101 protein-coding genes and 1 tRNA gene (2 of these 102 running past the window's edge) are annotated in these 115343 nt (G+C 72.3%); 47 read left to right on the top strand and 55 right to left on the bottom strand.

The window, feature by feature from the left end; translation table 11 throughout:
- The 5 genes from OG562_RS15280 to OG562_RS15260 form a co-directional block, all read right to left on the bottom strand.
- Window positions 1-940 carry the beginning of a trypsin-like peptidase domain-containing protein gene (locus OG562_RS15280; protein WP_266397705.1) on the bottom strand. It extends 3236 nt beyond the left edge of the window, so only the first 940 of its 4176 coding nucleotides appear in the window; it begins with the start codon at window positions 938-940; the stop codon falls past the left edge of the window.
- On the bottom strand, window positions 937-1293 hold the full coding sequence (locus OG562_RS15275) for a CU044_2847 family protein (RefSeq protein WP_266397703.1): 357 nt from the start codon (window positions 1291-1293) through the stop codon (window positions 937-939). The genes OG562_RS15280 and OG562_RS15275 overlap by 4 nt, the downstream gene beginning before the upstream one ends.
- A gap of 498 nt (window positions 1294-1791) precedes the next feature.
- A complete protein-coding gene (locus OG562_RS15270; protein ID WP_266397702.1) occupies window positions 1792-3579 on the bottom strand; it encodes a glycoside hydrolase family 3 protein in 1788 nt (595 codons plus the stop codon).
- Between the two features lie 367 nt (window positions 3580-3946).
- Window positions 3947-4822, bottom strand: coding sequence for a haloalkane dehalogenase (locus tag OG562_RS15265; protein WP_266397701.1), 876 nt, complete (start codon window positions 4820-4822; stop codon window positions 3947-3949).
- A gap of 134 nt (window positions 4823-4956) precedes the next feature.
- The gene (locus OG562_RS15260) at window positions 4957-5868 is read right to left on the bottom strand and encodes a LysR family transcriptional regulator (protein ID WP_266409274.1); all 912 of its coding nucleotides are present in this window, start codon (window positions 5866-5868) and stop codon (window positions 4957-4959) included.
- A 123-nt stretch (window positions 5869-5991) separates the two neighbouring features.
- Between OG562_RS15260 and OG562_RS15255 the strand changes: the two genes are divergently transcribed.
- Window positions 5992-7053: an EamA family transporter gene (locus OG562_RS15255; RefSeq protein WP_266397700.1), complete on the top strand. Its 1062-nt coding sequence runs from the start codon at window positions 5992-5994 to the stop codon at window positions 7051-7053.
- A gap of 5 nt (window positions 7054-7058) precedes the next feature.
- Window positions 7059-8327 (top strand): 3-phosphoshikimate 1-carboxyvinyltransferase, encoded by a 1269-nt coding sequence (gene aroA / locus OG562_RS15250; protein ID WP_266397698.1) that lies wholly within the window; start codon window positions 7059-7061, stop codon window positions 8325-8327.
- Window positions 8328-8334: 7 nt separating this feature from the next.
- Here the strand turns inward: aroA and OG562_RS15245 are convergent, their stop codons facing one another.
- Window positions 8335-9273, bottom strand: coding sequence for a LysR family transcriptional regulator (locus OG562_RS15245; RefSeq protein ID WP_266397696.1), 939 nt, complete (start codon window positions 9271-9273; stop codon window positions 8335-8337).
- Window positions 9274-9324: 51 nt separating this feature from the next.
- On the opposite strand from OG562_RS15245, the gene OG562_RS15240 reads away from it, so the two are divergent.
- Entirely contained in the window at window positions 9325-9957 is a 633-nt protein-coding gene (locus tag OG562_RS15240; protein WP_266397693.1) for an alpha/beta hydrolase, read from the top strand.
- 79 nt (window positions 9958-10036) lie between these two features.
- Here OG562_RS15240 and OG562_RS15235 read toward each other — a convergent pair whose 3' ends face one another.
- From OG562_RS15235 to OG562_RS15220, 4 genes are all read right to left on the bottom strand, one after another.
- Window positions 10037-10837: a sugar phosphate isomerase/epimerase gene (locus tag OG562_RS15235; RefSeq protein WP_266397690.1), complete on the bottom strand. Its 801-nt coding sequence runs from the start codon at window positions 10835-10837 to the stop codon at window positions 10037-10039.
- 11 nt (window positions 10838-10848) lie between these two features.
- On the bottom strand, window positions 10849-11808 hold the full coding sequence (locus OG562_RS15230; RefSeq protein WP_266397688.1) for a helix-turn-helix domain-containing GNAT family N-acetyltransferase: 960 nt from the start codon (window positions 11806-11808) through the stop codon (window positions 10849-10851).
- Between the two features lie 355 nt (window positions 11809-12163).
- Window positions 12164-12553: a hypothetical protein gene (locus OG562_RS15225; protein ID WP_266397685.1), complete on the bottom strand. Its 390-nt coding sequence runs from the start codon at window positions 12551-12553 to the stop codon at window positions 12164-12166.
- A 182-nt stretch (window positions 12554-12735) separates the two neighbouring features.
- Window positions 12736-13782, bottom strand: coding sequence for a LacI family DNA-binding transcriptional regulator (locus OG562_RS15220; protein WP_266397682.1), 1047 nt, complete (start codon window positions 13780-13782; stop codon window positions 12736-12738).
- Window positions 13783-14108: 326 nt separating this feature from the next.
- Here OG562_RS15220 and OG562_RS15215 point away from each other — a divergent pair, with 326 nt between their 5' ends.
- The 5 genes from OG562_RS15215 (at window position 14109) to OG562_RS15195 (ending at window position 19573) form a co-directional block, all read left to right on the top strand.
- A complete protein-coding gene (locus OG562_RS15215; RefSeq protein ID WP_266397679.1) occupies window positions 14109-15266 on the top strand; it encodes a Gfo/Idh/MocA family protein in 1158 nt (385 codons plus the stop codon).
- Entirely contained in the window at window positions 15263-16414 is a 1152-nt protein-coding gene (locus OG562_RS15210) for a dihydrodipicolinate synthase family protein (protein ID WP_266397677.1), read from the top strand. The genes OG562_RS15215 and OG562_RS15210 overlap by 4 nt, the downstream gene beginning before the upstream one ends.
- 35 nt (window positions 16415-16449) lie before the next feature.
- Entirely contained in the window at window positions 16450-17247 is a 798-nt protein-coding gene (locus tag OG562_RS15205) for a sugar phosphate isomerase/epimerase (protein ID WP_266409273.1), read from the top strand.
- Window positions 17248-17402: 155 nt separating this feature from the next.
- Entirely contained in the window at window positions 17403-18815 is a 1413-nt protein-coding gene (locus OG562_RS15200) for an AAA family ATPase (protein WP_266397675.1), read from the top strand.
- Complete coding sequence (locus OG562_RS15195) at window positions 18812-19573, top strand: HNH endonuclease (RefSeq protein ID WP_266397673.1); 762 nt, start codon at window positions 18812-18814, stop codon at window positions 19571-19573. Before OG562_RS15200 ends, OG562_RS15195 begins: the two co-directional genes overlap by 4 nt.
- On the opposite strand, the gene OG562_RS46005 is transcribed toward OG562_RS15195, so the two are convergent.
- From OG562_RS46005 to OG562_RS15160, 7 genes are all read right to left on the bottom strand, one after another.
- On the bottom strand, window positions 19563-19874 hold the full coding sequence (locus OG562_RS46005; protein ID WP_323187513.1) for a DUF397 domain-containing protein: 312 nt from the start codon (window positions 19872-19874) through the stop codon (window positions 19563-19565). The genes OG562_RS15195 and OG562_RS46005 overlap by 11 nt on opposite strands.
- A gap of 1116 nt (window positions 19875-20990) precedes the next feature.
- The gene (locus OG562_RS15185; RefSeq protein ID WP_266397670.1) at window positions 20991-22133 is read right to left on the bottom strand and encodes an AraC family transcriptional regulator; all 1143 of its coding nucleotides are present in this window, start codon (window positions 22131-22133) and stop codon (window positions 20991-20993) included.
- A 264-nt stretch (window positions 22134-22397) separates the two neighbouring features.
- Window positions 22398-22787: a D-ribose pyranase gene (gene rbsD / locus OG562_RS15180; protein WP_266397668.1), complete on the bottom strand. Its 390-nt coding sequence runs from the start codon at window positions 22785-22787 to the stop codon at window positions 22398-22400.
- The gene (locus OG562_RS15175; RefSeq protein ID WP_266397666.1) at window positions 22784-23686 is read right to left on the bottom strand and encodes a ribokinase; all 903 of its coding nucleotides are present in this window, start codon (window positions 23684-23686) and stop codon (window positions 22784-22786) included. Before OG562_RS15175 ends, rbsD begins: the two co-directional genes overlap by 4 nt.
- A 162-nt stretch (window positions 23687-23848) precedes the next feature.
- The gene (locus tag OG562_RS15170; RefSeq protein ID WP_266397664.1) at window positions 23849-25804 is read right to left on the bottom strand and encodes a substrate-binding domain-containing protein; all 1956 of its coding nucleotides are present in this window, start codon (window positions 25802-25804) and stop codon (window positions 23849-23851) included.
- On the bottom strand, window positions 25794-27371 hold the full coding sequence (locus OG562_RS15165; protein WP_266397662.1) for a sugar ABC transporter ATP-binding protein: 1578 nt from the start codon (window positions 27369-27371) through the stop codon (window positions 25794-25796). Before OG562_RS15165 ends, OG562_RS15170 begins: the two co-directional genes overlap by 11 nt.
- Window positions 27368-28432, bottom strand: coding sequence for a LacI family DNA-binding transcriptional regulator (locus tag OG562_RS15160; protein ID WP_266397660.1), 1065 nt, complete (start codon window positions 28430-28432; stop codon window positions 27368-27370). Before OG562_RS15160 ends, OG562_RS15165 begins: the two co-directional genes overlap by 4 nt.
- Window positions 28433-28633: 201 nt before the next feature.
- Between OG562_RS15160 and OG562_RS15155 the strand changes: the two genes are divergently transcribed.
- The 3 genes from OG562_RS15155 (at window position 28634) to OG562_RS15145 (ending at window position 32837) form a co-directional block, all read left to right on the top strand.
- Window positions 28634-28948, top strand: a complete 315-nt coding sequence (locus OG562_RS15155) for a hypothetical protein (RefSeq protein WP_266397658.1) — start codon at window positions 28634-28636, stop codon at window positions 28946-28948.
- Window positions 28949-29054: 106 nt separating this feature from the next.
- Window positions 29055-31316 carry an ATP-dependent RecD-like DNA helicase gene (locus OG562_RS15150; protein ID WP_266397656.1) on the top strand — a complete coding sequence of 754 codons (2262 nt, stop codon included), beginning with the start codon at window positions 29055-29057 and terminating at the stop codon, window positions 31314-31316.
- A gap of 231 nt (window positions 31317-31547) precedes the next feature.
- Window positions 31548-32837 carry a citrate synthase gene (locus OG562_RS15145; RefSeq protein WP_266397654.1) on the top strand — a complete coding sequence of 430 codons (1290 nt, stop codon included), beginning with the start codon at window positions 31548-31550 and terminating at the stop codon, window positions 32835-32837.
- Between the two features lie 628 nt (window positions 32838-33465).
- Here OG562_RS15145 and OG562_RS15140 read toward each other — a convergent pair.
- The 3 genes from OG562_RS15140 to OG562_RS15130 all read right to left on the bottom strand — a co-directional run bounded on the left by OG562_RS15140 (window position 33466) and on the right by OG562_RS15130 (window position 37446).
- Complete coding sequence (locus OG562_RS15140) at window positions 33466-35715, bottom strand: cation-translocating P-type ATPase (protein ID WP_266397651.1); 2250 nt, start codon at window positions 35713-35715, stop codon at window positions 33466-33468.
- Between the two features lie 124 nt (window positions 35716-35839).
- Complete coding sequence (locus OG562_RS15135) at window positions 35840-36082, bottom strand: heavy-metal-associated domain-containing protein (protein ID WP_266397648.1); 243 nt, start codon at window positions 36080-36082, stop codon at window positions 35840-35842.
- Between the two features lie 710 nt (window positions 36083-36792).
- Entirely contained in the window at window positions 36793-37446 is a 654-nt protein-coding gene (locus OG562_RS15130; RefSeq protein ID WP_266397645.1) for a TetR/AcrR family transcriptional regulator, read from the bottom strand.
- 128 nt (window positions 37447-37574) lie between these two features.
- On the opposite strand from OG562_RS15130, the gene OG562_RS15125 reads away from it, so the two are divergent.
- Both OG562_RS15125 and OG562_RS15120 read left to right on the top strand, forming a co-directional pair.
- Window positions 37575-39824 (top strand): MMPL family transporter, encoded by a 2250-nt coding sequence (locus OG562_RS15125; protein WP_266397643.1) that lies wholly within the window; start codon window positions 37575-37577, stop codon window positions 39822-39824.
- A gap of 77 nt (window positions 39825-39901) precedes the next feature.
- A complete protein-coding gene (locus OG562_RS15120) occupies window positions 39902-40945 on the top strand; it encodes a zinc-dependent alcohol dehydrogenase family protein (protein WP_266397640.1) in 1044 nt (347 codons plus the stop codon).
- Window positions 40946-41056: 111 nt separating this feature from the next.
- Here OG562_RS15120 and OG562_RS15115 read toward each other — a convergent pair whose 3' ends face one another.
- The 3 genes from OG562_RS15115 to OG562_RS15105 form a co-directional block, all read right to left on the bottom strand.
- A complete protein-coding gene (locus OG562_RS15115) occupies window positions 41057-41257 on the bottom strand; it encodes an AlpA family transcriptional regulator (RefSeq protein WP_266397638.1) in 201 nt (66 codons plus the stop codon).
- A gap of 376 nt (window positions 41258-41633) precedes the next feature.
- Window positions 41634-42503 carry an AraC family transcriptional regulator gene (locus tag OG562_RS15110; protein WP_266409272.1) on the bottom strand — a complete coding sequence of 290 codons (870 nt, stop codon included), beginning with the start codon at window positions 42501-42503 and terminating at the stop codon, window positions 41634-41636.
- A 228-nt stretch (window positions 42504-42731) separates the two neighbouring features.
- The gene (locus tag OG562_RS15105) at window positions 42732-43649 is read right to left on the bottom strand and encodes a sugar phosphate isomerase/epimerase (protein WP_266397636.1); all 918 of its coding nucleotides are present in this window, start codon (window positions 43647-43649) and stop codon (window positions 42732-42734) included.
- A gap of 232 nt (window positions 43650-43881) precedes the next feature.
- On the opposite strand from OG562_RS15105, the gene iolC reads away from it, so the two are divergent.
- The 9 genes from iolC to OG562_RS15060 all read left to right on the top strand — a co-directional run bounded on the left by iolC (window position 43882) and on the right by OG562_RS15060 (window position 57325).
- On the top strand, window positions 43882-44832 hold the full coding sequence (iolC, locus tag OG562_RS15100) for a 5-dehydro-2-deoxygluconokinase (protein WP_266397634.1): 951 nt from the start codon (window positions 43882-43884) through the stop codon (window positions 44830-44832).
- Window positions 44829-45710 carry a deoxyribose-phosphate aldolase gene (locus tag OG562_RS15095; protein ID WP_266397632.1) on the top strand — a complete coding sequence of 294 codons (882 nt, stop codon included), beginning with the start codon at window positions 44829-44831 and terminating at the stop codon, window positions 45708-45710. Before iolC ends, OG562_RS15095 begins: the two co-directional genes overlap by 4 nt.
- A 7-nt stretch (window positions 45711-45717) precedes the next feature.
- Window positions 45718-46569 carry a 5-deoxy-glucuronate isomerase gene (gene iolB, locus OG562_RS15090; RefSeq protein WP_266397630.1) on the top strand — a complete coding sequence of 284 codons (852 nt, stop codon included), beginning with the start codon at window positions 45718-45720 and terminating at the stop codon, window positions 46567-46569.
- On the top strand, window positions 46566-48446 hold the full coding sequence (iolD, locus tag OG562_RS15085) for a 3D-(3,5/4)-trihydroxycyclohexane-1,2-dione acylhydrolase (decyclizing) (protein ID WP_266397627.1): 1881 nt from the start codon (window positions 46566-46568) through the stop codon (window positions 48444-48446). The genes iolB and iolD overlap by 4 nt, the downstream gene beginning before the upstream one ends.
- Before the next feature lie 14 nt (window positions 48447-48460).
- A complete protein-coding gene (gene mmsA / locus OG562_RS15080; RefSeq protein ID WP_266397625.1) occupies window positions 48461-49963 on the top strand; it encodes a CoA-acylating methylmalonate-semialdehyde dehydrogenase in 1503 nt (500 codons plus the stop codon).
- Window positions 49964-50217: 254 nt separating this feature from the next.
- Window positions 50218-52869, top strand: a complete 2652-nt coding sequence (locus tag OG562_RS15075) for an alpha/beta fold hydrolase (RefSeq protein ID WP_266397623.1) — start codon at window positions 50218-50220, stop codon at window positions 52867-52869.
- Window positions 52866-53720: an ABC transporter permease gene (locus tag OG562_RS15070; protein WP_266397620.1), complete on the top strand. Its 855-nt coding sequence runs from the start codon at window positions 52866-52868 to the stop codon at window positions 53718-53720. The genes OG562_RS15075 and OG562_RS15070 overlap by 4 nt, the downstream gene beginning before the upstream one ends.
- A gap of 147 nt (window positions 53721-53867) precedes the next feature.
- Window positions 53868-55358, top strand: coding sequence for a VWA domain-containing protein (locus tag OG562_RS15065; RefSeq protein WP_266397617.1), 1491 nt, complete (start codon window positions 53868-53870; stop codon window positions 55356-55358).
- Window positions 55359-55402: 44 nt separating this feature from the next.
- Entirely contained in the window at window positions 55403-57325 is a 1923-nt protein-coding gene (locus tag OG562_RS15060; protein WP_266397614.1) for a long-chain fatty acid--CoA ligase, read from the top strand.
- 77 nt (window positions 57326-57402) lie between these two features.
- On the opposite strand, the gene OG562_RS15055 is transcribed toward OG562_RS15060, so the two are convergent.
- Both OG562_RS15055 and OG562_RS15050 read right to left on the bottom strand, forming a co-directional pair.
- Entirely contained in the window at window positions 57403-57810 is a 408-nt protein-coding gene (locus tag OG562_RS15055; RefSeq protein ID WP_266397612.1) for a rodlin, read from the bottom strand.
- A gap of 224 nt (window positions 57811-58034) precedes the next feature.
- The gene (locus tag OG562_RS15050) at window positions 58035-58445 is read right to left on the bottom strand and encodes a rodlin (RefSeq protein ID WP_266397608.1); all 411 of its coding nucleotides are present in this window, start codon (window positions 58443-58445) and stop codon (window positions 58035-58037) included.
- A gap of 229 nt (window positions 58446-58674) precedes the next feature.
- Here OG562_RS15050 and OG562_RS15045 point away from each other — a divergent pair, with 229 nt between their 5' ends.
- From OG562_RS15045 to OG562_RS46000, 3 genes are all read left to right on the top strand, one after another.
- A complete protein-coding gene (locus OG562_RS15045; RefSeq protein WP_266397605.1) occupies window positions 58675-59085 on the top strand; it encodes a rodlin in 411 nt (136 codons plus the stop codon).
- A 336-nt stretch (window positions 59086-59421) separates the two neighbouring features.
- Complete coding sequence (locus tag OG562_RS15040) at window positions 59422-59652, top strand: chaplin (protein ID WP_266397602.1); 231 nt, start codon at window positions 59422-59424, stop codon at window positions 59650-59652.
- 129 nt (window positions 59653-59781) lie between these two features.
- Window positions 59782-60945 carry a chaplin family protein gene (locus OG562_RS46000; RefSeq protein ID WP_323187652.1) on the top strand — a complete coding sequence of 388 codons (1164 nt, stop codon included), beginning with the start codon at window positions 59782-59784 and terminating at the stop codon, window positions 60943-60945.
- Between the two features lie 78 nt (window positions 60946-61023).
- On the opposite strand, the gene OG562_RS15025 is transcribed toward OG562_RS46000, so the two are convergent.
- Together OG562_RS15025 and OG562_RS15020 are read right to left on the bottom strand one after the other, a co-directional pair.
- Window positions 61024-62268, bottom strand: a complete 1245-nt coding sequence (locus tag OG562_RS15025; protein ID WP_266397599.1) for an NAD(P)-binding domain-containing protein — start codon at window positions 62266-62268, stop codon at window positions 61024-61026.
- Complete coding sequence (locus OG562_RS15020) at window positions 62268-63662, bottom strand: ATP-grasp domain-containing protein (RefSeq protein WP_266397597.1); 1395 nt, start codon at window positions 63660-63662, stop codon at window positions 62268-62270. The genes OG562_RS15025 and OG562_RS15020 overlap by 1 nt, the downstream gene beginning before the upstream one ends.
- 237 nt (window positions 63663-63899) lie before the next feature.
- On the opposite strand from OG562_RS15020, the gene OG562_RS15015 reads away from it, so the two are divergent.
- Window positions 63900-65279: a glycoside hydrolase family 26 protein gene (locus OG562_RS15015; protein ID WP_266397596.1), complete on the top strand. Its 1380-nt coding sequence runs from the start codon at window positions 63900-63902 to the stop codon at window positions 65277-65279.
- A 28-nt stretch (window positions 65280-65307) separates the two neighbouring features.
- Here the strand turns inward: OG562_RS15015 and OG562_RS15010 are convergent, their stop codons facing one another.
- The 9 genes from OG562_RS15010 to OG562_RS14970 form a co-directional block, all read right to left on the bottom strand.
- Window positions 65308-66441 (bottom strand): GNAT family N-acetyltransferase, encoded by a 1134-nt coding sequence (locus OG562_RS15010; protein WP_266397593.1) that lies wholly within the window; start codon window positions 66439-66441, stop codon window positions 65308-65310.
- Complete coding sequence (locus tag OG562_RS15005; RefSeq protein ID WP_266397591.1) at window positions 66438-67097, bottom strand: lipopolysaccharide biosynthesis protein; 660 nt, start codon at window positions 67095-67097, stop codon at window positions 66438-66440. Before OG562_RS15005 ends, OG562_RS15010 begins: the two co-directional genes overlap by 4 nt.
- Window positions 67094-68281: a glycosyltransferase gene (locus OG562_RS15000; protein ID WP_266397589.1), complete on the bottom strand. Its 1188-nt coding sequence runs from the start codon at window positions 68279-68281 to the stop codon at window positions 67094-67096. The genes OG562_RS15005 and OG562_RS15000 overlap by 4 nt, the downstream gene beginning before the upstream one ends.
- Complete coding sequence (locus OG562_RS14995) at window positions 68278-68970, bottom strand: polysaccharide deacetylase family protein (protein WP_266409270.1); 693 nt, start codon at window positions 68968-68970, stop codon at window positions 68278-68280. Before OG562_RS14995 ends, OG562_RS15000 begins: the two co-directional genes overlap by 4 nt.
- Before the next feature lie 67 nt (window positions 68971-69037).
- Window positions 69038-70834, bottom strand: coding sequence for a murein biosynthesis integral membrane protein MurJ (gene murJ, locus OG562_RS14990; RefSeq protein WP_266397587.1), 1797 nt, complete (start codon window positions 70832-70834; stop codon window positions 69038-69040).
- Complete coding sequence (locus OG562_RS14985; protein ID WP_266397585.1) at window positions 70831-72141, bottom strand: O-antigen ligase; 1311 nt, start codon at window positions 72139-72141, stop codon at window positions 70831-70833. Before OG562_RS14985 ends, murJ begins: the two co-directional genes overlap by 4 nt.
- 9 nt (window positions 72142-72150) lie before the next feature.
- Complete coding sequence (locus OG562_RS14980) at window positions 72151-73575, bottom strand: exopolysaccharide biosynthesis polyprenyl glycosylphosphotransferase (protein ID WP_266397582.1); 1425 nt, start codon at window positions 73573-73575, stop codon at window positions 72151-72153.
- Window positions 73572-74849, bottom strand: a complete 1278-nt coding sequence (locus OG562_RS14975; RefSeq protein ID WP_266397579.1) for a glycosyltransferase — start codon at window positions 74847-74849, stop codon at window positions 73572-73574. Before OG562_RS14975 ends, OG562_RS14980 begins: the two co-directional genes overlap by 4 nt.
- Before the next feature lie 52 nt (window positions 74850-74901).
- A complete protein-coding gene (locus tag OG562_RS14970) occupies window positions 74902-76140 on the bottom strand; it encodes a DUF3344 domain-containing protein (RefSeq protein ID WP_266397577.1) in 1239 nt (412 codons plus the stop codon).
- Between the two features lie 294 nt (window positions 76141-76434).
- On the opposite strand from OG562_RS14970, the gene OG562_RS14965 reads away from it, so the two are divergent.
- The 8 genes from OG562_RS14965 (at window position 76435) to OG562_RS14930 (ending at window position 82010) form a co-directional block, all read left to right on the top strand.
- A complete protein-coding gene (locus tag OG562_RS14965; protein WP_266397575.1) occupies window positions 76435-76674 on the top strand; it encodes a chaplin in 240 nt (79 codons plus the stop codon).
- Window positions 76675-76947: 273 nt separating this feature from the next.
- The gene (locus OG562_RS14960) at window positions 76948-77814 is read left to right on the top strand and encodes a hypothetical protein (protein ID WP_266397572.1); all 867 of its coding nucleotides are present in this window, start codon (window positions 76948-76950) and stop codon (window positions 77812-77814) included.
- Between the two features lie 233 nt (window positions 77815-78047).
- Window positions 78048-78344: a hypothetical protein gene (locus OG562_RS14955; protein ID WP_266397570.1), complete on the top strand. Its 297-nt coding sequence runs from the start codon at window positions 78048-78050 to the stop codon at window positions 78342-78344.
- Between the two features lie 199 nt (window positions 78345-78543).
- A complete protein-coding gene (locus OG562_RS14950; protein ID WP_266397568.1) occupies window positions 78544-79047 on the top strand; it encodes a DUF5949 family protein in 504 nt (167 codons plus the stop codon).
- A complete protein-coding gene (locus OG562_RS14945; RefSeq protein ID WP_266397565.1) occupies window positions 79047-79697 on the top strand; it encodes a vitamin K epoxide reductase family protein in 651 nt (216 codons plus the stop codon). The genes OG562_RS14950 and OG562_RS14945 overlap by 1 nt, the downstream gene beginning before the upstream one ends.
- 174 nt (window positions 79698-79871) lie before the next feature.
- The gene (locus tag OG562_RS14940; protein ID WP_266397563.1) at window positions 79872-80390 is read left to right on the top strand and encodes a hypothetical protein; all 519 of its coding nucleotides are present in this window, start codon (window positions 79872-79874) and stop codon (window positions 80388-80390) included.
- 194 nt (window positions 80391-80584) lie between these two features.
- Window positions 80585-81160: a tyrosinase family oxidase copper chaperone gene (locus OG562_RS14935; protein ID WP_266397560.1), complete on the top strand. Its 576-nt coding sequence runs from the start codon at window positions 80585-80587 to the stop codon at window positions 81158-81160.
- Window positions 81144-82010 carry a tyrosinase family protein gene (locus OG562_RS14930; RefSeq protein WP_266397559.1) on the top strand — a complete coding sequence of 289 codons (867 nt, stop codon included), beginning with the start codon at window positions 81144-81146 and terminating at the stop codon, window positions 82008-82010. Before OG562_RS14935 ends, OG562_RS14930 begins: the two co-directional genes overlap by 17 nt.
- 103 nt (window positions 82011-82113) lie before the next feature.
- On the opposite strand, the gene OG562_RS14925 is transcribed toward OG562_RS14930, so the two are convergent.
- The 4 genes from OG562_RS14925 to OG562_RS14910 all read right to left on the bottom strand — a co-directional run bounded on the left by OG562_RS14925 (window position 82114) and on the right by OG562_RS14910 (window position 85726).
- Window positions 82114-82410, bottom strand: coding sequence for a chaplin (locus OG562_RS14925; RefSeq protein ID WP_266397558.1), 297 nt, complete (start codon window positions 82408-82410; stop codon window positions 82114-82116).
- Window positions 82411-82551: 141 nt separating this feature from the next.
- Entirely contained in the window at window positions 82552-82830 is a 279-nt protein-coding gene (locus tag OG562_RS14920; RefSeq protein WP_266397555.1) for an acyl carrier protein, read from the bottom strand.
- Window positions 82827-83915: an HAD-IIIC family phosphatase gene (locus tag OG562_RS14915; RefSeq protein ID WP_266397553.1), complete on the bottom strand. Its 1089-nt coding sequence runs from the start codon at window positions 83913-83915 to the stop codon at window positions 82827-82829. The genes OG562_RS14920 and OG562_RS14915 overlap by 4 nt, the downstream gene beginning before the upstream one ends.
- Entirely contained in the window at window positions 83912-85726 is a 1815-nt protein-coding gene (locus OG562_RS14910; protein ID WP_266397551.1) for a GNAT family N-acetyltransferase, read from the bottom strand. The genes OG562_RS14915 and OG562_RS14910 overlap by 4 nt, the downstream gene beginning before the upstream one ends.
- Before the next feature lie 480 nt (window positions 85727-86206).
- Between OG562_RS14910 and OG562_RS14905 the strand changes: the two genes are divergently transcribed.
- Complete coding sequence (locus tag OG562_RS14905; protein WP_069773010.1) at window positions 86207-86587, top strand: S-adenosylmethionine decarboxylase family protein; 381 nt, start codon at window positions 86207-86209, stop codon at window positions 86585-86587.
- A gap of 99 nt (window positions 86588-86686) precedes the next feature.
- Window positions 86687-87430, top strand: coding sequence for a 4'-phosphopantetheinyl transferase superfamily protein (locus OG562_RS14900; RefSeq protein ID WP_266409269.1), 744 nt, complete (start codon window positions 86687-86689; stop codon window positions 87428-87430).
- A 145-nt stretch (window positions 87431-87575) separates the two neighbouring features.
- Here OG562_RS14900 and OG562_RS14895 read toward each other — a convergent pair.
- A tRNA-Arg gene (locus tag OG562_RS14895) sits at window positions 87576-87648 on the bottom strand.
- 320 nt (window positions 87649-87968) lie between these two features.
- Between OG562_RS14895 and OG562_RS14890 the strand changes: the two genes are divergently transcribed.
- From OG562_RS14890 to OG562_RS14865, 6 genes are all read left to right on the top strand, one after another.
- Window positions 87969-89576, top strand: coding sequence for a dynamin family protein (locus OG562_RS14890; RefSeq protein ID WP_266397547.1), 1608 nt, complete (start codon window positions 87969-87971; stop codon window positions 89574-89576).
- Between the two features lie 3 nt (window positions 89577-89579).
- Window positions 89580-91727, top strand: coding sequence for a YfjP family GTPase (locus tag OG562_RS14885; protein ID WP_266397545.1), 2148 nt, complete (start codon window positions 89580-89582; stop codon window positions 91725-91727).
- 276 nt (window positions 91728-92003) lie between these two features.
- The gene (locus tag OG562_RS14880; RefSeq protein WP_266397543.1) at window positions 92004-92486 is read left to right on the top strand and encodes a single-stranded DNA-binding protein; all 483 of its coding nucleotides are present in this window, start codon (window positions 92004-92006) and stop codon (window positions 92484-92486) included.
- A 275-nt stretch (window positions 92487-92761) separates the two neighbouring features.
- The gene (locus OG562_RS14875; protein WP_266397541.1) at window positions 92762-94174 is read left to right on the top strand and encodes a TQXA domain-containing protein; all 1413 of its coding nucleotides are present in this window, start codon (window positions 92762-92764) and stop codon (window positions 94172-94174) included.
- Window positions 94175-94219: 45 nt separating this feature from the next.
- A complete protein-coding gene (locus OG562_RS14870; protein ID WP_266397539.1) occupies window positions 94220-94408 on the top strand; it encodes a hypothetical protein in 189 nt (62 codons plus the stop codon).
- An 87-nt stretch (window positions 94409-94495) separates the two neighbouring features.
- Entirely contained in the window at window positions 94496-94717 is a 222-nt protein-coding gene (locus tag OG562_RS14865; RefSeq protein ID WP_266397538.1) for a hypothetical protein, read from the top strand.
- Window positions 94718-95323: 606 nt separating this feature from the next.
- Here the strand turns inward: OG562_RS14865 and OG562_RS14860 are convergent.
- The 5 genes from OG562_RS14860 to OG562_RS14840 all read right to left on the bottom strand — a co-directional run bounded on the left by OG562_RS14860 (window position 95324) and on the right by OG562_RS14840 (window position 97988).
- Window positions 95324-95791, bottom strand: coding sequence for a hypothetical protein (locus OG562_RS14860; RefSeq protein WP_266397536.1), 468 nt, complete (start codon window positions 95789-95791; stop codon window positions 95324-95326).
- Window positions 95792-95890: 99 nt separating this feature from the next.
- Window positions 95891-96370: a GNAT family N-acetyltransferase gene (locus OG562_RS14855; RefSeq protein ID WP_266409268.1), complete on the bottom strand. Its 480-nt coding sequence runs from the start codon at window positions 96368-96370 to the stop codon at window positions 95891-95893.
- Window positions 96371-96399: 29 nt separating this feature from the next.
- Complete coding sequence (locus OG562_RS14850; protein WP_266397535.1) at window positions 96400-96822, bottom strand: arsenate reductase ArsC; 423 nt, start codon at window positions 96820-96822, stop codon at window positions 96400-96402.
- 27 nt (window positions 96823-96849) lie between these two features.
- Window positions 96850-97611, bottom strand: coding sequence for an MIP/aquaporin family protein (locus OG562_RS14845; RefSeq protein WP_266397534.1), 762 nt, complete (start codon window positions 97609-97611; stop codon window positions 96850-96852).
- Window positions 97608-97988, bottom strand: a complete 381-nt coding sequence (locus OG562_RS14840; RefSeq protein ID WP_266397533.1) for a helix-turn-helix transcriptional regulator — start codon at window positions 97986-97988, stop codon at window positions 97608-97610. Before OG562_RS14840 ends, OG562_RS14845 begins: the two co-directional genes overlap by 4 nt.
- A gap of 79 nt (window positions 97989-98067) precedes the next feature.
- Between OG562_RS14840 and OG562_RS14835 the strand changes: the two genes are divergently transcribed.
- The 4 genes from OG562_RS14835 (at window position 98068) to OG562_RS14820 (ending at window position 101659) form a co-directional block, all read left to right on the top strand.
- Window positions 98068-98538, top strand: coding sequence for an ArsI/CadI family heavy metal resistance metalloenzyme (locus OG562_RS14835; protein ID WP_266397532.1), 471 nt, complete (start codon window positions 98068-98070; stop codon window positions 98536-98538).
- Between the two features lie 353 nt (window positions 98539-98891).
- Window positions 98892-100556, top strand: a complete 1665-nt coding sequence (ettA, locus tag OG562_RS14830) for an energy-dependent translational throttle protein EttA (protein WP_266397531.1) — start codon at window positions 98892-98894, stop codon at window positions 100554-100556.
- Between the two features lie 6 nt (window positions 100557-100562).
- Entirely contained in the window at window positions 100563-100973 is a 411-nt protein-coding gene (locus OG562_RS14825) for a thioesterase family protein (protein WP_266397529.1), read from the top strand.
- A complete protein-coding gene (locus OG562_RS14820; RefSeq protein ID WP_266397528.1) occupies window positions 100970-101659 on the top strand; it encodes a hypothetical protein in 690 nt (229 codons plus the stop codon). Before OG562_RS14825 ends, OG562_RS14820 begins: the two co-directional genes overlap by 4 nt.
- 15 nt (window positions 101660-101674) lie before the next feature.
- Here OG562_RS14820 and OG562_RS14815 read toward each other — a convergent pair whose 3' ends face one another.
- On the bottom strand, window positions 101675-102091 hold the full coding sequence (locus OG562_RS14815; protein ID WP_266397527.1) for a globin: 417 nt from the start codon (window positions 102089-102091) through the stop codon (window positions 101675-101677).
- Window positions 102092-102226: 135 nt separating this feature from the next.
- Here OG562_RS14815 and OG562_RS14810 point away from each other — a divergent pair, with 135 nt between their 5' ends.
- The gene (locus tag OG562_RS14810; RefSeq protein WP_266397525.1) at window positions 102227-103306 is read left to right on the top strand and encodes a methyltransferase domain-containing protein; all 1080 of its coding nucleotides are present in this window, start codon (window positions 102227-102229) and stop codon (window positions 103304-103306) included.
- Between the two features lie 37 nt (window positions 103307-103343).
- Here OG562_RS14810 and OG562_RS14805 read toward each other — a convergent pair whose 3' ends face one another.
- The 8 genes from OG562_RS14805 to OG562_RS14770 all read right to left on the bottom strand — a co-directional run.
- Window positions 103344-105008, bottom strand: coding sequence for an FHA domain-containing protein (locus OG562_RS14805; RefSeq protein ID WP_266397524.1), 1665 nt, complete (start codon window positions 105006-105008; stop codon window positions 103344-103346).
- Window positions 105009-105065: 57 nt separating this feature from the next.
- Window positions 105066-106412, bottom strand: coding sequence for a VWA domain-containing protein (locus OG562_RS14800; protein ID WP_266397523.1), 1347 nt, complete (start codon window positions 106410-106412; stop codon window positions 105066-105068).
- A gap of 164 nt (window positions 106413-106576) precedes the next feature.
- A complete protein-coding gene (locus OG562_RS14795; protein WP_266397522.1) occupies window positions 106577-108196 on the bottom strand; it encodes a PP2C family serine/threonine-protein phosphatase in 1620 nt (539 codons plus the stop codon).
- Entirely contained in the window at window positions 108197-110890 is a 2694-nt protein-coding gene (locus tag OG562_RS14790) for a serine/threonine-protein kinase (protein ID WP_266397521.1), read from the bottom strand.
- A 2-nt stretch (window positions 110891-110892) separates the two neighbouring features.
- The gene (locus OG562_RS14785; RefSeq protein WP_266397520.1) at window positions 110893-112236 is read right to left on the bottom strand and encodes a hypothetical protein; all 1344 of its coding nucleotides are present in this window, start codon (window positions 112234-112236) and stop codon (window positions 110893-110895) included.
- A gap of 71 nt (window positions 112237-112307) precedes the next feature.
- Window positions 112308-113357 (bottom strand): glutamate ABC transporter substrate-binding protein, encoded by a 1050-nt coding sequence (locus tag OG562_RS14780; RefSeq protein ID WP_266397519.1) that lies wholly within the window; start codon window positions 113355-113357, stop codon window positions 112308-112310.
- A gap of 14 nt (window positions 113358-113371) precedes the next feature.
- Window positions 113372-114748, bottom strand: coding sequence for a hypothetical protein (locus tag OG562_RS14775; RefSeq protein WP_266397518.1), 1377 nt, complete (start codon window positions 114746-114748; stop codon window positions 113372-113374).
- A gap of 224 nt (window positions 114749-114972) precedes the next feature.
- Window positions 114973-115343: the end of an N-acetylglucosamine kinase gene (locus OG562_RS14770; protein WP_266397516.1), read on the bottom strand. 604 nt of this gene lie beyond the right edge of the window; 371 of the gene's 975 nt are visible here — the last part of the coding sequence; its start codon lies off the right edge, out of view; the stop codon is at window positions 114973-114975.

Raw genomic sequence — 115343 nt, 5'->3', positions numbered from 1 at the left:
CCGGCAGTCCCGCCCCCGCGATCTCGGTCAGCATGTCCTGCCTCGGCCGGGCGAGCACAGGCAGCCATCGGTCGCTCCCCGGCAGCTCCCCCTCCGCCAGCGCCCGCAGCACCCCCGCCTGGATCAGCGACGACTTGCCCGACCCCGACGGGCCGAGCAGCAGCGTCAGCCGCCGTTGCCTGGCCAGGTTCGTCAGGACCTGCCGCACCGCCTCCTGTCGGCCGTAGAACCACTGGGCGTGCTCCGCGGTGAACGACTCCAGCCCCCGGTAGGGGCACACCTCCTGCTCGGCCAGCTCCGGCAGGATCTCGCGCAGTGTCTGCGTCGGGGTGACGTACGCGATGCCCTGCCCGCGTTCGTACGCGTCAGGGGCCGTGATCTCGGTCAGCATGCCGATGACCAGGCCCGTCACGTCGTCGAGGACGGGGCCGCCGCTGAAGCCGGTGGTGAGGTCGTTGGCGTTGGTCAGCTGAAGGTGCGGGCCCCTGCCGTTCGAGCCCGGCAGCAGATCACCGGTCTCGCCGTAGCCGAAGTGTCCTTCCGGCGGGGCCTGGGCGGGGAATCCGTAGGAGCGCACATGGCGGCCCCGACATCCGTCCGCGGCGCCCAGGGGCAGCGTCCGCATGTTCGCCGCCGCACCTTCCGCCGTGTCGGTCAGCCGGATGAAGGCCACGTCCTCGTTGCCGGCGGCACGCCACAGCTCGTCAGGGACGTGCCCCGCGATCCGGTCCACGCCCGCCAGATGGGGGAAGGCCAGCAGGATCCCGGACCCGGGCCCGCCTCCGGCCGCTTCGACGACGTGCGCACAGGTGACCACGACACCCTCGGCCACCAGGAAGCCCGCCCCGGCCACCGCCCCGTCCGGCCCGAGGATCTGGGCCATGGCGCCGAGCAGATCGGACGGATCGCCGTCGCTCATGCCCTGCTCGGGGCCGGTCACCGGGATCCGCCCGTGCTCTCGCCCGCGTGAAGCCGGTCGGAGCCTTCGCTCTTCCACGACATGGTCACCTTCAGGTGGCAACCGGCCTGGCTCTTGGTGATCACGGCCCCGGCCTCGACCGCGAGGTCGACGCCGAACTCGACGGTGATCTCGTCGGGGCGGGCCTTGCGCAGTTGGTCGAGGGTGGCGCGGGCGGCCTCGGTGACCGGCCCCAGCGCTTCCTCCAGCGTCTCCGGCAGCTCGCGTACGGCGTCGCCGACGCGGCCGGCCTTCACGGGCCCGTCCCACGCGCCAGGCTGCTCGACGAGAACGCAGCCGCCGCCGTCCAGCGGAATCCGGGTCAGAGGTGTCACGACATCTCCTCCACCTCTCACGTCGGCTCTCCAGGGACGTCACCAGCATTCTTGGCGCTGGCATATGCCGCACGTCGCAGTGAGCCGTACGCGTGAGACGGCAGGTGAGACGGCAGGTGAGACGGCATGTGGTTCGGCGCGTGCGACGGCAGGGGGCGATGGCGTCAGAGCCCCGGCTTCGGGGTTTCAGGTCTCGGGCTTCAGGCCTCAGGCCTCAGGTCCCGCACCGGCCATGCGGGGGTCGCCGCGCATGCAGGCGTAGGCCCGGGCGGGCCGGCCGTCGGGGGCGGTTGCGGCGGTGACGCGGGGCGGCAGCCCGTCAGGAGCAGGGCGAGCAGCGCCCAGGTCACCCTCCCGCGGCCGCCTGTCGCGCATCGCCGTCCCCTGCGTGCCCACCCGCCCCCGACCGGCGTGGCCCGCGACCCGGGGCGCACGCCAGTCGTGCGGGGTGCTTTGCGCGTGTGGCGGGGAGCAGCACGGACGGCGGACGGCGGACGCCTAGTACGTCAGCCCGTGCCCGATCGGATACAGCACCCCCGTCGGATCGTCCGCCCGCTGCACCGGCACCGGGAGCTTTCCGTGCGGCGCCACCGCACCGGCGATCACCCGGGCGGCGGCCCGCAGTTCGACGTCGGTCCAGGAGTAGGTCGCCAAGTGGGCTTTGGCGGAGGGGAGTCGGGCAACGTCGTACGGGTTGCGGATCGCCACCGCGATCACCGGGCGGCCCGTTGCCGCCAGTTGATCGACCAGGGTGCGTTGGGGGCTCGCCGCCGTGACGTTGTACGTGCCCACCACCACCGCGTCCGCCGTGCCCGCCGCCGTCACCGCCTGGGCGATCGTCGCCGCCGACGGGGTCAGGCCGGTGGACAGGGCCGTCGCCGTGAAGCCCAGTTCGGTGAGGGCGGCGGCGAGAACCCCGGTGGGCGGGCCCGTGGTGCCGGAGGGGGAGGCCGGGTCGGCGCCCACGACCAGCAGCCGGGGGTGTGCGCGCGGGGACAGGGGAAGCACCGGGCCCTCGTTGACCAGCAGGGTCGTCGTCCGGTCGGCGATCCGGTCGGCCTGTGCGAGATGGTCCCGCGCGCCGACCGTCCGCCCGACCCGCGCCTGCCCGACATACGGCTCGTCGAGCAGCCCCAGCTTCGCCTTCAGCCGCAGGATCCGCAGCACCGACTCCGCCAGCCGTGCCTCGGTGAGCTCTCCGGTCTGTACGGCCTTGAGGACCGCGTTCCATGCGACGTCCAGGAGAGGAGGGTCGAGGAGCTGGTCGACGCCCGCCTTGAGCGCGAGCACCGGCACCCGGTCGTCGCCGTACTTGGTGCGGACGCCCGCCATGCCGAGCGCGTCGGTGACCACGACCCCGTCGAAGCCGAGGCGTTCGCGCAGGATGCCGGTGACGATGGGACGGGAGAGGGTGGCCGGGTCGCCGGAGTCGTCCAGGGACGGCACGAGGAGGTGTCCGGTCATGACGGAGTCGATGCCGGCCGCGATCGCCGCCCGGAAGGGCGCCGCGTCCAGGGTCTCCCAGACGTCACGCGTGTGGGTGATGACGGGGAAGCCCGTATGGCTGTCGACGGCGGTGTCTCCGTGCCCGGGGAAGTGCTTGGCGGTCGCCGCGACCCCCGCCGACCGGTAGCCCTCGACCTCCGCCGCCACCAGGTCGGCCACCGCCCCCGGGTCCGCGCCGAAGGAGCGGACGCCGATGACCGGGTTGGCGGGGTTGACGTTCACGTCGGCGACGGGCGAGTAGTTCTGGCGTACGCCCATCGCGCGCAGTTCGCGGCCCGCGAGCCGCCCGAGGGTCGTGGCGTCGGCCCGGGAGCCGCCGGCGCCGAGGGCCATGGCGCCCGGGAAGAGGGTGGCGGGCTTGCCGATCCGGCAGACGACGCCGTGTTCCTGGTCGGTGGAGATCAGCACCGGCAGACCGCGCGGCTGCTGGAGGGAGGCCCGCTGGATGCCGTCGGAGAGGTCCGCGATCTGCTGCGGGTCGCGGGTGTTGTGCGCCCAGGTGAAGTAGATGATCCCGCCGACCCGGTAGCGGGCGAGCAGCTCGGCGGCCGTGCGCACCCCGAGTTCGGCGAGGTTGGCGTCGACGTCGGCCTGGTCGGGGGCGGTCGCGGAGTGGCCGTAGACCCGCGAGACGAAGACCTGGCCGACCTTCTCCTCGAGGGTCATTCGGGAGACGAGGGCGCGCAGCCGGCGGTCGTCGGCGTGGGCGGGCGGCGCGCCGGCGGTGAGGGCTGAGGTGAGGCCGGCGGTGGCGGCCAGGACGGTGCGTCTGGAGGGCACGTGCGCTCCTTCCGGTCGAGGGAACGCGCACGGTACCCGCGGAGGGGCCGCCATCGGCGCATTGGAGGGGGGCGCGCCGACGGCGGCGTGGCTGCCGGCCCGCGGTGCGGCGGAGAGGGTGGGTCGGCGATCGCGGCCAGCAGCGAGGGCCGACACCGCACCGAGGTGACTCTCCGACAGTTTGGGGTTGGACGAGCGGGGGTCGGGGCGGGTTCCCGCTCGGGGGCGGATTCCACGAAGTCGGGGCGGGGGAGCGGTGATGGGGCGGGTGGGGCGGGTGGGGCGAGCCGGCGCCGCCCTCCCCGTCGCCGGCCTGACCGAAGCCCTCCCCGCCGTCGGCCTCACCGAAGCCCTCCCCGCCGCGGCGTCAGCGCAGACCGTGGCGGTCGGCCCAGTCGGACACGGCGGCGGCGATCTCGGCCGGGCGGTCCTCGGTCGCGTGGTGTCCGGCGGGGCCGCACGCGACCGCCTCCAGGGCGGCGATGTTCTCGGCGCACCAGGCCGCCTGCTCCGGACCGATGAGCAGCGTGGGCGAGCCCTCGAACGTCAGCAGCAGCTTCGGCACGTCCTCGCTCTTCGCGAGCCAGGCGTCGTACGCCTCGATACGGGCGACCAGTTCGGCCGGTTCCCCGCCGAGCGGCAGCTGTCGGGCCCAGGCCAGCAGCGGGCGGCGGCTCTCGCGGGTGGGGTACGGAGCGAGGTAGGCCGCCAGGTCGGCGTCGGAGACCGGGGTGAGGACGCCGCCGGTGAAGGCCTGCCGTACGAAGAGGTTCTCGTCGAGCATCGCCTCGCCCGCCTCCGAGCGGATGGTCTCCGACCGCTTGCGCGCCTGGGGCGTCAGCTCCTCCCAGGCCAGCGGCTTGACGATGGTCTCGAAGAAGGCGATGCCCCGTACTCGTCCCGGGTGCCGCGCGGCTTGGTCGAAGGCCAGTGCGCCGCCCCAGTCGTGGCCCACCAGGACCACGTCGTCCAGGCCGAGCGCGTCGAACCAGGCGTCGAGATATCGGGCGTGGTCGTCGAACCGGTGGGCGAGCTCGGGCTTCCCGGAACGGCCCATGCCGATGAGATCGGGGGCCAGGAAACGGCCCTCCCCGAGCCGGGGCGTCACCTCGCGCCAGGCGTGCGAGGAGGAGGGGTTGCCGTGGAGGAGGACGAAGGTCGGTCCGCCGGTCCCGGTCCGGGGCCCGGACTCGCCGAGTTCCTCGTGGTGGATGAAGGAGTCGAGCACGGGTGTCGTAGGCATGCTCGATACAGTACATGGCTACTATGTCCATGGCTACTGTGTCTGTGTCTGCTGTGTCTGCTGTGTCTGTGTCTGTGTCTGCGTCTGTGGCTGTGGCCGCTGTGTCTGTGGCTGGTGTTTCCGGATCGGGGGGCCTACCGGTGGGCCGACGCCTTCGGCCACCGTTCCCGCAGCACCCGCACCGTCTCCGCGATCGCCGGTCGCCGGGCCGCGCCGGTGCGCCACACGGCGTACAGCCGTCGTACGGGGATCGGGTCGAGCGGCACCTCCACCGCCCCCGGCGGCAGCGGGCCCCGGCCCAGTCGGGGGACGAGGGCGACGCCGAGGCCCGCGGCGACCAGGGCGACGAGCGTCGGGTTCTCCTCGGCGGTGTGGGCGAGGTCCGGCTCGTGTCCCGCCGTGCGCAGCGTCCGCACCAGCCAGTCGTGGCAGACCCGGCCGGGCGGCTGGCAGATCCACCGCTCGCCGCCCAGCTCCTCCCGCCGTACGGCGTTCCGTCCCGCGAAGGGGTGGCCCTCGGGGACCAGCAGGTCGCACAGGTCGTCCCCGATCACCGCCTGCTCCACGCCCGCGGGGGCCGGCAGCGGCGCGATGTCCCAGTCGTGGGCGACGGCCAGGTCCACGGCCCCCTTCGCGACCAGGTCCACGGACAGATGCGGGTCGACCTCGCTGAGCCGGGCGTCCATTGCGGGGTGCAGGCGGGCGAGCTCGGCGAGGACGGCGGGCAGCAGCCCGCGTGCCGCCGACGGGAACGCTGCGATGGCCAGCCGCCCGGCCGGCACCCCCCGTCGCTCCTCCAGATCGGTCTCGGCGCGCTCGACGATGGCCAGCAACTCCTTTGCCGTGGCAGCGAGTTGCAGGGCCTCGGCGGTGAGGCGGACCCCGCGTCCCTCGCGCTCGAGCAGCACCGTGCGGGTCTCCCGTTCCAGCTTGGCGATCTGCTGGGACACGGCCGACGGGGTGTAGCCGAGGGCGGCGGCCGCCGCGCCGACGGTGCCGTGGACGGAGACGGCGTGCAGGGCGCGCAGGCGCTGGAGGTCGAGCATGGGCTCTCCGATCATGAGCGTTCTCGGCGGTGTCGTCGTCGGCGTTCTCGTTAGCGTTGCTTCATCCGACCGTGCAGCAATCATCGCTGGTGCTTCACGTTCTGCTCGGGTGATCCTCGACGCATGCGCCCCGCCCACCTCGCCCTCGCCGTTCTCGTCGCCGCCGTCTGGGGAGTGAACTTCACCGTCGTCGAGATCGGCCTCGGCCACTTCCCGCCCCTGCTCTTCTCCGCCCTGCGCTTCCTGGTGGCGGCCCTGCCCGCGGTGTTCTTCGTGGGGCGTCCGAAGGTGGCGTGGAAGTGGATCGTGGCGGTGGGCCTGGTGCTCGGGGTCGCGAAGTTCGGGCTGCTGTTCACCGGGATGGACTCGGGGATGCCGGCCGGGTTGTCGTCGCTGGTTCTCCAGATCCAGTCGGTGTTCACGGCGGCCGTCGCCTTCGTCGTGCTCGGCGAACGGCCCACCCCGGTCCGCCTGGCAGGCATGGCCGTCGCCCTCGCCGGCATCGGCGTCGCGGCCGTCGACGAGGGCGCCTCGGGCCCGCTCGGCGCGTTCGCGCTGGTCGTCGCGGCGGCGGCCTGCTGGGGCGTGTCCAACGTCCTCACCCGCAAGGCGTCCCCGCCGGACGCGCTGAACTTCATGGTCTGGGTCAGCACGGTCCCGGTCCTGCCCCTCCTCGCGCTGTCCCTGCTGACGGAGGGCCCGTCGAGGGACCTGGCCGCGCTGCGCGAGCTGGACTGGCAGGGCGCGGGCACGGTCGTCTACGTCGCCTGGATCACCACCGTCTTCGGCTTCGGCGCCTGGGGCTGGCTGCTGCACCGCCACCCGGCGTCCACGGTGGCCCCCTTCTCCCTCCTCGTCCCCGTCTTCGGCATGTCGTCGGCCGCCCTGTTCCTCGGCGAGTCGGTGAGCGGCCTGCGCTGGTGCGCGGCGGCCCTGCTGGTGGGCGGCGTGGCCCTGACCTCGCTGACGCCCACACGGACCGCACCCACCACACGGACCGCCCGGCCCGCCCGGCCCGCCCCTGGAGCTCCCGAGACATCACCGGCGCCGCCGCCCGACCCGACCCGGCCCGCCGTTCACCCCGCTGCCGCGCCCGCCGTCCATCCCCCCGTCGATCCCCCCGTCGATCCGCTCGTCCATCCCGTGGACGTGCCCGCATACGGGAGCGCCGCCGCGGGATCATGAGGGGCATGGCCCTCGTCGACATCCCCGGTTCCAAGTCCCTCACCGCGCGTGCCCTGTTCCTGGCGGCGGCCGCCGACGGCGTCACGACACTCGTACGGCCCCTGCGCTCCGACGACACCGAGGGCTTCGCCGAGGGGCTCGCCCGGCTCGGCTACCGCGTCGGCCGCACCCCGGACGTCTGGCAGGTCGACGGCCGGCCCCAGGGCCCCGCGGTCGCCGAGGCCGACGTCTACTGCCGGGACGGCGCGACCACGGCCCGCTTCCTGCCCGCCCTGGTCGCCGCCGGTCACGGAACCTACCGCTTCGACGCCTCCCCCCAGATGCGCCGCCGCCCCCTGCTGCCGCTCACCCGCGCCCTGCGCGACCTGGGCGTGGACCTGCGGCACGAGGAGGCGGAGGGCCACCATCCGCTCACCGTGCGGGCAGCGGGCGTCGAGGGCGGGGAGGTGGTGCTGGACGCAGGCCAGTCCTCCCAGTACCTGACGGCGCTCCTGCTGCTCGGCCCGCTGACCCGCACCGGCCTGCGCATCACCGTCACCGACCTGGTCTCCGTGCCGTACGTCGAGATCACGATCGCGATGATGCGGGCGTTCGGGGTCGAGGTGGTCCGGGAGGGGAGCACGTACGTCGTCCCGCCGGGCGGCTACCGGGCGACGACGTACGCCATCGAGCCCGACGCCTCGACCGCGAGCTACTTCTTCGCGGCCGCCGCGGTGACCGGCGGCGAGGTGACCGTGCCGGGCCTGGGCGCGGGCGCGCTCCAGGGCGACCTGGGCTTCGTGGACGTCCTGCGGCGGATGGGCGCGCGGGTGGACGTCGGCGCGGACCGCACGACGGTGAAGGGCACCGGGGAACTCCACGGCCTGACGGTCAACATGCGGGACGTCTCCGACACCATGCCGACCCTCGCCGCCCTCGCCCCCTTCGCCTCGGGACCGGTGCGCATCGAGGACGTGGCGAACACCCGTGTGAAGGAGTGCGACCGCCTGGAGGCCTGCGCGGAGAACCTCCGGCGGCTGGGCGTCGACGTGGCGACGGGCGAGGACTGGATCGAGATCCGCCCCGGCACGCCCCATGGCGGGGAGATCAAGACCTACGGCGACCACCGCGTCGTCATGTCCTTCGCCGTGACCGGCCTGCGCGTGCCCGGCGTCTCGTTCGACGACCCCGGCTGCGTCCGCAAGACGTTCCCCGGTTTCCACGAGGCGTTCGCGGAACTGGGGGAGTCGCTGAGGCAGGACAGGCAGGACAGGCAGGACAGGCAGGACAGGTGAGCGGCGGTCACCGGCGTAGGGCGGCGTCCGCCGCTCCGTGCAGCTCCTCCCGTACCGCCCGTACCACCGGATCCCCCTCCGCCCCCGCCCGTACGGCGACGAAGACGTTCCGCGACGGGGGCGTGCCCTCGGCCGGGCGCAGGGCCAGGTCGCGGTGGGCGTACAGCGACCGCACCAGCCGTGGCACCAGCGCCACCCCCTGTCCCGCCTCGACCAGACCCGCCAGCGCGGCCCAGTCGTTCACGTCGTGGCGGATGTCGGGGGTGAAGCCGGCCGCCGCGCACACCGAGCGGGTCACCGCCCCGCAGCAGCTCATCGCGTTGCCGACGATCCAGGTGTCCCCGGCCAGCTCCCGCAACGGCACCTCGGCGCGGTCGGCGAGGGGATGGTCGGGCGGCAGGGCGACGTCCAGGACGTCGGTGAGCAGGTCCTCGCGGGCGTAGCGCGGGTCGGTGTGCGGGGGCGCGGCCGCGAAGTCGACGGCCACCGCCACGTCCACCTGCCCGCCGTCCAGCGCGGTGAACAGGTTCGGCGGCTCGGCCTCCACCACGTCCACCCTGAGCTGCGGCAGCCGCTCGCGCAGGGCCCGCAGCGCGGTCGGCAGCAGGCCCAGGACGCCGCTGGAGAAACAGCCGACGGTCACCGTGCCCCGCCCGCCCTCCTCGTACGCCGCGAGGTCGGCGCGGGCCCGCTCCAGCTGGGCGGCGATGACGTCGGCGTGCGCCAGCAGGACGCGGGCCTGACCGGTGAGGCGTACGCCTCTGCCGTCGCGTTCGGTGAGAGGTGCGCCCAGGTCGCGGGCGAGGGCGGTGAGCTGCTGGGAGACCGCCGAGGGGGTGAGGTGCAGGGCCTGGGCCGTCCGCGCCAGACTGCCCCGGCGCTGCAGCTCGCGCAGGACGGTGAGACGACGCAGGTCAATCGTGAAGGCGGGGCTTAACGGTTCCACCGTAGAAGATTAACTGGACCTGGTCGGTCGGGTTCGGAAATCATCGCAGCCATGACCACCACCCCGCGCTCCTACCTCGTCCTGCACGGCTGGCAGAACCACCGCCCCGAGGCCCACTGGCAGCACTGGCTCGCCGACCGCCTGACCGGCCTCGGACACCGGGTCGTCTACCCCCAGCTGCCCGACCCGGACGACCCGGTCCTGGGGGAGTGGCTGGGCGAACTGGAGCGACACCTGGCGGAGCTGGGGGAGGGGGAGCCGGGGAAGCCGGGGGAGCCGGGCGGCGGTGAACGGGTGGTCGTCGCGCACAGTCTCTCCGTCGTGCTCTGGCTGCACGCCGTCGCCCGGGATCTGCCGGGGCTCGCCGACGTGGACCGGGTGCTGCTGGTGGCCCCGCCGTCGGACTCGGTGCTCGCGCGGTACCCGGAGGTCGCGGGGTTCGCGCGGTCAGGAGAGTCCTACGGCCTCGTCCTGCCGCAGCCGACCCGGCTGGTCGCCGGCGACGACGACCCGTACTGCCCGGAAGGCGTCCAGACCGTCTACGGCGACCCCCTGGGCCTCACGGCCGAACTCCTCCCCGGCGCCGTCCACCTCGACCTGGACGCCGGCTACGGCTCCTGGCCGTCGGTGCTGGACTGGTGCCTGGACCCGGACACGAAGTTCGCGACGCGGCCGCAGCGGTAGCCGGGACCTCCGCCCCTCGGCGGGGTCCATGCCGGTCAGCCCCTGGCGAGGTCCATGCCGCTCCGCCCCTCGGCGGGGCCTATGCCGAGTCGTTCAGCAGCCGCGCCAGGTGCTCCCGCCCCGCGTCCAGCAGCTCCGGCAGCGGTGGCGCGGAGGGATACCACCGCTGCTCGTACTCCCAGCACAGCCACCCGTCCCAGCCGTGCCGGGAGAGGACCTCCACGCAGTCGGCGAGCGGCAGGACGCCCGCGCCCAGGGCCAGCGGGGTGGTGTCCTCGGCCGAGGCGATGTCCTTGACCTGCACATATCCGAGATACGGCGAGAGCGCCGCGTAGGTCTCCTGTGGCTGTTCGCCGCCGAGCCAGGTGTGCATGACGTCCCACAGCGCGCCCACCTGCCGGTGTCCGACCAGGCCCAGGACGCGCATCGCGTCGGCGCCGGTGCGGTGGGAGTCGTGGGTCTCCAGCAGGATGCGCACGCCGAGGTCGGCGGCGAACTCGGCGGCCGTGCCGAGCCGACGGGCGGCGACCGCGTCGGCCTCGGCGGGGGACTGCGCGTCGGACCCGCCGGGGAAGACGCGGACGAAGGGCGCGCCGAGGTCGCGGGCGAGTTCGGCGAGCGCGCGGATCTCCTCGATCACGGGCTCGTCGGCGCCGGGCGCGGCCACGCGCGCGTACCCCGCCACCCCCAGGAGTTCGATCCCGGCCGTCTTGAACGCGGCGGCCGCGTCGGAGCGGGCGTCCGCGCCCAGGCCGGGGTGGACGGGTTCCTCGGGGTGGGCGCGCAGCTCGACGCCGTGGTAGCCGTGCGCGGAGGCGAGCCGCAGCACATCGGGCAGCGGCAGACCGGGGACGCCGAGGGTGGAGAAGGCGAGCTTCATGTTCTCTACTGTCACTCCGGTGTGCCGTGCAGGTCCAGCCGCCAGTCCTGACCGACGAGATCCTTGCCGAAGGAACGGTGCGGTTTCTCGGCGGCCAGCACGAACCCGTGCCGCTGGTAGAGGCGGCGGGCGGCGGCGAGGACGTCGTTGGTCCACAGCACCAGATCGCGGTAGCCGACCTCGCGCGCGAAGTCGACGACGGCGCCGACCAGCCGGTCCCCGACGCCGAGTCCGCGCGCCTCCGGCTCGACGAGCAGCAGCCGCAGCCGTGCGGTGCCGGGCCCGGGCGCCTCGTCCCGTACGCACATCACGCACCCCACCGGCCGCCCCGCCAGCTCGGCGATCCACACCCGCTCCAGATGCGGGTCGTGGTCCTCGGCGAAGTCGGCGACGATCCGGGCGACGAGCCCCTCGTAGTCGGCGTTGAAGTCGAACTCGGCGGCGTACAGCGCGGCGTTGCGCTGCACGATCCAGCCGAGGTCGCCGGGACCGGGTTCGCGCAGCACGACGTCCCGCACGAGGTCCCGGGGGCCTGCCGGGTCGCCGTCCCCGAGGACGTCCCGGATGGTCCGCATGGCGTCGACCAGCCGGGTCCGGTCCCCGGGGGCCACCTCCTCCAGCAGCGAGTCGACGCTCTCCCGGGCCCGTGCGTCGAGCAGCTCGGCCGCCTCCCGCCCCCGCGGGGTGAGGACGATACGACGCCGACGCGGATCCGTCTCGGACGCCGCCCGCTCGAGAAGACCGTCCTGCTCGAACCTGCCGAGGATGCGGCTGAGGTAGCCGGAGTCCAGGGACAGGGCGGCCCGCAGGTCGGCCGCGTCCGTACGGGGGGAGTGCGCGAGCTCGTACAGGACGCGGGACTCGGTGAGGGTGTAGGGGGCGTAGAGGTGGCGGCCGTAGTCGAGGGCGCCGATGACGTTGGTGTAGAAGCGGTTGAAGGAGCGGATGGAGTGAATGTCCTGGACGCTCATGGCTCGACCCCGATGGCTCGACTCGACTCAGGATGGCTCGACTCGGAAGCCCCTGACCCCGACGCAGGATGTCTGACTCAGTCAGAGATTCCGTCGACCCAAGCGTAGGCGGCACCCCAGCTCCCCGACTACCCCCCAACTACGCCCAGCCCGCCCCGCACCGCCCGCCTGCCCCCCAACTACGCCCGCCCCGCCCCGCACCGCCCGCCTGCCCCCCAACTACGCCCAGCCCGCCCCCGATCGCTCGCCTGCCACCCGACGGCTCGCCCCGCCCCAGACCGCTCGCCTGCCCCCGACCGCTCTCCTGCCCCCCGACGGCTGCCTGCCCCGCCCCAGACCGCTCGCCCGCTCTCCGCTACTCCCCGCCCGCCCCGCACTCCCGGAAGCGCCGCAGCAGTTCCCGAGCGGCGGGACTCTCCCCGTCGAAGTCCTGGCTCCTCTGCTCCGCCGGGACGTCCGGCCCCCGGACGCGCGCTCCGTTGCACCGGAAGCAGAACGCGATCTCGAAGAGCGGATCGGGATCGTCCCCGCTGTAGGCGCGCAGCCCCCACCCCGGCACGAAACAACGGGCCTTCTCACCGTCCGGCAACTCGCCGACCAGCGCCAGCGCCTGCACCACCTCGTCCCCCGCCCAGACCTCGACGGCATCACCGACCAGCCCCCGCGCCCCGAACGGCCGAGCCGCATCGGAGATCCGAACGATTTCAAGAAGCTCGGCCCTCTCCCGACCGGGCGGCAGCAACATCGACGTCTCCTTTCAGCCGGGCGGGGCGCTTCGTCCCGACGGGGACATCAGCCCCGCAGCCCCGCAGCCCCCTCAGGCCCGAGGTCCCCCGGACGTGCTGTCAAGCCCGAGGCCCGCATGTCCCGTCAAGCCCGAGCCCCGCCGAAGACACCGTCACCCCCGATGCCCCCCCGGAGGCGCCCTCAAGCCCGAGGCCCCCCAGAAGACCCCCGCACCATCAGCTCCCCCCGCACCGTGGCGATCCCCCCGGGCGGCGGCTCCTCGCGGCCCATGGCGATGCGGCCCGCTCGGGCGCCCGCCTCGGCCAGGGGGAGCCGTACGGTCGTCAGGGAGGGCACCGCGTCGATGCTGAAGGGGAGGTCGTCGAAGCCGGCGACCGAGACGTCCTCGGGGATGCGCAGTCCGGACTCGCGCAGCGCCGCGCACGCGCCCAGCGCGACGGAGTCGTTGGCGGCGACGACCGCGGTCAACGACGGGTCCCGTCGCAGCAGTTCGAGCGTCGCCTCGTAGCCGGCCCGACGGTCGTAGCGGCCGTGCACCGTCCAGCGCGGGTCCTCCTCGATGCCGGCCGCCCGCAGCGCGGCCCGGTGGCCCTCCAGGCGGTGCCGGGTGGTCGTCCGCTCCTCCGGTCCCGCGATGTACCCGAGCCTGCGATGCCCGAGCCCGATGAGGTGCTCGGTCAGCTCCCGTCCGCCGCCGCGGTTGTCGAAGGTCAGCGCGATCGCCGCGGTGTCCGGCGCCGGCGGCCGCCCGCACAGCACCACCCGCGTCCCCGCCTCCCCGAGCTTGCGCAGCTTCGCCGCCACCGCCGCCGCGTGCGGCTCGTTCTCCATGGCACCGCCGGTCAGCACCACGGCCGCGGCCCGCTGCCGCTGGAGGAGGGTCAGATAGGTCAGTTCGCGCTCCGCCGAGCCCCCGGTGTTGCAGACCACCGCGAGCCGCTCGCCTCCGGCCCGCCCGCCGGGCCCCCCGATCTCCGCCTGGATCGCGCTCGCCATGATCCCGAAGAAGGGGTCGGCGATGTCGTTCACCAGGATGCCGACCAGGTCGGAGGTCGCGGCGGCCAGCGCGCTCGCGGGACCGTTCAGCACGTAGTCCAGTTCGTCCACCGCCCGCAGCACCCGCTCACGGGTGGTGGCGGCGACGGGGTAGTTCCCGTTCAGCACGCGCGACACCGTCGCGGGGGAGACCTGCGCGCGGGCCGCCACGTCCGCCAGGGTCACCGTCATGTAGTCGTCCTCCGGTCGCGCATTCGTCGTACGTCGTCGTACGCCCTAGTGAAAGCAGTCAGACAGCTAGACAGCCCACCCGCACCGGCGGTTCCGGGCGCATCGAGCAGACCTTACGGCCGCGCCCCCCTGTCGTTCGCCCCCTCGAACAACTCGGAATGGACACGGTCTTGTCCGGACGCTGCTCAGAGGCTAGCTTCTCATCAGATAGAAAGCGCTTGCTGTGACGCTCATCAGTGGAGGCGTACGCGGCGCGCACAACCGCGTACGGAACGCGCACGGACGCCGCGAAGGACGCTGCGGACGACACTTACGAAGGGACCGACGTGACACGCAAGACGGTGCGTATCGCCATGAACGGCGTGACCGGGCGCATGGGCTATCGCCAGCACCTCGTCCGCTCCATCCTGGCTCTCCGCGAACAGGGCGGCCTCGACCTCGGCGACGGCACCGTGCTGTGGCCGGAACCGATCCTCGTCGGCCGCCGCGAGCACGCGCTGCGGGCGCTCGCCGACCAGCACGGCCTGGACCCGGAGAACATCTCCACGGACGTCGACGCGGTCCTCGCCGACCCGACGGTGGAGATCTACTTCGACGCCCAGGTCACCTCCGCCCGCGAGGAGGCGATCAAGAAGGCGATCGCGGCGGGCAAGCACATCTACACCGAGAAGCCGACCGCGACCGGCCTCGACGGCGCCCTGGAGCTGGCCCGCCTGGCAGGCGCGGCCGGCATCAAGCACGGCGTGGTCCAGGACAAGCTCTTCCTCCCGGGCCTGCTCAAGCTCAAGCGCCTCATCGACGGCGGCTTCTTCGGCCGGATCCTCTCCATCCGCGGCGAGTTCGGCTACTGGGTCTTCGAGGGCGACTGGCAGTCCGCCCAGCGCCCCTCCTGGAACTACCGCGCGGAGGACGGCGGCGGCATCGTCGTCGACATGTTCCCGCACTGGGAGTACGTGCTCCACGAGCTGTTCGGCCGGGTGAAGTCCGTCCAGGCCATCGCCACCACCCACATCCCGCAGCGCTGGGACGAGAACGGCAAGCCCTACGACGCCACCGCCGACGACGCGGCCTACGGCGTCTTCGAGCTCGAAGGCGGCGCGATCGCCCAGATCAACTCCTCCTGGGCGGTCCGCGTCAACCGCGACGAGCTGGTCGAGTTCCAGGTCGACGGCACGGAGGGCTCGGCGGTCGCCGGCCTGCGCAACTGCCGCGTCCAGCACCGCAGCGCCACCCCCAAGCCGGTCTGGAACCCGGACATCCCCGCCACGGAGGTCTTCCGCGACCAGTGGCAGGAGGTCCCGGACAACCAGGACTTCGACAACGGCTTCAAGGCCCAGTGGGAACTGTTCCTGCGCCACGTCTACGCCGACGCCCCCTACCACTGGGACCTGCTGGCCGGCGCCCGTGGCGTCCAGCTCGCCGAGCTGGGCCTGAAGTCCTCCGCCGAGGGCCGCCGCCTCGACGTCCCGGAGGTCGCGCTGTGACGATCCAGCTCCCGGACGCGACAGGAGGGCTGAGGGCGTACGACCCCCGCACGTCCCCCCTCCCCCTCACCACCGGCGCCCCTTTCACCTCTCGTACGGTCTTCTCGGCGGCGCACGTGGTGGCGGACCCGTTCGCGGACGTGTCCCCCGACTCCCCGGCCGCCGTCGACTGGGACGCCACCCTCGCCTTCCGCCGCCACCTGTGGTCCCACGGGCTCGGCGTCGCGGAGGCGATGGACACCGCCCAGCGCGGCATGGGCCTGGACTGGGCGGGCGCGTCCGAACTGATCCGCAGGTCGGCGGCCGAGGCGAAGGCGGTGGGCGGCCGCATCGCGTGCGGCGTGGGCACCGACCAGATCGCCTCGGGCACGCTGGAGGAGGTCCGCGCGGCCTACGAGGAGCAGCTGGCCCTCGTCGAGGAGTCGGGAGCCCAGCCGATCCTGATGGCGTCCCGAGCCCTGGCGGCTGCCGCCTCCGGCCCCGAGGACTACCTGGACGTCTACGGCCATCTCCTGCGCCAGTCCGCCGAACCGGTGGTCCTGCACTGGCTGGGCCCGATGTTCGACCCGGCGCTGGAGGGCTACTGGGGGTCGTCCGACCTGGACGCGGCGACCGAGGTGTTCCTGGAGGTCATCGCGGCCCACCCCGACAAGGTGGAGGGCATCAAGGTCTCGCTGCTGGACGCCCAGCGGGAGATCGACATCCGCCGCAGGCTGCCGCAGGGCGTGCGCTGCTACACGGGCGACGACTTCAACTACCCCGAGCTGATCGCGGGCGACGAGCAGGGCTTCAGCCACGCCCTGCTCGGCATCTTCGACCCGCTGGGCCCGCTGGCGGCGGAGGCGGTACGAGTCCTGGACACGGGCGACGTCACCGGTTTCCGGACGTTGCTGGACCCCACGGTCGAGCTCTCCCGCCACCTCTTCCAGACCCCCACCCGCTTCTACAAGACGGGCGTGGTCTTCCTGGCCTGGCTCGCGGGTCACCAGGAGCACTTCACCATGGTCGGCGGCCTCCAGTCGGCCCGCTCCCTCCCGCACTTCGCCCGAGCCTACGAACTCGCCGACGGCCTGGGCCTGTTCCCCGACCCGAAGCTGGCCGAGGAACGGATGAAGAACCTGCTCGCCCTGTACGGAGTGACCCAGTGAGCCATCCGGACCTGACCCGCTTCTCCATCAACCAGATGACGGTGAAGCAGCTCTCGCTGCCCGAACTGGTCGACGCATGCGTCCAGTCGGGCATCCCGGGAGTCGGCCTCTGGCGCGACCCGGTCCAGACGTACGGCCTGGAGGCGACCGCCAAGCTGGTCCGCGACGCGGGCCTGACGGTGACAACGTTGTGCCGGGGCGGCTTCTTCACGGCGATCGCCCCGGACGAGCGGGCGGCGGCCCTGGCCGACAACCGCCGGGCGATCGACGAGGCGGCCACCCTCGGCACGGACACCCTCGTCCTGGTCTCCGGCGGCCTCCCGCCCGGCTCGAAGGACCTGTACGGCGCGAGGGAGCGCATCGCGGACGCGCTGGCCGAACTGGGCCCCTACGCCGCCGCGAACGGCGTACGCCTGGCCATCGAGCCCCTCCACCCCATGTTCGCCTCGGACCGCTGCGTGGTCTCCACCCTGGCCCAGGCCCTGGACATCGCGGAACGCTTCCCGGCCGAACAGGTCGGCGTGACCGTCGACACGTACCACATCTGGTGGGACGACCAGGCCCCCGCCCAGATCGCCCGCGCGGGCGCGACCGGCCGCATCCACACCTTCCAACTGGCCGACTGGACCACCCCGTTGCCCGAGGGCGTCCTCAACGGCCGCGGCCAGATCGGCGACGGCGCGATCGACATGCGCGAGTGGAAGGCGTACGTGGAGGCGGCCGGCTACACAGGCCCGATCGAGGTGGAACTCTTCAACGACACCCTGTGGGCACGGGACGGACGGGAACTGCTGACGGAGACGGCAGCACGGTTCGTGGAGCACACGGCGTAGCGCGCGCCGCAGCACTCGACGACGGCCGGAGAGGGGTGAACGATCCGCTCTCCGGCGACTGTCGCCGTACACACGCGCGCGATCGAAGCGGACACTCCCCTCGGGCGGACGCGGACCACCGTCGTTCTCCCACCCGGACCGTAGGATCAACCCCCATGTACGTCCGCCGGATCCTCGTACAGGACATCAAGTCCTTTCACGGCCCTCGTCAGGTTGATCTGACCCTGACCCGTCCCGACGGCAGCCATGCCGGGTGGACCGTGCTGGCCGGCCGCAACGGGTCCGGGAAGACGACGCTGCTGCGGGCCATGGCGCTCGCGCTCAGCGGACCGGGGGTGGCCCGCAGTCTGGTGCCGGGGTTCGAGAACTGGGTGACCGAACAGAGAACGGCCGGGCAGGTCGAGGTGGAGATCACCCGGGACCCGAAGCACGACCGGTTCTCACAGGGCCGCCCGCCCGCCGGCGCCTTCCGGGCCGGACTCCGTTGGAAGACGCCCCGAGACGGCTGGGCAGGCAGGGTTCCGGTCCGCCGCGGTGTCCTGCCCGGACTCGACGAGATCAGGTACACCAAGGCGCAGACCAGCATCGCCCGCCGTGGTCCATGGGCGGACAATCCGGCGGGCTGGTTCTCCGCGGCCTACGGGCCGTTCCGGCGGATGGCCGGCGGCTCGGGTGAGGTACAGCGGCTGATGCTGGTGTCCGGACCTGTGGCCAGGCACGCGAGCCTCTTCCACGAGGACGCCTCACTCGCCGAGGGGGTCACCTGGCTGATCGAGCAGCATCTGCGCGCACTGGAAGGCAGAGGGGGCGCACAGGGACTGAAGGCGTTCGCACTGGCGCTGCTCAGAGACGGACTGCTGCCGGACGAGTACCTGATCAACGACGTCGACTCCGAGGGGCTGTGGGTCGAGCGGCACGGCAGTCGCTTCCCGCTACGGGAGATGAGCGACGGGTTCCGTACGGTGTCGGCCCTTGTCGTCGACATCCTCAAGCAGTTGCACGACGTGTTCGGCGACGATCTGTGGGAGTCCAACCTCCGGGAGGCTCAAGGAGGGTCGATCGTGCTGATGACACCCGGCGTCGTCATCATCGACGAGATCGACGCCCATCTCCATGTCTCCTGGCAGCGCCGCATCGGCCCCTGGCTGACGGCCCACTTCCCCCGCATCCAGTTCATCGTCACCACGCACAGCCCCTACATCTGCCAGGCCGCGGATCCCGGCGGCCTGATCCGGCTTCCCGGCGTGGACGAGGCGCGCCCGCCCGAGGTCATCGACCAGGACCTGTACGACCGGGTGGTGTACGGCAGCGGTGACGACGCCGTTCTCTCCGATCTGTTCGGCCTCGACACCCCCTACTCCGAGCGGGCCGAACAGGCGAGAGCCGAGTTCGTGGAGCTGGAGGCGGAGGTCTACGACGGGGCCTCGTCATCGGAGTCGCTCGCCCGCTACCGGGAACTCAAGGAGCGGCTTGCCAGCTCGCCGTCGGCCCGTCTGGGCGAGATGAGCGCGCACCTGCACCGGATCGCGGAGGAGATCGCCGAGGGCCCGAAGGGCGAAGAGGAGTGATCCGGCTTCGGCGTGCGCTCCTGTCGCCGGAGACGACGGAGCTGCTGAAGGGCTACACCGACGACATCCGGCAGCAGGCCACGGAGCAGGAACGCAAGGCCAGGGCGAAGGCACTGTGGGCGAACCGCCGACAGGTCCGTCCCGCACTCGTCACCGCCCTGGCGGAGATGGCTCCCGGCCGCGAACGCTGCATGTACTGCGGTGACGGCCAGGGCACCGACATCGACCACTTCGAGCCGAAGAGCCTCGCTCCGCTGCGCACCTTCGACTGGCTCAACCATCTGCTCGCCTGCTCGTTCTGCAACAGCAACCAGAAGCGGAACCTCTTCCCCACCGCGGCCGACGGCAGCCCCCTGCTCGTCGACCCGACAGTCGAGGACCCCTTGGACCACCTACGGCTGGTGCTCCCGCTCGGAACGTACCGGGGCCTGACCGACCGGGGACGGGCCTGTATCGAGGTATTCGGCCTCAACGCAAGAGCGGTCCTGGTCAAGGGACGCACGGACGCCTACGCGACGGCCAGGCACTCCATCGAGCTGTGGCGCATAGCCATGGACAAGGGGCAACGTGACAAGGCGGCGGAGATCGTCAGGGTCGCCTGGACCCGCCCCCTCATCGATGTACTGGTCGCCATGTTCCACCAGTCCGGCCATCCGGCGGCCGATGCCCTGTTCGTGGGGGAGGAGGAGGTCCTCGACCTCCTCCGCGATTCCGAACTGCGGTCCGCGTTCCTGTACTTCCGGGGCCTCAGCTACTGACACGCCCGTCCCGCACGGCCCCGACGAACGCGGCCCAGCCGCCCGCCGAGAAGACCAGCGCCGGACCGGTCACGGCTTTGCTGTCGCGGACGGGCATGCCGGCGTGGCCATGGGCTACTTCGGGGCGTTCGCCCTGGTCGCCGCCGCTGTCTGACGTCGGCGCTTGCGGAGAGTCGGGGAGCGCGGCTCGGGCGGGTCGAGGCTGTTGCCGGTGGGGACGCGTGAGCGATGCACCCGTCTCGGGCGGAGTCAAATCGGGAACGGCATTGTCAGTCCTGTCCTGTACGATTCCCGCCGCCATGTGAGGACGTCAGGGTATGCGCGCGTAGATCAGGGCGATCTGGACATCCGGCAGTCCGCTCAGGTGTGCCTTCTGTCACGATCTCTGGTGTGACGAGCGTCACTTTCTCATGTGCACGACATTTCTGATCAGGTCGAATGCTGAATTTCGGACCGGAATTGAAGATCCCGCTTGCGCCTCAACCTGTTTGCGGGTGTCGCGGACAACCTTGCGCGCAAGGCAAGATGGGGTGTGTCATCACAGCAGGCAACTGACGTCACCATTTCTGGCGGCGTCGTGCGTGTTCGTGCAAGACAAGGCGAGAGCCCCATCTCCGTAGCGGCCAAGCGGCAGAGATGAGGCCCTCTGGCATCATCAGAACGGGCTGGCCCCGACCCTCGGGTCGGGGCTCTTCCCTTTAGTGGACCAGGAATTCACGCACGATCTTGTAGATCGTGAAGATTGTTCCCAGCCAGCGGACCTTGCTGTAAATCCGGTCCGCCTTGTTGTTCTGATGACCCTCCGGCTGTGCGGCCATTGGGCCGCCCCCTTTCTGGTCCACGTTCGTGGACCCCGCGGGGCGACCACGATCTGTCGCGGACCCTCCGGGGAGCGGTGATAGCCCACAACAGTACCGGGCACCAACGGCAACTACGGTGCGTGCAAGCCTCCCCTAGGGGTGGCCGAGCCCATACGTGTGTGGTGTAGCGCGCCCAACCGGGTGGTCGGCATGCCACGTATGTGGCGATCAAGGCAACTGCCTGCGCTGTTACGGCGGTTCGGCAGGAGGCGGTGTGTCAGTTCCCGTGGCGCAAGTCGTGTAAATCACACCCTGTGGATGATGGGGCGTCCGCTGAAGTCTGTACGTAGACGTCACCGATGACGGCAGTTCTGCCTGCTGTGGGTGCGAGTTGGGCAACGACGGGCGGCCACCGGTCATCTCCTGTCAAAGGCAAGCCGGTTGGCACACTGCCGAGGGAGAGGGAGGGGCTGCGTGATCGACCGAGGCCTGGCAGGTGGGCGGTTCGTGCCGCTGGACCTGGAGGCGCAGTGCGCCGACGACGCCTTGGTGCTCCATCCCACCCCCGCGGGAATGGAGCACCAAGATCAGCTCGCTGTCCGCTCGCTGCTGCCTGATCAGGATGCGGGGTGAGTCGTGGGGCTGTCGTTACCAGAGAGTCCATGGCTGCTGTTGGCTCTGCGTCCACTGCGGAGCTGCTCCCGCCCCGAACCCTCCCGCCCCGAATCCTCTCGCCCCGAATCCTCTCGCCCCGAACCCTCCCGCCCTGCGCCTTCCCACCCCGACCACTCCCGCACCCGGTACTCCATGGGCGAGAGTCCGTACGCGGTGCGGAAGGCGCGGGTGAAGTCGGAGGCGCGCAGGAGGCCCCAGCGGGCGGCGATCGCGCGTATCGGCGTGCCGCGCAGGGCGGGGTTCGCCAGGTCGCGGCGGGCGCCTTCCAGGCGCTGGGCGCGGATCCAGGCGGCGACCGTCTCGCCCTGCGCGTCTTCCTGGAAGAGCCGGTGCAGATAGCTGAGGGAGATGTGGTGCGCGGCGGCGATGACCGGCGGCGTCAGCTCCGGGTCGTGGAGGTTCTCCCGGATGAACGCCCGGATGCGCGCGATCATCGCCCGGTGCCGCGTCTCGGGCGGCAGGGAGGCCTCCGCCTCCAGCACCTGGGCGAACCAGGCCGCCAGCAGGTCGACCAGGACCACGCCCAGCCGGGGCGCGTCGGACGGCTGGAGGAACTCCGACTCCCGGTCCAGGCCGGCCAGGAAGCCCGTCAGCAGGGCGCCCGTGCCCTCCCGCCCCGACAGGCGTCGGCCCAGCAGCGGCCGGATCCGGTCCGGCGACATGGGCAGCAACGCCTTGGGGAAGTCCACCCCCACCCCGGTGACCACATGGCGGCCCGGGGTGGTCGGCGGCCGCACGTCGTACGGCCGTGAGCTGTCGGTCAGCCACAGATCGCGCGGGCCGTAGAAGTCGGTCCGCCCGACGTGGTCGAGCCCCAGCCCGCCGCCGAGCACCAGCGACAGGTGGTACGCCTCGGGGTCGCACTGGCGCACCAGCCGCTCGCTGCGCACGAACCGCGCGGTCAGACAGGACGTCGGCCACACCATCACCGGCCCCAGTTCCATCAGCCGCTGCTCCGCCCAGAAGTCGGGGGCGTAGACGCTGCTGATGTCGCTCGGCGCGATCGCCCGGTGGGTCAGCTCCCGCCAGTAGTCGAACCTGTCCTCCACCGGTACGTCGTCAGTCCGGAACATCGTCCCGATCATCGGCCGCCCTCCCTCTTCCTCTCTCCCTGGTCTCCCCGCGGAAGAAATCTTGAAAGTCTATGCAACCCTTCCCGTCCTCAGAGTGTCGTACATGGCGTCAGGGCTTCTGGAGGGGGATCCGGGGGGATCGCGGGGGTTCTGATACGGGGAGGGGAACGCCGAGGGGGCCCGGTCGACGGACCGAGCCCCCTCGAAGCATTTCCGCAGGTCATACCGGAAGCACCGGAAGCTTCGGGCCGGAAACTGCGGGCCGGAAGCTGCGGGTCAGAAGAAGACCCCGCACCGCAGCAGCACGTTCGCGTACGGCCGTGCCTCCCCCGTCCGTACGACGAGCCGTGCCCCCGCCGACAGCTCCTTCAGCCGCTCGTGCGGGACCAGGGCCAGCTCGGGGAAGCGCCCGTCCAGCAGCCCGGCCGCCGCCGGATTCGCCTCCCGCACCTCCGCCGCCGCCGTCGCGCCCTCCACGACCAGTTCGGCAAGCAGCCCGTCCACCACCTCCGCGAACGACGGCACCCCCGCCCGGAAGGCGAGGTCCACCACCCGAGGCCCGTCCGGTATCGGCATGCCCGCGTCGCACACCAGCACCCCGTCCCCGTGCCCCAACTCGGCCAGCGCCCCGGAGAGGTGACGGTTGAGGATCCCGGCCTTCTTCACAGCGCCTCGACCTCCGCCGCCGTGGGAAACGACTCCTGCGCCCCCCGCCGCGTCACCGCCGCCGCACCCACCCGCGCCGCGTACGCCGCCGCCTCCGCCAGGGACGAGCCCGCGCCCAGCTTCCACGCCAGCGCCGCCGTGAAGGAGTCGCCCGCGCCCGTCGTGTCCACGGCGTCCACCTTCACCGACGCCACCCGTACGACCCCCTTCGCCGAAGCCGCCAGAGCACCTTCCGAACCCAGCGTCACGACCACCGACTTCGGACCCTTGGCCAGCAACAGCCGCGCCCAGTCCGCCGGTTCCTCGCTCACGCCCGCCTCGCCCAGGATCACCTTCGCCTCGTGCTCGTTGACGATCAGCGGATCGCAGGCCGCCAGCACCTCCGGCGGAAGGGGCCTGGGCGGGGACGGGTTCAGCACGAAGCGGCTGCCCGGCGCCAGACTCCGTACGACCTCCACGACCGTCTCCAGCGGGATCTCCAGCTGCGCCGACACCACCCGGGAGGCGTGGAAGAGGCCGGCGGCGGCCCGGACGTCCGCGGGGGTCAGCCGGCCGTTCGCGCCCGGCGACACCACGATGCTGTTGTCCCCGGACGGGTCCACCGTGATCAGCGCGACCCCGGTCGGCGCCCCGCCCACCAGCACGCCCACCGGGTCGACCCCGGCCGCCCGCTGCGAGTCGAGCAGCAGCCGACCGTACGCGTCGTCGCCGACCCGGGCCAGCAGGGCCGTACGAGCGCCGAGGCGGGCCGCCGCGACGGCCTGGTTCGCGCCCTTGCCGCCCGGGTGGACCGTCAGGTCGGAGCCGAGGACGGTCTCCCCGGCCCCCGGCCGTCGTTCGACGCCGATCACCAGGTCGGCGTTGGCCGACCCTACGACCAGCAGGTCGTAGTCGTACATGAAGCAACTCCCCTGATACGTGGCTCCGGGCGGACGGTCCCCACAGAGGTGCTCCTCACAGAGGTGCTCCGCACAGGGTGACCGCCCGCCCGCTCGCCGATCTCAGCCGATGCCGACCGTGCTCGGCCGCATCCAGCCGTACTCAGCCATGCTCAGCCGTGCTCAACCGCTGAACCCGGCCACGTTCTCCTTGGTGACCACCTTCACCGGCACCTTCACCGTCTCCTGGACCTTCTTGTCCTGCAACGCCTTCAGCGCGTTGTCCACGGCGATCCTGCCCAACTGGGAAGGCTGTTGCGCCACGGACGCGTACAGCGTGCCGTCCTTTACCGCCGTCAGCCCATCCGGGGTGCCGTCGAAGCCGACGACCTGGACGGACTTGCCGGCCTTGGAGCCCAGCGCCTTGATCGCGCCGAGCGCCATCTCGTCGTTGGCGGCGATGACGCCCTGGACGTCCGGGTGGGCCTGGAGCAGGTTCGACATCACGTCGAGGCCCTTGGTGCGGTCGAAGTCGGCCGGCTGCTGGGCCAGCACCTGGATGCCGGGGTAGGCCTTCAGCCCCTTGGCGAAACCTTCCGCCCGCTCCCGCGCCGCCGACGTGCCCGCCTGGCCCTGAAGGATCACGATCTTGCCGGTGCCGCCCAGCTTCTCGGCGACGGTCTTCGCGGCCAGTTCACCGCCCGCCACGTTGTCGGAGGCGACCAGCGCGTCCACCGTGGCCTTGTTGACGCCCCGGTCGACGGCGATGACCGGGATCTTCGCCTTGTCGGCGGCGTTCACGGAGTTGCTCGCCGCGTCCGAGTCGACCGGGTTGACGATGATCGAGTCGTAGCCGGAGCTGGTGAAGTTCTGCAGCTGGTTGGCCTGCTGCGAGGCGTCGTTCTGCGCGTCGGTGACCGTCAGGTCCACGCCCAGCTTCTTCGCCTCGGCCTTCGCGCCCGACTGGATCTGTACGAAGAACGGGTTGTTGAGCGTGGACAGCGCCAGCCCGACCTTCGGGTTCGCGGTCGACGAGGTCCCGCCGTGCAGGAAGGAGGTCGCGCCGACGATCGCCACGGTGACCACGGCCGCGAGACCGTACGTCGCCGCCTGCCTGCCCTTGTTGCCGCCGCCGAAGCCGGTCCCGGCCGCCACCGGGCTCGCCCCCGCCTTGCGGCGCACCGTGTCCAGCAGCACCGCCAGCGCGATGACGACGCCGATGACGACCTGCTGCCAGAACGCGGAGACGGACAGGAGGTTGAGGCCGTTGCGCAGCACCGCCAGGATCAGCGCGCCGATCAGGGTGCCCGAGGCCTTGCCCGTACCCCCTGCGAGGGACGCGCCGCCGATGACGACGGCGGCGATCGCGTCCAGTTCGTAGCCGTCGGCGGCCTGCGGCTGCGCGGAGGACAGCCGGGAGGCGAGCACGATGCCCGCGGCGGCCGCGAACACCCCGGAAAGGGCGTAGATCGCGAGCTTCTGCTTCTTCACCCGCAGCCCCGAAAGGCGGGCCGCCTCCTCGTTGCCGCCGATGGCGTACATCGAGCGGCCGATGTAGGTCCGGCCGAGCACGAACGCGGCGACGAGCCCCATGACGACCATGACCAGCACGGGCACGGGCAGCCAGCCGCCGAGCGTGTCCCCGAGGTGCGAGACCGAGTCGGGGAAGGGGATCGGCGAGCCCTCGGAGATCACCAGCGACAGACCGCGCGCCACCGACAGCATCGCGAGCGTCGCGATGAACGGCGGCAGCTTGCCGTACGCGATGAGGAAACCGTTCACCAGGCCGGCCGCGATGCCGGTGGCGACGGCGAGGACCACCGCTATGACGACCGGGACGCCGTGCTGCGTCGCGCTCCACGCCAGCACGGTCGCCGACAGCGCGGCCACCGAGCCGACCGACAGGTCGATGCCCGCCGAGACGATCACGAAGGTCACGCCGAAGGCGAGGATGGCGGTCACGGCCGCCTGGACGCCGACGTTCAGAAGGTTGTCGGTGGTCAGGAAGTCGCCCGACAGCGCCGACATGGCGATGACGAGGACGATCAGCGCGGTCAGCGCGCCGTTGTCGAGGAGCAGACGGCGGACCGCCGCGGCGCCACCGACGCCCGCCCCGCTCTTGAGCGTTTCAGCGGCCACGGCCGGCCTCCAGTTCGCTAGCAGAAGTAGTAGTGGGGGTATCAGGGGTACTAGGGGCGCCCGGTGTGCCAGGAGCGCCAGGGGTGCTGACGGCGAGGGCCATCACCGCGTCCTGCGTGGCCTGGTCGGCCGGGAGTTCGCCGGCGATCCGGCCCTGGGCCATCACCAGCACCCGGTCGCTCATGCCGAGCACCTCGGGCAGATCGCTGGAGATCATCAGGACGGCGGCCCCGGCGGCCGTCAGCTCGTTGATCAGCTGGTAGATCTCGACCTTGGCGCCGACGTCGATCCCGCGCGTCGGCTCGTCGAGGATCAGCACCTTGGTGTCGGCCAGCAGCCACTTGCCGATGACGACCTTCTGCTGGTTGCCGCCGGAGAGCGTGCGCACCTGCTGGCCGAGTCCGGCCATCCGCACGCCCAGCTGCTCGGCGATCCGCGCGGCCGCCTCGTGCTGGCCCCTGAGGTCGACGAGCCCGCCGCGGGTCGCGGACCGCATGGTCACCAGACCGAGGTTCTCCTCGACCGACTGGTCGAGCACCAGCCCCTGGCCCTTGCGGTCCTCGGGCACGAGCCCGATCCCGGCGGCCAGGGCCGCGTTCACGTCGTACCGGGGGAGTCGCGCGCCCCCGACCGTCACCGCTCCCCGGTCGTAGGGGTCCGCCCCGAAGACGGCCCGTACCACTTCGGTACGACCGGCGCCGACCAGCCCCGCGATGCCGACGACCTCACCGGCGTGCACCTCGAAGCTGACGTCGTGGAAGACGCCGTCGCGCGTGAGCCCCTCGACGGACAGCAGGGCGGCGCCCGTGTCGGCGCGCTCCCTCGGGTACTGCTGCTCGATGGAACGGCCCACCATGAGCCGTACGAGCTCGTCCTCGGGGGTGGTGGCGGGGACCTGGCCGACCGACTTCCCGTCCCGGATGACCGTGACGCGGTCGCCGAGGGCGGCGATCTCCTCCAGGTGGTGGGTGATGAAGACGACCCCGACGCCGTCCTCGCGCAGCCTGCGCACGATGGCGAAGAGCTTCTCGACCTCCTCGGAGGTCAGCACGGCGGTCGGCTCGTCCATGATGAGCACGCGCGCGTTCAGGCTCAGCGCCTTGGCGATCTCGACCATCTGCAGCCGCGCGATGCCCAGTTCACGCACCCGCGCGCGGGGCGACACGTGCACGCCCACCCGCTCCAGCAGGACGGCGGCCTCGGCCTCCATCCGCTTCCGGTCGATCATCCCGAAGCGACGCGGCTGCCGTCCCAGGAAGATGTTCTCGGCGATCGTCAGATCGGGTACGAGGTTGAACTCCTGGTAGATGGTGGCGATCCCGAGGCGCTCGGAGTCCTGTGCGCCATGGATGCGCACCTCCTCGCCGCCGGCCAGGATCCGCCCGGCGTCGGGGCGGTAGGCGCCGGAGAGCATCTTGATGAGGGTGCTCTTGCCCGCGCCGTTCTCACCGAGCAGCACATGCACCTCGCCGCGGCGCAGATCGAAGTCGACGCCGTCGAGCGCGACCACGCCGGGGAAGGTCTTGCGTATGCCTTCGATGCGCAGCAACTCGTCCGCGTTGCTCACGACTGGCTCCTGTTCGTTACGGGGGACGGCTCGGGCGACGGCTCCGCGCAGGCCCGTCGCTCCAGTGGATCCGGCTCGCCGCACGAACGGCGTACGACGAGCCGGGCGGCGAGGGTGACGGACTGCGGGGGCCGCCCCTCGATGCGGTCGACGAGCGCGCGCACGGCGGCCCGCCCCAACTCGCCCGTGGGCTGGGCGATCGCGGTGATCGGCGGATCGGTGTGCACGAACCACGGGATGTCGTCGAACGCGGCGAGCGCGAGGTCGTCCGGAACACGCAGCCCACGCGCGCGTACGGCGTCCAGCGCGCCCAGCGCCATCAGGTTGTCGGCCGCGAACACGACCTCGGGCGGCTCGGGCAGGTCGAGGAAGCCCTCGGTGACCCGCCGTCCGCTCTCGGCCTGGAAGTCGCCCTGCCCTATGTAGGCGTCCGGCAGGGGAAGCCCGTACTCGGCCATCGCGGCCCGGAAGGCCTCGACGCGCTCGCTGCCGGTCGTGGTGGCGGCGGGCCCCGCGATGATGGCGAGCCGCCGGTGCCCGAGCCCGTGCAGATGCGCGACCAGGTCCCGTATGGCCGCCCGTCCGTCCGCCCGGACCACCGGCACGTCCACGCCCGGGATCCACCGGTCGACGAACACCATCGGCGTCCCCGCGCGCGCGGCGTCCGGCAGCAGCGGGGAGCCGCCGTCGGCGGGGGAGACCAGGAGACCGTCGATCCGGCGGTCCAGCAGGGTCCTGACGTGGTGGTCCTGGAGGTCGGGCCGCTCGTCGGCGTTGCCGATGATCACGCTGTAGCCGAGCGCGCGGGCCTCCTCCTCGACGGAGCGGGCCAGTTCGGTGAAGTAGGGGTTCAGCACGTCGCTGATGACCAGGCCGAGGGTGCGGGTCTGGTCGGTGCGCAGCGACCGGGCGACGGCGTTGGGGCGGTAGCCCAGCGTCTCGACGGCGGCCAGCACGCGTGTGCGTGCGTCCTCGCTGACCGACGGATGGTCGTTCAGGACGCGCGACACCGTGGCGACGGAGACCCTCGCCTCGGCGGCGACGTCCTTGATGCTCGCCATCGCCCTCCACCTCCTTGTGGAATCGATTACATCGATGTGTACAGAGGATTGGAATCGATTACATGGCCGTAAGCAACCCCCGGCGCACATCCCGAGACCTGATCGTGATGAACGGCGGCGCGAAGGGATCTAGGCTTCCCTTCCGTGGCGGTGGCATGCCCGCGCCAATCGGCAGGGTCGATCGACAGGGGAGAACCAGACATGCGCGCAGGCCGGACACTCGGCGTCTCCATCGCGGCGGCCGCCCTGGTCGGGACCACGTTCGTCGTCGCGAGCCCCGCATCCGCGGCGACCTGCACGACCACGGCCCTGGAGACAGTCGTCATCCGGTCCGCCACGAGCACCGGCGGCACGGCCCTCGCCCAGCTCAACAAGGGGCAGACCGCGTCCTCGCCCTGCACGATGTACTACAACGGCTCGTACACCGCGTGCGGCATCACCAGCAATCGGTGGGTGAAGGTCACCAGGAGCGGTGTCACCGGGTACGTGGTCGGCACCTGCGTGCTGACCTCCTGATCCGGCGCCTTCCGCGCATCCGGCGCCCGGCGCCCGGCGTCCGGCCGCCGGGCGCCGAAAGGGCGGACCGGACAAGGCTGTCGGTGCCGGGCGGTACCGTCGGATCATGTCCCAACAGACGGGGGCCGCCCAGGCGGCGGGAGAACGGCGACTGGCCACGCTGGAAGGCGTGCTGGAGCGCATCACGTACGCCAACGAGGAGAACGGCTACACGGTCGCCCGGGTCGACACCGGCCGGGGCGGCGGCGACCTCCTCACGGTCGTCGGCGCGCTGCTCGGCGCGCAGGTCGGCGAGTCGCTGCGCATGGAGGGCCTGTGGGGCTCCCACCCGCAGTACGGCAAGCAGTTCACGGTGGAGAACTACACGACCGTGCTGCCCGCCACCGTCCAGGGCATCCGCCGCTACCTCGGATCCGGCCTGGTCAAGGGCATCGGCCCGATCTTCGCCGACCGCATCACCCAGCACTTCGGCATGGACACCCTCACGATCATCGAGGAGGAGCCCAAGCGGCTCATCGAGGTGCCGGGACTGGGCCCCAAGCGCACGAAGAAGATCGCCGAGGCCTGGGAGGAACAGAAGGCGATCAAGGAGGTCATGCTCTTCCTCCAGACCGTCGAGGTGTCGACGTCCATCGCCGTGCGCATCTACAAGAAGTACGGCGACGCCTCCATCTCCGTCGTGAAGAACCAGCCCTACCGGCTGGCCGCCGACGTCTGGGGCATCGGCTTTCTCACCGCCGACAAGATCGCCCAGTCCGTCGGCATCCCGCACGACAGCCCGGAGCGCGTCAAGGCGGGCCTGCAGTACGCGCTGTCCCAGGCCACCGACCAGGGCCACTGCTATCTGCCCGAGGAGCGTCTGATCGCCGACGCGGTCAAGCTCCTCCAGGTCGACACCGGCCTTGTCATCGAGTGCCTCGCCGAACTCGCCGCGCCCCCGCAGGAGGGCGAGGACCCCGGCGTCGTACGCGAGAAGGTCCCGGGTCCCGACGGCGCCGCGGAACCGGTCACGGCCGTCTACCTGGTCCCCTTCCACCGCGCCGAACTGTCCCTCTCCGCCCAGCTGTCGCGCCTGCTGCGCACCGGCGAGGACCGGATGCCGGGCTTCCGCGACGTGACCTGGGACAAGGCGCTCGCCTGGCTCAAGGCCCGCACCGGCGCCGACCTCGCCCCCGAGCAGGAGGCCGCCGTCAGGCTCGCGTTGACCGAGAAGGTCGCCGTCCTCACCGGCGGCCCCGGCTGCGGCAAGTCCTTCACCGTGCGCTCGATCGTGGAGCTGGCCCGCGCCAAGAAGGCCAAGGTCGTGCTGGCCGCCCCCACCGGCCGCGCCGCCAAGCGGCTGGCCGAGCTCACCGGCGCCGACGCCTCCACCGTCCACCGCCTGCTGGAGCTCAGGCCCGGCGGCGACGCGGCGTACGACCGAGACCGCCCGCTCGACGCCGACCTGGTGGTCGTGGACGAGGCCTCCATGCTGGATCTGCTGCTCGCCAACAAGCTGGCGAAGGCCGTGGCGCCGGGGGCGCATCTGCTGTTCGTCGGAGACGTCGACCAACTGCCCAGTGTCGGCGCGGGCGAGGTGCTCCGCGATCTGCTCGCCGACGACAGCCCGGTCCCCGCGGTGCGTCTCACACGCGTGTTCCGCCAGGCCCAGCAGTCCGGCGTGGTCACCAACGCGCACCGGATCAACGCCGGACAGCACCCGGTCACCGACGGCATGAAGGACTTCTTCCTCTTCGTCGAGGACGACACGGAGGAGACCGGCCGCCTCACGGTGGACGTGGCCGCGCGCCGCATTCCGGCCAAGTTCGGCCTCGACCCGCGCCGGGACGTGCAGGTCCTCGCGCCGATGCACCGCGGCCCGGCCGGCGCCGGCGCCCTCAACGGGCTGCTCCAGCAGGCCATCACCCCCGGCCGCCCCGATCTCCCCGAGAAGCGGTTCGGCGGCCGGGTCTTCCGCGTCGGCGACAAGGTCACCCAGATCCGCAACAACTACGAGAAGGGGGAGAACGGTGTCTTCAACGGCACCGTGGGCGTCGTCACCTCGCTCGATCCGGTCGACCAGCGGCTCACGGTGCTGACGGACGAGGACGAGGAGGTGCCGTACGAGTTCGACGAGTTGGACGAACTGGCGCACGCGTACGCGGTGACGATCCATCGTTCACAGGGGAGTGAATATCCCGCCGTGGTGATCCCCGTCACGACGGGAGCATGGATGATGCTTCAGCGGAACCTCTTGTATACGGCCGTCACCCGCGCGAAGAAGCTGGTCGTCCTGGTCGGCTCCCGCAGGGCGATCGGCCAGGCGGTGCGCACGGTGTCGGCGGGCCGCCGCTGCACGGCCCTCGACTTCCGGCTGGCCGGCGGATGACGGGGGAGTCGCGAAAACGATCGACAAAAATGATCGATCAAATGAGTCACGAAGGTCACAGAGCACTTCCCCAATCATGACGAAGGCGGCAGGATGAGCTAGTTGGCGGCACTGAGTGCCGCCGATAAGCCCAATGGTCGACCCCGAGTGCACTCTCCTGCGCCAAATGGGGGATGGTAGAGACAGTCAGGGCAACCTCGAAGAAGAGGCACAACGTCGGTGAGGGATGACGTGAGCGACAACTCTGTAGTACTGCGGTTCGGCGACGGCGAGTACACCTACCCGGTGATCGACAGCACCGTCGGCGACAAGGGCTTCGACATCGGGAAGCTGCGCGCCCAGACCGGTCTGGTGACCCTGGACAGCGGGTACGGCAACACCGCCGCCTATAAATCCGCCATCACCTACCTCGACGGTGAGCAGGGCATCCTCCGGTACCGCGGCTATCCGATCGAGCAGCTGGCCGAGCGGTCGACCTTCCTCGAGGTCGCCTACCTGCTGATCAACGGCGAGCTGCCGACCGTCGACGAGCTCACCGTGTTCAAGAACGACATCACGCAGCACACCCTGCTGCACGAGGACGTCAAGAACTTCTACAAGGGCTTCCCGCGCGACGCCCACCCGATGGCCATGCTGTCCTCGGTGGTCTCCGCGCTGTCCACGTTCTACCAGGACAGCCACAACCCGTTCGACGAGAAGCAGCGCAACCTCTCCACGATCCGGCTGCTCGCCAAGCTTCCGACGATCGCGGCGTACGCCTACAAGAAGTCGATCGGTCACCCGTTCGTCTACCCGCGCAACGACCTCGGCTACGTCGAGAACTTCCTGCGCATGACGTTCTCGGTCCCGGCGCAGGAGTACGACCTGGACCCGGTCGTCGTCTCCGCGCTCGACAAGCTGCTGATCCTGCACGCGGACCACGAGCAGAACTGTTCGACGTCCACGGTCCGCCTCGTCGGCTCGTCCCAGGCGAACATGTTCGCGTCGATCTCGGCCGGCATCAACGCCCTGTGGGGCCCGCTGCACGGCGGCGCCAACCAGTCCGTGCTGGAGATGCTCGAGGGCATCCAGGCGGGCGGCGGCGACGTCGACTCCTTCATCCGCAAGGTGAAGAACAAGGAGGACGGCGTCCGCCTGATGGGCTTCGGCCACCGGGTGTACAAGTCCTTCGACCCGCGCGCCAAGATCATCAAGGCGGCGGCGCACGACGTCCTCTCGGCCCTCGGCAAGTCCGACGAGCTGCTGGACATCGCGCTGAAGCTGGAGGAGCACGCGCTCTCCGACGACTACTTCGTCTCGCGCAACCTCTACCCGAACGTCGACTTCTACACCGGCCTGATCTACCGCGCCATGGGCTTCCCGACCGAGATGTTCACGGTCCTCTTCGCCCTCGGCCGCCTCCCGGGCTGGATCGCCCAGTGGCACGAAATGATCAAGGAGCCCGGCTCCCGCATCGGCCGCCCGCGCCAGATCTACACGGGCGTGGTCGAGCGCGACTTCATCCCGGTCGAGGAGCGCTGACACCTGCCGGTGGGGGCGCCGGTTCGCCGGCGCCCCGTCCTGACGCAGGGTCGCACCGACTGTTCGAGAGTTGAGCAGGGCATACGGAAGGCGCCCTGGCGGCGGTCCCCCCACGGGCCGACGACCAGGGCGCCTTCCCATGTCCCGGTGCGGATTCCCCCCACGGGATCCGGCCGGGCGTATGTGAGGACAGCGCCTGAATTCGCTGTTTTCCACCATGTGCGGTTGTTGAACGGGCGGTTGAGCAGAACGAGCAGAACTCGTCGTACCACCGTCGTGTGCGATCTGCCGGGACAGCGCACGCTGGGAGGGCCGCTCAAAGCTTCCCGGTGTACGTGCCCCGGCAACGCATCTCTGAGGAAGTCCCCCAAGACATCCCCAGATGCCAGGTCGCGCCCCCCAAGACGCTCCCTGACACCGTCAACTTAGACCTTCGAACCCCTTCGATGGTTACGTTCACATCACTGTGATCTGTGTCTCTTGCATATGTCCGTTAGATGCGCAAGAGACCGGATACAGCGAGCGAGACCCCAGCGTAAGGATGATGCGCGAGCCTTGTGAAGAGCTTATGTGAGGCTCGCGCAGGACTCCAGGGGGTCTTCGCTTAAAGGCCCTTAAAGGCCCGGCCTTACTTGAATGCGCGCAGCCGCAGGCTGTTGGTCACGACGAACACCGACGAGAAGGCCATCGCCGCTCCCGCGATCATCGGGTTCAGCAGCCCCGCCGCGGCCAGCGGCAGCGCCGCCACGTTGTATCCGAAGGCCCACACGAGATTGCCCTTGATCGTCGCCAGGGTCCGCCGGGACAGCCGGATGGCGTCCACGGCCACCCGCAGATCCCCGCGCACCAGCGTCAGATCGCTCGCCTCGATCGCCGCGTCCGTGCCCGTCCCCATAGCGAGCCCCAGGTCCGCCGTCGCGAGCGCCGCCGCGTCGTTGACGCCGTCGCCGATCATGGCGACGACCCGTCCCTCGCCCTGCAACTGCCGTACGACGTCGACCTTGTCCTCGGGCAGCACCTCGGCGATCACCCGGTCGATCCCCACGGCGGCCGCGACCGCCTCCGCGACCGCCCGGTTGTCGCCGGTCAGCAGCACCGGCGTGAGCCCCAGAGCCCGCAGCTCGCGCACCGCCTCGGCGCTGGTCTCCTTGACCGCGTCGGCGACCGCCAGCACCCCGCGCGCCACGCCGTCCCACCCCACGACGACAGCCGTACGACCGCCCCGCTCGGCCTCGTCCTTGGCGCGGGCCAGTTCCTCGGGAAGGGTCTCGAACAGCCGCCCGACGGCCACCTCCAGCCCCGTCACGCGTCCGCGTACGCCCCGCCCGGGCACGTTCTCGAAGTGCTCGACCGCCGGCAGCTCCCCGACCCGCTCCTCGGCGCCCGCGGCGACCGCCCGGGCGACCGGGTGCTCGGAGGCGTGTTCCAGGGCGCCCGCGAGCCGCAGCAGCTCCCGCTCGTCGACGCCCTTCCCGACGTACACCTCCTGGAGGGTCATGCGGCCCGTGGTGACCGTGCCGGTCTTGTCGAGGACGACCGTGTCGACGCGGCGGGTGGACTCCAGGACCTCGGGGCCCTTGATGAGGATGCCGAGCTGCGCGCCGCGGCCCGTGCCGACCATGAGCGCGGTGGGCGTGGCGAGGCCGAGGGCGCACGGGCAGGCGATGATCAGCACCGCCACGGCCGCGGTGAACGCGGCGACGGCGTCCCCGGTGACGCCCAGCCAGGCGCCGAAGGTGGCTACGGCGATCAGCAGCACCACGGGCACGAAGATCCCGGAGATCCGGTCGGCCAGCCGCTGCACCTCGGCCTTGCCGTTCTGCGCGTCCTCGACCAGCTTCGCCATGCGCGCGAGCCGGGTGTCGGCGCCGATCCGGGTGGCCTCGACGACGAGCCGCCCGCCGGCGTTCACGGTCGCGCCGGTGACGGCGTCGCCGGGGCCGACGTCCACCGGCGCCGACTCCCCGGTCAGCATCGAGGCGTCCACGGCGGACGCCCCCGCCACGACCGTCCCGTCCGTGGCGACCTTCTCCCCGGGCCGTACGACGAACCGGTCCCCGACCGCCAGCCGGTCCACGGGGATCCGCTCCTCGCGCCCCTCCCGCAGCACGGCCACGTCCTTCGCGCCCAGCTCCATCAGCGCCCTGAGCGCGGCTCCCGCGCGTCGCTTGGAGCGGGCCTCCAGATAGCGGCCGAGCAGGATGAAGGCGGTGACGCCGGCGGCGACCTCCAGATAGATCGTCGAGGCGCCGTCCGTACGGGAGACCGTGAGCTCGAAGGGGTGCCGCATGCCGGGCATGCCCGCGTCGCCGAAGAAGAGCGCCCACAGCGACCAGCCGAGCGCGGCCAGCGTGCCGACGGAGACGAGCGTGTCCATGGTGGCCGCACCGTGCCGCAGGTTCGTCCAGGCGGCCTTGTGCAGCGGCCCGCCGCCCCAGACGACGGCGGGCGCGGCGAGCGTCAGCGACAGCCACTGCCAGTTGTCGAACTGCAGGGACGGGATCATCGCCAGGAGTACGACGGGTGCGGCGAGAGCGGCGGAGACGAGGAGGCGGTGCCGCAGCCCCGACAGCTCGGGGTCGGCGGAGGTCTCCTCGGGGGTCTCCTCGGGCGTGTGCACCGGGGGCGCGGGCTCCTCGGCCGTGTACCCGGTCTTCACCACGGTCGCGATCAGATCGGCGACCTCGATCCCGGCCGGGTAGCTGACCTTCGCCTTCTCGGTCGCGTAGTTGACCGTGGCGGTGACGCCGTCCAGCCGGTTGAGCTTCTTCTCCACGCGGGCCGCGCAGGAGGCGCAGGTCATCCCGCCGATCAGCAGCTCGACCTCGGCGGTCGGCGCGGCTATCGGCGTGGGCGTGTCCGTGGTGGTGCTGGTCATGTCCGTACTCCAGGAAGCTGGCCGGGCCGCACGGAACCAGTATCAGCTGGTCGGTACGGCCCGGTGGGTGGAGGAAGGGGTGGTGCGGAGAGGGGGTGCGGAGAGGGGGTGCAGAAGGGGGGCCTCAGGCCTCGCGGCCGACCAGCTCGAAGCCGGCCTCGTCGACGGCCGCGCGCACGGCCTCCTCGTCGAGGGCGGCGGTGGAGACGACCGTGACCTCGCCGGCCGAGGCGACGGCCTTCACCGAGGTGACGCCGGGCAGCTCGGAGAGCTCGCCGGAGACGGCGCCCTCACAGTGGCCGCAGCTCATGCCGCTCACCTTGTAGACGGCGGTGACGGTGCCCGGAGTGTCGGTTTGCGCGGTCATGTCGTTCTCCTCGTCGAGGCATGTGGGGTCGGTGAGGCCGCGAGGGGCCTTCCGATACCCACCCTATACCCCTAGGGGGTATTTCCCCAAGAAGGATCACGGCGCGCCGACGAGCGCACCCAGGCCACCCCGAGCGGGGACGCCAGGGCCGTTCCGCCGACCGGGAACAGCGTGAACAGATGCTCCTGCTCGGCGGTCGGCCGCGGGATGCACCCCTCGGCGAACAGCCGCTTGTCCCTCCCAGGCCGGTCGCGGTCCGCCGCGCCGCCAGCCAGATCGCGACGCCGTGCGTGGAGTCCCACGGCGCGTGCGGCAGCCAGACGCCGAGACGGATGCCGACGACAGGCGCCGATGACGGGCGCCGATGACGGGCGCGGAGAAGCGGAAGCGTCCGTTCGGGCGGCGGTGCGCCGACGGCGCGCCGCCCGCGATCGCCGTCCACAGGCCGTGCCCGAAGGGGGCGAGCATCCCGCGCGGGGTGCTCGCCCCAGCAGGGCGCGCGGATCGACGCCGTCCGTCGAGACGGCCGGTTGAAGGCGTGCCCGGCGCTCTCCGCAGCCGCGAAGCCGAAGCCCGCGCTCGCGCCGAGCGCCGGCCCGGCCTGCCTTCCGTGGATCCGGGTCTGTCGGCGCAGCGCGAACATCAGTGCGCCGAGCTTCACCGCCTCCTCGTCAGGTCACGGGCGCCGGGAGGCTGCCGAGCGGGATCGGCTACGGCGTCCTGGCGAGGCCGGTTCCGAGGCGGGCGCCGACGAGCGGTTCCAGGTAGCGGATCAGGACGTGCTTCAGCTCCTGGACGTACGCGTCGCGCTCGGCGCCCTCGTGGCCCAGGACCAGCTCCAGGCCCGCCTTGTACAGGCCCAGGCACATCTGGGCGGTGCGGGCGAGGTCGGCGGGGGGTGCGTCGGGCAGGAGGGAGGAGAGCAGGCCCTCGATACGGGAGAGCAGCGTGGCGTGCAGCGCGTCGTGGTCCTCGGCGATGCGGCCCGGGATGTCGGGGCCGTGCATCAGCGCGAAGAACACCGGATGGTCGCAGTTGAACGCGATGAACCGGTCGACGGCCCCGCCGACGGCCTCCTCCAGCGGGGTCGCGGGGTCGATCGGGGCGAGCGCCTCGCCGTAGGCGTCGCGCATCTCGTGCATGAGCCGGTCGCCCAGCTCGATGGCGATGGCTTCCTTGTTCGGGAAGAACTGGTAGAGCGTGCCAGGCGAGACGCCCGCCTCGCGGGCGATGGCGTTGGTGCTGGCGGCCGTGTAGCCGGTGGTGCAGAAGACGGACGCGGCGGCCTCGAGGAGCTGGGCGATGCGCCGCTCGCCGCGCGCCTGACGCCGGCGCGGCTGCTCCTTCTCCTGGTTCTCGGGCACGCGTCATCCCCAGTTTCTCGCACACGGTTGACAAACACGAGTGGTCGCTCGCATTCTGGACTCGGAAACGCGAGCGCTATCTCGTGTTTTCCATTTTACGGCTTTCTCGGTGAAGGGGACACCGCACGATGACCGAAGTCAAGATCCCGTCCCGCGGCGGACGCTGGACCCGCCTCGTGACCTCCCGCCCTCGGTTGTCGCTCCTCGCGGCCCTGGTGCTCACCGTGCTCGCGGTGCTGGCCGGCAGCGGGGTGGCCGACCGACTGGGCAGCGGCGGCTGGGAGGACCCGGACGCCCAGTCCACGTACGCGACCAAGGCCCTGGAGCGCGAGTTCCCGGACTCCCAGCCCAATCTGCTGCTCCTGGTCGACTCCGGAGCCGCCTCGGTCGACGCCCCGGCCGTCGCCGCCGAGGCGAACCGGCTGGCCGCGCGCCTGGCCGACGAGAAGGGCGTCGTGGGCGTCGGCTCCTACTGGCAGTCGCGGTCGCCCGCCCTGCGCGCCGAGGACGGCCACGAGGCGCTGATAGCGGCCCGTATCACCGGCGACGAGAAGGCGATGGGCGAGACCCTCGACCGCATCGCGCCCACGCTCCGCGGCACGCACGGTCCGGTGGAGGTGAGGATCGGCGGCATCGTCGCCGTGCGGCACGAGATGCAGACGATCATCCAGGAGGACCTGACCCGCGCCGAGATGATCGCCCTGCCGATCACGCTGGTGCTGCTGGTGATGGTCTTCGGCAGCGCGATCGCCGCCCTGCTGCCCCTGGGCATCGGCATCGTCGCGATCCTCGGCACCAACGCGGTCCTGCGCGGCCTCACGGAGTTCACCGACGTCTCCGTCTTCGCGATGAACCTCACCACGGCCCTGGGCCTCGGCCTCGCCGTCGACTACGCGCTGTTCATCGTCCGCCGCTTCCGCGAGGAACTCGCCACGGGCGCCGAGCCGCCGGCCGCCATCGCCGCCACCCTGCGCACGGCCGGCCGCACCGTGCTGTTCTCCGCGCTCACGGTCGCCGTGTCCCTGGCGGCGATGCTCGTCTTCCCGCAGTACTTCCTGCGGTCCTTCGCCTACGCCGGCATGGCGGTCGTCCTGCTGGCCGCCGCGGCCGCCCTGATCCTGCTCCCGGCGGCGCTCGTCCTGCTCGGCGACCGGGTCAACTCCCTGGACCTGCGCAAGGCGTTCCGCCGGGGCGGCCGATCCGCCGACGGCAGGCCCTCCGGGCAGGAGGGCGGCAAGGGGTGGACGCGCACGGCGAGCCTCGTCATGCGCCGGGCCCCCTTCTTCGCCCTCGGGACCACCGCCGTCCTCGTCCTCCTCGGGCTGCCCTTCCTGGGCGTGAGGTTCGGCACGGCCGACGACCGCCAACTGCCCTCCTCCGCCGAGTCCCACGTCGTCCAGCAGCACATCAGGGACGGCTTCCCGGGCAGCCCCGGCGGCGGTCTGGAGGTCCTCGCCGAGGGCAGGGCGACCCAGGCCCAGTACACGGCCTACAAGGAGCGCATCGCCGCCCTGCCCGAAGTGGCCCGGGTGGACGGCCCGTTGGTGAACGGCGACTCGGCGTACTTCACGGTGCAGCCCAAGGGCGAGTCCGTCGACGACGCGGCCCAGAGGCTGGTCGGCGACCTGCGCGCCGCCCAGGCCCCCTTCGACACCAAGGTGACCGGCACGGCCGCCGTCCTGGTCGACTCCAAGCACGCGATCGGCTCCCAACTGCCCTGGGCGGCGGCCTTCATCGCGATCGTCACCCTGCTCCTGGTCTTCCTGCTCACCGGCAGCGTCGTGATCCCGCTCCAGGCCGTGCTGCTCAACGCGCTCAGCCTGACGGCGATGTTCGGCGCGGTGGTCTGGGTCTTCCAGGACGGCCACCTCTCCGGCCTGCTCGGCTTCACCAGCCCCGGCTCCATAGAGACCACGCTCCCCGTCCTGATGTTCTGCGTGGCCTTCGGCCTCTCCATGGACTACGGCGTGTTCCTGCTCTCCCGCATCAAGGAGGAGTACGACCGCACCGGCGACCATGAGCGGGCGGTCCGTCTCGGCCTGCAGCGCACGGGCGGTCTGATCACGGCGGCGGCCGTCATCCTGGCCGTGGTGATGGTCGCGATAGGCACCTCGCGCGTCACCAACACCAAGATGCTCGGCCTCGGCATCGCCCTGGCGGTCCTGATGGACGCGATGGTGGTCCGCAGCCTTCTGGTCCCGGCCGTCATGCGCCTGACGGGCGAGGCCACCTGGTGGGCGCCGGCGCCGTTGCGCAGGTTCCACCAGCGGTTCGGGCTGAGCGAGGGGGAGTCGACGCCGGTTCCCCGGGAGGAACGGGACCGGGACCGCGAGGACCGGGACCAGGGGGACCGGGACACGGTGGGTGCGTCCAGCTAGCGCAGGCCCTAGCGTTCGTAGGGATCTCTCCGGGGCGCCGCCAAGCGCCCCGGAGCCGGAAGAGCAGGGAGTCGTGGATGCGGGCTGTGGTGTTCGAACGGTTCGGGGAGCCGGCCGAGGTGCGGGAGGTGGCCGACCCCCGGCCCGCCGGCCACGGGGTCGTGGTGCGCGTCGAGGCCACCGGCCTGTGCCGCAGCGACTGGCACGGCTGGGCGGGCCACGACCCGGACATCGCCCTGCCGCACGTCCCCGGTCATGAACTCGCCGGAGTCGTGGCGGAGGTCGGCGACCGGGTCACCGGCTGGAAGCCCGGCGACCGGGTCACCGTCCCCTTCGTCTGCGGCTGCGGGAGCTGCCCGTCCTGCGCGGCCGGCGACCACCAGGTGTGCGAACGCCAGACCCAGCCCGGCTTCACCCACTGGGGCTCCTTCGCCCAGTACGTGGCCCTGGACCACGCCGACGTGAACCTGGTCGCGATCCCGGACGGCCTGTCCTACGCCACCGCGGCCTCGCTCGGCTGCCGGTTCGCCACCGCGTTCCGGGCGGTCGTGCACCAGGGCCGGGTCGCGGCGGGGGAGTGGACGGTGGTCCACGGCTGCGGAGGCGTGGGCCTCTCGGCGGTGATGATCGCGGCGGCCTCGGGAGCCAGGGTGATCGCCGTGGACGTATCGCCGAAGGCGCTGGAGCTGGCGCGGGCGTTCGGCGCGGCGGAGTGTGTGGACGCGACGCGGACGCCGGACACCGCGGCGGCGGTCCGTGAGCTGACCGGGGGTGGCGCCCAGCTCTCCCTCGACGCCCTGGGCTCCCCCGCCACCTGCGCCGCCTCCGTCAACGGCCTGCGCCGCCGCGGCCGCCATGTCCAGGTCGGCCTGCTGCCTTCGGCGGACGGCACGACCCCCGTCCCCCTGGCCCGCGCCATCGCTCTCGAGCTGGAACTCCTCGGCAGCCACGGCATGGCCGCCCACGCCTACCCGGAGATGCTGGAGCTGGTCAGGGCGGGCGTACTGCGCCCCGACCTGCTGGTCACGTCCACGATCACGCTGGACGCGACCCCGGCCGCCCTGGCGGCGCTGGGCTCGGCGCCCGGGGCGGGCGTGACGGTCATCGAGCCGTGGAGCTGAGAAGCCATGCATCACACGGCGCCCCACCGCACCGCATCCGACAGGACCGTGCCCCACGCGGAGGTGGGGCACGGGGACAGAGGGGCAGAGATGCAGAGGACAGAGGAACGGTCAGTCGAGTCTGCGGCCCCGGTTGCCGGGCCGGGAGGCGACCCAGGCGCGGACGGTTTCGGCGTACCAGTAGGGCTTGCCGCCCTCGACGTGGTCGGGCGAGGGCAGCAGTCCGTGCTTGCGGTAGGACCGTACGGTGTCCGGCTGCACCTTGATGTGTGCCGCGATCTCCTTGTAGGACCAGAGCCTTCGGTCGGTCATGAGCTGCACCTCCCTGCGCGCGCGGGGGCGGCGGCCGGGAGGCCGCCCGGGGGAGCCCGGCGCTGCGCTGGCGATCACCAAGCAGTTGCCCGGTGAACGACGCAGAGTGACCGTGAGGAAGCGGCTGTGGACCGGGTGTGACGCAAGGCCCGCGTACACGCGACATGTGTGACAGGAAGGGGGTATTTGTGACACAGGTGACGCAAAGGCGCACACGGGGCCTGTGGGAGGGGCGCGTTGACAAGCGCCTCGAAAAGGGTCGGCCCTCGGCTCGGGCGGCGAGCAGGAGCAGGGCCGGGCTCGCTGCGACGAGTCCTGCCCTGCCCCGCTTCCCCGCCATTCCCCCGGATCGATTGGCCGGATCCCAACCCTGCATTCAGCCGACCCGCCGGGTCTTGGAAAAAAGCGCACCCGGTCCGGACCAATCCGTCGTCGGATCGGTCGGCCGGGCCGGCAGGACGAGGCTCGTGGCCTCCCCGCTCAGCCGGTCGGCCGCCGGCGACGTCGACCAGGGCCGTCGGCGGGCCGCCGCGAACTCACGGGGTGTGCACCCGGTCATCGTCTTGAACTCGCCGCTGAGATGCGCCTGGTCGTAGAAGCCGCAGAGCGCCGCCGTCTCGGCCGCGCCCCGGCCGGCCGCCAGCAGACGGCGGGCCCGTTGCAGCCGCAGGACGCGCGCCGCGGCCTTGGGACCGAGCCCGATCTGCTCACGGAAGCGGTTCTCCAACTGCCGTACGCTCCAGCCGACCTCGTCCGCGAGCCGGGGCACCGGTATCGCGCCGTTCGTCCGCACCAGCTCCGACCAGGCCCGCACGACCCGCTGCGAACTCGGCGTGCCGGCCTCCCACCAGTGGGTGAGCAGATCGTCGAGGAACCCGAACCGCTTCTCCCAGCTCGGCAACGCGGCCAGGGAGGCGGCGAGTTCGCCGACGCTGCGCCGGGGTTCGCCCGCCCGGTGGGCGGCCAGGGCGTGGGGGAGGTCGTCGGGGTCGACGGTGCGGTTGACGAGCTCGTGCTGGGGCGTGCCGAAGAGGGTGAAGCCCGCCCAGGGGGTGAGCAGCACCTCGACGCCCGACATCCGTCCGCCGTGCTCGCCGACGGCCGGCGTGGTCGTGGCCCCGCAGTACGCGGACAGGAGGGTGTCCGGGGCGCGGCCCGCGCGCGAGATGCGGACGGGGTGCTCGAAGCCCAGCAGAAGCGTCGCGGCCCCGATCGGCGTCTCCAGCCTGCGCCGGGGCCGGTTCATCGCGAGCCGGATCCCCCGGTAGCCGAGCACGCCGGGCCGCAGCCGCGGATGGGGAGCCGCGAGGGCGAACTCCCAGGAGCCGCCGGGCCCCTGGCCGGACCAGGCCCGCACCGCACCTGCCGCCGCACCCGCCATCGCCCCTCCCGGCGCCGCCGAACGGCACCCATGGTGCTACGGCACCGGAAGGGACGGAAGAAGCGCGACGTCACCAGGTCCAGACCGTGAGGGCTACGCCCCGCAGGAGCGCAGGAACGCTCGCGTCCGCTGGGCGATCGGCAGAGGCTTGTCCGGATCGCAGGGGTACATGTCCTGCTCGACGATCGCGAAGAGGTCGACGTCCAGCTTCTGAGCGGCCTCCAGCACGGGACCCAGCGCGGGCACACCGGTCGGCGGCTCGCACATCACACCGCGTCCGACGGCCGGACCGAAGGGCACCTCGTTCGCCCGCACGTCCGCGAGGATCTCCGGGTCGACCTGCTTGAGGTGCAGGTACCCGATCCGCTCGCCGTAGGTCTCGATCAGCTTGACGCTGTCGCCGCCGCAGTACGCGTAGTGCCCGGTGTCCAGGCACAGCGACACCAGCGACGAGTCCGTGCCGTCGAGGAAGCGGACGACGTTCTCCTCGCTGTCGATGTGGGTGTCGGCGTGCGGGTGGACGACGATCTGCAGGCCGTACCGCTCGCGCACCTCCTTGCCGAGCCGCTCGGTGAGCGAGGTCAGGTTGCGCCACTGCTCGGGCGTGAGCGTGTCCGGCTCGAGCACCTCGCCGGTCTTGTCGTCGCGCCAGAACGACGGGATGACCACCAGGTGGGACGCGCCCATCGCCTGCGCGAGCGTGGCGTTGTCGGCGACATGGGCCCAGGTCTTGTCCCACACGGCTTCGCCGTGGTGCAGGCCCGTGAACACCGTGCCCGCCGACACCTTCAGGCCGCGCTGCGCGGTCTCGGCGGCGAGCACGGCGGGGTCGGTCGGCAGATAGCCGTAGGGGCCCAGCTCGATCCACTCGTAGCCGGACTGCGCGACCTCGTCGAGGAAGCGCTGCCAGGGGACCTGGGCGGGATCGTCCGGGAACCAGACGCCCCAGCTGTCGGGGGCCGATCCGATCCGGATGCGGGAGAGTGAGGACTGAGGTGACAACGACGTCATGGACGTCAGCGTGCGGTCTCCCCGAAGAGGGTGTCAAGGGCTGGTCCGAATGTCTGGACAAAACATTGACAGGGCCCTCGGTGCGGGGCTAGAAAGCCGTGGAGAGCCGTTCCGCGGGAAGCCGACACACGGAAGCCGACACACGGCAGCCGACGCTCGGCAGCCGAGCCGGTGCACGGAAGCCGACACGCGGACAGGCCGCCACGGGGCGAGCCGACACGAAGGGAACTCGATGGCGTACGACCTGATCACCATGGGGCGGATCGGGGTGGACCTCTACCCGCTGCAGACAGGTGTGCCGCTCCCGCAGGTCACGTCCTTCGGGAAGTTCCTGGGCGGCTCGGCGACCAACGTCGCCGTCGCCGCGGCCCGCCTGGGGCGGGACACCGCGGTGATCTCCCGCACCGGCGACGACCCCTTCGGCGTCTATCTGCACGAGGCCCTGCGCGGCTTCGGCGTGGACGACCGCTGGGTCACCCCGGTCCCCGGGCTGCCGACGCCCGTCACCTTCTGCGAGGTCTTCCCGCCGGACGACTTCCCGCTGTACTTCTACCGGCAGCCCAAGGCGCCCGACCTGGAGATCGACGCCCACAGCCTCGACCTCGACGCCGTCCGCGAGGCCCGCATCTTCTGGGTCACCGGCACCGGCCTGAGCGAGGAGCCAAGCCGCACGGCGACCCTGGCGGCCCTCGCCCACCGCGCCAAGGCCGGCACGACGGTCTTCGACCTCGACTGGCGGCCCATGTTCTGGTCCGACCCGGACACGGCCCGCCCCTTCTACGAAGAAGCCCTCAAGCACACCACCGTCGCCGTCGGCAACCTCGACGAGGTGGAGGTCGCCACCGGAGTGCGCGAACCGCAGGCCGCCGCGCAGGCGCTGCTGGACGCCGGCGTCGAGCTCGCGGTCGTCAAGCAGGGCCCCAAGGGCGTCCTCGCCGTCAACAGCAAGGGCGAGTCCGCCGAGGTCCCGCCGCTCCCGGTCGACGTGCTCAACGGCCTCGGCGCCGGCGACGCCTTCGGGGGCTCCCTCTGCCACGGCCTGCTCGCGGGCTGGGACCTGGAGAAGATCATGCGTCACGGCAACGCGGCCGGCGCCATCGTCGCCTCCCGCCTGGAGTGCTCCTCGGCGATGCCGACCGTGGCCGAGGTCGAGGCGGCGCTCAAGGCAGGGGCCGTCCGGTGACCGTCGACGTGACCGAACTCGTCCGCCTGCGCACCCAGCATCCCGAGGCGATCGCGGAGGCCGCCGCCCGCCGTGTCCGCAGGCCGCTCCTGGGCGACTCCGGCCGGCTGATGATCGTGGCCGCCGACCACCCGGCCCGTGGCGCGCTCGGCGTCGGCGGCGACCGGCTGGCCATGGCCAACCGCGTCGACCTGCTCGAACGCCTCTGCCTGGCGCTCTCCCGCCCCGGCGTCGACGGAGTCCTCGCGACCGCCGACATCCTCGACGACCTGCTGCTGCTCGGCGCCCTCGACGGCAAGGTCGTCATGGGCTCCATGAACCGCGGCGGCCTCCAGGGCGCGGTCTTCGAGCTCGACGACCGCTTCACCGGCCACCGCGCCGAGGACATGGAGCGACTGGGCTTCGACGCGGGCAAGCTGCTGCTGCGCATCGACTACGACGACCCGGGCTCCCTCACCACCCTGGAGACCACGGCCCGCGCCATCGACGACATGGCCGCCCGTAGACTCCCGCTCTTCGTCGAGCCGTTCATCAGCCGTCGCACCCCCGACGGCAAGCTCGGCAACGACCTCTCCGCCGAGGCCGTCACCAAGTCCATCGCCATCGCCTCCGGCCTGGGCGGCACCTCCGCCTACACCTGGCTGAAGGTGCCGGTCACCGACAACCCCGACGACATGGCCCAGGTCATGGAGACGTCCACGCTCCCCGCGGTCCTGCTGGGCGGCGAGGTCGGCGACGACCAGGACGGGGCGTACGAGAAGTGGCGGGGCGCCCTTCAACTCCCCACCGTCCGCGGTCTCGTGGTCGGACGCTCGCTGCTGTACCCGGCCGACGGGGACGTCGCCGCCGCCGTGGACACCGCCGTAGGACTGCTGTGAGGGCCGCATGACGAACACCGAGCCGCACCACACCGAGAACCATCCGACGCACCACGACCTGTACGTCCCCAAGGGGGCGACCGCCGGCGGGAACTACGTGCTCGACATCGACCCCAAGAGGGCCGGCTGGACGCACAGCAGTCTGCGGATCGTGGAGCTGGAGCCGGGGGGCACCCACCTCTTCACCACCGGCGACAGCGAGTGGATCGTGCTTCCGCTGGAAGGCGGATGTACCGTGCAAACAGAGGGAAACGAGTTCCAACTCCTGGGCAGGGAAAGCGTGTTCGCGTCGGTCTCCGACTTCGCGTACGTTCCCCGCGACGCCCGGGCACAGATCGCCTCCGGCGCGGGAGGCCGCTTCGCCCTGGCAGGAGCGAAGTGCGAGCGACGACTCCCCGCCCGCTACGGCCCCGCGCCGGAGGTCCCCGTCGAAGAACGCGGCAGCGGCAACCAGCTGCGCCACGTGCGCAACTTCGCGTCCGCCGCCGCCTTCGACTGCGACAAGCTGATCGCCGTCGAGGTCATCACCCCCGGCGGCAACTGGTCCTCGTACCCGCCGCACAAGCACGACGAGCACCGGCCGGGCGAGGAGGCCGAGCTCGAGGAGATCTACTACTTCGAGATCGACGGCCCGCACGGCTTCGGCTACCAGCGCGTGTCCCCCTCGCGCGAGGGCGGCTCCGAGGTCCTCGCCGAGGTCCGCACCGGTGACGCCGTGCTCGTCCCCGACGGCTGGCACGGCCCGTCGATCGCCCAGCCCGGCCACGCCATGTACTACCTCAACGTCATGGCGGGCCCCGGCGAGACCCGCGAGTGGCGGATCTGCTTCCACCCCGACCACACGGAGGGTTACCGATGACCACCACCAGGCTCACAGTGGCCCAGGCGCTGGTCCGCTTCCTCGCCGCCCAGTACACCGAGCGCGACGGCGTACGCCGGCGGCTGATCGGCGCGACCTGGGGCATCTTCGGCCACGGGAACGTCGCGGGCCTCGGCCAGGCGCTCATCGAGTACGCCGACGACATGCCGTACCACCAGGGCCGCAACGAGCAGTCGATGGTGCACGCGGCCGTCGGCTACGCCCGCCAGTCGAACCGCCTGTCCACGCACGCCGTGACGACGTCGATCGGCCCCGGCGCGACGAACCTGGTCACCGGCGCCGCCCTGGCGACCGTCAACCACCTCCCGGTCCTGCTCCTGCCCGGCGACACCTTCGCGACCCGCGTCGCCGACCCGGTGCTCCAGCAGCTCGAAGTCCCGTACGCGGGCGATGTGTCGGTCAACGACTGCCTGCGCCCGGTGTCGAAGTACTTCGACCGGGTCACCCGTCCGGAAGCCCTGATCCCGGCGGCCCTGCAGGCCATGCGGGTCCTCACCGACCCGGTGGAGACCGGGGCCGTGACCCTCGCCCTCCCGCAGGACGTCCAGGCCGAGGCCTACGACTGGCCCGACGAGTTCTTCGCCGACCGCACCTGGGTCGTACGACGTCCCGGCGCCGACCCCACCGAACTCGCCGAGGCGGTCACGGCCATCCGGTCCGCGAAGCGCCCCCTCCTCGTCGCCGGCGGCGGCGTCCACCACAGCCGCGCCGAGGAGGCCCTCGCCGAGTTCGCCGAGGCCACCGGCATCCCGGTCGCCTCCACCCAGGCCGGCAAGGGCTCCCTGCGCTACGACCACCCCCAGGACGTCGGCGGCGTCGGCCACACCGGCACCGCGACCGCGGACGAACTCGCCCGCACGGCCGACCTGGTGATAGGCGTGGGCACCCGCTACACCGACTTCACCACGGCGTCCAACACCCTGTTCCAGGGCGACGGCGTCCGCTTCCTCAACCTCAACATCGCCTCCTACGACGGCCACAAGCTCGCCGGTCAGCCGCTCGTCGCGGACGCCCGCAGCGGCCTCACGGAACTCACCCAGGCCCTGGGCACGCACGCCCACCGCGTCGCCGACGCCTATGTCGCCGAGTACGGCGAGGACAAGGAGCGCTGGGAGCAGCGCGTCGACGCCTGCTACGAGGCCGAGGAGCCCGACGTACGGCCGACGCAGGTGCAGGTGCTGGGCGCGCTGGACGCGCTCGCCGACGAGTCGGACGTGATCATCAACGCGGCCGGTTCGCTCCCCGGCGATCTGCACAAGCTGTGGCGGGCGCGCTCCCGGGACCAGTACCACCTGGAGTACGGCTTCTCCTGCATGGGCTACGAGATTCCGGCGGCCATCGGAGTGAAGATGGCCGCGCCCGAGCGCAACGTCTGGGCGCTGGTCGGCGACGGCACGTATCTGATGATGCCGACGGAGATCGTGACGGCCGTGCAGGAGGGGATCGCGATCAAGATCCTGCTCGTGCAGAACCACGGCTACGCCTCGATCGGCGGTCTGTCGGAGTCGGTGGGCGGCGAACGGTTCGGCACCGCGTACCGCTTCACCTCGGACGACGGCACCTTCACGGGCGCCCCGCTCCCCGTCGACCTGGCCGCCAACGTGGCGAGCCTGGGCATGCGCGTGCTGCGCGCGAAGACCGTCCGCGAGCTGCGCGAGGCCCTCGCCGAAGCGCGCTCCGCCGACACTCCCACTTGTGTCTACGTCGAGACCGAAACGGCCGACACTGTGTCGGGCCCGCCGCCGGCGCAGGCCTGGTGGGATGTACCTGTGGCCGAGACCGCGACGCGCGCGTCCGCGGTCAAGGCACGTGAGCTGTACGAACGGCACGTCTCCACCCGACGCCGCCATCTGTGAAGGAGCAACTGGTCATGACGAAGATCGTCAACCACTGGATCGGCGGCAAGACCGTCGAAGGCGCGTCGGGCACGTACGGGCCGGTCACCGACCCCGCGACCGGCGCCGTCACCACGAAGGTCGCCTTCGCGACCGTCGACGAGGTAGACGCGGCCGTAGCCGCCGCGAAGGACGCCTACGCGACCTGGGGCCAGTCCTCGCTGGCCAAGCGGACCACGATCCTGTTCAAGTTCCGGGCGCTGCTCGACGCGAACCGGGACGCGATCGCCGAGCTGATCACCGCCGAGCACGGCAAGGTGCACAGCGACGCGCTCGGCGAGGTCGCGCGCGGCCTGGAGATCGTGGACCTGGCGTGCGGGATCACCGTGCAGCTGAAGGGCGAGCTGTCGACGGAGGTCGCCAGCCGCGTCGACGTGTCGTCGATCCGGCAGCCGCTGGGCGTCGTCGCGGGCATCACGCCGTTCAACTTCCCGGCGATGGTCCCGATGTGGATGTTCCCGATGGCCATCGCGTGCGGCAACACGTTCGTGCTGAAGCCGTCCGAGAAGGACCCGTCGGCGGCCCTGAAGATCGCCGAGCTGCTGGCGGAGGCCGGTCTGCCCGACGGCGTGTTCAACGTCGTCCACGGTGACAAGGTGGCCGTCGACCGCCTCCTGGAGCACCCGGACGTCAAGGCCGTCTCCTTCGTCGGCTCGACCCCGATCGCCCGCTACATCCACACCACCGCCTCGGCGAACGGCAAGCGCGTCCAGGCCCTGGGCGGCGCGAAGAACCACATGCTGGTCCTGCCCGACGCGGACCTGGACGCGGCGGCCGACGCCGCCGTCTCCGCCGCCTACGGCTCGGCCGGCGAGCGCTGCATGGCCATCTCCGCGGTGGTCGCGGTGGGCGCGATCGGCGACGAGCTGGTGGAGAAGATCCGCGAGCGCGCCGAGAAGATCAAGATCGGCCCCGGCAACGACCCGACCTCCGAGATGGGCCCGCTCATCACCAAGGTCCACCGCGACAAGGTGGCGTCCTACGTCACCGGCGCGGCCGCCGAGGGCGCCGAGGTCGTGCTCGACGGCAGCGGCTACACGGTCGAGGGCTTCGAGGACGGCCACTGGATCGGCATCTCGCTCCTCGACAAGGTGCCCACGTCCGCGAAGGCCTACCAGGACGAGATCTTCGGCCCGGTCCTGTGCGTCCTGCGCGTGGACACCTACGACGAGGGCGTGGCGCTGATCAACAGCTCGCCCTTCGGCAACGGCACCGCGATCTTCACCCGGGACGGCGGCGCGGCCCGCCGCTTCCAGCTGGAGATCGAGGCCGGCATGGTCGGCGTGAACGTCCCGATCCCGGTCCCCGTCGGCTACCACAGCTTCGGCGGCTGGAAGGACTCCCTCTTCGGCGACCACCACATCTACGGCAACGACGGCACGCACTTCTACACCCGCGGCAAGGTCGTCACCACCCGCTGGCCCGACCCGGCCGACGGCCCGGGCGGCGTGGACCTGGGCTTCCCGCGCAACCACTGAGTCGGTCACTGGTTCGGGTGTGCGCGGGTGGTGCGCGGGTGGTGTAGGACGACGCGATCACGGCGCGGGCGGCGGGGGAGACGTCTCCCACCGCCGCGACCCCCGCTGGCTGGTCTCCGTCCCCGAGGGCGGCCAGGCCTGACGGCATACCGCGCCTGCGGTACACGGCCACGGCCACGTACGCCCGTGGGAGGTCGGTGAGTTCGGCCTGCGGTCGACAACTCCACGACAGGTTGACCCCGTACCGTTGAAGCATGGATCTTCGACTGCCCGGGCTGCGAGGCCTACGAGGGCCACGGCGGCCGCGACGGCTCATCGCCGCCGCGGCCGCCGTCGTCGTGCTCGCCGGCGCCGGCACCTGGACGGCCGTCGCCTCCGAGGGGGGCGCTCCCGCGGTGGACCGCACCGACCGGGTCATGGCCGTGGACGGGGTGAAGCTGGACACCTCCTACTTCACCTCCGGCTCCGCCGGCCGCCGCCCCGCCGTCCTGCTCGGGCACGGCTTCGGCGGCAGCAAGGACGACGTACGGCAGCAGGCCGAGGACCTCGCCCGGGACGGGTACGCGGTGCTGACCTGGTCGGCGCGCGGCTTCGGCGAGTCGACGGGGAAGATCGGCCTGAACGACCCCGAGGGCGAGGTCGCCGACGTGTCCAAGCTGATCGACTGGCTCGCCGAGCAGCCCCAGGTGCAGCTGGACAAGACCGGCGACCCGCGCGTGGGCGTCGCCGGTGCGTCGTACGGCGGCGCGATCTCGCTGCTGGCCGCCGGGTACGACGACCGGGTGGACGCCATCGCCCCGTCGATCACCTACTGGAACCTCGCGGACGCCCTGTTCCCCGACGGCGTGTTCAAGAAGCTGTGGACCGGCATCTTCTTCAACACCTCGGGCGGCTGCGCCAAGTTCGAGCCCACGCTGTGCGCGATGTACGAGCGGGTCGCCGAGACCGGGACCCCGGACGCGGCCGCCCGCGCGATGCTCGAAGAGCGCTCCCCGTCCGCCGTCGCCGACCGCATCAAGGTCCCCACCCTCCTCGTCCAGGGCCAGACCGACTCCCTCTTCACCCTCGCCCAGTCCGACGCCGCCGCGAAGGCGATCCGGGCCAACGGCGCGCCCGTCGACGTCGACTGGATCGCGGGCGGCCACGACGGCGGCGACCTGGAGACCAGCCGGATCCAGGCCCGCGTGACGTCCTGGTTCGACCGCTATCTCAAGGACGACAAGAGCGCCGACACCGGTCCCGCCTTCCGTGTCACCCGTACCGGAGGCGTCGACTCCACCGACGGCGCCGCCCAGCTCAGGGGCGCGAGCGCCGCCGCCTACCCGGGCCTGACCGGCGACGACCGCTCCTACGCCCTGACCGGCCGCGAGCAGAGCTTCGCCAACCCGCCCGGCGCCAGCCCGCCCGCCCTCTCCGCCCTGCCCGGCCTCGGCGGCGGAGGCCTCTCCCAGCTCTCCTCCCTCGGCGTCGGCGTCTCCCTCGACTTCCCCGGCCAGTACGCCGCGTTCGAGTCCGCCCCGGTCACCGACGACCTGCGCATCACCGGCTCCCCGACGGTCACCGTCCATGTGAAGTCCACGACCGACGAGGCCGTCCTCTTCGCCAAGGTCTACGACGTCGGCGCCGGCGGCGCCCAGCAGGTGCTGCCCTCCCAACTCGTCGCCCCGATCCGCGTCGAGGGCGCCAAGGCCGGCAAGGACGTGACGATCACCCTCCCGGCGATCGACCACAAGGTCGACGAGGGCCACCGTCTGCGCCTGGTCCTCGCCTCCACCGACCTCGGCTACGCCTCCCCGCTCACCGCGGCGACGTACACCGTCTCGGTGAAGGGCGACCTGTCGGTCCCGACCGCCCCCGGTGTGCAGACCGCGGCCGCCGCGCTGCCGTCCTGGGTGTGGTGGCTGCCCCTCGCGGGCGCGGCCCTCGCCCTGGCCCTGCTGGTCACCGGCCGCCGCCGCACCGCGATGCCCGCCCCCGACCCGGAGCTGGCCGAGGTCCCGCTCCAGATCACCGACCTGAGCAAGAAGTACGCGGGCGGCGACCGCTACAGCGTCCGCGACGTCTCCTTCGGCGTCGACAAGGGCCAGGTCCTCGGCCTGCTCGGCCCCAACGGCGCGGGCAAGACGACCACCCTGCGCATGCTGATGGGCCTCATCAGGCCCGACGGCGGCGAGATCCGCGTCTTCGGCCACGCCATCCGCCCCGGCGCCCCCGTCCTCTCCCGCGTCGGCTCCTTCGTCGAGGGCGCCGGCTTCCTGCCGCACCTGTCCGGCCGGGAGAACCTGGAGCTGTACTGGCAGGCCACCGGCCGCCCGGCGCAGGACGCCCACCTCGAGGAGGCCCTGGAGATCGCCGGCCTCGGCGACGCCCTCGCCCGCGCGGTGCGCACCTACTCCCAGGGCATGCGCCAGCGTCTCGCCATCGCCCAGGCCATGCTCGGCCTGCCCGACCTGCTCATCCTCGACGAGCCGACCAACGGCCTCGACCCGCCGCAGATCCGCGAGATGCGCGAGGTGATGATCCGGTACGCGGCCGCCGGCCGCACGGTGATCGTCTCCAGCCATCTGCTGGCGGAGGTCGAACAGACCTGCACGCACCTCGTCGTCATGGACCGCGGCCGGCTCGTGCAGGCGGGCCCGGTCGCCGAGATCGTCGGCTCCGGCGACACCCTCCTCGTCGGCACCGCCGCCCCCGTGGAGGAGCCGGTCGTCGAGAAGATCGCCGCGCTGCCCGGCGTGGCCTCCGCGGTCCCGGCCGACGAGGGCCTGCTGGTCCGCCTGGACACCGACGGCACCGCCCAGCGGCTGGTCGCCGAACTCGTCCGGCTCGACGTGCCGGTGACGTCGGTCGGACCGCACCGCCGCCTGGAGGACGCCTTCCTCACCCTGATCGGAGGTTCCGCATGAGCACGCTCACCGAGGTCGCCTCCGGCTACCAGGCGGGCCGCACGCTGCCGCTGCGCGTCGAGCTGGCCCGCCAGCTCAAGCGCCGCCGCACGCTCGTCATGGGCGGCATCCTCGCCGCCCTGCCCTTCGTGCTGCTGATCGCCTTCGCCATCGGCGGCCAGCCCGGCGGCCGCAACGACACGGTCACCCTGATGGACACGGCGACCGCCTCCGGCGCCAACTTCGCCGCGGTCAACCTCTTCGTGTCGGCGGGCTTCCTGCTGGTCATCCCGGTCGCCCTGTTCTGCGGGGACACCGTCGCCTCGGAGGCCGGCTGGTCCTCCCTGCGCTATCTCCTCGCCGCGCCCGTGCCCCGCGCCCGGCTGCTGTGGTCCAAGCTCGTCGTCGGGCTCGGCCTCAGCCTGGCCGCGATGGTCCTGTTGCCCGTCGTCGCCCTCGCCGTCGGCTCGGCCGCCTACGGCTGGGGCCCGCTGGAACTCCCCACCGGCGGCGCGCTCGACTCCGGCACGGCGGCGCAGCGCCTCGTGATCGTCGTGGCGTACGTCTTCGTCTCCCAACTCGTCACCGCCGGGCTCGCGTTCTGGCTGTCGACGAAGACCGACGCCCCGCTCGGCGCGGTCGGCGGCGCGGTCGGCCTGACCATCGTCGGCAACGTCCTGGACGCCGTCACCGCCCTCGGCGACTGGCGCGACTTCCTGCCCGCGCACTGGCAGTTCGCCTGGGCCGACGCCGTCCAGCCCACCCCCGAGTGGTCCGGCATGATCCAGGGCACCGCCGTCTCCGTGACCTACGCCCTGGTCCTGTTCGCCCTGGCCTTCCGGGGTTTCGCCCGCAAGGACATCGTGTCGTAGGTCAAGGGAGGGTCACCCACCGGTCACGACAGGCCGCTGCCGTGGCCTCTTCGAGACCCATCCGCAACGCTCCGTAGCGCACGTTCCGGCCCCCTGTCCCGTCACAGTCACAGACGTGGACGTCAACGGACACAGGGGGCACGACAGATGAGGACCTACCGGACACGACGACTGTTCGCTTGCGCGGCGGCCGCCGGACTGCTGCTCACCGGCTGCGGCGCGGGCGGATCGAACGACGGCGGCAGCAGATCGAACGGGGCGGCAGGCGGCAGCGAGGCGTTCCCGGCGCCCAGCGCGCCCCGCGCGGACGAGGACGGCAAGGCCGCCCCCGACCACCTCTCCACCTTCGCCCTCGACGTCGACACCGCCTCCTACGGCTACGCCCGCCGCACCCTCGCCGACGGCGAGCTGCCCGACCCCTCGACCGTCCGCCCCGAGGAGTTCGTCAACAGCTTCCGCCAGGACTACGAACGCCCCGACGGCAACGGCTTCTCGGTCACCGTCGACGGCGCCCGCACCGGCGACGACGACTGGTCCCTGGTCCGCGTCGGCCTGGCCACCCGCACGGCCGACAAGCGGGGCGAACGCCCGCCCGCCGCCCTCACCTTCGTCGTCGACGTCTCCGGTTCGATGGGCGAGCCGGGCCGCCTGGACCTGGCCAAGTCCGCCCTCGGCACGATGACGGACGAACTGCGCGACGACGACTCGGTCGCCCTCGTGACCTTCAGCGGCGAGGCCGAGACCGTCCTGCCGATGACCCGCCTCGGCGACCGCCGAGGCCGCGTCCACGACGCCGTCGACAGCCTGGAGCCCACCGACTCCACCAACCTCGGCGCCGGCGTCGAGACCGGCTACGCCACCGCCGTCGAGGGCCTGCGCAAGGGCGCCACCAACCGGGTCGTCCTGGTCTCCGACGCCCTCGCCAACACCGGCGACACGGACGCCGACTCGATCCTGGAGCGCGTCGCCACCGCCCGCCGCGACCACGGCATCACCCTCTTCGGCGTGGGCGTCGGCAGCGACTACGGCGACGCCCTGATGGAACGCCTCGCCGACAAGGGCGACGGCCACACCGCCTATGTCTCCACCGAGGACGACGCGCGCAAGGTCTTCTCCACCGACCTTCCGCAGAACGTCGACCTGACCGCCCGCGACGCCAAGGCCCAGGTGGCCTTCGACCCCGAGACCGTCGCCGAGTTCCGGCTCATCGGCTACGACGACCGCCGGGTCGCCGACGACGACTTCCGCGACGACCGCGTCGACGGCGGCGAGGTCGGCCCCGGCCACACCGTCACCGCCCTCTACGCCGTCCGCGTCGCACACGGCGCCGACGGCCACCTCGCCACCGCCACCGTCCGCTGGCTCGACCCCGACACCCGCACCCCGCACGAGACCTCCGGCCAGCTGGAGACCGACGCCCTGCACGACTCCCTGTCCGCCGCCCCCGTCCGCTTCCAGGTCACCGCGACCGCCGCCTACTTCGCCGACGCCCTGCGCCACCCGGACGACCCCCTGCCGGACGCCCTCACCCTGGCCGAACTCGCCGACCGAGCCGCCGACTTGGCCCGCAGGACCGAGGACGGCGAAGTGAGCGACCTCGCCCGGGCCGTCGCCGAGGCAAGCCGTCTCGACGTCTAGTGCGACCTCTGGTGCTTGGCGCTACGCGTCAGTAAGTTGCCCGCATGGGCGTACGCAAGGACCTGAAACTGGCGAAGCAGCGCACCGACCTGGCCTCCCGCGTCCAGGCCGAACTGATCAGGGACGACTCGGGCGCAGTCCGTGAGGTCCGCACCCTGCCGCTGGTGGCGCCGCCCGCCGCCGGCAGCATCGCCGACCTTCCCTTCGTCAACGCGGCCGAGGCCCCCGACGCGGTGGTCCTGCGCCGCCGGGGGCCCGACGGCTGGCGCCCGGTCACCGCCGCGGTCTTCGCCGCCGAGGTCACCGCCGTCGCCAAGGGCCTGATCGCGGCCGGCCTCGAACCCGGCGGCCAGGTCGCCGTGATGTCCCGCACCCGCTACGAGTGGACCCTCCTGGACTTCGCGATCTGGGCGGCCGGCGGCCGGACCGTCCCGATCTACGCCACCTCCTCCGCCGACCAGGTCGACTGGATCGTCCGGGACTCGGGCGCGGCCCTGGTCGTCGTCGAGAACACCGAGAACGCCGACACGGTGACGGCCGGCACGGCCGCCCACCCGCACCCCCCGCGCATCCTGGAGCTCGACGCGGACGCCGTCGCCGAACTGACCGCCCTCGGCCGCGACCTCCCCGACGAGGAGGTCGCCAAGCGCCGCACCGCCCTCACCCCCGACACCACCGCCACCATCTGCTACACCTCCGGCACCACCGGCCGCCCCAAGGGCTGCGTCCTCACCCACGCCAACCTGCACGCCGAGGCCGCCAACCTCCTCGAACTGCTCCACCCCGTCTTCAAGGCGGTCACCGGCCGGACCGCCTCGACGCTCCTCTTCCTCCCCCTCGCCCACATCATGGGCCGCACCCTCCAGATCGCCTGTCTGATGGCCCGCATCGAGACCGGCCACTTCCCGAGCGTCAGACCCGACGAACTCCGGCCCGCCCTCAAGGAGTTCCGGCCCACCTTCCTGGTCGGCGTCCCCTACCTCTTCGAGCGCATCCACGGGGCCGGCCGCGCCACCGCCGAGAAGATGGGCCGCGCCGCCTCCTTCGACCGCGCCGAACGCGTCGGGGTGCGCTTCGCGCAGGCGTACCTGAACAGGTTCCTGGACCAGGGCAAGGGCCCCGGCCCCACCCTCTACGCCGCCTGGGCCCTCTACGATCTGCTGGTCTACCGCCGCATCCGCAAGGAACTCGGCGGCCGCCTGCACTACGCCATCAGCGGCGGCTCACCCCTCGACCGCACCCTCAACCTCTTCTTCTATGCGGCCGGCATCATCGTCTACGAGGGCTACGGCCTCACCGAGACCACCGCCGCCGCCACCTTCATGCCCCCGCTGCAACCCCGCCCGGGCACGGTCGGCCGGCCCGTCCCCGGCACCGCGGTCCGCATCGCCGACGACGGCGAGATCCTGATCAAGGGCGGGGTCGTCTTCGGCGCGTACTGGAACAACCCGGCGGCCACCGACGAGGTCCTCACCGGGGACTGGTTCGCCACCGGCGACCTCGGCGCCCTCGACGAGGACGGCTACCTCACCATCACCGGCCGCAAGAAGGACCTCCTGGTCACCTCCGGCGGCAAGAACGTCTCCCCGGCCGTCCTGGAGGACCGGCTGCGCAGCCGCACCCCGGTCGGCCAGTGCATGGTCGTCGGCGACAACCGCCCCTTCATCGCCGCCCTGATCACCCTCGACCCTGAAGCGGTCGCCCACTGGCTCGCCGTACGCGGACTGCCCGCCGACACCCCGCTCTCCGAGGTCGTCGCCGACCCCCGGATGCGGGACGACGTCCAGCGGGCCGTCGACTACGCCAACGAGGCGGTGTCCCGGGCCGAGTCGATCCGGGCCTTCACCCTGGTCGAGGGCGAGTTCAGCGAGGCGGCAGGACTGCTGACGCCCTCCCTGAAGGTCAAACGGCACGCGGTCGCCGCCGCGTACGCCACCGAGATCGAGGCCGTCTACCGCCGCACCTGACGAACGGTCGCCGCACATGACGAACGGCGGGCCACCGGAGAACCGGTGACCCGCCGTCGCGGGGACTAGGGGGCTGCTCAGCCGTTGCCCGCGCCGTTGCCCGACAGGGCCGAGATGTCGTCCAGGATGTGCGACAGCGGCTCGTCGCCCTTGGCCTGGGTGCTGTTCTCGACGCACTGCTGGTTCTGCGGGGAGGACAGGACGTTGACGTCCTGGACGGTGATCGGGACCGCGCCGAGGACGCCGCCCACGTTCGCCTTGAGGGGCAGGCCGATGCACGGCTTGTTCAGCGAGCCCTGGACCAGCGAGAGCTGCGGGCTCATGTCGCCGAACGTGGCCGAGTTGCCGAACTCCGACGAGGCGCCGTTGCCGCTGGCGGAGGTGGTGCCGCTGTCGTCGCCGATGGCCAGCGCCTGGGGCGCGGACATGGCCGCGACACCGGCCACGGTGGCGGCGATGGCCGCGGTTGCCCACAGCTTCTTCATGTTTCTTTCCCTTCGAAAAGCGGACTCCGGGGGAGGAGCTGCATGATCGTCAACGCTCCAGCCCCCGCCGGGGTTGCGGACTTTGCCCCGATTGGCGCAGCGCACCGCCCGCGCCGGACGTGCGCCCCTCTCGCGTCGGCCGTGAGCCACTCGTCCGCACGTGTGAACGCCGGACAGCGGGCCGCCGATGATCCGGCGACCCGCTGGCGGGACGGAGAGACCGCTCAGTGGTTGGCCGCACCGTTGCCGGCGAGCACCGAGATGTCGTCCAGGATGTGCGACAGCGCCTCGTCGCCCTTGGCCTGGGTGCTGTTCTCGACGCACTGCTGGTTCTGCGGGGAGGACAGGACGTTGATGTCCTGGACCGCGATCGGGACAGCGCCGAGGACGGAGCCGGCGTTGATCTTGGCGGGCAGGCCGATGCACGGCTTGTTGAGGGAGCCCTGGATGAGTGCCATCTGGGGGCTCATGTTGCCGAACGTGGCCGAGTTGCCGAACGACTGGCTGGCGCCGTTGCCGCTGGCGGAGGTGGTGCCGCTGTCGTTGCCGATGGCGAGCGCCGGGGCTGCTGCGGCGGCAGAGGCGCCGACGACGGAAGCAGCGACCGCGGCGGTGGCCAGTACCTTCTTGATCACTTGATAAGTCCCTTTCGTGAGAAACCCCGTCCACCGGAGCGGTCTGATCAACCGCTCTCGGGTCGTTTGGTTGCTCCGGTTCACTCCGATGGCCCATTGCTGCGAGTCCGGCCGGGGTGTCGGAAAACCGATCGGGTGAAGAGGCGGAACCAATTCCGGCGCACCGGGTTGAGTCGGTGGCAGGCACGTGGTTCTGGCCCGAAGCCAGGACAGGGAAAGGAATAGCGAAATGCTCAAGAAGGCAATGGCCGTGGCGGCGGTCGCCGCTTCCGTCATGGGTGTATCGGCGGCGGCCGCGCCTCAGGCGCTTGCCATCGGGGACGACGCGGGCACCACCTCCGCCAGCGGCAACGGCGCGCACGAGGCGTTCGGCAACTCGGTGACCAAGGGCGACATGAGCCCCCAGGCCACGCTGGTCCAGAGCTCCCTCAACAAGCTGTGCGTCGGTCTGCCGGTCAAGGCGAACGTGGGCGGAGTCGTCGGCGCGGTCCCGGTCACCGTCCAGGACATCCCGATCCTGTCCTCCCCGCAGAACCAGCAGTGCGCCGAGAACAGCACCCAGGCCAAGGGCGACGAGCCGCTGTCGCACATCCTGGACGACATCTCGGCCCTGTCGGGCAACGGCGTGCAGAACGGCTGACGCGGGCCGGCGCCCACCGGCGTCGACCGACCGGACGGCCCGTCGCTCACGCGCGGGCCGTCCGGCGGTTTCTTCCCCGCCGATGTTCCGCCGGTGTCCCGTCGATGTCCCGCCCGGGTGTTCCCGCTCCGCAGGTGAACCGTTTCTCCTTTATTGGGCCTGACGAGTCAATTATATGAAGGCGTTCGAGTGAATTCACCGACGGCACGCGTTCGTTAGTTTCCTTCGCTGTCTATCTCTCGTTTGCAGCCTGCGGGTCATGGTGCGAGCCGTCCCAGTTCTGCTCGCTCGGTTTCGGCCGTCAACGAGGCATGACCGCAGAGAAAGGGAATGTTCATGAAGAAGAGCGCTGCTGTCGTCACGGGTCTGATCCTGGCCCTCGGTGGGGCCGCGGCCCCGGCCTTCGCCGACGCGGGTGCCAACGGTGCGGCCATCGGTTCCCCCGGTGTCCTCTCGGGCAACGTGGTCCAGATTCCCGTCCACGTGCCGATCAACCTGTGCGGCAACACGGTCAGCGTGATCGGCCTGCTGAACCCGGCGGCCGGCAACGCCTGCGTCAACGGCTGACGACGCGCCACACCAGCCGTAGGGCTGGGTCTAGGCCGGCCTTGGACAGCTTCTGCGCGTTCCAAGGCCGGCTTTTCCCACTTCTTCAAGCAGGAAGACAAGAGATTGCGACAGACCCTGAGCAAGGGAATGGTCGCGGCGGCTGCCGCGACGAGCATTCTGTCCCTGTGCGGCGGCGGCTCCGCTATGGCGGACTCGCAGACGAGCGGGACGGCCGCGGGTTCGCCCGGAGTGCTGTCGGGCAATACCGTCCAGGTTCCGGTGGACGTTCCGGTGAACGCCTGCGGCAACTCGGTCGACGTCGTCGCCGCACTCAACCCGGCGTTCGGCAACTCCTGTGCGAACCAATCGGACACGCACAAGAGCCCCCACCGAACGCCCCACAGCGACGACGACGGCTACGGCGGCTCTGGCGACGGTGGCTCCGGACACGCGCACTCGGGCTACGGAGATTCCGGTTACGGGCACTCGAGCCACGGCGACTCGGGCCACGGCGACTCGGGCCGCGGCGACTCCGGTTACGGGGATTCCGGTTACGGGGACTCCGGTCAGGGAGGCTCCGGCTACGGGGACGACTGCGGCGGGTACGGCGACTCGTGCGGCGGCGGTCACACCACGCCCCCGCCGCACGGTGGCGGTCATACGACCCCGCCTCCGTACGGTGGCGGTCACACGACTCCGCCTCCGCACGGGGGTGGCCACACGACCTCGCCTCCGTACGGTGGCGATCACACCACTCCGCCTCCGCACGGCGGTGGTCACACCACTCCGCCTCCGCACGGGGGCGGTCATACGACCCCGCCTCCGCACGGGGGTGGCCACACGACTCCGCCTCCGCACGGGGGTGGCCACACGACCCCGCCCCCGCACGGCGGCGGTCATACGACGCCTCCGCCGCACGGTGGCGGTCACACCACTCCGCCTCCGTACGGTGGCGATCACACGACGCCCCCTCCGTACGGTGGCGATCACAGCACTCCGCCTCCGTACGGTGGCGATCACAGCACTCCGCCTCCGTACGGTGGCGATCACAGCACTCCGCCCCCGCACGGTGGCGGTCACACCCCGCCGTCCAACGGCGGCGGTCATAACGGCGGCGGTCACACCACTCCGCCCCCGCACGGTGGCGATCACGCTCCGCCGTCCAACGGCGGTGGCCACACCTCGCCGCCGCAGCTGCCGCACACCGGCAGTGACCGCGAGGCCCTGCTGGCCGCCTCGGGGGTCAGCGCCGCGCTCATCGCGGGCGGCGCCGTCCTGTACCGACGAGGCCGATCCGCGTCCCGTCGCTGAACGCACCGCGTTCCTCCGCCGAACGCACCCGGGTGCCGGACGCCTTCGCGTCCGGCACCCGCGCTCGTCCCGTCCCGTTCAGCCCCGTACCGCCTCCGTCGCCCCGTGTCGTCCCGGGGCCGGGATCGCACCGCTGGGGACGCCGGTGTGCAGTCGGCGCCGTACTCCTCGGACGAGGGTTCCCGCGGTGAAGGTCGCGCCGTGGACGAAGCGCATCGACGGGCCGAAGCCGGCCGCCGTGAGCAGACCGGCCAGGAACAGACCGGGGTGGGACGACTCGAAGTCCCGGCCCACCTCGGGCGAGCCGTCGGCCACCGTGGTCAGCGCGCCGCGCAGTTCGCCGGCGAGCAGCCCGAGCCGGTCCCGGGTCGCCTTGAAGCCGGTGGCCGCGATCACGTGCTCGGTCTCGAAGGCGTCCGCCCCCGTCGCCTCGAGCCGCACCCCGCCCGGCACCGCCCGCGCCGACGTCACCTCGTGGTCGAGGCGCACCTCCACGGCGCCCTCCACCCGGTCCCGCACCCACCACGCGCCCGCCGGTCCCAGCGCCGTCGCCGCGATGCGCGCCCGGGTCGGTTCCGCGAGCCTGCGGTAGAGGCCGGGCCGCTCGGAGTAGAACCAGTTGCGCCAGCCGGGGCCCAGGCCGCTGTGCGGGGAGCGGGCCGACTGCCACCAGGGGCGCTCCCAGGGCGGCGGCACGTCGTTCCAGCACAGCCGGTCGGCGCGGGCCAACACCCGGACGCGGGTGTCCTGTTCGGCGAGCAGGGCCGCCGTCTCCAGGGCCGCCTGGCCGCCGCCGATCACGGTGACGTCCTGGCCGCGGAAGCGGTCGAGGTCGCCGTGGTGGCTGCTGTGCGAGACGAGGCCGGGGGAGAGTCCGCGCAGGGCGGCCGGGATCTCGACGAACGGCATGACGCCGACGGCGAGGGCGACGGTCCGGGCCTGCACGGTCTCGCCGTCCTCGGTGACCGCCTCGAAACCGCCGGGCCGGGCGACGATCCGGGTCACCGTGCGCTCGTCCACTTCGGGGACGGCGTTGCGGGCGAACCACAGGCCGTACTCGGCGAACATCTCCACCGGGATCGGCTCCCCGTGCCGGGCCGTCACGCCCTGGGTCGCGCAGTACGCGTCGAGCCGCCAACGGGCCCCGGGGTCGGAGAGGTTGGAGGCCCAGGGCTCGGACTTGAGGAACATGCCGCGGGGCATGTTGTCGCGCCAGGAGGCCATCGGCCGGCCGAAGACGCGCAGGCTCAGCCCCGCGTCCGCGGCATGGGACGCGATGGACAGGCCGTACGGGCCCGCGCCCACCACCAGCAGGTCGTACATCAGCAGCTGCTCGCTTTCTCGTCGTCGGTCGGTTCGGCCACATCGGCCACACCGCTTGCACCAGGCATGCCGGCCACACCGGTCGCTCCCGTCGCATCCGTCACCTCGGCCGGAGACGGGGACGGCGACGGCGACGGCGTCTGGCGGACCACATGGGGTCGGTTCCTGGCCGCACCCGGCGCACCCGGCGCACCCGTCGCTCCGGCCGCGCTGGTGCCGCGCAGCCGGTCGAGCAGTCGGCGGCCGACATGGGTGCACCACAGGCCCCACATCGCCCGCCCGGGAGCGGTGTCGTCACGGGCGTGCCAGGCCAGCTCGCGGCCGCGGGGCGCGCGGCGCAGCGCGGCCAGCGGCGCGTAGTTCTCCACCACGAACGCCCGCCCCGGCAACGCCGCCGGCTCCGGCAGCGGACGGTGCGTCAGATCCAGGTGCTGCGCCCGTACGACGTCCAGCCCGCCCGCGTCGGCGAAGAGCCGGAACTGGGCGCCGGGGCGTGGGTTGAAGTCGAGCAGGTGGTAGTCGCCGGTCGTGGCGCAGCGGCGGAAGTCGAGGTCGAAGATGCCCCGGTAGCCGACTCGGCCGGTGAGCCGCTCGGCCAGCGCCCGCACCTGTGGGTTCTCGGTCCACTCGCCCACCGCCGTCAGACCCGCGCCGCGCGGCCAGGCGCACAGCTTGCGGCCCGGACCGCCGCCGTGGACCACGCCGGAGCGGTCGGCGTACCCGTGGAAGAACCAGTCGAGGTCCGTTCCCGGCGGCAGGAAGGCCTGGAGCAGCAGTCTGCTGCCGGCCTCCTCGGTGCGCAGATACAGTTCGCGCGCCTGCTGCGCGGAGCGCACGACGACCGTGCTGCGCAGCCCTGTTCCGGTCGGCAGCAGCCAGGGACGGCTCCACTTCGCCACCACCGGCATTCCGAGGCGCCAGGCGTCGGAGGCGGCCTGCGCGGCGCTGTCCGGGACCACCGTCAGCGGGTGCGGCACGTCCGCCGCGGCGCACAGCCCGGCCAGCTCCGCCTTGTCGGCGACCCGTTCGGGCACCGCCCCCGGCTGCTGGGGCAGCAGATAGGCGGGCGCCAGCTCCTCGCGCAGCCTGCTCACCGCGACCGCGCCCGCGTCGTCCATCGGGATCAGCACGGCGGGCCGTTCGATGCGGGCGGCCACTCGCAGCAGGACGGCGGCGATGTCGTCGTGGGAGGCGCCGGGCGGCGGCGGGGGATGCAACTGGCGTACGAAACGGGACATGCGTACGGGACTTCCCGTCGAGTCGGCGACGACGTGGACGTCCACGCCGGCTCGGCCGAGCGAGCGCACGGCTCCCAGCGTTCCGTGGTGAAAGGGGTTTTGGTCGATTCGCAGGAGGACGGCGGGGACGCGGGTGTCGAGCAGCGACACGGGCATTTTTCTCAGGGTCCTTCGTTTCAGGTCACCGGTATGGGCGATCAGGACACTCGAAAGCCGTAGCGGCGGTGGCGTAATTCCTTTTCGTGTGACTTTCATATGACAGGGCGTCAGTAAGGCGAATGCCCCAGGCGCTACAGCGCGATCAGCACCGGCAACGCGAACAACGCGAACAACGCGAACAACGCGAACAACGCGAAGAGCGCGAGCAGCACCAGAGTGGAGAAAGGAGCAGGCATGACCCCACAGCAGCGACGCACGCGGTCCTGGCGGCTGGCCGTCGTCGCGGCGGCGGTCGCGGCCTCGGCCGCGCTGGCGTCCGGACCTGGATTCGCCGCGGGCGCGGGGGTGGGGCGGTTCGCCGATCCTCCCGCTCCCGCAGTGGACGCTCCCGCAGTGGACGCCCCCGCGGCGACCGTCCCGGCCGCGACCTCCGCGACCTCCGCGACCCCCGACACCCCTGCGACGCCCGACATCCCCGTCACGCCCGCGCTGCCCACGACCCCGGTCCAGCCGCCGCCGGTGCCCGTGCCCGCGCCCGTGACCGTGACCCCGGTCAAGCCCGTCCCCGCCTTCGGCGCCTACCTCGACTACGGCGCCCGGGGCGTCGCGCGGATCGCGCAGCTCAGCGAGTGGCTGGGCGGTGCGGAGCTGCGGGTCGGCCACACCTACCTGCCGGGCGACCGGTGGCGCAGCATCGAGGGCCCGCCCGGCTTCCTCGACGTGTGGGCGGACTGGCGGCGGGAGAAGGACGACCGGATGCTCGTCCTCAACGTGCCCATGCTGGAGCGCAACGAGGAGGGCGTCTCCGACGCCGACGTGCGCACGCTGCTGCGGCAGGGCGCGGCCGGAGAGTTCGATCACCACTTCAAGGCCCTCGCCGAGCGGCTGGTCCGACTCGAGGTGCCGGACACGGTGATCGTGCTCGGCTGGGAGATGAACGGCACCACGTACACCCACCGCTGCGGGCCGGACCCGGAGGCCTGGAAGACGTACTGGAATCGGATCGTGACGACCATGCGGTCGGTGCCGGGCCAGAAATTCCGGTTCGACTTCACGCCGACCCGCGGCCGGGACGCCGTTCCCTGGACCGAGTGCTACCCGGGCGACGACACGGTCGACATCGTCGGAATGGACTCCTACGACCAGCCGACCGGACTTTCGTTCGATGAACAGGTGAAAGAGCCCTACGGACTTCAGGAACACGTGGACTTCGCCAAATCCCACGGCAAGCCCATCTCCTATCCTGAATGGGGACTCTTCCGCAACGGCGACAACGCCGCATACATGCGGCGCATGCTCACCTGGATGGACGAGCACCAGGCGCTGTACAACACGCTGACCGACTACTGCCCGCACGGCGTGTTCCAGTGCCGGCAGAACCCGCAGTCGACCGCGGTCTACCGCTCGCTCCTGTCCGGCCGCACCGACGAGCCGGCGCCGTCGATCCCGGCGCCCGTGGACCCGACGACTCCGGTGCCCACCGGCCGGCCCACGACGCCCGGCACGCCGGAGCCCCCGGCGAACTGCTCCCCGCTGGAGCTCGGCGACTGGGTCGAGCACTGGCTCGGCGGCAGGCTGTGCGTACGTCTGGACTGGTGGTCGCGCAACCGGTGAGCCGCGGTGCGGTGGCGGCAGGCCCGCGTCAGGACCCGCCGCCACCGTCGCGCTCCTTCCGCTGCTCCAGACGCAGCAGCAACTCCTTGCCCCGCCGCCGCGCGACCACGTCGCAGACGGCCGCCGACAGCAGCGGGGCGGTGCGCCGACGGGCCAGCAACAGCCGCTGGTTGACGACCGGTTCGGGCCGCCAGTGGTGCTTGTACGGCTCGTTGCCGCGCAGCAGGCTCAGCGCGGCCCGCCCGCCGCCCCGGGTGTGCTCGGCGCAGGCGTCGAGCAGCATCACCGCCACGTCCGCCTTGCGTTCGCGCAGCCGGGGATGGGCGCCGTAGAGGTAGCCCCCGGCCAGCCGCCGCGACAGCAGGGTCAGATCGACGGCCACCACGTCGTCGTCGAGCCGGAACTCGGTGACCACCGCGTCCCCGGAGCGCACCATCGGCCCCACCGAGCGCACCAGGTGCTCGCAGAACCGCGCCCGCAGGTGTTCGCCCGTCACCTTCCGCCCCTGCCACTGCAACCGGTGCAGTTCGATGAGCCGACGCAGCGCGCAGTCCACGTCCTCCGGGGACACGACCTGCCGCTCGACGCCCAGCGCGGTCAGCTTGCGCAGCTTGGCGCGGACCCGTTGGGCCTTCGCCGAGGGCAGCCTGGCCAGCAGTTCGTCCATGGGCACGGCCGGCAGCTCCAGGCACACCGAGTCGCTCACCCGTCGCCGCGGCCCGCGCCAGTGCTCGTAGACCTGTTCCACCGCGCCGCCCGGCCGTACCTCGCGGAAGTCGATCAGCGCGGTGCGGGCGGCCGCCGCGAGACCCTCGGTGAGCGCGGCGACGGCCCGCTCGCCGTGCTCGTCGTCGACCAGGACGTCCCCGTAGTCGGAGATCGCCCCGCCCAGCGGCACGAGCGCGGGCAGCGGTCTGCGTACGGCCATCAGCGGGGCGACGGCCAGGAGTTCGCCGCCGTTGCGCACCACCAGCAGCCGCAGCCGGCCCCGCCTGCCGTACGACAGCCACCAGGAGTGCAGCCAGGCGTGGCTCTGGAACGGGGTGGCGCTCGCGCACCGCCGGTACAGCCGGCCCCAGGCGGGGGCGAGGTCGGCGAAGGCCCGCTCGTCGGTCACGAGTTCGGTGACGAGGCCCGTCGCGCACGCGTACGTCGGTTTCACAGCGCCCCGTGGGCGTCGGCGGCGAGGGCCGGACCGGGCACGGCGGCCGGACGGGCGGCCTCCTCCTGGGGGGCGCGCCGGGGCCGCACCAGCAGCACCAGCCCGCCCAGGAGCCCGCCCGCGCACGCGCCCACCAGTCCGGTCACCGCCGGGGAGGCCGAGGAGGGGCTGGTCGGCCGGACCGCGCGGGCGAACTGCTGGAGCTCGACGTTGGTGGTGGCCCGGGTGGTCCTGGCGTGCTGGGTCAGGGAGCGGGAGACGGCGTTGGCCATGTCGGCGGCCAGGTCGGGGCGCGAGGAGGTGCCGGTGATCGCGACCATCGGCGCGTCCGGCGAGGTCGCGGTCTGCACGTTCTGCTGCAGCGTCCGCGCCGGCACGCCCGCCCACACCTGGGCGTCCCCGAGCACCGCGAGCTGCGTGGCGACCCGTCCGTAGGCCTGTGCGAAGCCGAGCGCGGACGCCGGGTCGGACTTCGCGGTGGGGACGGCGACGACATAGGCGGTGGCCGTGTACACGGGCGGCTTGACGACGCCGTACGCGCCCCCGAGCAGGCCGCCGGCGACGGCGCCGGCCGCGAGCAGGGACCACGGCGGGAGCGCCTTGGCGCGGCGCAGGGCGGTGGTCGGGCGGTGGGCCCGGGCGGAGTTCTCGGTCATGAGGAAGCGACTCCCTGGGATGACGGGGGCGACGAGGACGACGGAGGCGACAGAGGCTGCTGGGGCTGCTGGGGGGAGACGGCGGCCGCGTACACGTCCATGAGCTGGGCGGCGCTGCGGGCGATGTCGTAGTGGTGGGCGGCGTCGGGCGCGGTGCGCGGGCCGGGGCCCTGCGCGCGGGCCTCGGCCAGGGCGCGGACGAACGCCTCGACGCCGCCGGTCACCCGCCGGGCGCCCGCCGCGGCCTGCGCGGGCAGGTGCTCGAGGGCGGGGCAGGAGGCGTAGCGGACGGGCAGTCCGCAGGCCAGCGCCTCCACCACGGCCAGGCCGAAGGTCTCCTCGGGGGACGGGGAGACGAACAGGTCCATGGCGGCGGCGAGGGAGGGCAGGTCCGGGCCGGGGGCGCCGTCGGGGACGTAGGGGCGTTCGCCGGTGAACAGGACGCGGTCGGCGACCCCCGCCTCCTGCGCGGTGCGCCGCAGCACGTTCTCCTCGGGGCCGCCGCCGACCAGCAACAGCCAGCAGTCCTGCGGGAGTCGGGCGAGGGCCTGGACGGCGACGTCGAAGCGTTTGCCGGCCGTCAGCCGTCCGATGCCGCCGATCACGTAGGCGTGGTCGGGCAGGCCGAGGCGGGCTCGGGTGCGCAGCCGGGCGACCGGGTCGAAGCGGAAGCGGGCGAGGTCGATGCCGTTGGGCACGACCTCGATCCGGGGGGCCGGAACGCCCCAGCGCCGCAGGCGTTCGGCGACCGTGGGGGAGACCGCGACGGTGGACCGGCCCAGCCGCTCGCTGGCCAGATAGAGCGCGCGGACCCCCGCGGTCAGCCTGCGGCCCTCCATCTGCGAGTCGCCCAGGGAGTGCTCGGTGGCGACGACCGCCCGCACGCCCGCCAGCCGCGCCGCCGGCCTGCCGTACACGCAGGCGCGGTAGAGGTGGGTGTGGACGAGGTCGTAGCCGCCGGAGCGGATGACGCGGACCAGGCGGGGCAGGGCGGCCAGGTCGCGGTTGCCGGTCATGCCGAGGTGCACGACCCGCACGCCGTCCGCCGCCAGCCCGTCGGCCACCGCCCCCGGGTTGGTCAACGTCACCACATCGCACTCGACCGGCAAGTGCCGCAGCAGCAGCCGCAGTTGCTGCTCGGCCCCGCCGACCCCGAGCCCGGTGATGACGTGCAGCGCCTTCACCGCAGCCCCTCGACGGGACGCCGACGCAGCCGGTGCAGCCGGTACTTCAGGAACAGCCGTACGGCGGTGTCGTTCTGCCCGATGTGCACGCGGGGCAGGGCGTGCGGGCCGTTCAGCGGGCCGGGGTCGATCGCGCACGCGTAGGCGTAGCCGGCGTCGCGTACGGCGGCCACGGCCCGCTGGTCGATCGTCCCGTAGGGGTAGCAGAAGCCGGCGACCTCGGCGTCCAGGAGTTCGGCGAGGGCGGTGCGGCTCTCGGCCGTCTCCGCGTTCAGGGTGCGGTCGTCGGCCCGGGTGAGGTCGACGTGGGTCAGCCCGTGGGAGCCGATCTCGACGCCCTCGGCGGCGGCCTGCCGGATGGCGTCGGCGGTCAGCAGCGGCTTGCGCGGGCCCAGCGGATCCCAGGCGTTCTCGCCGCCGAGCCGGCCGGGCAGCACGAACAGGGTGGCCGTGCAGCCGTGCCGGCGCAGGACGGGCAGCGCGCCGGTGAGGAAGTCGGCGTACCCGTCGTCGAAGGTCAGCCCGACCAGCCGCCGGCCCTCGCCCCGGGCGCGGGCGGCGAGCAACTCGGCCAGGGACACGCCCCGCAGACCCCGCCCGCGCAGCCAGGCCAGCTGCCGGTCGAGCCGTTCGGGGGCGACGGTGATGCGGTACGGGTCGTCGGCGCAGTCGCCCACGGAGTGGTACATCGCCACCCAGGGGACTCTGGCGCCGACGCCGCGAGAGGCGGCAGAAGTGCCGGCGGCGCCGACAGCGTCAACGGGAAGGGGCATGAGGCAGCCTTCGGGTCGCGGAACGTACGGATCGGAGTGCGCAGGCGATGCCCTGGGCGCCCAGGGCCCGGCCGAGCAGGACGAACACGGCGGTGACGGTGAGCCCCCCGGCGGCGAGCCCGGACAGCGGGCCGGCGAACCGGGCCGCGACGAAACCCCCGGCGAGGGCGGCGACGACGGCGGCCCGCACCGGCCGGCTCAGCTCGCGCAGCACGCCCCGGGTGCTGATCGGGACGCTGCGCGGGCCCATGCCGGCCAGCAGCACCAGGGCGGTGACGGTGATGCCGGTCGCATTGGCGGCGGCGATCCCGTACACGCCCCAGGGCCCGACGGTCAGCGCGCCGATCCAGGCGGTCAGGACGATCCCTGCGGCCATCGCGCCCACCGGGTACCAGGAGCCGCGGCCCGCCGAGAAGTAGGAGCGGACCAGTACGCCGACCAGGGTCTGGCCGAGCAGCCCGAGCGCGTACACGCGCATCACGCCCGCCGTCGCCGTCGTGTCCCGCGCGGTGAACGCGCCCCGCTGGAAGAGGACTTCGACGATCTGTGGGGCGCAGGCCACGACCGCGGCCGTGCCGAGCAGCACGATGCACGCGGCCAGCGACAGATCACGCTCCACCCGGCCCCGGGCCCGCTCGGTGTCCCCCTCGGCCAGCGCCCGCGCGACCACCGGGAAGGTGACCGTGCACACCATCACCGAGAAGATCATCGGCATCTGGGCGACCTTCTGCGCGTAGTTCAGATGCGAGATCGCCCCGGCCGGCAGATGTGAGGCGAGGAACCGCTCGATGAGCACCTGGGACTGCCGGCACAACGCGAAGAGCAGCACCGTCGCGAGCAGCGCGGTGTCGAGCGGCCGCGCCTCCTCGCCCGGGGCCGCCTCCTCCCCGGCCGCCCCCCGCTTCCTCAACTGCCGCAACAGCGAAGGCAGTTGCACGACGACCATGAGCAGCCCGCCGACCGCCACCCCGGCCGCCGCCGACCGCACCCCCCAGTGCCCGCCCAGGACGAACATCCCGGTGATGATCCCGGTGTTGTACGCCACGTAGATCGCCGCCGGCGCCACGTACCGCCGGTGCGCGCGCAGGGCCGCGCTGCAGTACCCGGCGAGCCCGAAGCTCACCACGCAGGTCGCGGTGAGCCGGGTGCAGTCGACGGCGAGGGCCGGGTCGGGCAGCCCGGGGGCGAGGGCCTCGACCAGCTGGGGGGCGGTGCCGATGAGCAGCGCGCCGACGGCGACGAAGGCCAGCGACAGCCGGGGGAGCGTGCCGGCGACCAGGGCGCGGACCGGGTCCCCGGGGGCGCCCTGGGAGCGCCGGGCCAGCGCCATGCTGAACGCCGGGATCAGCGCGAAGGACAGCCCGTCCTCGATGAGCAGCGTCGAGGCGAACTCGGGCACGGTCCACGCCACGAGGAAGGCGTCCGTGTCGCTGCCCGCCCCGAACAGCCGGGCCAGCGCCTGATCCCGGACCAGGCCGAGCAGGGCCCCGGCGACCGAGAGGACGGCGGTGACGAGAGCGGCCTTGGCGAGGAAGTTCCGGGAGACGGAGGGGAGTTCGGCCCTGCCGCCCGTCGGCCCGCCCTCGGCGTTTCGGGATCCGCCCTCGCCGAACTCCGCGGCTCCTGCCGCCTCCACGGCCTCCGCCGCCCCTGCCGCGGCTCGCGCCGACGGTACGGCCCCCGTGGCCCCGTCGGTCCGGGGTGTCGGGGGTGTCGGGGGCGTCGGGGGTGTCGAGGGTGTCCCGGGCGTCCCAGGTGTCCGGGCGGGCGTCGCCGTCATCGGGTCAGCGCCTTCCGGCCGCTGCCCACCAGCGCCCACCAGGCCACGAGCCCGAGGACGACGGCGGTCAGCACGGTCGAGGGCCCGCCGATGTCGGCGTACATGAAGTCGACGAGCTGCCAGAGGAGCAGTCCGCAGGCGACGAGCGCGCAGTCGAGGCCCGTGCCGGCGGCGGACGCGCGCGCCCGCCACCAGCCGCGCAGCCCGCACGCCAGCATCGCCAGCCAGCCGCCCGCGAGGGCGAGCAGTCCGATCAGGCCCTGTTCGCTCAGGACCAGCAGATACATGTTGTGCGGGGACAGCAGCGGCTGCTTGACGAAGCCGGAGCCCGCGCCCGCGGTGTCGCTGCCGGAGGACAGCGCGAGCGAGGCGTGCGCGTCCCGGTGCTCGGGGAAGCCCTTCAGCCCGACGCCGGTCAGCGGCTGCGCCCGCCACATGCCGACCGCGGCCGCCCACATCGTGTACCGGTCGGTGACCGACTGGTCGGGGGCGTCCGCGACCTGGGTGATGCTGCCGATGCGCTGCTGGAGCATCGCCGAGCCGACGCCGAAGCCGCCCACCAGGATCACCCCGGCCGCGACCGCCACGGCGCCCACCTTCAGCGCCCGCCGCACTCCGGCCAGCGCCAGCTGGAGCGTGCAGGTCAGCGCGGTCGCGATCCACGCGCCCCGGCTGAAGGAGAGGGCGAGCGGCACGAACAGCGCGAGCGCGCAGGCCGCGGCGACGCCCCGCTGCCGTACGGAGGTCCGGCCCAGGGCCAGCCCCACCGCGCAGATCAGCCCGAAGGACACGACCGTCGCCATGCCCATCACGTCCTGCGGTCCGAAGGTGCCGACCGCCCGGATGTCCTCGCCCTGGTAGGAGGCGCCGGTCCCGGTGACGAACTGGTGCACGCCGACCGCCCCCTGCCACCCCGCGAGCCCCACGAACGACCAGGCCAGCACCCGGAAGTCATGGCGGTCGCGGACGAGCAGCAGCACGGCCGTCGGGACGAGGACGAAGACCTGGAGATAGCGGCCGAGGCCGGTCAGCCCCGCGCCCGGCGAGGACGCGCCCATCGCGGCGAGCGCCAGCCCGACGACCGGCAGCCCGAGGACCACGGCGGCCGTACGGGACAGGGGCCGCCGCCGCTGCCGCAGCAGCCGCAGTACGCAGAACAGGACGACGAGCGCGGAGAGCGCGTCGGCCGGGCCCGCGCCGCCCTCGCCGCCGGGGGAGGCCGGCAGGCCGAGCAGGGCGACCACGGCCACGACGGGCAGCACCGGGGACCAGGCCCGGGCGCGGGGGAGGGGCAGGGCGAGACTCATCGGTCGGTTTCAGCTCCCGGTCGGTCGCACGAGGGCGGCCGCGGTGCGCAGCAGGATGCACACGTCCTGCCACAGCGACCAGTTGTCGATGTACGCGTTGTCGAAGCGGGCCCGGTCCTCGATCGAGGTGTCGCCGCGCAGTCCGTGGATCTGGGCCAGGCCGGTGATGCCGGCCCGCATCCGGTGACGGGCCGCGTAGCCGGGGTAGCTCTGGCTGAACTGGCCGACGAAGTAGGGGCGTTCGGGGCGCGGGCCGACCAGGCTCATATCGCCCCGCAGGACGTTCCACAGCTGGAGCAGCTCGTCCAGCGAGGTCTGGCGCAGGAAACGGCAGAAACGGCTCATCTCCCGCTCGCCCGCCACGCTCCAGCGGGTCGCGGCCTCGTGCTCGTCGACCGGACGATGGGTGCGGAACTTCAGCAGGGTGAACGGACGCCCGTCCATGCCGATGCGCTCCTGCCGGAACACCACCCCCGGCCCTGCGGTCAGCCGCAGCACCGTCGCGCACCCCAGCAGCAGCGGGCTGACCAGCAGCAGCAGGGCCCCGGAGACGGTGACGTCCATCAGCCGCTTGCCGAAGCTGCCCCGCCGTCTGCGGCCCAGGTCCAGCCGTCGGCAGGAGAACCCGGCGAGCTGCTCGCGGCTCGTGTACGAGGGGGTCTCGGCGTCGACCTCCCACACCGTGCAGCCCGACTCGGCGAGCGCCCGCAGCAGCGGGCCCTGGACGGTGCGCACGGCCGGGTGGACGCACAGGACCTCCTGGACGCCGTTCTGGATGAGGGCCCGCTGCACCTCCTGACCGGTCGTCAGCACGGGCAGTTCGTCGGCGCCTTCGGGGCCGTCGGGGCGTTCGGCCACCACGCCCACCGGCTCCATCCCGGAGCGGGGGTGACGCAGCACGGCGGCGGCCACCCGCTGCGCGGTCGCCGCCGGGCCGATGACGAGCGCGGAGCGCGGGCGGCGCAGCAGCTCCCGGCGGCGGCTCAGATGGACCACGGACCGGGCGGCGCCGTCGACCGCGGTCTGGGCGGCGAAGCCGAGCAGGAGGGTGTGCGCCGAGAAGGGGTGCGCCGGGTGCCACACCGCGGCGAGCGCGCCGAGCGCCAGCCAGGCCACCGCGATCCGGCCGCAGAGGACGGGCAGTTCGTCCAGTACGCCGACCACCGGGCGCGGGCGCTGCGGGCGCAGCAGCATCGTCGCCGCGACCAGCAGGGCCACCAGCAGCGGGCGGTGCCCCGCCGCGACGAGCACGGACGCGCCGACGGCGGCGGCGAGGCCGTCGGCGAGCAGCAGGGGCAGCGGCGCGGCGGGCCGCACGGGGGGATGTCTGGCGGGGAACCGGAAGCCCGCGGCGCTCTCGCGCCGGGGGAAGACCGAGACGGACGAGTATCCGGGCTGCGCGCCGGGGGAGGGGACGGTGCTTTCCGCAGTCACGAGTGGATGGACTCCCTGCACTCGGTGGTGCACTCGGTTGAGCACTGGCTGGGGCACGGGGCGGGCCTCTGGGTGGGGTTCTGGGGGAGGCGCTGGGCGGACGCGACGCGCGGCTCGGCTTCGGCGTCCGCGGTCGTCTCGGGCTTCTCGGCCGTGAGCAGCGCGCCGTACACGCCCGCGACCGCCCGGGCCGTGCCCCGCACGTCGTGCGTGGACAGGACGTGCCGGCGCCCCTGTCTGCCGAGCGACTCCCGCAACGGCGGGTCGAGGAGCAGTTCCGCGACCGCTGCGGCCAGCACCGCCGGGTTCTCGGCGGGCACCAGACAGCGGGGCGCGAGCGCGGCCGGCAGGCTCTCCCGGGCGCCGTCCACGTCGGTCACCACCACGGGACGCCCGCAGGCCAGCGCCTCCAGGGGGGCCAGCGCCATACCCTCCCAGCGCGAGGGCAGCACCACCAGATCGGCGGCCTGGTACCAGGGCGCGACGTCCGCGACCGCCCCGGCGAACCGCACGGACTCCGGGGCGCGGGCTCGGAGTTCCGCAAGGTCGGGACCGTCGCCCACCAGCGCCAGCCGCGCACCGGGCGCCTTCCGCAGGACGTCCGCCCACGCGTCGAGCAGCACGTCCTGCCCCTTCTGCCGACACAGCCGCCCCACGCACACCACCAACGGCGCGCCCGCCTCGAGATCCGGCAGCAGAGCGGCCCGTACGGCGTCGGCGGCGGGGGCCGGACGGAACCGCTCGGGGTCGATGCCGTTGGGGACGACGCTCCACCGCCCGGCGATCCCGGCGCGCAGCCCGGTCGTGCGCTCCGCCTCGCTCACGCACACCAGCCGGTCGGCCCACCGCGCCCCGAACCGCTCCCAGCGCAGGGCGAGGGCCGCGGTGGCCCCGCCGACCGCCTCGAAGGACCAGGCGTGCGGCTGGAACACGGTCGGGATCCGCCCGCGCACCGCGAGCCGTCCGGCGAGCCCGGCCTTCGCGCTGTGGGCGTGCACCAGTTCGGGGCGCGCCTCGTCGAGCACGCGCGCGAGCCGTCGTACCTCACCCGGGAGCGAAGGGCCCGGCGACCGGGTCGCCTGCCATCTGCGCACGTCCGCGCCCAGCGAGCGCAACTCCTCGGCGAGGGCGCTGTCGGGGCAGGCGACGGTGACGTGCAGACCGGCGGCGAGCTGGGCCCGCGTCAGGTCCGACACGACCCGGGCGACCCCGCCGTCCACGGGCTGGGTGAGGTGCAGGACCCGGGTTCCTACGTCGGGTTCTGGCTGGTGCATGGCGCGGTTTCCTCGCTCACGGTGGCGCTCGGGACGGGCGGAACGCGCCTGACTAATTCGTCCGTGTGTCGACGGCGACGAAGAGCGCCCCGGCCCACGCCGCGTCCCGGTGGGAAACGAGCCGGACGGTCAGCTGGTCACCGCCGCGCCGCAATCCCTCGCCGAGATCGAACACATCGGAGTCGTAGCCGAGGGTGTTGACGTACGCCGGTACACGCGCCGCCGGAGCCTCCCCCGGCTCGCTGATCGTGGAGTTCAGCACGTCGTCCGCCGGGTTGACGGCATTGGTGAGCGTCGAGGCCGCCCCGGAATCGCTCGAGAGGGTGAGCGAGTCACCCGAACGGCCGCAGTCACCGTCGTACGCCACCAGGCCGACCCGGCCGTACGCACCCTGGGGGATGTCCAGCTCGCGCAGCCGGAGTTCGTGCCCGGCGCCGGCGCCGAGAGGGCCGAAGCCGTCCCAGAGCGAGAGGTCCCGCAGCGGCTCCGCCGGGTTCTCGTACACCACGACCAGCGTCCAGCCGCCCCAGGCGCCGGCCGTGGACCTTCCCATGGCCACGTTGATCTGCGCGACCGTGTACAGGCCCTGGCCGCTGGAGCGCACCAGGCCGGTGACGTCGGCAGAGGCCTGGAAGGCGTCGGCGCTCTGGTTGACCCGGTGCCCGACGAGCGTGTCCGCGAGAACCTCCTTGTACTGCCCGCCCGGCTCGGCGATCAGCACCCGCCCGTTGTCCTCGGGCGGCTTCTGCTCGCCGACGCGCAGATTGCCGCCCCAGTACAGCCGGGCGTACGTGACCTGCGCGCCCCCCGGGAGCCGGACCTCGGCCTGGGAGGAGTTGTAGGTGTTGGGGTCGCTGTCGACGTCGACGTAGAACATGTCGAAGTCGCCGTTGACGGCCGCCTGTCCCTCCCGCACGGCCGGACAGTCCGGGGCCGCCCAGAGCGCCCGGACCGCTGACACCGCCGGGGCCACTGGGACGGCTGGGACCGCCGACACCGCCGACACCGCCGACACCGCCGGGGCCACTGGGACGGCTGGGACCGCTGACACCGCCGGGACCGCTGCGTCCGCTCGGGTCGTCGGCGCGGTGCGGCAGCTGACGGCCGCGTTGGCCGCGCGGACGATCCCGCCGTGCTGCCTGGCGTGGTAGCGCTGCGCGAAGGGGACGCTCTCGGCCTCCGCGGAGGGCGGTGCACCGGCCGCCAGGGCCCCGCCCGGCGTCCAGATCGAGACGAGGGCGAGCCCGCCGACCGTCGCGCGGCGCAGCAGCGGACCCAGGGAATTGCGCATGACCGGCGGTGCCCTTTCGAAGAAGACCGTGGAGCGGGAGCGGGTCGGAGGAGACCGTGAGGCGGAGAACTGCGGTGCGATTTGCTGGCAATAGGGATACGTCGGACGGGGCGCAACTCTAGTAGGTGTAGGGACTAATCCGTCGAAACCGGTCAAGTGTGTCGGAATCGTGAAACCGGCCTGGCGGGACGTCACTCCATTGGCGGCACAACCCCGGGGAGTACCGCGCGTTGACTTCAGCGCCGGGCATCCCCGCCCGGGTGTTTGTGTCAAAACCCCAAGGAGCACCTCTCCATGTCGCGTATCGCGAAGGGCCTGGTCCTGACCTCCGTTGCCGCCGCGGCCGTCGCCGGCGCCTCCGGCATCGCCGCTGCCGACAGCGGCGCGAACGGCATCGCCGAGCACTCCCCGGGCGTGCTGTCGGGCAACCTGATCCAGGTTCCCGTTCACGTTCCGGTCAACGTCTGCGGCAACACGGTCAACGTGATCGGCCTGCTGAACCCGGCGTTCGGCAACACCTGCGTCAACGACTGACGTCACGACGTCACGACGCGCTACGTCGAACGGCCGTCCTCCCGCCAGGAGGGCGGCCGTTCGCGTGTGCTCCTCGCGTGCGTTCCTTGGATGCGCCTCGGATGGGGGCACGGGCCGGCGAGCTCAGACGGACGGCCCGGGGCGGGCCCCACCAGGGGCGATGCGGCATCGGGCGGTCACGTCACGGTTACGCCATGCAGTCGATCTGTTGCGGAGTGCTACAGGCCCTCGCACGGTGGGCTCAGGACCCGAGCACCATCGAAAGGAACTCCCATGCGTGGGCTGCCCGCACGGCGTATCGCTTCCACCGCACTCTGCGCCTCTCTCGTCCTCGGCATCGCCGCCCCCGTCGCCCTGGCGGCCGACGGCGACACGGCTCGTGGGCGCACCGCTGCGGCGACCGGTGCGCCCGTCCCCGGCGCGGACGCGCTCCTCGCCCAGACCAAGAGTCTGGGTGATCTCGGCGGCGTGCTCAAACCGGTCACCGACGCCCTCGACGGCGTCCTCAAGGCCGACGACGGCAAGCTCTCGGCCGACCAGGCGACCCGGCTCAAGGGCGCCGTCGACGAGGCCGTCGCCAAGATCACGGCAGCGGCTCCGGTGACCCCGCCGACGCTGCCCAAGCCCGCCAAGAGCGGCGACGCCGACAAGGCGCGGTCGAAGGCGGCCGCCGCCGACCCCGTCGCCGACGCCGTCGCCGCCGTGCAGAGCGCGGTCGCCGCACTGCTCGCGGCCGCCACCTCCGCCGACGTCGGCGGGATCGTCACCGCGGGCACGGGCGTGGTGACCAACCTGGTCAACCTGCTCGCCGCCACCCTGGCGAGCGTCGGCCTGACCCTGCCGAGCCTGCCGACGACGACTCCGGCGCTGCCCACCAGCACCACTCCGGAACTGCCGGCGACGACTCCGGCGCTGCCGACCAGCACCACTCCGGAACTGCCGGCGACGACTCCGGAGTTGCCGGTCACGACTCCGGCGCTGCCGACCACCACCACTCCGGAACTGCCCGTGACGAAACCGGAGTTGCCGGTCACGACTCCCGAGCTGCCGGTCACGACCCCGGTGCTTCCGGTCACCGCTCCGGCGCTTCCGGTCACGACCCCGGCGCTGTCGACCGGAAGCCTGCTCCCGGCGAGCTGACGGCAGCCCGCCGAATTCAGCGCGCCTTCCGCGCGCCTTCAGCGCACCTTCTGCACCCCGGCACGGCCTTCCTTTCGGGCGGGCTTTCGGTCGGGGTGCAGAAACATTCTGTGCAAACATTCCGCGCACGGGGTTTCCGCATCCGGCAGGGCTCGTTAAGCACGACGTCAGAATTACCTCTGGTGATTTCCCGTGGTGACTTGAGTTGCCGAGTCGCCGAAGAAAGGAACCCGATGAAGTCCCTGAAGGCTGCCGCTGTCGTCGCCGGATCCGTGGTCCTCGCCGGCGCCGCCGCGCCCGCGTTCGCCTACAGCACCGCCGACCTCACGCCCACCAGCCTCAACGGCGCCGTGAACACCCTCACCAGCCGCCCGCTCGTCATCGACCCGGCCGACATGATGCCGCTCCAGCACCAGTCGAACGCGCTCGACACCGAGAACAAGGACTCCGTGCTCAGCACCGTGAAGGGCGCGACCGGCGCTCTCAACACCCACAACCCGCTCCTCGGCGGGCTGCCCCTGCAGGGCTGAGACGTTCCCGGAGGGCCGGTCCTGTGCGCCACGGGACCGGCCCTCGGCGTGTTCCGGGCGCTGCGGTCCGTGCCGTGGTCCGTGCTGTTCGAGAAAGGCGCGGTGCGCGTCCCTCGTTCGTGTGGCGCGCCGACGGGGCGTCCTCCGCACGGGTGAGAACGCGCGCGGACGCCCCGCGGCCCGCCGATAGGGTCGCGCGGTGACCTCAACCCCCAGCGCAACCCTCCCCTTCCGCGTGGCCGACCTCGGCACCCTCGTCGTGATGCCGTGGAGCGGCGAGGCGCCCGGCGGCAGCGACATGCCCTACCTCCTCGCCTACTCCCTCGGCGACGCGGCGGACGGCGGCGCCGAGACGACGGCCGCCGCCATCGAGCGCATGCTCACCGACAACGGACTGCCCGTCGGCGGCGACCTCGTCGACGGCGCCGACCGGCCCGGCCTGCCGGTGACCCTCCTCGTTCAGTTCGGCCAGGCCGTCCTGAACATGCCGAGCTTCAGCGCCCAGTGCGTGCCGCCGCCCGAGTGGCTCGCGGCGGTCGAGGAGCGCGGCTACGCCTACCTCGTCTTCACCACCCGCCCGTGGCCCGAGGCCGTGCCCGGCAAGCCCGTCGAGCCGGAGGCGCTGGCCGCGTTCGCGGGCGCCGACGAGACCCTCACGGCCGCGGCCCACGTCGTCCTTCCGGCCCGCAGCCTGCGCAGCTGATGGCGCACGGCGGCCCGGCGCACACCGCGGAGGGCGGCCCCGCGCACCCGACCGTCGAGGGCGGCCGGGCGTACGCCGTCGGGGGCGGCCGCGCGTACGCCCTGCTGCTCGTCCTCGCCGGCGCGGCCGGGCTGCTGGCCTCCTGGGTCATCACCCTCGACAAGTTCAAACTGCTGGAGGACCCCGGCTTCACGCCCGGGTGCAGCCTGAACCCGGTGGTCTCCTGCGGCAGCGTCATGACGAGCGACCAGGCCTCGGCGTTCGGGTTCCCCAATCCGATGCTGGGCCTGGTGGCCTACGGCGTGGTCGTCTGCGTCGGCGTGAGCGTGCTGGCCGGCGCGGCCTTCCCCCGCTGGTACTGGCTGACCTTCACCGGCGGCTGTCTGTTCGGCGTGGGGTTCGTGTCCTGGCTGCAGTTCGAGTCCCTGTACCGGATCAACGCGCTGTGCCTGTGGTGCTGTCTGGCGTGGATCGCCACGATCCTGCTGTTCTGGTACGCCGTCTCCCTCGACGTACGCCACGGGTTCCTGCCGGCGCCGGCCGGGCTGCGGACGTTCTTCGCCGAGTTCGCCTGGGTGCTGCCGCTGCTGCACATCGGGGTGGTCGGGATGCTGATCCTGACCCGATGGTGGGATTTCTGGACGAGCTGAACATCCCATTGTCGGGCGATTGCTGCGCTCGGGGGAATTGTGAACTGATGCCGTTTTCCGGCTCGTTACCAGGTACGGACGCACAGCCTCCCGAATCCCGTCCGTTCTCCTGCGTTCTCCTCCGTTCTCCTCCGCTCTCTCCTCCGATCTTCTCCGAAAGGGCCCGTACCCGAGATGAAGTCGACCACCCGAGGAACCCTCGCCGCAGTGCTGACGTGCGTGGCGGCCGCGGCCGGCGCCGCCGTCGCGACCCCCGCCGCCGCGGTCGGCACCGTCCCCGTCCCCGTTCCGCTGGACGGCGTCGAGAAGTCCCTCAACGTGGAACTGCCCGAGATCGGCGGCGAGATCCCGCTGCCGATGCCCGGCGCGCCCGAGGGGCCGCGCTATGTCGAGGGCCGTCTGATCCCGGAGCGGGTCATCCCGCAGCTGCCCGTCAGCGCCGGGCTGCCCGGCGCGGGACTGCGCGCCCCGCTGCCGGAGATCCTCGGGGACGGCTTCAACCACGTAGGCCTCGAGGCCCCCGCCTCCGACCTGCGCACGATGGGCCCGGGCCTCTCCCTGGACGCTCCGCTGACCGCGCCCAACCCCGACCGTTTCGGTCTGCCGGACCTGAAGATGCCGCAGGCCGGCGTGCTCACCCCGGTGCTGCAGACGGTGCCCGGCGCGGACCTCGGTCTGGGCCAGGGGCTGTAACGCGCACCCGGACGCACGCCTGGACGCAGGCTCTGGACGACCACGGGCCCGGACGGATCGCCGTCCGGGCCCGTCTGCGTACGTCTGCGTGCTTCTGCGTGCTTCTGACGGGTGTTCGGGCGCCGAGCGGTGACCAGGAGGGCCGCCGGGCGGTTACCGCTAACGACAACCGAACCGGACGAGGAGCACACACCATGGCCGTCAGCGTCGACGCGGTACCCGCGACCGCAGCATCCGTGACCATGAACCCCGCGAGCACCGTGGGCGCGAGGCCGGTGGGCGCGGGGAGACTCGGTCCGGACCCGAGCCCCCGGCGCACCCGGCGCGACCTGCTGCGCGGGCTGCTCGGCGCCGCGGCGGCCGCCTTCACCATCGCCCCGGTCGTCGCCGCGTCCCCGCCCCCGGGTCCGCAGGACGCCGCCGCGGACACCAGGGTCGACAAGGCCGACGAGTTCGACGAGGTGTACCGCGGTCGGCACCTCCGGGGCGTCCTCGCCCCGCCGGAGCACGCCCCGACGGACCGCGCCCCCGCCGGCCCCCGGTGGCAGGTCACCGTCGACGGCCGCCCGCTGCACCTCATGCGCCGGGCGGACGGCACCTGGCTGAGCATGGTCGACCACTACCGCTCGTACGACACCCCGCTGGCCGCGGCCCGGGCCGCCGTCGACGAGCTCGGGCCGGGGGAGAAGCTGCGCGACACCGGTTCCACCGGCAGCAGCCACCCGCACGACGGAACGCACATGGGGGGACGCCATGGTCTACACGCGTAAGGACGTCAGCACGCTCACCGTCGCCGAACGCAGGCGGTTCGTGAAGGCGCTCCTGGAGATCAAACGGCGCGGCGAGTACGACGAGTTCGTCCGGACGCACATCGACTACTACGCCTCCGACGGCGAGGGCGACCTGCGTACAGCCCACATGGCGCCCTCCTTCCTGCCCTGGCACCGCCAGTTCCTGCTGGATCTGGAGCAGGCGCTGCGCCGGGTCGACTCCTCGGTGACGGTGCCGTACTGGGACTGGACGCGGGACCGCGGCAAGACCTCCGCGCCCTGGACGAAGGACCTCCTCGGCGGTAACGGGCGCTCCTCCGACCACCAGGTGACGACCGGGCCGTTCGCCTACTCCACCGGCGACTGGCCTCTCAAGGAGGGCATCACCGACGGGGAGTTCCTCACCCGGGACCTCGGCCGCGCCCGCGACCCCATCGACCTGCCCACCCCGAGCGAGCTGGAGTGGGCGCTGCAGGACCCGGTCTACGACGTCTCGCCCTGGGACTCGACGGTCACCAGGGGGTTCCGCAACAGGTTGGAGGGCTGGGGGACCGGCCGGGGCAGCGTCGCCTGGCGCAACCACAACCGGGTGCACCGGTGGGTCGGCGGGGCGATGCTCGGCGGCGCCTCCGTCAACGACCCCGTGTTCTGGCTGCACCACGCCTTCATCGACCTGGTGTGGACCCGCTGGCAGCACCGCCACCGCGACCACCGCTATCTGCCGGCCGGGCCGCCGGGCCCCGGCGACCGCCAGCGCGGCCGCGTCGTCGCCCGCCACCAGAAGCTGCCCCCATGGGACGTGACGCCGGACCAGCTGGAGGACGCGAGCCGGATCTACCGGTACGCCTGACCCGCCCGGAAGCACCCGGAAGAACCCGGAGACATCAGGAAACACGGGGAGAGCCCCGGCGCTCGAGGTGCCGGGGCTCTCTCCGTGCTGCGTACGGGGTACGTCAGTTGCCGTAGCCGTGGTCGTGGTCGTGGCCGTGCTTGTCGCCGCCGTCGTGGTCGCTGACGTTGGCGCAGGTGTTGCCGAAGGCCGGGTTCAGCAGGCCGACGACGTCGATGGTGTTGCCGCAGACGTTGACCGGCACGTGGACCGGGACCTGGATGACGTTGCCCGACAGGACACCCGGCGAGCCCACGGCCGCACCCTGCGCACCCGCGTCCGCCATGGCCAGACCGGCGCCGCTGACCACTACGGCGCTGGTGCCGAGGGCGACCGCGGCCACCTTCGCGATGCGAGACATCACGTTCTCCTTAAGGGGATCGGTTCGCGCGACGGCAGGACGCGCCGCCGCACTCCCCCTTCAACGCCGCCGCCCTGGGCGAGTCACGGCACGTCCGTGCGGATCACCCTTTTTGAACAGGGATGACCTACAGACGGGTGCCTAGAGAGGCTGGAGGTGCTCGGCGACGAAGTCGGTGAGCGTGGCGATGGACTGCAGGCTGTCCAGGCTCAGGTCCAGCGCGGCGACGTCCACGCCGAAGCGGGCGTCGACCGTGCCCAGCAGCGTCACGCCGGCCAGCGAGGTGAGACCGATCCGCGGGCCGAACAGGTCGGTGTCCGCCGGGAGTTCCCCGACCACGGCAGGGTCGAGCCGGGCGGCCTCGGCGATCATCGAACGGAGCTCGCGCTCCACCGTGGCCCGGTCCAGGGCGTTCGTCACGCGTCGGCGTCCTCTCGGTCGGATACATGCAGATAGGGGGGCGGTGTCGGCAGGTCGCCGTGGAGGGACCTGCCCAGGACCGCCGAATCCGCAGCGCCCCCGGCCGCGTCCGTCGCGTCCGTTACGTCCGTTCGGCGCAGGCCCGCCTGGCGGAGCAGGATGCGCATCTCCAGGTTGGCGTCCGTCGGGCGCAGGGTCACCCGGAACTCGTCGGCGCCTGCCTCCCGGGCCCGTTCCATCAGCCGGAACAGGAAGGCGGCCGCGGCGCCCCGGCCGGCCACCCGGCAGGAGAGGGCGAGCAGCGGCACGGACCAGACGGCGGGCGCGGTGCGGTCGACGAGGGCGGCGCCGATGACGCCGTACGCACCGAACCGGTCGGTCATCCGGGCGGTGTACACCTCGTGCCCGTCCGAGGCGGCCAGCTCGCGCAGCCGGTCGGGGGTGAGGCCGGAGGAGTTGAGGCGGTGGGTGCGGGCGGCGAGCTCCAGCGCGCGGGGGAGTTCGTCGGGGGCGGCGGCGCCGATCGTGAGCCGCATGTCGCACCAGGCGAGGAACTCCTCCCGGGTGCCCTGGAAGCGTTCGCCCTCGGCACGGCGGGTCTCCTCCGTGCGGTAGCGGTGGACCCGCTCGCGTGACTCGGGGGTGACCTCGCGGCCCTCGAACGCGGCCAGGAGCTCCGGTACGTCCTCGGGGGCGAGGGTGCGCACGCCGGGCAGCAGCGCCTCGACCTCGGCGCGCTCGTAGGGCGAGTCGTCGACCAGGACCAGCGCTTCCACGGCGATGCCGAGGTCCTTCGCGATCCGGCGCAGCGACTCGCTCTTGTCCTGCCAGGACACCTGCGGGGCGAGGAAGCGCGTCCGCACCTCCGGGCGCCCGGCGGCCAGCCGGTCCAGGACGGCGGGCGCGCTGCGGCTCGCGACGCTGCTGAGCACGCCGAGCCCCGCCAGCGCGTCGATCGCGGCGAGCATCTCGGGGCGGGGGGCGGGGAGTTCGTCGGTGGGGGTCTCCACGGCGACGTCGTCCCAGAGGGTGCCGTCGAGGTCCCAGACGACGCACTTGACGCCGTCCACGTCGAAGCCGGTCACGTGGCCTCCCGGGGCAGGAACAGCTTCATCGACAGGCTGGTGGGGTCGAAGCCGAACTTGCGGTAGACCGTGCGCATCGGGACGTTGCCGACGTGGACCCGGCCGACGACCTCCGTGATGCCGTTGGCCAGGCAGAACTCCAGGCCCGCGGTGAGCAGGAGCTCGGCGACGTCGCCGCGGTTGTCCACCGGGGACACGGCCAGGGAGCGGAAGTTGGCGTAGCGGTCGCCGGTCATCGCGTTCTGGTTGATGCTCACCCAGCACCAGCCGACGGGCTGCTCGCCCGGACCGTGGGCGACGATCATGCCCTCCTTCGACTTCTCCATGGCACGGCCCAGCCGGGACGCCCACCGGGCGGGGTCGTCGACGGCGTCCTCGCCGAAGGAGACCCGGGCGATCTCGGCCTCGAACTCCCCGATGGCGGGCAGATCCCGCTCGTCGGCCTGACGCGTGACGTACGGCCGCGCCCGCTGGACGAGGGCGGCACGCTCGTCGTCGGCCGGGGGGCTCCAGCCGTACGTTCGGCTCGTGGGGGCGGGAGCCGGGGCCGGCGCGGGAGCCGCCGCGGGAGCCGGGGTCGGCGTCGGGGCCTCCTGTACCGGGGCCTCCTGTACCGGAGCCGGTGTCTCGGTGGGGGCCGGGGCCGTGGGCAGGGCCGGGGAGTCCTCCACCGGGACCAGGCGGCCCGGGCGGAAGGGGCCCTTGCCGCAGTGGGGGCAGCCGTCGGCGCGCAGGGCGGCGACCGAGGTCCAGCGGGCCCCGGGGCCGACGCGGACCTTGCCCTCGCACGCCACGCACGTGTACTCGCGCTGCCGGGTCCGCTTGTCGCCGGTGTAGAGGGGACCGCTGAACTCGCCCTGGTGGGAGGGCGCGGTGGAGTTGGTGGTGAGCAGGTGCTGGAAGAAGCCGACGCCGCCCAGGATGCCGCTGCCCTCGTACTCGTTGAAGTTGCGGATGTAGCCGTTGGTGATCAGGCCGAGCCCCATGATCTCCCGCTGCACCTCCAGCATCTCGTCCGGGCTCTTGCCGCCGAAGGAGAAGAAGACGCTGTGCGCGGGGCCGGGCCGCAGGCCCTCCACGGCGCGCGAGAGGAAGAGCCGGGCCCCTTCGGGGGTGTACGGCGGGTCGGTCATCGCCACGTCGTACTGGTCGTGGAGGGCCTCGGGCAGCGGCTGGCGCAGGTCGTGCCGGACCGTGTCGACGGGGGTGCCGAGGCCGGCGGACACCTTCTGGATGTAGTCGAGGATCTCGGGGGAGATGTCGACGACGGTCACCCGCTCGACGATCGGCCCGCCCAGTACGTCCCCCACGACCGCGACGGCCAGCGAGACGAGGTCGTCGTCGCCGATCAGCAGCAGGGAGCCGCCCGGCAGCGCGCCCGCCGTCAGCAGCGCCAGCACCCGGCGCACCTTGGTCTCGGCCGTGCAGTGCGACTGGTCGATCGCCATGTCGGCGGCGGGCCCCGACTCCATCAGGGCGCGCAGCCGGCGTACGGCCTCGTCCAGCACGTCGGGGATGACCAGCTCGCGCCCGTCGCAGGTGCGGCACGTGGCGTCGAGCGTGAGGTCCATGCCGAGCTGCGCGACGACGTCCTGGCCGGCCTCGGTCAGCCGGGAGGGGCGCTCCTTGGTGACGAGGCCCCGGCGGCGCAGTTCGTTGCCCAGGGCGGCCACGATCGGGACGGGCAGGCCGGTGGCGCGGCTGAGGTCCTTGGTGGAGGCGGGGGCCAGACGGCGCAGGGCGCGCAGGACGGACCGCACTCCGGGCGGGCCCTCCTGGAGACGGACGGCGTCCGCGACTTCCGTGAGCACAGAATCGGCGGTGGTGCTCCGAGGGTGCCGACGCGCGTTGGTCACAATGCCGCTCCAGGCAAGCTGATGGATTCCGGGAGTATCGAGTATACGGGCTGGTGGGGAGCCGATCGGACTCGGTGCGGAACAGTCGAATCCGAGTGAGTCGAAGGAAATCCTCCGGAATTTCCGGCGAGAGTATTCAGGAAAGTTCCGGAAAGGCTTTCGGAGACGTTCGGAGGGGGGTCTGGGGACTGTTTCCCGAAACGCCTTCCGAAATGCCTTCTGGAATGCCTTCCGAAGATTTTCGGCCAAATCGCCCCGACACCCCCCGCCCCCCTTGACGCACTGTGCGCGCGAGCCGTAGAGCGACCCTGATGCTACGCTGGGCACCACCGAGCGCCACTTACCGGCCTCGCGACCTTCCTCTTCGGCCGCGCGGACCAGCGCAGATCTATGTGAAAGGAGACGGGGGCAGAGGTTCGTCACCCCCGGTTCCCCATGACCAACTCCGCCAGCCTCGCCACCGAGGGTATAAACGTCGACGATCTGTGCTCTTATGCCGTTGACGTATGGGTGAGCGACCACAGCATCCTGACCGACGAGGAGCGCCTCCTCCAGGTACTGCGCACGGCCGCCGAAAAGGGAAACGCCACGGTACTCGGTGAGGCGTCGCACGTTTTCCCGAACGGTGCGGTCACCGCCATTCTCCTGCTTTCCGCATCGCATCTGAGCATTCACACCTGGCCCGAATTCAGCCTGGCCAACGTCGATCTGCTGGCCTACGGCCGGCTGAACGGCGAGCGGATGATGCAGAGCGTGGAGCTCGGCCTTTCGCCGACCAGGATCAACGTGACGCGCATGCTGCGCGCGGTCCACTAGTAAATCCGGCAATTCCCGTACCGGCGCCGGTCATTCTCGTGCACGGCTCGGTGCCGGTTTCGGGACAGGTCTCCGTGCAGATGGTCGGGACAGGTCTTGGTGCAGGTCTTGGTGCAGGTCTCGTGGGCTCGCCTCGGCGACGCCCACGACGGTCTCCTGGACCTGCTCGACCCCGTGGAACGCGGTCGGCACGCGGCCACCGTCGGCCCCGGCGACCGGGACCGGTTCCTGCTCGGCGTCGCGCTCAGCCGACTGCTCCTGGGCGAGCTTCTCGACGTACCCCCCGCCGATGTGCCGCTGCGGCGCGTGTGCGCGCGCTGCGGCGGTCCGCACGGCAAGGTCCGGCTGGACCGGTCGGCCGCGCCGCGGCTGCCGGAGTACGGCTTCTCCGTCACGCACAGCGGTGACGTCGTCGGCGTCGCCGTCTGCCGGGGCGTGGAGGTGGGCCTCGACGTCGAGGACGCCTATGGCGCGGTCGACGTCGACACGGCGGCGCGGACCGCCCTCTCCGACGCCGAACTCGCCGCCCTGTACGCCCGCCCGCCGGCCGAACGCCGGCTCGCCTTCCTGCGCACCTGGACGCGCAAGGAAGCCGTCCTGAAGGCCCTCGGCGTGGGTCTGGGCGCGCCCCTGCGCCGCCTCGAGGTGTCCGCCCCCGAACACGCGCCGACCGTGCGCGCTTGGCCGGATCAGATCGCCGTACGGCCCCCACTCGCCATGGCGGACATGGTCGTCGACGGCGTGCATCCGGCGGCGGTCGCGGCGACGGGGGCCGGCGGGGCGCGGCTGGTGCGGCACGACGGGTCGGCGGCGGTGTCGGCCTACGGCCGTCGAGGGCCGTAGCGCTGCGGGCGCCTGCGTTTTCCGGCCGTTGTCGTGGCCGCGTCCGGCGCGATGCCCTCCGCAGGGTTCCGCGAGAGGCGGCGTCCCGTCCCCTGTACCTGCCCTGACCAGCAAAAAGCCCTCCCGGAGGGAGGGCGGAGACTTGCGCCCCCGGCAGGACTCGAACCTGCGGCCAAGCGCTTAGAAGGCGCCTGCTCTATCCACTGAGCTACGGGGGCCGGTGTGGTGGCCTCGTACGTGCTGCCCGGGTGTGGGCTGATCCGTGACGTTGCCGGGGACAAGGATAGGGCTCCCGGTTCCTTGTCCCGGTTGCTTCCCCTCCGTGGCTCAATGTGGAGGTTCGGTGAAGCGGTCCTGATAATCGCAGGCAGGTGCGAATCGTGCATCGCTTTTGGCGTCTCGGACCCCGGGTGTTGTGCACTCGTTATGCCTGGGCTGTGCCTCTGTCCCACTCGCACCTTCCGTCCCTTGTGTCCTATCGGCGCGCAGACATGCCTATATGCTTCATAAATCCCCTAAAATTGGGCATTCTTCGCATGTGGTGACCTTGGACGTACGGCCTCAGCTGCTCGACGCACTCTCCGCCCTCCGCGACCGTGTCGCCGCCGCACGCTTCCCGCTGCCCCTGGCGGGGGCGCCACGCGCGCGTGCCAACCGCGACGAACTACTCGCCCAGCTCGACGACTACTTGGTGCCCCGGCTCAGGCAGCCCGAAGCGCCGTTGCTGGCCGTCGTGGGCGGATCCACCGGTGCCGGCAAGTCGACGCTCGTCAACTCCCTCGTCGGACGGCGCGTCAGCGAGGCGGGCGTGCTGCGGCCGACGACCCGGACACCGGTGCTGGTGTGCCATCCGGAGGACCATCACTGGTTCAGCGGGATGCGCGTCCTGCCCGACCTCACGCGCGTGTGGGTGCCCCATCAGGAGCCGGCGGAGGACCTGTTGCTGCCCGGCGAGGACGGCAGACGCGTGCTGCGCGTCGAGACCGCCGACACCCTCCCGCCCGGCCTCGCCCTCCTCGACGCGCCCGACGTCGACTCCCTCGTCGCCGACAACCGCGTCCTCGCCGCCGAACTGATCTGCGCCGCCGACATCTGGGTGATGGTCACCACGGCCGCCCGCTACGCCGACGCCGTGCCCTGGCATCTGCTGCGCACCGCCAAGGAGTACGACGCGGCCCTCGTCACGGTCCTCGACCGCGTGCCCCACCAGGTCGTCTCCGAGGTGTCCCGGCAGTACGGCGCGCTGCTCACCAAGGCCGGCCTCGGCGACGTACCGCGCTTCACCGTGCCCGAACTGCCCGAGTCCGCCTGGGGCGGCGGACTGCTGCCGGCCTCCGCCGTGGCACCGCTGCGGACCTGGCTCGTCCACCACACCCAGGACCCCGGTGCCCGCCACAACGCGCTCGCCCGCACCGCCCACGGCGTCCTCGACTCGCTCAGGGCCCGGATGCCCGAACTGGCCAGCGCCACCGCGGCCCAGTACGCGGCTGCACTGCGCCTCACCTCGGCCGTCGAAGGGGCGTACGACAGCGAGTACGCGCGCGTGCGGGGCCGGCTGCAGAGCGGGGCCGTGCTCGCGGGCGACGCGCTCAAACGCTGGCGTGCCTTCCCGCTGGACTGCACCGCCGGCGAACTCCTGGACGCCCTCGTGGAGAGCCTCGGCGCGCTCCTGCTGTGCGCCGTCACCGCCGCCGACGAGCGCGTCGACGAGGCCTGGCGACGCGAACCGGCCGCCGGCGCACCGGTGCTGGCGGACCCCCACCCGTCACCGGAGAGCGCCGAACACCGCATCGGCATGGCGGTACGACGGTGGCGGCGCGAACTCGAGGAGTACGCCGAGGACGAGGTGCGCGCCCTGGAACGCGGAGCCGCACCCGACGTCGACGTCATCGCCGCCCTCGTCGCCACCGCCCTGCTGGGCGGCCGCAGGGCGCGCTCCGCGGGCGAGGGGCTCGCCGAACGGATCGGCGCCCACGGCGCGCTGCGGCTGCGCGACCGGGGCGGACGGCTGCTCGCCGAGCACCTGGACCGCGTGCTGCACAACGAACGCGAGCGCCGCCTCGCCCCCCTCGACGGACTCGACGTCCACGCCGAACCCCAGGCCGAACTCATCGCCGCGCTGTCCGTACTGCAGAAGGAGAGGTGACCGGTGACCGCCGTCACTGACCAGGACCACACGGGCAACAGGGATCACATGCAGCACGCCGACCACGCCGACCACGCCGACCATGCCGACCGCAGTGACCACACCAGTGAGCCGGCCGCGGAAAACACCGCCCCCAAGGAAGCCGCCCCCAAAGAGGCCGCCCCTGAAGAGGCCGAAGAGACGAACGCCCTTCCTGCAGAGGGCCCTTCCGCCGATGAGCTCTCAGCGGGCGGGGACAGGAGCGGGGACGGGAGCGGGGACGGGGACCGGGATGTGCAGAAGGCGGAGCCCGTACGGGCCGAGGAACGCTCTGCGGCGGCCGTCCCCGCGCGCGGGAGCAGCAGACAGCCCGGTCAGCCCGGTCAGCCCGGACGGTTCGGCCAGCCAAGCCAGCCAAGCCAGCCCAGCCAGCCCGGTCAGTCCGGCGACGACCGTACGGAATCCGTCGGCGCCTGGGACGACGGTCTGATCGCCCGCCGGGTCAACGAGGCCGCCGCAGAGCAGGCCGCCGTCGTGGAGACCCGGGTGAGCGCGGCCAACGCACTGGCCTCGACCCCCCTCGCCTACGACGGCCCCCTACGCTCCCGCCTCGACGCGCTGCGGGAGTTGGTGGGACTCTCCCGCGCCCGGCTCGACAGCAGGACGCTCGCCGAGGCGGGCCGGGTCCTGGACGAGGCGGCGGCCCGGCGCAGACTCTCCGGACAGCACACCGTCGTCGCCATCGCGGGCGCGACGGGCAGCGGCAAGTCCCAGCTCTTCAACACCCTGGCCGGCGTGACCATCTCGGAGACGGGCGTACGGCGCCCGACCACCGCCGCGCCCATCGCGTGCAGTTGGAGCGACGGCGCGGCGACTCTCATCGACCGGCTCGGCATCCCGGGCCGGCTGCGCAGACGGCCGGTGCAGAGCGCCGAAGCGGAGGCGCAGCTGCGCGGGCTCGTCCTGATCGACCTGCCCGACCACGACTCGGCGGCCGTGCAGCACCGCGAGCAGGTCGATCGCGTCCTGGCGCTCGTCGACGCCGTCATCTGGGTCGTCGACCCCGAGAAGTACGCCGACGCCATGCTCCACGAGCGCTATCTGCGGCCCATGGCGGGCCACGCGGAGGTCATGTTCGTCGTCCTCAACCAGGTCGACCGGCTCCCCGGCGAGGCCGCCGAACTGGTCCTCGACGACCTGCGGCGACTGCTCGACGAGGACGGCATCGCGCTCGGCGAGTACGGCGAACCGGGTGCGACCGTACTCGCGCTGTCCGCGCTCACCGGGGACGGCGTCGGCGAACTGCGCGAGCTGCTCGGCCAGTTCGTCGGGGAGCGCGGCGCCGCGGCACGCCGGGTCTCGGCCGACGTGGACGCGGCCGCCGCCCGACTGCGGCCCGTCTACGTCACCGGGCAGCGCACCGGGCTCAGCGAGGAGGCCCGGGACGAGTTCGCCGCCCGGCTTGCGGACGCGGTGGGCGCCACCGCCGCCGGCGAGGCGGCCGAACGCGCCTGGCTGCGCAACGCCAACCGCGCCTGCGGGACGCCCTGGCTGCGGCTGTGGCGCTGGCACCAGGAACGGCGCGACCCTCCCACCGGACGGATCCCCCTGCGCACCCAGGCCGACGAGGAGGCCACGGCGCGCCAGCGCGTGGAACAGGCGGTGCGGACGGTGTCCGACCGGGCCTCGTCGGGGCTGCCCGCGCCCTGGGCACAGGCGGTGCGGGAGGCGGCCGTACGCGGGTCGCAGGGGCTGCCGGAGGCGCTGGACGAGCTGGCCGTGCGGGCCGGGCTGCCTGCGGGGCGGCCGCCGAGGCCGGGCTGGTGGCCGGCGGCCGTGCTGGCGCAGGCGTCCATGACGCTGCTCCAGATCGTCGGCGGGCTGTGGCTGGTCGGCCAGATCGCCCAGGTGATGGCACCGAACCTGGGGGTTCCGGTGCTGCTGATGGTGGCCGGCATCATCGGCGGCCCGCTCGTCGAGTGGAGCTGCCGGATGGCGGCGCGGGGCCCTGCCCGACGGTACGGACAGGACGCGGAACGCCGCCTGAGAGAGGCCGCCGCCGGGTGCGGACGGGCTCGCGTACTGGACCCCGTGGCCGCGGAGTTGCTGCGCTACCGGGAGGTGCGGGAGCAGTACGGGCGGGTGACGGGGGCGGGGGTCGGTGCTCGGTGAGGGGTGATCCACTCGCGGGATGCGGGGCGTCACTCGTCCGGGTGGCGGAGTTTTCCACAAGGGGCTGGTGATCCACAGGGCTCGGCGGGCTCGGACCGGCGGAGGCAGTCTGGCTGCACGGCGATCGCGGTGGACGCGGTCGCTGCGGGAGCGGCGGTGCGCGGCGCGAGGCGGACACCTCGCGGACGCGACCGCCGCGGCAGACGCAGCCGTACGGGACGGGCCCGTAGGCGTATCCGCCCGGCGGGACGGTCCGGGCGACGGGAGGGGTTGGCTATGAACGAGACGCTGGTCTGCGCGGTGGGCAACGTGGCGACGCGGCCGGTCTACCGGGATCTGGCGACGGGCGCGTCGGCGAGGTTCCGGCTGGCGGTCACCTCGCGCTACTGGGACCGGGAGAAGAGCGCCTGGGCCGACGGGCACACCAACTTCTTCACGGTGTGGGCCAACCGGCAACTGGCCACGAACGCGCAGGCCTCGCTGAACGTCGGGGACCCGGTGATCGTGCAGGGCAGGCTGAAGGTGCGCACGGAGGTCCGGGACGGGCAGCAGACCTGGACGTCGGCGGACATCGACGCCGTCGCGATCGGCCACGATCTGGCGCGGGGCACATCGGCCTTCCGCCGCGTGGGCAGGCCCGAACCGGCGGCCGCCGGCTCACCGCAGCAGCCGGAACCGGACTGGGAGACGCCGACCGTGGATGTCACAGCAGGCGAGCGGGAGACCCGACAGCAGCGCGAGCCGGTGGCGGTGACGTGATGTCAAGAAGTGCCCTGAGCTGACGGGGATACGGCTTATCGGCGGACTCCTTCCGGATGACCCGGTGGATTTGTCGATAAGCCCTGCCCGCAGACGATCTTGGGGATAACGATTCCGAGTCGGATCGGCGATCGGATGAGATGACCGGGAGGCGCGGTCCGCCGCGTCTCTAGGATGCCGAACGTAGCTCATGGGGCTTGGCTCATGAGGCTTCTGATTCTGCTGGTGGGACCGTACCGCCCCACACCAACGGGTCCCACTCGAAGGGGAATTGTGTGATTTCTTCGTTCTCTGCGCCGTTCGCGCGCGGGCGAGGGGCGCTCCGCCTCGCCGCGGCGACGCTGGCGTCCGGATGCCTCGCGGCCGTCGTGCTCGCCACCGCGGGCCCGGCCGTCGCCGACGGGACGGCGGTGCAGAGCGAGGGCGGAGCCACCGCGACGATAGGCGGCCTCAAGACGTTCGGCGCCGCCGTGATCCACGCCGACGGCGGGGACCAGGAGGTCTCGGCGGGCCTGTTCGAGATGTCCGTCGAGGGCGGCGGCACCCTGCAGACCTACTGCGTCGATCTGCGCAACCCCACGCAGAAGGACGCCAAGTACCACGAGACGCCCTGGAGCGGCACCTCGCTGGGCGTCAACAAGGACGCGGGCCGCATCCGTTGGATCCTGCAGAACTCCTACCCCCAGGTCAACGACCTCGCCTCGCTCGCGCGGAAGGCCGGCGTCGACGCCCTCACCGAGCAGGACGCGGCGGCCGGCACCCAGGTGGCCATCTGGCGCTACTCGGACGGCGCCGACGTCGACGCCGTCGACCCGCAGGCCGAGCGGCTCGCGGACTATCTGCAGAAGGCCGCCGACGACATGGCCGAGCCCCAGGCGTCCCTGACCCTGGACGTGCCGGCCGTCGCCGGACGCCCCGGCGAGATGCTCGGCCCGGTGACGGTGCACACCAACGCGAGCGCGGTCACGGTGACGCCGCCGATGGACGCGGCCACCAGCGGGGTGCGGATCGTCGGCAAGGACGGCACGGGCGTGACGTCCGCGAAGGACGGCAGCCAGCTGTTCTTCGACGTGCCCGCCGACGCCGACGCCGGCTCGGCCGAGCTGACCGTCCAGGCCTCCACCACCGTCCCGGTCGGCCGCGCCTTCGCCTCCGAGAGCCGCAGCCAGACGCAGATCCTGGCCGGCTCCAGCGAGTCGACGGTGTCGGCGACGGCGAGCGCGACCTGGGCGAAGCAGGGCGCCGTACCGGCACTGTCCGTGACGAAGAACTGCACCGAGGGCGGCCTGGACCTCACCGCGGCCAACCAGGGCGACGAGGCGTTCACCTTCGAGCTGATGGGCTCCGAGCACAGCGTTCCGGCGGGCGCCTCCCAGACGGTGACGGTCGCGCTCCAGGAGGACCAGGCGTACGACTTCACGATCACCGGCCTGCAGGGCAGCGAGAACCGCTTCACCGGCGTCCTGGACTGCCAGGTCCAGGCCGACGAAACCGGCCTCACCACCCAGACCCTCAGCGAACCCGGCCCGGCCACCGTGGGCGGCGTCTCCACCGACGACACCAACCTCGCCGAAACAGGCGCCTCCAGCGCGACCCCCCTCATCGCGGGCACCGCCATCGGCCTGGTGGTCATCGGCGGAGCGGCGCTGCTGCTGGTGGGACGCAAGGAGAACGGGACACAGGACTGAGGCCGTGGCGGGCCTGTCTGCCCACGGTCATGCGGCAGGGGGACCGTGAGCAGGAGACGCTATGTCGCCAGGGGCGTGCCGGGCGGCTACCGCATCTGGGACAACCGAGGACGCCGATGGTGGGGCGACCTCTACGAGCTGTGCCCGGACGATCTTCTGACCGAACTCAACGGCCAGGCTGACCAGGAAAGGATCACGGCGCTCATGAAGCGGTACAGAGCCCGGAAAAGGTAGCCGCCGCCCCTCGCCGTCGGGGCCTGTGACGAACAGCGGACGCGGACGGCTTCAGCGAGGGGCCCGTGCAGGCCCATACTGGTGACAATGACAAAGCCAGCTGCACCGAAGCGCTATTTGCCTACCAGCCCCTTCAAGGCCCCGGTCGCGCCGTCTCCCAAGCATTTCGCCGTGGGCGACCAGGTCACACACGACATGTACGGCCTCGGCCGAGTGATCGGCATCGAGGAGGGAATCGCCGTGCTCGTGGATTTCGGCTCGGCACAAGAGCGGATCCTGAGTCCGTACGCCAAGATGAGCAAGCTGTAGGACCGCCGTGCCCGGTCACGGCACGCCAGGTCCCTTCCTGGCTCTGTAACGAATGGGAGACCTCTCATCGACCTGACCTCGCTGTTCTCCGCCCCGGAAGGGGCACCCAGCTCCACCGCCACCGCATCGCCGACCCCGACGACGAACCCCTTTCAGGCCCCGGACTTCGGGGAGAACGACACCTACCTCCTCGAGGACGCACAGGCCTCCCTCTCAGCCATGAGCCCGGCCCAACGCAAGGCAGGCTAGCTCCGGAGAACGGGCAAGCTTGCAGGAAGCGAGCCCTTCTCCCCCCACCCGCAGGGGCCGCTGCGGACTGGAGGGGAGCGAGGGAGATCCGCGGGGCAGCCCCGGGCAGGTCGTGGTGAGCCGATCGTGGCGGGCCGGATGACGCCTCGGCGGGGAGGCGCCGGCCGCACATCAGGGTGCAGCCGGACGGGGACATCGACCCGCTGATGGCGGACCACTACAGCCCGGGGCGGTCGGCCCGGGTCGAACATCAGACCACGAGTGCGGGGAAACGCCCCCGCGCACCACCGCCGGTCACCAGCTCATGTGGCCGGCCGCTGGTACGTCCCGCCGGCGCACAGCCGCCCACCGGCCGGGTCAACGGTGCTCGCCACCACGCCCCGAGGAGCGGGGGCGGTCGCCGCCATACGTTCGGGACTCGAGGCGGCGCCAGAGGCGGATCACCAGATGGGTGCCGACGGCGGCCGGGACGAGGACGCCGGCAATCCATGTCGTGCGCAGCCGGATGTCGCTCCACGACACCGCCGTCTCCCAGGCGTGAGGCAGACCGATGAGGATCAGCGAGGTCAGCAGCGAGAGGGCGACCGACGACACCACGGCGGCAGCCAGGTAGGCGATCCATCCGGGGACGCGACGATCGCGTTTCCCCAGCCACCTGAAGACGAGAGCATGGGTGGGGACCACACCGGCGATGGCCGTGAGGCACGCCAGCATCACCACTGACAGAAAGTTGCCGTCGTATCCGGTCATCGGCCCCAGTGCGCCGAGCACCAGAGCAGACAGAGCGAGTCCCACCCACCAGACCCTCGCGAGGTCTCGTTCCACGCTGCCCCCCTCGTCGCTTCGTGGGCGCATTGTCGTTCAGGGCGGACGACGAGCAACAGGTGGGGGAGCATGGCGATGAGACGCCGACCTCGGAGGGCGCTAGACAGTTCCGACGACAGGGCTCCGGCGCTCGAGCAGTACGACGTCGCGCCATGCGCCTCGGTGTCGGCCGATGCGTTCGCGGGTCCCGATCACGCGGAATCCCGCCTTTCGGTGGAGGGCGAGGCTGGCGGTGTTCTCGGGAAAGACGCCGGATTGGATCGTCCAGATGCCCGCGGCTTCGGTGGACATGATCAGTTGGCGGAGCAGTGCGGCACCGACGCCGTGACCACGTGCGGCCGGGTGGACGTACACCGAGTGCTCGACGACGCCGGCATGCGCGCACCGATCGGAGACCGGCGCCGCGGCGACCCAGCCCAGCACCCTGCCGGCATCGCCGAGAGCCACGTGCCGGTGTTGGGGCAGCTTGGCGGCGTCGAACTCTGCCCAGGTGGGAGCGGTGGTCTCGAAGGTGGCGTCGCCCTCGTCGATGCCGAGTCGGTAGATCGTCAGGATCTCGTCCGTATGCTCGGCCGCCATCGTGGTGATGTGGATTTCGCCCGCCGTGCTCACGGCCGGCTCTCCGGGGCGATCTCGTCGACCAGGGCGCGAATCCGCTTCTCGATCTCGTCTCGGATGGGGCGGACGGCTTCGACTCCCTGCCCGGCGGGGTCGGGGAGCTCCCAGTCGAGGTAGCGCTTGCCGGGGAAGAAGGGGCAGGTGTCGCCGCAGCCCATCGTGATCACGACGTCGGACGCCTGTACCGCCTCCACGGTGAGCACCTTGGGGACCTCGGCGGAGATGTCGATACCCGCCTCGGTCATGGCTTCGACGACGGCGGGGTTGACGGTGTCGGCGGGGGCGGAACCGGCGGAGCGCACCTGGACGCGGTCGCCCGCCAGGTGGGTGAGGAAGGCGGCGGCCATCTGTGAGCGTCCGGCGTTGTGGACGCAGACGAACAGGACGGACGGGCGCTCGGCGGGTGTGGTCACGGCGGGTCTCTTTCTGAGCGGCGTGGGTCAGGAACTGGAGGGAGCGGCGAGTCCGGGTTCGCCCTGGGCGAGAACCGTGCCGGTAGGGGCCGGGGCGGTAGGGGCCGGGGCGGGGTGGGCGGCGAACACGGCGGCCGTCAGCCCCAGGCCGAGTACGGCACCGGCGATCTGCGCTGCGACGAACGGCCCGACCGAGGCCGGCGCGATGCCGGCGAAGGTGTCCGTGAAGGCGCGACCGATGGTGACGGCAGGGTTGGCGAAGGATGTGGAGGACGTGAACCAGTACGCCGCACCGATGTAGGACGCCACGGCGGCCGGTGCGAGGTGGGCGCGGCCCGAGCGCCCGAGCCCGAAGATCAGCAGGACGAGCCCTGCGGTCGCGACCAGCTCGCCGAGCCACAGGTGACCGGCGGAGCGGTCATGGGTGGACCACTGCACCAGGGGCCTGGCGAACATGGCGTCGGCCAGGACGGCGCCGCCGATCGCTCCGGCGGTCTGGGCAGGGATGTACGCGGCCACGTCCCGGAGGGACGGGCCACCGGGGGTGCGGCGGCCGGTGAACCAGGCCACGAGCGTGACGACGGGGTTGAAGTGCGCTCCCGAGACCGGGCCGAACAGCGTGATCAGGACGCCCAGCCCGAACACGGTGGCGAGCGAGTTGGCCAGCAACTGAACGCCGACGTCATCGGTGAGCTCGGTGGCCTGGATGCCGGAACCGACCACCACCGCGACCAGGGCCGCTGAGCCCACGCCCTCGGCCAGGACCCGACGGCTCAGCGTGGGGCTCACGCGGTCGCCTCCGCTGTCTGCGAGGTCTGCAGGAAGGTGGCCAGCCGGTCGAAGGCGTCGGGCAAGACCCAGTAGTAGACCCAGGTGCCGCGACGCTCGCAGTCGATCAGGCCCGCCTGCCGGAGCAGCTTGAGGTGGTGCGAGATCGTCGGTTGGGACAGATCGAACGCCGGGGTCAGGTCGCATACGCACACCTCGCCGCCCGCACGCGAAGCGATCATGGACAGCAGGCGCAGCCGGACCGGGTCACCCAGCGCCTTGAAGGTCTTCGCCAGGTCGGCCGCTTGTTCCTCGCCCAACGGGGCGGCCAGGGACGCCGAGCAGCAGGCACCGTCTGCCGTGTCCTGGCCGAGGACCACGAGTTCTTGCTTCGACATGCTTCTATGTTGACGTTTTTCGATTCAAGACGCAAGCTTGTATCGACAGACATCAATGCAAGCAGATGGGAATCGTGCCATGTCCCGTGCCCAGCTCGCCCTGCGCGTCAGCGACCTCGAAGCGTCGATCACCTTCTACACGAAGCTCTTCGGCACCGAACCGGCCAAGCGGCGCGAGGGCTACGCCAACTTCGCCATCGCCGAGCCCCCGCTCAAGCTCGTCCTGATCGAAGGCGAGCCCGGCGAGGAAACCCGCCTCGACCACCTCGGCGTCGAGGTGGAGTCCACCGACCAGGTCAACGCGGCCACCAGCCGCCTGAAGGACGCCGGCCTGGCCACCTTCGAGGAGAACGACACCTCCTGCTGCTACGCCCTCCAGGACAAGGTGTGGGTCCATGGCCCCGGCAAGGAGCCCTGGGAGGTCTACGTGGTCAAGGCCCACGCCGACACCCTCGGCAAGAGCGCCGCCCCGGACGCCACCGGCGACGGCTGCTGCACCAGCCAGGCCACGGACGAGCTTCCTGCAGCAACAGGCTGCGGCTGCGGCTGACGAAGGGGAGCGGTTCGCCGTTGTTCTCGATGGTGCCGCTGTCCGGTGACAGGCTCAGGGAGGGGGTCGGGCGTCCGTCCTCCCGGACCGCGAAGGCGGGCCGGTCGCCGGTCGCCGGCGCTGACATCGCCATGGGGCTCGGGCCGGTTGCCGTGCCGGGCCGTCCCAGGGCCGGCCGGCGTCCCCCGAGGTCACTCGCCGACGACCGACAGTGACAGACGACCCGCCGCCGTAAACATCGAACCCCCAGGTCAGCCGTCCCCCGCCAATCGGGTTAACACCCGGGGGTAGACCTCAGGCAAGATGGGGTGTATCTGCCCACTGCCAGATTTCAAGCTGCCGGACGGTTTCTCTTGGCTGAGTACATCTACACCATGCGCAAGACACGCAAGGCACACGGCGACAAGGTGATCCTTGACGACGTGACGCTGAGCTTCCTGCCCGGCGCGAAGATCGGTGTGGTCGGACCTAACGGTGCCGGTAAGTCCACCGTTCTCAAGATCATGGCGGGGCTCGAGCAGCCCTCCAACGGTGACGCGTTCCTGTCGCCCGGCTACAGCGTCGGGATGCTGCTCCAGGAGCCGCCGCTCGACGAGTCCAAGACGGTCCTGGAGAACGTGCAGGACGGCGCCGCCGAGATCATGGGCAAGCTCAAGCGCTTCAACGAGGTCGCCGAGCTGATGGCGACCGACTACTCCGACGCGCTGCTCGACGAGATGGGCAAGCTCCAGGAGGACCTCGACCACGCCAACGCGTGGGACCTGGACACCCAGCTCGAGCAGGCCATGGACGCCCTGGGCTGCCCGCCCGGCGACTGGGCCGTCACCAACCTCTCCGGCGGTGAGCGCCGCCGCGTGGCGCTGTGCAAGCTGCTGCTGGAGGCCCCCGACCTGCTGCTGCTCGACGAGCCCACCAACCACCTGGACGCCGAGTCCGTGCAGTGGCTGGAGCAGCACCTCGCCAAGTACCCCGGCACCGTCGTCGCCGTCACCCACGACCGGTACTTCCTCGACAACGTCGCCGAGTGGATCCTCGAGCTCGACCGCGGCCGCGCGCACCCCTACGAGGGCAACTACTCCACGTACCTCGACAAGAAGGCCTCCCGCCTCAAGGTCGAGGGCCAGAAGGACGCCAAGCGGGCGAAGCGGCTCAAGGAAGAGCTGGAGTGGGTTCGCTCCAACGCCAAGGGGCGTCAGGCCAAGTCCAAGGCGCGTCTGTCCCGCTACGAGGAGATGGCCGCCGAGGCGGACAAGATGCGGAAGCTGGACTTCGAGGAGATCCAGATCCCGCCGGGCCCGCGTCTGGGCTCCGTCGTCGTGGAGGTCACCGGCCTCTCCAAGGCGTTCGGCGACAAGGTCCTCATCGACGACCTCTCCTTCACGTTGCCGCGTAACGGCATCGTCGGCGTCATCGGCCCGAACGGCGCCGGCAAGACCACCCTCTTCAAGATGATCCAGGGTCTGGAGACCCCGGACTCCGGTTCGATCAAGGTCGGCGAGACCGTCAAGATCTCCTACGTCGACCAGAGCCGCGAGAACATCGACCCGAAGAAGTCCCTGTGGGCCGTGGTCAGCGACGAGCTGGACTACATCAACGTGGGCCAGGTCGAGATGCCGTCCCGCGCCTACGTCTCCGCCTTCGGCTTCAAGGGCCCCGACCAGCAGAAGCCGGCCGGCGTCCTCTCCGGCGGCGAGCGCAACCGCCTCAACCTCGCGCTCACTCTCAAGCAGGGCGGCAACCTGCTCCTCCTCGACGAGCCGACCAACGACCTCGACGTGGAGACCCTGTCCTCCCTCGAGAACGCGCTGCTGGAGTTCCCGGGCGCGGCCGTGGTCGTCTCCCACGACCGCTGGTTCCTGGACCGAGTCGCGACGCACATCCTCGCCTACGAGGGCGACTCCAAGTGGTTCTGGTTCGAGGGCAACTTCGAGTCGTACGAGAAGAACAAGGTCGAGCGACTCGGCGCCGACGCCGCGCGTCCGCACCGTGCCACCTACAAGAAGCTGACCCGGGGCTGATCGATCTTGCGGCACATCTACCGCTGCCCACTGCGCTGGGCGGACATGGACGCGTACGGCCACGTCAACAACGTGGTCTTCCTCCGCTACCTGGAGGAAGCCCGTATCGACTTCCTGTTCCGTCCGGAGAAGGACTTCAAGCAGGGGTCCGTGGTGGCACGCCACGAGATCGACTACAAGCGGCAGCTCGTCCACCGGCACACGCCCGTGGACATCGAGCTGTGGATCACGGAGATAAGGGCGGCGTCCTTCACCATCACCTACGAGGTGAAGGACGGCGACCAGGTCTACGTCCGTGCCTCGACGGTGGTCGTGCCGTTCGACTTCGAGGCCGAGCGGCCGCGCCGGCTCACGGGCGAGGAGCGCGAGTTCCTTCAGGAGTACCGGGACGACGCCGAGAAGGCCGTCGCCGCATGACGGTGCTGCACCTCGCCGACGAGGGGGAGGCGGCGGACCTCGCGGCCTTCCTCTCCCGGCTGCTCCACTACGACCGTGGAGCAGCGGTCCGGCTGCAGGCGGCCGGCACCGCGCTCGCCGTCTTCGGCCGCCCGCCGTCCTTCGAGGTGCTCGCCATCCGCACGGTACGGCTGGCCAAGCCGTACGAGAACGGGCTCGACGTCACGCTGGACGTCACCGTGTCCGCGGGCGAGCTGCTGGAGACGGTGGACGAGCTCGCGGCCACGGCCGGGGTGCCCGGCACGGTGACCGGGCCGCCGTGGGCCGGTGTGCTGCCGCCCCGGGGCGGGTGGCGGCCCGAGGAGGGGCTGCCCGCGCCGGACGCGCTGCGCGCGATGGTCGGCGCGGCCGTCGCCGAATTCCGGGGCCGCACTGAGGAGTTGACGGCAGAACGCCGTACCCGGGCCGAACTCGACCGCATCGGTCGGGAGATCTGGTCCCGGACGGTCGGCGACACCGGCCTTCCCGTGCGCGCCGTGCACGCGGCGCAGTCCCTGGGCTTCCTGCGCCCGGCCGAAGCTCCGGGAGCGGGTACCGAAGTCGCCGGTCTGTTCTCCTCCGGAGCCTGGCTCCGGCTGCGGACGCCCTACGGATCCGTCGCCGTACGGCGGGCAGGGCTCGGCGGCTTCGACCTCAGCGTCCGCTGACGGCCGCCGGGCGGGTCACTGCTCGGCCGTGTTCACCATCGAAGCCGCCGCGTACGTCAGGTAGTTCCACAGCGTCCGCTCGTGCTCCTCGGAGAGGCCGAGCTCGTCGACGGCGACCCGCATGTGCGTCAGCCAGGCGTCGTGCGCGGCCCGGTCGACGGCGAAGGGCGCGTGACGCATGCGCAGCCGCGGATGGCCGCGGTTCTCGCTGTACGTCGTCGGACCGCCCCAGTACTGCATCAGGAACAGCGCGAAACGCTCCTCGGCCGGGCCCAGGTCCTCCTCGGGATACATGGGCCGCAGGATCGGGTCCTCGGCCACTCCCTCGTAGAAACGGTGGACCAGTCGGCGGAAGGTCTCCTCCCCGCCGACCTGCTCGTAGAAGGTCTGCTCCTGAAGCGTGCCGCGCCGAATCTCTTTCACGTCCCCCATGGTCTCAGACGGGAAGACGGAGGACCGAAGGCTTAGGACCACCGGCGCACCACCGGCGCACCACCGGCGGACCACCGGGGCACCACCGGCGAACGGGCGCTCGCTTCCCGCCTCCTCCCAGCGCACAGTGGAGTCATGGGTCCGCATGCGCTCGGCAAGGACGGCACGTACGGCAAGTACGGCAAGTACGGCAAGGACGACAAGGGCGGCGAACACCTCGCCGACCTCGACGACCTCGCCGACTCGGCGCGGGCAGCGCTCGTGCGCGCGATCGAGGCGAGCGGGGCGTTCGCCGGCGACCCGCGCTGGCGGGAGGCCTTCGCGACGGTCCCGCGCCATCTGTTCGTGCCGTACTACTACGTCAGCGGAGTCGGCGGCTACCAGCGGATCTGGGGCGAGAGCCCCGACCCGCGCACCCGTGAGCGCTGGATGCGCGGCGCCTACGAGGACACCCCGCTGGCGACCCGACTGCGCGACGGCGAGCTGCTCTCCTCCAGCAGCCAGCCCTCGCTGATGGCGCTGATGCTGGCCGAGCTGCGGGTCGAGGACGGCGACCGGGTCCTGGAGATCGGCGCCGGAACCGGTTACAACGCGGCGCTGCTGGCGTACCGGCTCGGCGACGAGAACGTCACGACCGTCGACCTGGACCCGGAGATCGCCGAGTCCGCACGCAGTCATCTCGCCACCGCCGGACACCGCCCGGCGGTCGTGGTCGGCGACGGGGCGAGCGGGGCGCCGGAGCGGGCCCCCTTCGACCGGATCATGGCGACCTGCCAGCTGGCGTCGATCCCGCGCCCCTGGCTCGCCCAGAGCCGACCGGGGGCCCTGATCCTGACCCCGCTGGCCACCGGCCTGGTCGTGCTGACCGTCCGGGACGCCGGGCACGCCGAGGGCCGCTTCCTGCACACGCCCGCCTACTTCGTGCCCCTGCGCGGGGAGAGCCGGCCCTTGCCCGAGCCGGTCGCCCTCGCCGGGGTCCCGCACTGGGCCCGCGAGAGCGACCGCTTCCGCTTCCTGCTGTCCCTCACCCGAGGCGCCCTCGACCCCCAGGAGGCCCACGCCCTGTGGGAGCGCGAGGGCAGGCCCGACCGGCAGCGCTACGGCATCACGGTCGACGCCGATCACGCGTGGGCGTGGCTGGACGAGCCCGAGGGGCCGTACACCTGGCCCCTGCCGGGCTCGTCCAGCCGCGAAGCCCTCGAAGCCAGGTCCTAGCCGTGTCCTCGCCGGGTCCTAGACGCGAAGTCAGGTCCTAGCCGCGCCGGATCGTGATCGTCGTCCAGGCGCCCACGTGCACCCGGTCGCCGTCCTGGAGCGGTACCGGGACGAACGGCTGGATCGGTTCTTCGCCGTTGTTGACCGTCGTGCCGTTCGTGGAGTTCTGGTCCACGACCGCCCAGGTGCCGTCCGGCTGCTGGACGAGCACCGCGTGCTGGTGCGAGACGCCCGGGTCCTCCGGCGGAACCGACAGGTCTATGTCGGGGGTCTCGCCGGTGGAGTGGCGGCGGCGGCCGATGGTGATCTGGTTGCCGCTGAGCGTGCGCTGCTGCTCGGGCGAGTACGCGGGCAGGTTCAGGCCCGCGGCCTCGGGGCCCGAGCGGTGCATCATCGCCATGAAGTACGCGCGGTCCGGACCTATCGTCGCCGTCCAGGTCGCCGGCTGCTGCGAGTACGCCGGTCCGGGCGGGGGCGGCGCCTGGGTGGTGCCGGGCTGCGGATAGCCGTAACCGCCGCCCTGCGCACCGCCGGGACCGCGGGGCGCGCCCTGGCCGGGGCCCTGGCCAGGGCCTTGGTGCGACGGCGGGGAGATCACCCAGTCGTCGTCACCGCCGCCGAAGGGCGGACCGCCCTGTTGACCGCCCTGCTGCGGCGGCCGGCCCGTCTCCTGCGGGGGGAATCCGGGCGGGGCCTGCGGACCGGGGCGCTGGAAGGCCTGCGGGGCGGGAGGCATGCCGCCTGGGCCGCCCGGACCGCCCTGTCCACCCTGCCCACCGGGACCGCCGAAACCGCCAGGACCGCCGGTGGGCGGGTTCTGGCCGGGAGGCTGCGACACGGGACGCGGGTCCGGACCGCCGAAGCCGGAAGGACCGCCGGGTCGACCGGGCGGGGGACCGGGGGGACGGCCGCCCGGACCGCCGGGCTCCCGTCCGAAAGGATCGGCGGCGGGACCGGACGGACCGCCCGGACCGGAGGGGTCACGGCGGAAGGGGTCCGAGGGCTGGCCCGAGGGCTCGCGTCCGAAGGGGTCGGCGGGACGGCCGCCCGGACCGGAAGGCTCCCGTCCGAAGGGGTCCTGTCCGAAGGGGTCGGCCGACGGCTCACGCCCGTAGGCGCCGGGGCCGCCCGGACCGCCGGCAGGCCCGCCCGGGCCCGACGGCTCACGCCCGAAGGGACCGGGACCGCCGGGCTGACCCGGAGGGCCTCCGTGGCGGCCCGACGGCTCGCCGCCGAACGGCGGGATCGGCTCGGCGGGACGGTTCACCTGCGACGGGCGGGAGCCCTGGTACTCGAAGGAGTCACCGCCGCCGTAGGACGGGGGCGGCGGCTGGAAGCGGGCGTCGGGGCCGCCGGGACCCTGGCCGGGGCCGGGCGCCGGCGGGCGCGGGGCGGCCGGGGTGTACGAGGTCGCCGTGTTGGTCAGGAAGTTCCACCGGCACTCCTCGCAGAACGGCGCACCGCCCTCACGGGGCGTACGGCACTGCGGGCACAGCTCGGGCTCGCCGCCGTTCGGCGCCCCGGACAGGTGTCGGCCGTCGGGACGGCCGCCGGGGCCGGGCGGGGGCGGCGGGAAGCCGTACCCGCCCGCGGTCGGGGGCGGCGGGGGAGGGGGCGGGGGTACGGCACCGGCCATGCGGTGACCGCAGACCTCGCACCAGTCGTCGGAACCCGACTGGTGTCCGTTCGGGCAGGTCGGCATGTCGGCGCGTCCCCCTCTCTCCTTCGGTGTCCCAAAAGCTCGTTCAGGTCGTTCGGGTCACTTCTTTACACGAACAGTCTTTGTGGACCGGGTCTCGAGCGTCATCTCGTCGGCCTCCGCGACCTTCGCCTTCAGTCGCACAGTACCTGTCGTGGCGTCGACCACGTCCACCACCTTCGCAAGCAGTTTCGCAGTATCTCCGTTCCCCGAGGCGCTCGCGAGCTGAACGGCCCGGCCCAGTTTGGCCGTTGCTCCATCCATATCGCCCGCTTTGCGGAGATCCAGCCCTTGCTGGATGACTTGTGCCAGTTCCGCCTGGCCGGTGTAGTGGGCGACCTGGGGGTTGATCGACGTCGAGGCGGCCATGTCGTCCGTCCACACGGCACGTACGAGACCCGGCGTGCCCAGGTTCTGCACCGTCCCGTCCGGCTGTGGGATGACCAGGGACACGCGCGCGGCCAGCATCTCCTGGCCGACGCTCGCTGCCGGGACCTCGACGCACACGTGGTAGTCGCGGGACTCGTCGCCCCAGGAACCGGTGGGGTAGTCGCCCGCGCGCGGACCCGCCTCCGTACGGCGGTCGGTCAGCTCCTCGACCGTCGGCGCGACCTGCTTGACGAACTTGATCGTCGTGCCGACCGGGGTCCACAGCCGCAGGGCGACGTCGGCGACCTCCTTGCCCATCGCCGTCTCCATCATCTGCGTGAAGTCGGCGGCGAGGCCGGCCGGGTCGGCGACGATGTCGGCGGTGCCGAGCAGGGCGGACGCGATCCCTGTGACTTCTTTCACTTCCCAGTCGGTGCCCACACCACGGGCGTCACAGGTGAAACGTCCGGCGCAGTCGTCCAGGGCGGCCTTGAGGTCCTGCGGCGCCTCGTGCTCGTTGCGGCCGTCGGTGAGCAGGATGCCGTGCCGGATGGCGACGTCGGCGGTGGACAGCAGCCGGTCGGCCAGCCGCAGCCAGGTGCCGATCGCCGTGCCGCCGCCCGCGCTGAGCCGGCGCAGGGCCTGCTTGGCCTGGTCGCGGGTGGCTGCGTCGGCGACCGCGAGCCGCCCGCCGCCCGGATAGACCTCCTTGGCGATGTGCGTGCCGCCGATCAGCGCGAAGTGCACGCCGTCGCGCAGGGTGTCGACGGCGGCGGCCGTGGCGTCGCGGGCGTTGCGCATCTTGGTCGCCGGGTAGTCCATCGAGCCCGAACAGTCGACCATGATCGCCACGGCGGCGGACGGGCCCTGGCTCGTCGAGTACAGATGCGGCGAGGCGACCGCGCTGCCGACCGTGCCGCCGCCGGTGGCGGAGACCGTGACGATCGCGCTGACCTCGCGGCCGCCTTCCGGCAGGTACTCGTTCTGGTAGACGTCCATCGAGAACTGCGGCACGTTCGACTTCGAGAAATTGGCCATGACTGCTCAAATCCCCCTCGGAACCCCACCGTGGTGAGGCGATGACGGTGGACGGACCGGTCCCCTCCGGCCCGTCGGTGCTTCCCCGTTGTGATCGGTGTTTCCCCGTTGTGCGCCGTGCGCGGTGCGGTGCGCCGCGCACGGTGTGCGACTGTTTGCGGCCTTCAGGCCGATCCTGCCCCCTGCACGGGGGCGGGGAACGGCAGGACGGCCACTGTTACGTTGTCGTGGCCCCCACCGTCGAGGGCGTGACCGACGAGGACCTGAGCGCCGTGCAGGGGACGTGCGGCGGCGTCGAGCGGGACCGCCTCGGCCATCTCCTCGGCCCCCTCCGCGTAGTTCCACAGTCCGTCGGTGCACACCACGACCACACCCGGCCGGTCCGGTTTGAACGAGGCGGTGTGCGGCTCCAGTTCGTAGGCGTCCGCGCCGAGCCAGCCGGTGATCGCGTGGGCGCGCTCGTCGGCGTACGCCTCGGCCTCGCTCATCAGGCCCGCGGCGACCATCTGGGCGGCCCAGGAGTCGTCCTCGGTGAGCCGGGCCGGGGGCGAACTGCGGTCGGCCGGGACCCAGTAGGCGCGGCTGTCGCCGACCCAGCCGACGACCAGCAGTCCCGGGGTGACGACCGAGCCCACGATCGTGCAGGCGGGGGCGTTCTGGTGGGGGGTGTGCTCGCGGGCCGTGGCGGGCTCGTCGGCGAGCGCGTTGACGGCATGCGAGGCGGCGAAGATCGCGTCGTGCATGGCCTGCTGCGGGTGCGTGCCCTGCGGCAGAGCGGCCAGCAGCGACTCGCTCGCCGCCTTCGACGCGGCGAGGGAGGCGGCGTCGGGCCGGGTCGCGGAGGACACGCCGTCGCAGACGATCGCCACGAGCGCGGGGGAGCCGTCGGGTAGGGCGGCGCAGCCGAGGCCGAAGGCGTCCTCGTTGCGGTGGTGGCGCAGACCGCGGTCGCTGACGGCGGCCATCGGCCCCGACTCCTGCTCCATGTGGTCGCGTTCGCGCGGCTGGGCGTGTCCGCAGTTCTCGCAGTACCCGTCGTCGTCCACCCGGCCCGCACGGCAGGCCACGCACACCTTGGCGGTCTCGGCCACCGCGGCGGCCTCGGCGGCCACCCGGGGGTCCGGCGCCTGGAGGGGGTACTCCTCGGGCTCCGAGGGCCGGTCGAACCGCACCCCGGAGGCCGGGGGGACGGGAGAGCCGGCGGAGGGCGGGACCGGAGCCCCGGGGGGCGGCGGGGGCAGGTGTGACCCGTGACCGGAGGACGGCGGGATCGGAGAGCCCGGGGGAGGCGGCGGTGGAGGCGGCGTCGATCCGGAGCCACCGGACGGCGGCAGGGAGCCGTGTGGCGGCAGAGCCGCAGCGGCCACACCAGGAACACCAGCCGCAGCGGACGCACCAGACACACCGGCTGCACCGGACGCACCAGCAGCACGAGGCACGCCAGCCGAACCAGCCGCACCGGTCACGCCGGCCGCACCGCTCGGCCCGACCGCACCGGTCACACCGGCCGTACCGGCCACGCTGGCAACACCAGCAACACCACTCACGCCGGCCACACCGCTCACATCGGCCGCCCACACGCCCGTACCGCTCACCGCTGTGCCCCGCGGTGGGGTCGGCGGGGTGGTGCCGTTCATCGTGAGGGTCGGGTGGTCGTCCGGGCGGGGCGGGACGGCGGACAGGTCGTATCCGCACGCTCCGCAGAAACGGTCACCCGCATCGAGCGGCTCCGCGCAGCTCGGACACGTCGGCAGGGCGGCCTGCCGGGGCATCTGCGACATCAACTACACCCACGTCCGGGGGCGGTAACGATTGGCACGTTCCACCAGGTCGATCCTCTCCTCACCGCCGGTCGCCAGTCGGGCGAGCGTGCGGTACGAGCGCTCCAGGCCGAAGCGGAGCCCCCGCTCGTCCAGTTCGCTGCCGAGCAGCGGTCTCCGGGCGTCCGGTCCCGTGCTGTGGCCACCGGAGAGTATCCAGTCCAGCGCGCAGCCGAGGACTTCCGCGGACAACTGCTCGCGCCGCGTCGGGTCGAGACCGTACGCGTCCAGCGCCTCGACCTGCGCCGCCGAGGCGGTGAGGTCTTCCAGGAAGGGTACGTCGGAGGCGGTCGCCGTGCGTTGCCGGAGGCGGGCGCGGACCGCCGCGACGCGGGCCGCGGTGTAGTGGATGGAGGACTCCGGCACCGACTCCAGCGTCCGTACGGCCCCGGCGCGGTCGCCCGCCGCGAGCTGGACGCGGGCCAGACCGAACGCGGAGCTCACGAAGCTCGGGTCGGTGGACCACACCAGGCGGTAGTACTCGGCGGCGTTGTCCAACTGGCCCAGCACCTCCGCGCACAGGCCGAGCGCCAGCTTGGGCGTGGGCTCGCCGGGGAAGGCGTCGTAGATCGCGTCGAAGCCGAGCGCGGCGCCCTCGTGGTCGCCGGTGACCAGTCCGGCCACGGCTCGGTACCAGACGACGCGCCAGTCGTCGGGCCGTTCGTCCTCCAGCTTCTGGAGGGACGTGAGGGCGGCGGCGTGGTCGCCGTTCTCCAGCCAGGCGCGGACCTGGCGCAGCCGGGTCTCCACCGACGGCGCGGGCGCGGACGTGAGGGCCGAGATCAGCTCCGTCGGGGCGGAGGCCAACAGGCCCGCGAGGAAGCCCGCGTTGGGGTCGGTCGGGTCGACGTGCGGGACCGGCAGCGCGAGTGCGGCGGCCGGCGCGGGGACGGTCTTGACCAGCCCGGGCACGACGACGGCCGCCGGGCCGGGGAGCGCGCCGCCCACGCCCGGCAGGGGAGTTCCCGGCACCGTGCTGCCCGGGCCCGCCGCCCCGGCGACCCTGCCGCCGGGCCCGGACTGGGCGGGTACGACGACCGTGGCGCCGCCCGGAAGCGCGCTGCCCAGAGCCAGGACCGCCCCGGAGGTCCCCGAGGTCCCGGAAGTCACCGAGGTCCCGGAACGCCCGGGGAGCCGACGGCTTCTGACGACCCGCGCCCCCAGCCGCGACACCTCCCCGTCCAGCTTCGGGAACAGCTCCGCGTCCGTGACCTTCACCTCGGGGCCGAACAGCGTGGACAGGGCCGGCCGGGCCCGTCCGGACTGCAGCGAGACGACCTCCCGCAGCACGCCCGTCAGCTGCTCCGCCATCTCCTGTGCGGAGGCGAACCGGCGGGCCGGGTCGGGGTCGGTGGCGCGGACCAGGAGGCGGTAGAAGGACTCGTACTGGCGGAAGACCTCGATGTGGTCGGGGTCGGGCAGCGAGTCGGCGAAGACGGTCGTGTAGCCCTGGAAGTCGAAGGTCATGACGGCGAGCGTGCGCCCGACCGTGTACAGGTCGGAGGCCACCGACGGGCCGACCTCGGCGACCTCCGGGGCCTGGTAGCCGACCGTGCCGTAGATGGCCGACTCGTCGTCGTCCATCCTGCGCACCGCGCCCATGTCGATCAGCTTGAGCTGGTCCTCGGTCTGGATCGCGTTGTCGACCTTGAAGTCGCAGTAGAGCAGGTTGCGGCTGTGCAGATGGCCGAGGGCCTCCAGGGCCTCGATGCCGTACGCGCACGCCTGCTCCACGGGCAGCGGGTCCCGCTTCCCGTCGGGGGTGCGGCGGTCGTTGGCGATCTCCTTGAGCGACTTGCCGCCGACGTACTCCATGACGATGTAGCCGTCGAGCGAACCGGTGCGCTGGTCGAGGTGCTCGACGAAGTTGTAGATCCGCACGATGTTGGAGTGCTCGATCTCGGCGAGGAAGCGCCGCTCGGAGATCGCGGCGGCCATCGCGTCCTGGTCGCCGGTGTCCAGGAGGCCCTTGAGGACCACCCACCGGTCGGAGACCGCCTTGTCGACGGCGAGATAGACCCAGCCGAGTCCGCCGTGCGCCAGACAGCCCACCGTCTCGTACTGGCCGTGCACGACGTCGCCGGCCTTCAGCTTCGGCACGAAGGAGTACGGGTGCCCGCACTTGGTGCAGAAGCCCTCCGTACGACCCTCCCGCTCACCGCGCGAACGGCCTACCGGCGCACCGCAGTCGGAACGCGAGCAGAACCGCTTGCGCTCGGGCACCTCCGGGTTCTCCAGGACCATCGCGCGCGGGTCGGGGCGCGGCACCTGCGGCACCGTGACCAGTCCGACGCCGAGCCGGGCCCGCCCCGAGGAGCCGGCCGTGGAGCCGGAGCTGCGCACCGACACCGAGCGCCCGGTGGACCTGCCGGACAGCGAGCGCGAGAGGCGTCCCGACACCGAGCGACGCGACTTCGACGACTGCGACGTCGTACGGGAGCTGCGGGCGGAGCGGGCGCTGGAGCGTGAACTGCCGCTGCTGGAAGAGCCCTTGGAGCTCCTGCCGCCCGTCACCCCGGTCGCGGGCGAGCCGACCAGGCCGCCCGCCGAGACGACCGGGGCCAGACCGCAGGTGTCGCAGTACAGCTCGCCGCCGCCCATGTCCTCGTACGACCCCTCGCAGCCCGGCCGCTGACACGACTGTCCTGCCTGACTCATGGCTACCGCTCCCCCCTGTGGTCCTCGGGTCCGCCCTGCTCGGGCACGCGCGGGGCGGCCAACTGCTCGGCGGCCGCACGCTGATAGCGCAGGACGGCCTGTTCGGCGACGCGCAGATCGCACGGCGCGCTCCACAGCATGCGGCGCGCCGCGTCGTAGCGCTCGATGAGGAACGGGTCCTCGGCGAGCCCGTGCCGGGCGACCTTCGCCTTGTAGGCGTCGAGGCGGCCGCGCAGCTCCGCGCGGACCGCCAGCGGCTGGGTGACCGCGGTCAACGACTCGCGGGCGCGCAGCAGTTCGTCGTCCGCCTTCTGCTCCAGGGACTCCAGGAGCGGGGACAGACGGTGCCACTGGGCGTGTCTGCGGTACTCGGCGGCCGTCGCCAGCTGCTCCTGCAGCACGGTCGGCGGACCGCTGACGACCGGCACCTCCGTCGCGGCGATCTTCGCGAGCACCTCGCCGCGCGCGGTGCGCGCCTCGGCCAGCGTGCGGTCCGCGCGGCTGAGTACGTCCCGCAGCCGGACCAGCCGCTTCTCGGCGTCCTGGCGGACCGTCAGCACGGCGTCGATCTCCCGGCGCACGTCCTCCAGGGCGCGCGCCTCACGGTCGTACACCGTGGTGTCGGGGCGGCCGCCGCCCGGCGCCGAACTGCCCTGCGCGCGCACCCAGTGCGCGAGCGGGTCCGAGATCACCTGCTCGCGCAGGACGGTGAGGGTGCGCGTGATGCGCTCCAGGTCGTCGCCCGCCGGGTGCTCGCCCGGGCGTACGCCCACGGAGTGCGCGAGCTGGCGGGTGCGCTGGAGCTCCGCGGCCAGTAAATCGATCCGCGCGGGCAGCGCCGACCACACCGCGTCGGCGGCGACGACCATGTCCAGCGACGAGGCGTACAGCTCGTTCATCCGGTCGACGAGGGCGGTGAGGGAGAAGCTCTGGCTGAGCTTGGCCGCGGCCGTGCCGTGCAGGGTGGGCGCGTAGGCCGTGGCGCTGGCCGAGCCGGCGATCGAGCCGGCGACCGTGACGGACTCGCCGCGCAGCAGCTCGGTCAGCTCCACCAGGTCCTCGCGGCTGGACCAGCGGCGGCGCGAGCGGATGTCGCGGGCGCCGCGCAACGCGTCCGTGTACGCGTCGAAGTACGCCCACAGCAGGGTGATCGACGCCTCCGCGGACGCCCAGCGCTCCCTGGTGACGCCCGTCAGCTCGGCGCCTTCGAGGAGCCGGCGGCCCGCGTGGTCCTGCAGGGCGAGGAGCGAGGTCTCGATCGCCTCGTGCTCCGCGCCGAGCCGCGCCAGCGCACGGTCGACCTCGTCCCGGTCCATCACCGGCCCGGGGGGTCCCGTGACGCCCATCGATCACCTCTCGCTGCCGTGTGTGTCCGCTGTCGGTCGTTGCTCGGTCCTGTGCTTCGTCGGTCCGTACGTCAGCTCGTGCGCAGGTACTGCGGCGCGGGCGGCTTCGACGTCGCCGCGTCCGCGCCCAGTGTGGCCGACAGCCACTTGTCGTACGAGGTCTGCCAGCCGCTCGCGCGGTACTCGACCAGTATCCGGTTGACCCGGCGTACCAGGTCGTCGGCGTCCTTCTTCATCGCCACGCCGTAGTACTCGGTCGTGAACGGCGCGCCCTTGAGCTCGACCGTCGGATCCTGGGCGGCCTGGCTCGCCGCGAGCGCGCCGTCGGTGACCACCGCGTCGGCCTCGCCGAGCTGCAACCGGACCAGACAGTCGAGCTGGTTGGGGACGGTGCCGGCGATGTCGACGCTGGCGGCGAGCGTGCCGGCCTTCTGGTCGTCGGTCAGCTTGGTGTTGGCGGTCGAGCCGCTCGCCGTGCAGACCTTCTTCTTCGCCAGCGTGGAGTTGTAGCCGGTGATCGTCGAGGACTTGGGGGCGAGGACCTGCTGGCCCGTCTTGAAGTAGGGCGCGGAGAACGCGACTTCGCCCAGCCGGGTGCACGCGATCGTCATCGTGCGCACCACCATGTCGACCCGGCCCTCCTGGATGGCCGGGATGCGCTGGTTGGTCGGGATGGCCTTGAACTGCACCGCGTCGGGGTCGCCGAGGATGTCCTGGGCTATCCGGTGCACCAGGTCGATGTCGAAGCCCTCCAGCTCCGCGCCGACGTTGTTCGGGTCGCGGTAGCCCCAGCGGTAGCTGTTCTGGTCGACGCCGACGATCAGCTTGCGCTTCTCGCCCTGCCGGGCCTTGATCGCGGCGATCGTCGGACCGTCCGCGGCGGACGGCGACAGCGTCTGCTTCTCCGGGTCCTTGCACGCGGCGTCGGCCGCCGGACTGCCCTCGGCGACGCCCTGGCCGCCCGGCGCCGGACCGCCGTCCCCGGAGGACTGGGTCCACGGCAGCAGCAGCGCGAACGCCAGCGCGAGGGCGCACACGGCCGCCATCGCGCCGACTCCGCCCCAGCCCCTCAGCCCGGCCCGCAAGACCGTCAGCCCGGCCCGCACTCGTCGCGTACGCATCGTCACGCCCCCTCTCACCGGTACTCCGACAGCCTGCGGCCGATGCCGAGCACCGCGCCCGCCGCGCCCAGGACGGCGAGGGCGGCGGCGCCGATCGGCAGTCCGGCCATCGCGTCCAGACCGTCCCCGGCCGCCTGCTTGAACTCGGTCTGCTCGTGCGCGAGGGCGTCCGCCAGATTGTCGTCGACGTTGTCGAAGCACGCGCCCGTCGCGTCCTTGCCGCCGATGACCAGGGCCAGCGCCTGCTCGTAGTTGCCGTTGTCGTCCTGCGCGCGGGCCGCGGTGTGGCGCTTCTTCCACTCCGCCATGTTGCTCTCGGCCGACGCGACCGGCTTCTCGCCCGACTGGTCGTCGGCGAGCTTCGCCGCCTCGGCGAGGCCCTTGCCGAGGGTGTTCATGTCCGTGGCGAACTCGTGGTCGTACTTGTCGAGCGTCACCTCTTCGCCGTCCGCCGTCACCTTCACGGTCTCGGCGCCGCGCGACACCAGCGTCAGGTTCTCGTTGCCGCGCGCCTTCAGGGACGCGATCCGGGCGTCGTGCAGGACGGTCAACGAGCGGACGCCGTGGTCGTAGGAGTCGTTCAGCCCCGCGCGGGCCACGCTGTGCCCGACGACCAGCCACAACAGGACGACGGTGGCGGCCGCCGTCGCGGCGACCAGGCCGTGGTTCAGCACCCGGTTCGTACGGCGGTAGTTGCGGTGCTGGGCATAGGCCAGGCCGGCCAGCGCGAGGACGCCCAGCGCGATCGCCGCCCATGGATAGGGCGTGGCGTCGGCGTAGTCGTCCTCGAGCCGCTGGTTCTCGTTCTGGTAGAGATCCTCGGCGGCCGGGAGCATCTCGACCTGCATCTTCTCGTTCGCGTACCGCAGATACGCGCCGCCGACCGGGAAGCCCTGCCGGTTGTACGTCCGCGCGCGCTCCACCAGGCCCTTGTACTCGGGCAGCAGCTTGTTCAGCTTGGTGATGTACCCGGTGGAGGAGGAGCCGGGGTCGGCGTTGTTGGCCGCGGTGACGAGCTTGGCGGCGGCCTCGTCGATGTCCTGCTCGTAGCGCTGCCGGGCCTCGGGCGTCTCCTGGCCGCCCGCCAGGAAGCCGCTGGAGGCGGCCGTGTTGGCGTCGGCGAGGGCGCGGTAGATGTCGGCGGCGGCGGTGCTGAGCGGCTGGCTCTTGTGCAGCACGTCGTCCGCGGCGGCGGCCCTGTCGCTCGTCTGCCAGGCCGTCACCGCGCCGAACGCGATGACCAGGAGGGCGAGGATCGCGCCGATGACGCGGAGGCGGCCGGGTTCGGTCGTCGCGGCGGCGCGGGCTTTGTCCAGGCCTTCGGCGAATGCCGTGCGGCGCGGTGCCGGTGCCGGCGGCTGTGCGGTGACAGTCGGTGCCGGATGTGCCACGTTTCGACCTCCCCCATGGTCATCTCCCGCCGTCAGTATTGCTGGCGGGACCGGCAATGTGTACCGGCCTTCACTGGATCTTGATCAGATCGCAGTCACCCCTGTCCATGAGAACGCCGTGAGCGTGTGTTCGGTTCCTTCGCCGCGGGAGCGTTGTGGCTGGTCGCGCCCACGCGGCGGAGCCGCATGTCGATGCAGCCCCGCGCCCTTCGACGTACGGATGCTCAGCCCTCGTTGAAATGTGCCCGGAGTCTTCCCTGTGCCTCCGGTCCCGCCTCCAACCGGTCCAGGCCCAGCAACGCAGCCCCCAGCACGGGGCGTGCGCGCACCACACTCACCACCGCCTTCGGCGCTCGCGCCGTGAGCAGCTCCCGTACGCCGTCGTCCAGTTGCCCGTGGCCCGCCGTGAGGACTCCTCCTCCCAGCAGCACGGGTGCTTCCTCCTCCAGGAGGTCCAGGCGGGTCAGGGCGACCACGGCCATGGTCGCGACCTCCTCGGCGAGGCGGGCGACGATCGTGCGGGCCACAAGGTCGCCTTCGGTCGCCGTGGCGAAGAGGACGGGGGTCAGCTCGTGGCGGCGGGCGGGGGGGATGT

Source organism: Streptomyces sp. NBC_01275, from assembly GCF_026340655.1.
GTDB lineage: Bacteria > Actinomycetota > Actinomycetes > Streptomycetales > Streptomycetaceae > Streptomyces.
This window is presented reverse-complemented; position numbering and strand designations above follow the sequence as displayed.

Excerpts from the sequence above, each read along its gene's own strand:
- OG562_RS14925 (WP_266397558.1), bottom strand. The coding sequence starts at position 82,410 with ATGTCTCGCATCGCGAAGGTGGCCGCGGTCGCCCTCGGCACCAGCGCC.
- OG562_RS14865 (WP_266397538.1), top strand. The coding sequence starts at position 94,496 with ATGACAAAGCCAGCTGCACCGAAGCGCTATTTGCCTACCAGCCCCTTC.
- OG562_RS14820 (WP_266397528.1), top strand. The coding sequence starts at position 100,970 with ATGACGGTGCTGCACCTCGCCGACGAGGGGGAGGCGGCGGACCTCGCG.
- OG562_RS15115 (WP_266397638.1), bottom strand. The coding sequence starts at position 41,257 with ATGACCGACCGAAGGCTCTGGTCCTACAAGGAGATCGCGGCACACATC.
- OG562_RS14905 (WP_069773010.1), top strand. The coding sequence starts at position 86,207 with ATGACCAACTCCGCCAGCCTCGCCACCGAGGGTATAAACGTCGACGAT.
- OG562_RS14960 (WP_266397572.1), top strand. The coding sequence starts at position 76,948 with ATGCGTGGGCTGCCCGCACGGCGTATCGCTTCCACCGCACTCTGCGCC.
- OG562_RS46000 (WP_323187652.1), top strand. The coding sequence starts at position 59,782 with ATGGTCGCGGCGGCTGCCGCGACGAGCATTCTGTCCCTGTGCGGCGGC.
- OG562_RS15120 (WP_266397640.1), top strand. The coding sequence starts at position 39,902 with ATGCGGGCTGTGGTGTTCGAACGGTTCGGGGAGCCGGCCGAGGTGCGG.
- OG562_RS15260 (WP_266409274.1), bottom strand. The coding sequence starts at position 5,868 with ATGCTCGACCTCCAGCGCCTGCGCGCCCTGCACGCCGTCTCCGTCCAC.
- OG562_RS15005 (WP_266397591.1), bottom strand. The coding sequence starts at position 67,097 with ATGACCGAGAACTCCGCCCGGGCCCACCGCCCGACCACCGCCCTGCGC.
- OG562_RS15065 (WP_266397617.1), top strand. The coding sequence starts at position 53,868 with ATGAGGACCTACCGGACACGACGACTGTTCGCTTGCGCGGCGGCCGCC.
- OG562_RS14975 (WP_266397579.1), bottom strand. The coding sequence starts at position 74,849 with ATGCACCAGCCAGAACCCGACGTAGGAACCCGGGTCCTGCACCTCACC.
- OG562_RS14955 (WP_266397570.1), top strand. The coding sequence starts at position 78,048 with ATGAAGTCCCTGAAGGCTGCCGCTGTCGTCGCCGGATCCGTGGTCCTC.
- OG562_RS15055 (WP_266397612.1), bottom strand. The coding sequence starts at position 57,810 with ATGAAGAAGCTGTGGGCAACCGCGGCCATCGCCGCCACCGTGGCCGGT.
- OG562_RS15125 (WP_266397643.1), top strand. The coding sequence starts at position 37,575 with ATGACCGAAGTCAAGATCCCGTCCCGCGGCGGACGCTGGACCCGCCTC.
- OG562_RS14790 (WP_266397521.1), bottom strand. The coding sequence starts at position 110,890 with ATGAGTCAGGCAGGACAGTCGTGTCAGCGGCCGGGCTGCGAGGGGTCG.
- OG562_RS14805 (WP_266397524.1), bottom strand. The coding sequence starts at position 105,008 with ATGCCGACCTGCCCGAACGGACACCAGTCGGGTTCCGACGACTGGTGC.
- OG562_RS15160 (WP_266397660.1), bottom strand. The coding sequence starts at position 28,432 with ATGGCGAGCATCAAGGACGTCGCCGCCGAGGCGAGGGTCTCCGTCGCC.
- OG562_RS14835 (WP_266397532.1), top strand. The coding sequence starts at position 98,068 with ATGTCCCGTGCCCAGCTCGCCCTGCGCGTCAGCGACCTCGAAGCGTCG.
- iolB (WP_266397630.1), top strand. The coding sequence starts at position 45,718 with ATGACGAACACCGAGCCGCACCACACCGAGAACCATCCGACGCACCAC.
- OG562_RS14995 (WP_266409270.1), bottom strand. The coding sequence starts at position 68,970 with ATGTACCACTCCGTGGGCGACTGCGCCGACGACCCGTACCGCATCACC.
- OG562_RS15150 (WP_266397656.1), top strand. The coding sequence starts at position 29,055 with ATGTCCCAACAGACGGGGGCCGCCCAGGCGGCGGGAGAACGGCGACTG.
- OG562_RS14800 (WP_266397523.1), bottom strand. The coding sequence starts at position 106,412 with ATGGCCAATTTCTCGAAGTCGAACGTGCCGCAGTTCTCGATGGACGTC.
- OG562_RS15230 (WP_266397688.1), bottom strand. The coding sequence starts at position 11,808 with ATGAGCGTCCAGGACATTCACTCCATCCGCTCCTTCAACCGCTTCTAC.
- OG562_RS15235 (WP_266397690.1), bottom strand. The coding sequence starts at position 10,837 with ATGAAGCTCGCCTTCTCCACCCTCGGCGTCCCCGGTCTGCCGCTGCCC.
- iolC (WP_266397634.1), top strand. The coding sequence starts at position 43,882 with ATGGCGTACGACCTGATCACCATGGGGCGGATCGGGGTGGACCTCTAC.
- OG562_RS15105 (WP_266397636.1), bottom strand. The coding sequence starts at position 43,649 with ATGACGTCGTTGTCACCTCAGTCCTCACTCTCCCGCATCCGGATCGGA.
- OG562_RS15225 (WP_266397685.1), bottom strand. The coding sequence starts at position 12,553 with ATGTTGCTGCCGCCCGGTCGGGAGAGGGCCGAGCTTCTTGAAATCGTT.
- mmsA (WP_266397625.1), top strand. The coding sequence starts at position 48,461 with ATGACGAAGATCGTCAACCACTGGATCGGCGGCAAGACCGTCGAAGGC.
- aroA (WP_266397698.1), top strand. The coding sequence starts at position 7,059 with ATGGCCCTCGTCGACATCCCCGGTTCCAAGTCCCTCACCGCGCGTGCC.
- OG562_RS14930 (WP_266397559.1), top strand. The coding sequence starts at position 81,144 with ATGGTCTACACGCGTAAGGACGTCAGCACGCTCACCGTCGCCGAACGC.
- OG562_RS15015 (WP_266397596.1), top strand. The coding sequence starts at position 63,900 with ATGACCCCACAGCAGCGACGCACGCGGTCCTGGCGGCTGGCCGTCGTC.
- OG562_RS14945 (WP_266397565.1), top strand. The coding sequence starts at position 79,047 with ATGGCGCACGGCGGCCCGGCGCACACCGCGGAGGGCGGCCCCGCGCAC.
- OG562_RS15155 (WP_266397658.1), top strand. The coding sequence starts at position 28,634 with ATGCGCGCAGGCCGGACACTCGGCGTCTCCATCGCGGCGGCCGCCCTG.
- OG562_RS14965 (WP_266397575.1), top strand. The coding sequence starts at position 76,435 with ATGTCGCGTATCGCGAAGGGCCTGGTCCTGACCTCCGTTGCCGCCGCG.
- OG562_RS14970 (WP_266397577.1), bottom strand. The coding sequence starts at position 76,140 with ATGCGCAATTCCCTGGGTCCGCTGCTGCGCCGCGCGACGGTCGGCGGG.
- OG562_RS15175 (WP_266397666.1), bottom strand. The coding sequence starts at position 23,686 with ATGTACGACTACGACCTGCTGGTCGTAGGGTCGGCCAACGCCGACCTG.
- OG562_RS15045 (WP_266397605.1), top strand. The coding sequence starts at position 58,675 with ATGCTCAAGAAGGCAATGGCCGTGGCGGCGGTCGCCGCTTCCGTCATG.
- OG562_RS15255 (WP_266397700.1), top strand. The coding sequence starts at position 5,992 with ATGCGCCCCGCCCACCTCGCCCTCGCCGTTCTCGTCGCCGCCGTCTGG.
- OG562_RS15110 (WP_266409272.1), bottom strand. The coding sequence starts at position 42,503 with ATGAACCGGCCCCGGCGCAGGCTGGAGACGCCGATCGGGGCCGCGACG.
- OG562_RS15200 (WP_266397675.1), top strand. The coding sequence starts at position 17,403 with ATGTACGTCCGCCGGATCCTCGTACAGGACATCAAGTCCTTTCACGGC.
- OG562_RS14785 (WP_266397520.1), bottom strand. The coding sequence starts at position 112,236 with ATGGGCGTCACGGGACCCCCCGGGCCGGTGATGGACCGGGACGAGGTC.
- OG562_RS15040 (WP_266397602.1), top strand. The coding sequence starts at position 59,422 with ATGAAGAAGAGCGCTGCTGTCGTCACGGGTCTGATCCTGGCCCTCGGT.
- OG562_RS14940 (WP_266397563.1), top strand. The coding sequence starts at position 79,872 with ATGAAGTCGACCACCCGAGGAACCCTCGCCGCAGTGCTGACGTGCGTG.
- OG562_RS14855 (WP_266409268.1), bottom strand. The coding sequence starts at position 96,370 with ATGGCGGCCGAGCATACGGACGAGATCCTGACGATCTACCGACTCGGC.
- OG562_RS14935 (WP_266397560.1), top strand. The coding sequence starts at position 80,585 with ATGGCCGTCAGCGTCGACGCGGTACCCGCGACCGCAGCATCCGTGACC.
- iolD (WP_266397627.1), top strand. The coding sequence starts at position 46,566 with ATGACCACCACCAGGCTCACAGTGGCCCAGGCGCTGGTCCGCTTCCTC.
- OG562_RS15140 (WP_266397651.1), bottom strand. The coding sequence starts at position 35,715 with ATGACCAGCACCACCACGGACACGCCCACGCCGATAGCCGCGCCGACC.
- OG562_RS46005 (WP_323187513.1), bottom strand. The coding sequence starts at position 19,874 with ATGGCGGCGGGAATCGTACAGGACAGGACTGACAATGCCGTTCCCGAT.
- OG562_RS15185 (WP_266397670.1), bottom strand. The coding sequence starts at position 22,133 with ATGATCGGGACGATGTTCCGGACTGACGACGTACCGGTGGAGGACAGG.
- murJ (WP_266397587.1), bottom strand. The coding sequence starts at position 70,834 with ATGACGGCGACGCCCGCCCGGACACCTGGGACGCCCGGGACACCCTCG.
- OG562_RS15070 (WP_266397620.1), top strand. The coding sequence starts at position 52,866 with ATGAGCACGCTCACCGAGGTCGCCTCCGGCTACCAGGCGGGCCGCACG.
- OG562_RS14815 (WP_266397527.1), bottom strand. The coding sequence starts at position 102,091 with ATGGGGGACGTGAAAGAGATTCGGCGCGGCACGCTTCAGGAGCAGACC.
- OG562_RS14840 (WP_266397533.1), bottom strand. The coding sequence starts at position 97,988 with ATGTCGAAGCAAGAACTCGTGGTCCTCGGCCAGGACACGGCAGACGGT.
- OG562_RS15020 (WP_266397597.1), bottom strand. The coding sequence starts at position 63,662 with ATGCCCGTGTCGCTGCTCGACACCCGCGTCCCCGCCGTCCTCCTGCGA.
- OG562_RS15025 (WP_266397599.1), bottom strand. The coding sequence starts at position 62,268 with ATGTACGACCTGCTGGTGGTGGGCGCGGGCCCGTACGGCCTGTCCATC.
- OG562_RS15265 (WP_266397701.1), bottom strand. The coding sequence starts at position 4,822 with ATGCCTACGACACCCGTGCTCGACTCCTTCATCCACCACGAGGAACTC.
- OG562_RS15060 (WP_266397614.1), top strand. The coding sequence starts at position 55,403 with ATGGGCGTACGCAAGGACCTGAAACTGGCGAAGCAGCGCACCGACCTG.
- OG562_RS15075 (WP_266397623.1), top strand. The coding sequence starts at position 50,218 with ATGGATCTTCGACTGCCCGGGCTGCGAGGCCTACGAGGGCCACGGCGG.
- OG562_RS15240 (WP_266397693.1), top strand. The coding sequence starts at position 9,325 with ATGACCACCACCCCGCGCTCCTACCTCGTCCTGCACGGCTGGCAGAAC.
- OG562_RS14780 (WP_266397519.1), bottom strand. The coding sequence starts at position 113,357 with ATGCGTACGCGACGAGTGCGGGCCGGGCTGACGGTCTTGCGGGCCGGG.
- OG562_RS15205 (WP_266409273.1), top strand. The coding sequence starts at position 16,450 with ATGACGGTGAAGCAGCTCTCGCTGCCCGAACTGGTCGACGCATGCGTC.
- OG562_RS14810 (WP_266397525.1), top strand. The coding sequence starts at position 102,227 with ATGGGTCCGCATGCGCTCGGCAAGGACGGCACGTACGGCAAGTACGGC.
- OG562_RS14880 (WP_266397543.1), top strand. The coding sequence starts at position 92,004 with ATGAACGAGACGCTGGTCTGCGCGGTGGGCAACGTGGCGACGCGGCCG.
- OG562_RS15135 (WP_266397648.1), bottom strand. The coding sequence starts at position 36,082 with ATGACCGCGCAAACCGACACTCCGGGCACCGTCACCGCCGTCTACAAG.
- OG562_RS15220 (WP_266397682.1), bottom strand. The coding sequence starts at position 13,782 with ATGACGGTGACCCTGGCGGACGTGGCGGCCCGCGCGCAGGTCTCCCCC.
- OG562_RS14985 (WP_266397585.1), bottom strand. The coding sequence starts at position 72,141 with ATGAGTCTCGCCCTGCCCCTCCCCCGCGCCCGGGCCTGGTCCCCGGTG.